The following is a 115,343-nucleotide window of genomic DNA, read 5'->3' as shown; positions in this document are numbered from 1 at the left end:
ATCCCGCGCAAAATGATGGAAGTCTCTTCTCCAAACGATTTTGCGGCCTCCTCCATAGAGTAATCTCCTCGCAGAATAGGATGGTAGAGCAGGATGGCACAAACTTCGGGTTGTCGCACATTCAACTCTTCGATAGCCGTGATAGCCGTGCGAATTTCGGCCCACAACTTTTCGAATGCATCGGTTTCGGATCTTTCCAATGCCGAGAGTACCGATTTTTCGACAATGTTTTTAAGCTTCGTCACCTCTGCTCTATTCATTTTCTTGCGAAGAAACGAATAAAGCTGTTTGTAGGACTGTTTGAATGTTGATGTACCTTTTTCGGCCATTTCTGTATTTTAGCAAATTTATGTCGCAAAAATGCGTTATCGAGAAACAAAAATAAGAATTTTTCCCGCATTATTACAACAAATGAACCTAAAATACCGTTTCCAAAAGTCGTTCATTTTATTCTTTTTTGGGCTGCAGTTTCTTAACTTATGGTTATATTTGCAGCCAATTATGGGAGAACAATTCATATGATGCAGATTTAGCTTTTTATTGAAGATCACCAATTTTTTCCGAAAATATTCATAAACCGACATATCATTCGTAAACATGAAGAAATCGATTATTTTCCTTTGGATCGCCTTTTTGCCCTGTCTGCTTTTTGGCCAAAGCAAAGTTGAAACGCTGAAGCTGAATGACGGCTGGCAATTTTCGCAAACCGGCAAAAATCAATGGTACGACGCCGAGGTTCCCGGCTCCGTGCAACGTGATCTGATCCGTCACAAAGTGCTTCCCGATCCCTATTTCGGAACAAACGAAAATGAGGTTCAATGGCCCGAAAAAGAAGATTGGGATTTCAAAAAATCGTTTACACTCTCCGAAGAGCTGCTCAATCACGATGATGCCCTTTTGTTTTTCGAAGGGTTGGACACGCATGCCGATGTTTTCCTCAACGGATCGCGCATTCTCCAATCACAAAACATGTTTGTCGGTCACAAAATTTCGGTAAAGCATCTTCTTCGCAAAGGGGAAAATAATCTTTACGTCCGATTTTTTTCGCCCATCACCCGCATGTTGCCGGCAGCAGCTACGGCCGGGTTCGACTATCCGGCGGATAACGATCACGGAACGCCCAAGCTTAGCGTTTACAGCCGGAAAGCGCCTTACCAGTTCGGTTGGGACTGGGGAATGCGGCTGGTGCAGATGGGAATTTGGAAGCCTGTTACACTCACTTTTTACGATAAAGCCCGCATCGACGATTTTTTCGTGAAACAAACTTCCGTAACGAAAGAGAAAGCGATCATCGATAATCAGCTCGAAATTTATTCTATAGAGCCGCAACCTGTCAATGCAAGCATTACCATTGAATATGGATTGAAAGATGAATCCAAAAAAACCATTTCAAAAGACGTAGTGCTCAATCCGGGTAAAAATGTGGTATCGATTCCGCTTCAAATCGATCATCCCAAAAGATGGATGCCCGTTAATTGGGTCAAGCCTTATTTGTATGACTTTAGGGCAAAACTGTTGTTTGGAAATCAGGCAATTGCCGAAAAATCCGAGAGAGTCGGACTGCGCAAAGTGCAACTGGTTCAGAAAGACGACGAGATCGGGAAATCGTTTTATTTCGAAGTAAACGATATTCCGTTTTTCGCTAAGGGCGCCAATTATATTCCGGGCGAAATTCTCCGCACGCAGCAGGACTCGGCCTACTATCAGCGATTGTTCGACAATATTACTTCGGCCAACATGAATTTCATCCGTGTGTGGGGAGGCGGAACCTATGAAGACGATTATTTTTATCACCTGGCCGACGAAAAAGGGATTCTCGTGTGGCAGGATTTCATTTTCGGATGTACGCCCTACCCGTCCGACGATGCATTTCTGAAAAATGTGAGCGAAGAAGTGATTTACAACGTGAAACGATTACGCAATCATGCCTCGCTCGCTTTCTGGTGCGGCAACAACGAAATAGAAGAAGGATTGCGCTATTGGGGCTGGGACAAAAGATATACGCCTGAAACAATGGAGCTGTGGAAAAAAGGATATGATAAAACCTTCAGAACTTTGATTCCCGATCTGTTGTCGCAATACGACGGCACACGAAGCTATATTCACGGTTCGCCCTATAATTCGAGTTGGGGAAAAATAGAATCGTTCAAATCGAGCGATGTACACGACTGGGGATTATGGCACGGGCGAATGCCATTCGAGGCAATGGCCGACCGACTTCCACGATTCGCAAGCGAATTCGGATTTCAATCGTTTCCCGAGATGAAAACCATTCGCACGTTTGCCACCGAAAAGGATTTCGACATCAATTCGGATGTGATGAAAATTCATCAGAAAAGTGGCGTGGGGAACGTCATCATCAAGCAATATATGGATATGTATTTCCATGAACCGAAAAACTTCGAAGATTTCGTATATCTGGGTCTGGTAATGCAGGGCAACGGCATGGAAGAAGCCGTTGAAGCCAATCGTCGTGGCAGACCTTACTGCATGGGTGCCCTGTATTGGCAAATCAACGACGACTGGCCTGTAGTTTCGTGGTCGAGCATCGATTACTACAACAATTGGAAGGCGCAACACTATCGCATGCGCGATGTGTTTGCTCCACTCGCACTCGGCGTAAAATTCGCTGACAACAAGCTGAATTATTATACCATGTCGGACTACCTGAGCGATATCGACAATCTAAAACTGACCATTCAAGTGATCGATTTTTCGAAAGGCGTGGTGAAGGAATTGAAAGAAAAAGTGAACGCAAAAGCCAATTCGAGCCAAATCGTCAAAAGCATTGATGTTTCGTCGCTGATTTCGGAATCCGACAAAGCAAACACGGTCATTCATGCCTGGTTAAGCGACGCGAAAGGGAAAATGGTTTCTTCAAAAGATTACTTCTTTTATTGGCCTAACAAACTAAATCTACCCGAAACGAAGGTGAATTCCAAAATCGTCTATGCCGACGGCAAATATACGGTTACACTGTCAAGTTCGAAGCTGGCAAAAGATGTGTTTATCGAAATACCCGTACTCGGCGCCCGATTCTCGGATAACTTCATCGATTTGATGCCCGGCGAAAAGCGTGTTATCGAAATCACTTCACCCGAGCTCAAAGCTGCCAAAAAAACGCCGATAACCATCCGCCATATCAGGGAGACTTATTGACAAAAAAAATTATGAGATAGCTGAATGAAATCGCTCAAACAACTCTATCGCATCGGAAACGGACCATCAAGCAGCCACACGATGGGGCCCAAAAGAGCTGCCCAACTTTTTCTCGAACGTAATCCTCATGCTTCGCGCTTCGTGGTAACGCTTTACGGCAGCCTCGCTGCTACCGGTAAAGGCCACCTCACGGATGTGGCAATCATGGGCGTTCTCAATCCTATAGCACCGACTACCATCGAATGGCAAGCACAAATATTTTTGCCGTTCCATCCCAACGCTATGAAGTTCGAAGCAATAGGCGCAGACGAAAAAGTTGTAGATTCGTGGACGGTTTACAGTATAGGTGGCGGTGCGCTTTCCGACGGAGAAAAAATCGTAGGGCTCGACCCTGAGCAGGAGCGCGAAATCTACAATATGAATACCATTACCGAAATTCTTGCCTGGTGCAAAAAAACGGGGAAAAGTTATTGGGAATATGTAGAAGAATGCGAAGGGAATAATATATGGAATTATCTGCAGCGCGTGTGGGAAGTCATGCGCGCCGCCGTAAAAAGAGGACTCGACAACGAAGGCGTGCTTCCCGGGCCACTCGGGCTGCATCGTAAGGCTGCGAGCTACTACATCAAAGCCAAAGGCTACAAAGCATCGCTTCAATCGCGTGGTCTCGTCTTTGCGTATGCACTTGCCGTTGCGGAAGAAAACGCCGCAGGCGGCGAAATCGTAACCGCTCCCACTTGTGGTTCGAGCGGGGTGATGCCGGCGGTACTATATCATCTGCAGGAAATTCGCGAATTTAGCGATATGCGGATTCTGCGCGCACTTGCTACGGCCGGTTTGTTCGGCAACACGGTTAAAACGAATGCATCCATCTCGGGTGCAGAAGTGGGCTGTCAGGGCGAAGTGGGTGTGGCTTGTGCTATGGCGGCAGCTGCAGCAAGTCAACTTTTCGGTGGAAGTCCGGCACAAATAGAATATGCCGCCGAAATGGGACTCGAACATCATTTGGGTATGACGTGCGATCCGGTATGCGGTCTGGTTCAAATTCCCTGTATCGAACGAAATGCTTATGCCGCCGCACGAGCACTCGATGCCAATCTTTACTCGTCGTTCACCGACGGAATCCATCGCGTTTCATTCGACCGTGTCGTAGCCGTAATGAAACAAACCGGCCACGACCTGCCGTCGCTCTACAAAGAAACGGGCGAAGGCGGATTGGCGAAAACACATGAGTTTGATCATAATATTTTTTAAACAACAAGAAAAAACGCTCGGTTTTATGAAACGCTTTAAAGATATAACCGGGTTAAAGAAAGATTATAAAAAATATACGTTATTGCCGTTTTTTCCGTTATTAGTACGGAATTACGCAATATTCCAACTTTTTTTTGAAAGAAACGATGATAGATTACTTGAAAGGCGAAATAGCCGAGCTGACACCTGCGTCCATTACGATTGACTGCAACGGAATAGGATTTTTCGCGAATATTTCGCTAAATACTTACAGCATTCTCAACGGTGAAAAATCGGCAAAAATCTTTGTCCACGAAGTCATTCGTGAAGATGCGCATGTTCTTTTCGGCTTTGCCGACAAACACGAACGCGATATTTTTCTTTTGCTGATAAGCGTTTCGGGAGTCGGGCCAAGTACTGCGAGAGTTATATTGTCGTCGCTGAGTGCAAAAGAACTGGAATCGGTGATTGCTACCGAAAACGTTGCGGTATTGCAATCCGTGAAGGGAATCGGAGCAAAAACGGCACAACGCATCATTGTCGATCTCAAGGACAAAATCAAAATGACCGATTCGCAAGGCAGCATTCAATTGCCGACCAAAGCCGACTTGTCGGGCACTGGCCATGAAGCAATTGCGGCATTGGTGATGCTCGGATTTCCGCAAGTTGCTTCACAAAAAGTCGTTTCGGCGATTCTCAAAGAATCTTCGTCTCTTCCGGTTGAAGCAATCATTAAGGAAGCGCTCAAAAGATTGTGATTGCGTAATTTCAGAGAAATGCGCCCTCTTATCGCAGGCGCCTTTTGTCAATCGATAAAACGGCTTCTCTGAAAAGATTCGAATACATAGGTATTTTTTTTCTGTTTCTATTGATATTCAACGGAAACAGAAATCTTTTTTGTCAGGATAATGTCTCAAAAGATAGCACTGACATTCGGTTTCCCGTGAAGAAAACCATTGTCGAGAAACCGGAAGATCTTACCAAATCTACGGCCGTAGATTTGCAAACACCTTCAAATATTCAGACCAACGTCGAATTCGACCCGAAAACGAATCGCTATGTTTTTCGCAATATCATCGGAAATACGGTTATCGACGAGCCTTTCAGCATGACTCCGGACGAATATACGCGTTATAGAGTTCGAATGGCTACCCAAAACTATTTCAAAGAAAAAAATGCCTTTAATCACCAAACGAAACAGAAAGAGAACGAACCGCTCTCATTTTCTTCTCTGAGAAAATCCAATAATATACTTGGTGAAATTTTCGGCCCGGGAGGAGTGCAATTCAATGCTCGCGGCTCGATTGATCTGACAACCGGCATCAAACGAACGGTAACCGACAATCCTGTGTTGCCGGAGCATTCGCGTAAAAGGACGATGCTCGATTTCGACCAAAACATTCAATTGAACGCAGATGTGAAAGTGGGAGACAAAATCAATTTCGGCATCAATTACGACACCGAAGCCATGTTCGACTTCGATGCCAAACGCATTAAACTGGCCTATGACGGCAAGGAAGACGAAATCCTCAAGCACATCGAAGCCGGAAATGTGAGTATGACCACCTCCAACTCCCTGATCAATGGCGGTGCTGCACTTTTCGGAATCAAAGCCGATTTACAGTTTGGCAAATTGCATGTGAATACGGTGTTTTCCCAACAAAATTCAGAAGCAAAAACCGTAAGTTCACAAGGAGGTGTACAAACTACACCCTTCGAATTTGGAGCCGATCAGTACGATGAAAACAGACATTTTTTTCTCGGTTATTTTTTCCGTAATCAATTTGACAAGGCGATGAGCAAAGCGCCTTACATTCAGTCTGCGGTTTCGATTACACGTATCGAAGTTTGGATCACCAACAAAAAAGGCAATTATGATCAGGCACGAAATATCGTTGCTTTTGCCGATTTGGCGGAACACAGTACGATTCACAATCCCTTGTGGATGGCACAAGGTTCGATCGATATTCCCTCGAATGATGCAAACACACTTTACGGTCAAATGATTTCGTCGTATATGGGTGCTCGCGACATCAGTATGGTTGCAAACGTTTTGCCTGCGCAAATGATGATCGGAAGAGACTACGAGAAAATCGAAAATGCCCGTTTGCTTACCGCCTCGGAATATACCTTACAACCACAACTCGGTTATATTTCGCTCCGTACGGCACTCCAATCGGATGAGGTGCTGGCCGTGGCTTACGAATATACCTACAACGGAAAAGTTTATCAGGTCGGCGAATTCTCAAACAACGTGGGCCGCGAAACAAACGGAGGAACCTCCGCAACAAACGGTGCCCTCTTCTTAAAATTGTTGAAGCCGATTTCGTTTTCGCCTCAATCCTATACATGGCCGTTGATGATGAAAAATATTTATACCATCGACTACGGCGCTAAAAACATACTGGCAGACAGATTTCGTATGAACATTCTCTATCAGAGCGATACAACAGGTGTTTATCTGAATTATATTCCGGACGGAAACATTAAGAACAAACTGTTGCTTCAGGTGATGAATCTCGATCGGTTAAATTCGAAAGGTAACCCTTATCCCGACGGACAGTTCGATTATCTCGAAGGTTATACTGTTTCGTCCGCAAACGGGCAAATCATTTTTCCGGTCGTCGAACCATTTGGTTCTCATTTCCGCCAAATGATTGGAGATGATGCTATTGCTAAAAAATATGTATATCAGGAACTCTACGATTCAACACTCACGGTGGCACGACAGATAGCAGAAAAAAATAAATTCCGCATGAGTGGCGAATATCGAGGCACATCGGGCAGCGGCATCAGCCTCAATGCCATGAATGTTCAGCCGGGCACAGTGAAAGTAATCGCTGCCGGAAATACGCTCACCGAAGGGGTAGATTATACGGTGGATTACGTTTCAGGGAGTGTCAACATTCTCAATCAGGCGATTTTGGATGCCGGAACGCCGCTGAGCGTTTCGGTAGAAAATCAGTCGATGTTTTCGATGCAGCGCAAAACATTGATAGGGACTAACCTGCTTTACGATTTTTCAAAAAATTTCTCTCTGGGAGCCACCATTATGCACCTGTCCGAAAAACCGCTCACCATGAAAACCAACTTCGGAGAGGAAGCGGTAAACAATACGTTGTGGGGACTCAATGCCTCATTGCGAAAAGAATCGTATGTCATTACCAATTTGCTCGACAAGCTGCCTTTCGTGGAAGCGGTTGCGCCCTCGCAAATAACGGCTAACGCCGAATTCGCCCAAATCCTTCCCGGTCATTATACCAATCCCTATACCGGAAGTTATTCGTATCTGGATGATTTCGAAACCTCGACTTCCAATATCGATTTGCATTCACCCTATGCATGGACTCTTGCGTCCACACCTTTCAACAACACTTCAACCGGTTTGTTCCCCGAAGCGAGTTTATCCAACAATATCGATTATGGCAAAAACAGAGCCCAATTGGCATGGTTTTATATCGACGGAATTTTCACCCGAAAAAATTCATCGTTGACGCCACCACACCTAAAAAAAGATTTAGATCAACTTTCGAACCATTTGGTGCGTGAAGTGTACGAACGTGAAATTTACCCGAACAGGGAAACTGCTTATGGCGATCCGCCTACTATCCCGGTTCTCAACGTGTCATTCTATCCGAACGAACGCGGACCCTACAATTTGGATACCAATATCGATGCCAATGGATATCTGCTCAATCCATATAAACGTTGGGGCGGAATCATGCGAAAATTGGATGTGCGCGATTTCGAATCGGCAAATATCGGATATATAGAGTTTTGGCTAATGGATCCCTTTGTAAACGACACTCTGAAAACATCGAAAGGGGGTGATTTGTATTTCAATTTGGGCGAAATTTCGGAAGATGTTCTGAAAGACGGCAAGAAATTCTACGAAAACGGTTTACCACTGACAAACGACGAGACTGCAGTTGAAGAAACAGTTTGGGGCAAAGTTCCAAAAAAACAATCGACCGTTTATGCATTCGATAACTCTCAGGGAAGTGATTTGCGAAAAATTCAGGACGTGGGTCTCAATGGTTTGAGCAGCGAAGAAGAAAAATTGTTTCCTACTTATTCCGATTATCTTCAGCAAATCCAATCGAAAGTTTCGTCATCTGCGCTCGAAGCAATGAAAGCCGATCCTATGTCGCCATTGAATACGCCTTCGGGCGACAAATTCATGCCTTATCGCTGCACGGAACAGGACGAAAAGAAATCAAGCATTCTGAATCGTTACAAATATTATAATGGAACCGAAGGAAATTCGCTCGCTCCCTATGAGGGGCAGAATTATGCCACTGCCTCGCGCACAACTCCCGATGTTGAAGATATCGACGGAGACAACACGATGAACGAAAACGAATCTTATTATCAGTATAAAGTTCGACTTCGCCCGCAGGATATGCAAGTTGGCAGCAACTATATCGTGGATAAACGCGAAACAACGGTGCGTCTTCGTAACGGACAGGATGGGAAGGTAACATGGTATCAATTCAAAATTCCCATATCCGATTATCAAACTAAAGTCGGAAGCATTCAGGGATTCAAAACAATTCGGTTTATGCGCATGTTTCTTACGGGATTCGATGAACCGACTTTCCTTCGCATTGCTACACTCGATCTGGTTCGCAGCGAATGGCGAAATTACACGCAAAACCTTCTTACCGGAGGATCGGAAACAGGAATGGGCCAATTGGAAATATCAACCGTGAATATCGAAGAAAATGGCGATCGTACGCCGGTAAACTATGTGTTGCCACCGGGAGTAACCCGCATTCTCGATCCAAGCCAACCGCAACTGCGACAGGAAAACGAACAATCTATTTCGCTCAAAATAAAATACCTCGAACCGAACGATAGTCGATCTGTTTATAAAAATACAATTCTCGACTTGCGTCGATACAAACGATTGCAAATGTTTGTTCATGGCGAAAAAATGGCCGATGCTTCTGAGGACTTGTTTGACGGCGACTTCACTGTTTTTCTCCGCATTGGATCCGATTATCGTCAAAATTATTACGAATACGAAATTCCACTGCATATCACTCCTCCCGGAAAATATAATTCTCGCAATCTTTCCGACCAAAAAGCAGTCTGGATTCCCGATAACATGTTCGATTTTCCTCTGGAAGCACTGACAAATCTTAAATTGAAACGAAACTTCGAAAAAGGAGAAAATAGCAATGTAACTTATTTGACTCCCTATTCGGAAAGCGATCCCGACAAAACGGAGAATACAATAACCATCATGGGAAATCCATCATTGGCAGAAGTGAAAGTGATGATGATTGGCGTTCGAAATAAATCGAATTCGACAAAGTCGGGTGAAATATGGATTGACGAACTTCGATTGAGCGAATTCGACGAAAAAGGAGGTTGGGCTGCTCAAGGTAATATGAATATAGCTCTTTCGGATATCGGAACAGTGAATGTTCAGGGCAGAAAAGAAACGTCGGGGTTTGGGGCACTCGACCAAAGTTTGCTCGAACGTCGCAACAACGATTATTCCGAATGGAACATTGCTTTGAATCTCGATTTGGGACGTTTTTTGCCCAAAGAAGTGAAATTGATTGCTCCATTCTATTACAGCTATAGCAATCAGACCTCTATACCACAATACGATCCATTCAATCAGGATATTACGATGAAAAAATCGATCAATAGTTTGCACACAAATCAACAAAAAGATTCACTCAAAACCATTTCCATCGACAAAACCACCAATAAAAGCATCAGTATCAGCAATGTAAGAATCGATATCAAAAGCAAAACACCGATGCCTTATGATCCGGCGAACTTCAGTTTCGGATATTCGCAAAACATAAGCACGCTTCGAAATCCGGAAACGGAATATTTTTCGGCACAAGACACAAAACTACAGGCCAATTATTTCTACAACTCGGTGGTAAAATCGTGGGAACCTTTCGATGACATAAAAAGTAATTTGGGATGGCTAAAATTAATCAAATCTCTAAATTTCAATTATATTCCTAACAGCATACAGGCTAGCTCTACCCTTTCTCGAAACTATCAGGAAACGCAATTACGCGACGTGAATGCCTATCTTGCAGGAAATACTCAAACACAAAAGGAATATTTGTCGTTCAGCCAAAATTTTTTCTGGAATCGCGATTTTTCCATTTTATGGAACTTGACAAAAAATCTTGGTTTTAACTTCCGATCGGGAACTATTGCCGAAATCGAAGAACCTTATTTGCAGGTGAATAAAAAAATTAATCGCCCCGATTATGAAATCTGGAAGGATTCGGTTATGCAAAGCATTCGAAGCTTGGGTAAGCCCTACAACTACCAACAAACCGCCAATGTAACCTACACTATCCCCTTTTCACAAATCCCCATACTCGATTGGATTAACACAAGTGCAGTATATGATTCGCATTATCAATGGGAACGTGGGACACAAGTGGAAGGCGAACAACTTGGTAATATTCTGCAAAACGACTTATCACTCACATTGAATAGCCGATTCAATATGGTTTCGCTCTATGGCAAAATTCCTTTTCTGAAAAAAACGAACCAACGATTTGAAGCGCGACCGGCGATAAGGCAAAACCAACCGGATCAGTCGCAAAAAAAGTCGGAACAAAAATATTATGAAAAAACAATCGTTTTGAATCAAGATTCGGGGGTGATTATTACTCACGACCTGATGACGAAAAAACTTAACATTTCGGCTCAAAAAGACGGAAAATCTTTTCCTCTGTCCTATAAATACATTGACAATAGTCGAATTCGGATCACCTCAAAGGACACAGCCGAAATTATGATAAAAATCGTATCCAAACCCGAAGTCGAACCATCCCGCACATTATATGATATAGCCCAATATGCAGCGCGAGGATTGATGATGATTCGAAACATCAATCTTAATTTGGCCTATAAAACAAGAACCGATATTTACGGCTTCAAACCGATGATAGGTGATGCATTCGGACAAAAGCCCGAAAATGATGAATTTGTTCCCGGATTACCCTTCGCTTTCGGTTTTGAAGGGGGAACGCAATTCATCGACAAAGCTAAACAAAAAAATTGGCTGGTGACGGATGAAAACAACATTCAACCTGCCCTTTACAACGAAACTAAAAATTTTCGGACAGAAGCCGATATCGAACCTTTCCGAGGATTGAAGATCACGCTTGAAGCTTTGTACGAAGACAATCGTCGAACAGAAATTCGATATATGTACAACGATATGCCCAACATACATGGAGGTACTTTTGCTATCAGCACCATTTCGCTTGCTTCGGCATTCGAAAAATTTTCCGCAAAAGACAATTATCATTCCAAATCGTTTGATCGATTCCTTGCCAATCGTGATGTAATAGCATCGCGAATTCGCGAAAAATACCAAAGTTCCACCTATCCCGGTACCGGATTTTTGTCGGGCAACGGATTAGCAGGACAGCCTTTTGATCCCGTCAACGGCGACGTTAATCAAAATTCGGCTGATGTACTGATCCCCGCATTTCTTGCAGCATATACCGGCAAAAAAACATCGGGCATTGCGTTGACGGCTTTTCCCGATCTGCGCTCCACATTACCCAATTGGAGCATCACCTACAACGCCATCAATGGCTTTCCCATGCTTCGAGAGAACTTCAAATCACTCACGCTTTATCACAAATATTCCTCACAATATCGAGTTGGCAACTATAGCTCTTTTATCAATTGGGTTGCAACACCGGAAGACGACGATTTGGGATATATTCGCGACGCAGTGAGTGGAGCACCATTGCCATCGTCACCTTACGATATTTCCCACGCAAGTCTCATAGAAAGTTTCAATCCACTACTCGAAATTCGCAGTGTGTTTTACAACAACATGTCATTAAGCATCAGATACAATCGCACTCGGACATTAAACCTCAACATTCCATCCTACCAAATCGTAGAAACGGGCGATAACGATGTAGTGTTAGGATTCGGATACAGAATTCCCGACTTCAATCGTCTTTTGGGAATTAAATTAAATACGCAGAAGAATGATGACCGTCGCCGACGTTCTTCTCTAAACGCCAAAGACGACCCATCGAAAATCGAGGCTGACAACCTACGAAGTTCGTTCAACAACGATCTCAACATCCGTTTCGATCTTTCAAACAAGATCACACGCGCACTGATCCGTACCATTGAAGACGGTTTGACACAGGCAACCGGCGGATTGAGAACTGTCACCCTACAATTTTCGGCAGATTATTCCTTAAGTCGCTCACTCACTTTGAAAGCTTTTTTCGACAAAACAATACTTTCGCCACTTGTTTCGGCGACTTCATATCCTACTTCGACAACCAGCACGGGAATCAGCCTAAAATTCAATCTAAATCAGTAAAAAATGAGGGGCTATTTGTTCGCGATTATTCCATTTCATATTGTCAACAGATGAGGTAACGTCCTAAAAATAATAGCAAAGCCAAACAATTAACATTATTTAATAGCAACGAAAAGAGTAACAAATTCGTAACCTAAGATTATTTGGTTACATTTGCACAGAAATAGAATTGAATGCGGATGTTTTTCTTCGTTTTAAAAGTTTATTAAGACTTGAAAAACAATGATTTACAATCTTTACCGCAAAAAAACAGGTGAAGTCAAACAGTTATATTCGACAATAGAGAGGAGCTCGATAAGGGATAAGCCCTGTTTATTTTTTTGAAAAATTGAAAAGCAGCATATGCAAAACTTTTTCGAAAAATGCATCACGTTTAACGTATTCATTTATTTCAGAAATAACGAAACAGAGATGGATGCCCAAATATTTCGTAAACGACATAACACAAATTAAAGCGAAATCTGCATATGAAACAAGATGGGAATAAAATGGCGAAAACGCTTAATCTGATCGCCAAAGACCGCAAACGAACCAATATACTTCGTAAATTCGAACAAAATACAATCGCCTATCTCGTACAAAGAATGCCATCTTGGCTCACCTCTGACGGGCTTACGACAATAGGTTTTTTCGGAAATTTGACGGTTGCCGGAAGTTTTGTTTTGGGTGCATTCGTCAATCGTTATTGGCTATTATTATCTCTTTTGGGATTTTTAATCAACTGGTTTGGCGATTCTCTCGACGGACGTTTAGCATATTATCGCAATAAACCGCGCAAATGGTATGGGTTTTCTCTGGATGTTACTGTGGATTGGATCGGAACAATTCTGATCGGATTAGGCTTCATGATTTATGCTCCCGGAATTTGGAAATATACCGGATTCATTTTCGTAGTACTCTATGGATGGGAAATGATTACCGCACAACTTCGTTATAAAGTTGGAGGACAATACTCCATCGATTCAGGCATCTTTGGTCCCACCGAGGTTCGCTTGCTGCTCGCATTCATCATCACGCTCGAAGTATTTATACCCGGTTCAGTTCAATTTCTTGCTTCGGCGGCATGCATATTTTTACTTATATCTAACTTGATGGAAACAAGAAAGCTGCTACGATTAGCAGATCAACGCGACATAGAGGAGCGCCAAACAAAAGAACAAGAATTACAAAATAGAAGAAAAGAAAATGCGTAAGCAAATTCTCACTTTTTCAAAGGCCCAATTTTCTGCACTTGCAGGAGGATTGCTCGATTATGGCACCATGATCTTCGTTACCGAAGTGTTTCACATTCACTATACCATAGGTATCGTAATTGGAGGCATTCTCGGAGCTCTTGTAAATTTTTTTCTCAACAAAAAATGGACGTTCAATTCCGAAAATGAATCATATCAATCTTCACTTCCCAAGCAACTCCTGAAATTTACTGTCACTGCTCTCAACAGCATTTTTCTGAAATCCTACGGCACTTTTATATTGACTACGTTTCTCGTGCTCGATTACAAAATCACCCGAATAATGGTAGATCTCATTGTTTCGATATTTTTCAACTATACACTCCAAAAACAATGGGTTTTTAAAAAGTGCTCAATCGAAACACGTACCAATACAAATAAATTCGATTTCATGCAAGATTAAATTATTTTATTTACTCGATTGCCATTTTATAGTCTTGCACCTCAATCATTCCATTAATCATGGGGGGAAACTGCCATACTCTTATTTTTAACAAATACAAAAATACAGAACGTTGAAAGCGATTTTTATTAAATAATGTTGTTTTAATGAAGAATGAGGCTGTTTTTTTAATTTTAAGATGAAATGTTAAACAAAAAAGTGCGTAATTTGTTAAATGAAAAGATAAAAATGACGATCTTTGATATTTGAATATTGATAACTTTGGTAAGTGATTTTGAAAAAGTAAAATGAAAAAATCAACGATTTGGTTACTGGCGGTGATTATGTTCGTGGCGTTTTTGGCATTACTCTTTTTGCAGGTTAGATATATGCGGACAACAATGAATGCCCGAGCCGAACAATTCGATGAAGCAGTGAGAAGGAGTTTGAACAACGTATCGGTACAACTCGAAAAAGACCAGACCCTGCGATTTTTACAGGAAGATATGGCCGAATCACAAGATAGACTTTCGCGCTACGGGAATCAGACATTGTCGTCTTCAGAAAGCATCAACCCGCAACAGAGTTCTACCACGATCGTTCACCCTGACGGAACGTCAAGTATTACGATTGATCACAGCACGAGCCAGCCCAAAAATCTGAGAGAGCAATCCGGTTCGGGTGTTTTCATGTCGCCAAATGAGGGGGCAAACACTATTCCCAATACCTCATACGAAATGCAGCAAATGCTCTCGAAACGATATTTGCACGAACAGGCCTTGCTGGACGAAGTGATTCTGAAGATTATGTATCGTTCGAGTAATGAACCAATCGAAAAGCGTATCGATTTCAAACTACTCGATTCGTACATCAGATCGGAGTTGCTTTCAAACGGAATGAACGTTCCGTACAGCTTTCAGGTAGTGGATAACAACAATCGTGTGGTATTTTCGACGCCGGGTTTTTCCGATAGGGATAAAAGGGCCGTTTACACGCAAACTCTTTTCCCTAACGATCCTCCCGCTAAGTTAAACACACTGAGGGTTTATTTTCCATCGAAACGGGACTACGTTTCGGCCGAAATGAGATTTTTTGTTCCATCGCTCATTTTCACTTTCATTTTGTTGATCACGTTCGTTTTCACGATTGTTACGCTGTTCAGACAAAAGCGTTTGTCTGAAATGAAAAACGATTTTATAAACAATATGACTCATGAGCTGAAAACCCCGGTATCTACAATATCTCTGGCGGCACAAATGCTCAAAGACCCGTCTATTGTAAAATCACCCGAAGTGTTCAAACATGTTACCGGCGTGATCAATGACGAGACCAAGCGGTTAAGCTTCCAAGTAGAGAAAGTATTGCAAATGTCGCTCTTTGATCAGCAGCGCACAACACTGAAACTGAAGGAAGTGGATGCAAACGATATCATCGTCAATGTGGCCAATACTCACATTCTGAAAGTCGAAAGATTCGGCGGAACGCTCGACATTGATTTGCAGGCCGACAATTCGATGGTTAAAGTAGATGAAATGCACTTCACCAACGTGCTGTTCAACATACTTGACAATGCGCTCAAATACAAACGGGACGATGTTCCACCTCAACTAATGATCAGAACACGCAACGAAGGCAACAAACTGATCATCTCGATTGAGGATAACGGAATCGGAATAAGAAAGGAGGATCTGAAAAAAATATTTGAACGATTCTATCGAGTATCTACCGGTAATAGACACGACGTCAAGGGTTTTGGACTCGGTCTCGCTTATGTTCATAAAATCGTTACCGATTTAAATGGAACTATCAGAGCCGAAAGCGAAGTAGGTAAAGGAACAAAATTTATAATTAGTTTACCCGTAATAACACAAAAATGATATGGAAGAGAAATTAAAAATTTTTTTATGCGAAGATGACGAAAATCTTGGCATGTTGCTCAGAGAATATCTCCAGGCAAAAGGTTATGACACAGATCTGTTCCCCGATGGGGAAGCAGGATTTAAAGGATTCGTTAAAACAAAATACGATCTGTGCATTGTGGATGTAATGATGCCCAAAAAAGACGGTATTACGCTCGTGAAAGAAATCCGCACCATCAATTCTGAAATCCCGGTAATTTTCCTCACTGCCAAAAACATGAAGGAAGATGTATTGGAAGGTTTCAAAGCGGGAGCGGATGACTATATCACCAAACCTTTCAGCATGGAAGAATTGGTGCTGCGCATCGAAGCGATTATCCGACGCGTAAGGGGCAAAAAGACCAAGGAGCAACAGATTTACACCTTTGGTGGGATGACATTCGACACACAAAAACAATTGCTCACCATAAATGGTGAACAAACCAAACTGACCACAAAGGAATCTGAATTGCTGACATTGCTTTGCTCGCATGCCAACGATATTTTGGAACGAAACCATGCACTCAAGCAAATTTGGGAGGAAGACACCTATTTCAATGCAAGAAGCATGGATGTCTATATCACCAAACTGCGCAAGTTATTGAAAGCTGAACCGAATATCGAAATCATCAACATTCACGGTAAGGGCTACAAGCTTATAGTTCCTACCGAAGAAACCGGAGCTTCGGCGCAAGCTTAAAGAAGTATATCGGTCTATTCCAAAAAAGCCGCTCCTGAAGGAACGGCTTTTTTGTTTTCGCCCCACGCTTTACGTTTCGAAAAATCATATCTTCCTGAAAAGGATTATCGGGTAACTCAATGTCAAAACATTAAAAAAGACAAAGTACTTTGACTAAAAAATCGTACCTTTGTAAAAATTTCCGAAGATGCTATATTCTATGACCGGATACGGCAAATCTACAGCCGAACTTCCCAACAAAAAAATCTCTATCGAAATCCGCTCGCTCAATAGCAAGCAATTCGATCTATTCACGCGCATTCCGCTCATCTATAAAGAAAAGGAGATGGCTTTGCGAAACGACCTTTCCCGACAATTGGAACGAGGCAAAATAGATTTTTCGATGAATGTCGAAATCATTTCAAAAGATGTTTCGTCGAAGATCGATCACGATGTGGTGAGTCAGTATCAAAAAGAAATTAAAAACTTGGCAGTCGAATTGGGTATACCCGAACCTCAAGACTGGTTTTCAATCCTCATGCGCCTGCCCGATGTGATGAAACAGGATACCGAAGAATTGAGCGAAACCGAATGGGAAATCATACAAAAAGCTATTGACGAAGCAGTGCAAGGAGTTGTAAATTTTCGTCAGCAGGAAGGCGCCATGCTCGACCGTGTATTGCGCGAGAAAATTCGAAACATTCGCAACTTGTTGGATGCTGTCGATCCCTTCGAAGCCGAGCGTGTAGAGAAGGTAAAAAGCCGACTCATCGATTCGTTAAACAGCCTCGAAGGTGTGGAATACGATAAAAATCGTTTCGAACAGGAATTGATTTATTATATCGAAAAATTAGACGTGAATGAAGAAAAGACACGCCTCGCCCATCATCTCGACTATTTTGAAGAAACGATGAATGATAGGCAATCTCAGGGCAAAAAGTTAGGATTCATCGCGCAAGAAATCGGTCGCGAAATCAACACACTTGGTTCGAAATCGAACCAATCGGAAATGCAGAGAATCGTAGTCCGGATGAAAGACGAATTGGAACAAATCAAAGAACAAGTACTCAACGTATTGTAAATTGTAAATTTTAAAATGATAAACTCTATTTTTCAGTCCGAACTTCAATCCCAAGATTCAAGACGATAAATACGTAACAGTATAAATCATTTTCAAAACGAAAAATATGAGCAAGTTAATTATTTTTTCGGCACCATCGGGTGCAGGAAAATCCACGCTGGTGAAATATTTGCTCCAACAAGGCCTTCCTTTGCAGTTTTCTATTTCGGCGACAAGTCGAGCTCCACGTGGTGAAGAAAAAAATGGGGTGGAATATTACTTTCTCACTCCGGAGGAGTTTCGTGCACGCATTGCCAACGGCGATTTTCTCGAATACGAAGAAGTATATCCCGATAAATTCTACGGTACACTCAAGAGCGAAGTTGACCATATTTTACAGGAAGGCAAAAATGTGGTCTTTGATGTGGACGTAAAGGGTGGACTCAATATCAAAAAAATTTACGGCGATCGGGCGTTGAGTATTTTTGTGATGCCGCCATCCGTGGAGGAACTGCGTCACCGGCTCGAAAAAAGAGGTACGGATACCCCCGAAGTCATTGAAAAACGACTCTCGAAAGCCGAGTATGAAATGAGTTTTGCTCCCAAATTCGATGTCATCGTAATGAACGACGATTTCGATAGGGCCAAAGCTCAAGTGCTTGATCTTGTCAAAAAATTTATCGACAAATAACAATGAATCGACTCAATACCCTATTCTTCATCATTATATTTCTCGCGCCGTTTCTGCTTTTCGGTCAAAATATCCGAAAAGAAACGACAACCTATGCCGTAAAAGACGGATATGAACTAAAAATGGACATCTATACCTCCAATGACATCGGCGAAGTCAAAAAACCCTGTTTGATATTTGTATTTGGCGGAGGATTTAAGGAAGGAAGTAGAGACGCAAAAATCTATCACGATTACTTACAATATTTTGCCGAACGAAAATTTGTTGTCATTTCCATCGATTACCGTTTGGGAATGAAAGGGCAAAAGCCCCCCGGCCCCCTCAATACAAAACCGTTACGCAACGCCATCGATTTAGCAGTTTCCGATTTGTATTCGGCCACCAATTATGTGTTGGATCATGCCGATACGTGGAATATCGATACCCAACACATCCTCATCAGCGGATCGAGTGCCGGTGCCATCACTGTGCTTCAGGCGGATTACAGTGAACGAGACAATAAGCCAATAGCAGATATGCTTCCCGAAATATTCCGTTATTCGGGAGTGATATCGTTTGCAGGCGGAATTTTCAGTACCGAAGGATTACCGTCATATACGCAAAAACCGGCTCCTACCCTGTTCTTCCACGGAAGTGCCGATAAATTGGTTCCCTACGATAATACGCGTTTGTTCAAAATAGGAATGTTTGGTTCTAAATCGCTTACAAAGCGTTTCCGACAAGAAGGTTATCCATATCTGTTCTACAGCATGGAAGACATAGGGCACGCAGTAGCTGAATATCCTATGCAGGATTTCCTCCCTGAAATAGAAAATTTTATAAATGATTTCGTATTCGATCGCAAGCAATGGATGATCGACATACGATTCAAAGACAAACTCCGACAAACCGACAACAGCATCGATCCATCTTCTTATTACAATTGACGATTCTCAAAGAGAATCATTATCGATAATTATGCAAAGGTATATCGAAAAATATTTGCTTCCTATTGCAATGGTGGTCGGAATTTCATTCCATAGCTCCATCTCGATTCTCGCCCCGGCTACGCCCTATTTACTTGCCGTAATGTTGTTTTTTACGTACGCACGCATTTCGTGGCGCGACATACGAATGACACAATTTCACTACATGCTTCTGGCCATTCAATATATAGGGAGCGCACTTGTGTATGCAATTGTCCGTCCGTTTAATGAAATTTTGGCTCAAGCGGCTATGATTTGTATTTTAGCACCCACAGCAACCTCAGCGCCGGTCGTTTCAGGGATTCTCGGCGGCAGTGTTTCGGCCACTGCGGCTTATTCTATCATGAGCAATCTTTCGGTAGCATTTATTGCTCCCGTTTATTTATCTATTATCGGGCATACGGGACAAAGTGTACCTTTTCTCACTGCATTCGGGTATATTTTTCTGAAAGTAATGCCCACACTAATTCTCCCATTTTTGCTGGCATTGGCGTTAGAAAGAATTTCACCTGCAGTACATAAAAAAATACGTTCGGCTCAAATCGTTTCGTTCTATGTTTGGGCTGTTGCCCTCACTATTGTCATTTCCAACGTAACAAACTTCGTAATTACAGAATTCGATGGTAATTTTCGGCTCGAAATCTTAATTGCTGTCGTTGCTGCGATCATTTGTCTGCTTCAATTTTTCTTAGGACGAAAAATCGGGAACCGGCATCACATGACGATTGCCGGCGGACAGGGAATGGGACAGAAGAACACTATTTTGGCAATATGGCTCACACAGACCTATCTCAATCCTATCGCAAGTCTCGGACCCGGAATGTATGTGATATGGCAAAACGTGGTCAATTCCTGGCAAATCTGGAAGAAAAAACGAGCCGAAGAAATCAATCAAATTGAATAACTAATACGAAAACTTCCTCTGAACCTTTGAAATAAAACGGTTCAAAAATGAATTGTCTTACCAAACACTTTTGGCACTTTGATAACAAAATACCTGTGCCGCTGATCGACTTAATTCAGACAAAAAAAATTCTGATCGACTAAAATGAAGTGAAATTTTTGAAGATCGAGATTTGTCAAAAAATAAGTATGCCAACAATAAACGCCTAAAAATAAATTTTAAGCGTTTTTGATAAGTGGTGCCACCGGGAATCGAACCAGGGACACAAGGATTTTCAGTCCTTTGCTCTACCGACTGAGCTATGGCACCAACTTTTTTCGTTTTGCGAATGCAAAGATAGAAGTTTTTTTGCAATTACAAAACAATCATGACAAAAAAACTTGTTGCAAGCTCAATTTATTGGGCTATGGGATTCCAACCTTGTGCTCGAAGCGGCATTTCCACTCCATCGCGCGTCATCAGGTTACATCCCTTTTCGGCAGATGTAATATGACCTATGAGGTGGATGCCCGGAATCATCAGTACTTTTTCGTGCATTTCGAGAGGAACGGTAAAAAGCAGTTCATAGTCTTCTCCCCCATTGAGTGCTGCGGTTATCACGTTCATGTTGAAGGCTTCAGCCATTATTGCCGTTTGATAATCGATGGGAATGCGATCTTCATATATGACGCAACCCACGTTACTTTGTTTGCAAATATGCATCAAATCGGAAGATAATCCGTCTGAAACATCGATCATCGACGTAGGCATGATTCCGTTTTCCGATAACAATTTCACGATATCTTTTCTGGCTTCGGGCTTAAGCTGTCGCTCGAGCAAATATTCTTTGCCTGCAAAATCGGGTTCAGCCGTTCCACTTTCGCGAAAGACTATTTTTTCGCGTTCGAGCAGTTGTAACCCCATATAGGCTGCACCCAAATCACCCGAAACGCAAATTAAATCTGTATCGCGAGCGCCGTTGCGGTAAACAATCTCGGTTTCGTCGGCATAACCAATGCAGGTGATGCTGATGGTGAGGCCGGTGAGTGACGCAGAGGTGTCGCCACCTACAATGTCCACGCCATATACTTCGCAGGCAAGGCTCAGTCCTTCGTAAAAAGCTTCCAGATCTTCTACCGAAAATCGTTTGGAAATCCCTAACGAAACTGTTATTTGTTGAGGTTTACCATTCATGGCATAAATGTCCGAAAAATTCACCACCGCCGCTTTATATCCCAAATGTTTCATCGGAACGTATGTTAAATCGAAGTGTATTCCTTCAAGCAATAAGTCGGTGGTTACGAGTATGAGCTTACCTCCTGAATCAAGCACGGCGGCATCGTCCCCGATACCTTTCTTTGTAGTCGGCTGTGTTGGGGTTATCTGTTTCGTTAAGTGTTCGATTAATCCAAATTCGCCCAGGGTAGCAATTTCAGTTCTATTCATAGCTATTTTGTTTAAAATAAAATAAACGAGCAAACAATTTGTCGCTTTGTTCGCCCGTTTAATCGAATTCGGTAATATAGTTATTTCAGATCTTTTGAACAATAGCGCGCATGATTTCGGCCATTTTGGGTTGAGCAATTTTTGCGGCTTCCTGCACTTCTTCGTGAGATACTTCCACTATTTTTCCGGGAACGCCCAAATCGGTAATGATCGAAAATGCCAATACTTTCATTTTAGCATGGTTTGCTACAATTACTTCCGGCACAGTGGACATGCCTACGGCGTCGCCTCCGATTACGCGGAAAAATTGATACTCGGCCGGAGTTTCAAAAGTTGGGCCCTGTACGCCGACGTAAACGCCATGTTGCAGTTTGATGTTTTTTTCGTTGGCAATTTGCATAGCCATCATTCTAAGTTTTTTGTCGTACGCCTCACTCATGTCGGGGAAACGAGTGCCGAGCTCGTCATAATTCTTTCCGCGTAAAGGATGTTCGGGAAACATGTTGATGTGATCTTCAATAAGCATAATGTCGCCAATATCGAAACTCGGATTCATTCCTCCGGCTGCATTCGAAACGAAAAGATATTTAACGCCCAGCGCTTGAAAAACGCGAACGGGGAAGGTTACTTCTTTCATCGAATAGCCTTCATAGAAGTGAAAACGTCCCTGCATTGCCAATATTCTTTTGCCGCCCAAGGTTCCGATAATAAGTTTGCCGCTGTGCCCTTCGACTGTGGAGATGGGAAAATTTGGAATTTCGGCATATGGGATTTCGGTTTTGTTATCGATTTCGTTTGCCAGCTCTCCAAGTCCGGTTCCGAGTATAATGGCTGTGTTGGGAATTTCTCCTATCTTATTTTTGAGATAGTCGCTTGTTTGTTGTATAGTTTCTAACATGATGAAAAATTTTTTTATTAAAGGATTCTTTTTCTGATTTTTCCATAAATTTTATGCTGACAGGAATGTAATACAACATTGCTTTCATTTCATCAGGTATTTTCTTTTCGATAGATCGAAAGCGCATTGCATCCTTTTCGGTGGTAACAATTATTTTATCGTCATCCTCAATTTCATTCAATTTTTGCTGAATGGCTGCAATGTCATTTTCGCCGAAATTGTGATGATCGGGGAAAAAAAGAGAATACAAATTGTAGGTCTTTTTTTCGAGTTTCTCCACTAAAGGTTGAGGCGAAGCTATCCCGGCAACCAATAATACATGCTTTTTTCGCAAGTCGTAAAGATCGATTTCATCTTCGTTACCTTTTTGAGTGAAAACGGGTTTCAAATTGCCATAATCGAACGATGTGAAATAGAGCGATTGATAGGGAAACAGTTTTAGCCCGTTGCTGTAGATGCGAAAGTCGATCGGTTCCATTTCCGGATCGCATTTGGTAACGATGACCATATCGGCACGGTTTTTCCCCGAAAAAGGTTCACGAAGATTTCCTACCGGAAGCAGATGATCTTCATAAACGGGACGATTGCTATCCACCAACAAAATCGAAAGCGATGGAACGATTGATCGGTGTTGAAATCCATCGTCCATAAGGATGACATCAGGCCTTTTCTCTTCGGGCAGAGCCATCATTCGTTCAATGGCACGATTACGATTTTTGTCAACAACGACCAATGTTTGCGGATATTTCAATTTTATCTGCAATGGTTCGTCTCCCACTTCCGAAGAAGTTGATTGCGTGGTTACTTCCCGATACCCTCGTGTTTTACGTTTGTAACCTCTACTGAGCACGCCAACATTATATCTTGTCGATAAAAGTTCGATCAGGTATTCGATATGAGGCGTTTTGCCTGTTCCCCCTACAGTGATGTTACCCACACAAATGACAGGAATGTCGTATTTGGTCTGTTTGAGAATATGAGCATCATACAACCGGTTCCGAAAATCTACTCCAATCCCGTACAACCATGCCAATGGTTGCAGTAAACGACGTGTATCGGGTGGAGGTTGCGACAACATAAAATAAATAAAAATGTTTCGGTTATCGAATATTCAAATCATAAGGAATGCGGGCCTGAATGAAATCTTCATCTTTCATATTCTTGATAGTCATGAAAAGATTATAGCTTTCGCCCAAGTATTCCTTAAGTGTTTTAGCTGCGAGATCTTCTTTGCCCCGATTGAGAAATTCTTCGATAAAAGTACGTTTTTTCGGATATTCGTACACGAGATAATCTTCCCCGAGCTCGGCCAATTCGGCAGCTGTTTCGATGGCTGTCAAGATGTTCCCGAGTTTGTCGACCAACCCTATTTTCAGCGCTTGATTACCTGTCCAGACACGACCTTCCGCATATTTTTCGAGCGTATCTTTCGGGATGTTGCGTCCTTCGGCGCAGCGTGTAAGGAAAGTATCGTAACCTCGATCGATATATGCTTGCAACATCGATTTTTCGCTATCGTCCATTGGCCGGGTTACGTTGCCAAAATCGCTAAAACGGTGTGTCTTGACAGCATCAAAATCCAAACCGAGTTTTTCCGATGTCCCCTTGAAATTGGGGAACATGCCGAAGATTCCTATCGAACCTGTGATGGTAGTTGGTTGTGCTATTATTTTGCTGGCGTTGCATGAGATATAATATCCGCCCGAAGCGGCCATATCGCCCATCGAAACAACCACGGGTTTCTCTTTTTTCAGATCGGTGATGGCTTTCCAAATCTGTTCGGAAGCGTAAGCACTTCCTCCTCCCGAATTGACACGAAAAACTACGGCTTTTATTTTATCGTCTTTGCGAAGTTTTTCGATTTCGCTGACCATGAATTTATCCTGAATATTCGTCGAACCGCTACCGGAAACAATATCGCCGAAGGCGTAAAGAAGAGCAATGTGATTGTCGGATTTTTTTTGAGCAACAGCAGGTTTTGCATCGTTCATTTCGTCAACCGTTGCTGCCGGAATTTTTGCATCCACGTCCAAATCGAGCAATGAGCGAACGTAGTTTTTCATCTCTGTTTCATAGAGCAAGGTGTCAACCAGTTTTGTTTGCAGAAGATAATCGGCATCTTTCAACGCAGGCATTTGATTGGCAATGGAATCCAAGTCGGAAATTTTCAATTTTCTCGATTCGGTCATATCTTTCGCCATGAAGCTCCACAAATCGTTGAGGTAGGAGGTAACCTGTTCGCGGTTTGCCGGACTCATTTCGGTGGAGGTAAAAGGTTCCACCGCCGATTTGTATGTCCCCACTTTGAAGACCTGTACTTCTATTCCCATTTTCTGCAGCGCTTCCTTGAAAAACATCGGAATGGATGCCAATCCGTGTATATCGAGCGAACCTTGAGGATTAATGGCAACTTTGTCGGCCACCGAAGCTAAATAATATCCGGCTTGCGTGTAGTTATCGGCATAGGCAACAATGAATTTCCCGCTTTCCTTAAAACGCAGCAGCTCCTGACGAATTTCGGAAAGAGTGGCCGGCGACGCCGAAAAAATGCGCGAATCGATATAAATGCCTTTTATTTTGTTGTCGTTTCGAGCTTTTCGAATGGCGCTCGTAATTTCATCCAATCCCATCACAGACTCGTCGCGAGGCATGATATCCGAAAAGGGGTCATCCACAGAAATACGCTCTTGGATGACACCACTCAAACGAAGATTGAGAATACTGTTATCTTGCACTACATATTGATCGCTATTAAAGGCTGCGGTCATCGACGATGCCACCGAGAAAAACATGATCATCGAAATGATCGACAGAAGGATCGTTGCAATTACAAATCCCAAAGCCGAAGCCAGCACAATTTTAAAAAAATCTTTCATACATTATCGTTTGAAATAGTTTGTTAATCGGAGCAAAAGTAAAAAAAAAAGGATAATCAACCAATTTAATCCGAATACTTTTCGAGTTCCGTTTTTATTTATAAATTCTTCATGAGCCTGCTGTCAGTTTTTTTACGATATTTGTAAACTGAAAACACCGAAGAATTTGCGTTAGACAAAAAATGCTAAATTTGTAAAAACGGAAGACGGCTCACGCAACGTTTTCAAATGTTTCACATCTGAATAGTTGAATGCGATAAACATGGACGATTCGCAACTAATAAAAGCATGTAAGAGACAAGACAGAAAAGCCCAGCAAATGCTGTATGAAAAATATGCCAAAAAAATGATGGCTATTTGCCTCAGATACAGCAAAGACGAAGAAACGGCTTACGATCTCTTGCACGACGGATTCATCCAGGTTTTTTCGCATATCGGATCTTTTGAGGGCAAAGGATCATTCGAAGGCTGGTTGAAGCGTATATTCGTAAACGTGGCATTAATGTACTTGCGAAAAGAACAAAAACGAGGGGAAATAAGATTCGATACCGAGCAAATGGAATCGGAACCAATAGAAGAAGACGACGATGATGAAGGTTTGCTTTCGAACAATATTTCACAACAGCAATTATTGGCCCTGATTAATGCGCTTCCACTCGGATACAAAACAGTGTTCAACCTGTTTGTCTTCGAAGATAAAACGCACAAGGAAATAGCAAATACGCTCGGCATTAGCGAAGCCTCGTCTCGATCGCAATACTCACGAGCCCGAGCATTGTTGAAAAAACAGATAAATGCTGTTATCAAAAAAAATGGTGAACGACCCAAATGAATGAAAAAGACCAAATAAAAGATTTTCTACGTTCGAAACTCGACGACTGCGAAGTTCCGGTGGCCGACAATGTGTGGCAACGGATCGACGACACATTGTCCCGTTCTGCTCGAATGCGCGTCATTCGGCGTCGATGGATTTTGTCGGGAGCCGCAGCCGTATTGGCCATAATAATCGGCAGCACATATTTGTTGAAACTGCCATCTAATGACCCTTCTACCCTAATGACCGACAAAAAAGCCATTACGGAGAATATGCCGACCGCATCAACAAATGCCGAACAGAATACTCAAAACAAAAGCATATCATTCGGCAAAACGGATGCTCAACCACTCATCGCTTCAAGCGAAGTGGGGAAAAAACCTGAAAAAACCCTGAATAAGAAATCGTTTCTTCGTTCGGAACATTTCGATAATGAAGAAAACATAAAGTTAGAAATCTACAGCATAAATTCTATCGAGAAAGAAACCGAAGAAAAACTCCTTCCAACAGACTCTGAGGATAAAACAGATAACGACGAAATGTTTTACGAAATAGAACAAATTGCGACACAAAATTATCTTGCACCGGCAGACAACAAGGACGAAAAACCGCTTACATTGGCGCTGAATACAAGAGGAAGCCTGACTTCGACCAATCGAACCACGACTTCGCCGGTAACTTTGCGCAGTGCAGAAATTGCAAATAATTTCTCCAAACCCAATTTTATGCTCACTTCTCAAGAATTGTCCGAAGATGCGTCCGATAATGTTTCACAAATGATACACTCGCAACCCGTTTCCGTCGGATTAACCATTTCAAAACCGTTGACCGACAAGCTTTCGCTCGAAAGCGGACTGGTGTACACCTACCTGCATTCGAAAGCTAAAAATACGTCCAACATTTATCGAAAAAAGGAAACTCAACAATTGCATTATTTGGGCATCCCTCTCAACCTTAACTACAATCTCGTTTCATTCGGAAATGCAGATCTGTATCTTTCGTTAGGCGGAATGATCGAAAAAGATGTTTACGGAAAATATAACTACGTAGACAATCGCATTCAAGATGAATTAAACAGCGAATCGGAAGTAAAAGTAAGCGAACGAATTCGACAGCCCCATCCTCAACTGTCAATCAACGCCGGAGTTGGAGTTTCGTATCCGGTTTGGAATAATCTTTATCTATATGGTAAAATTGGTGGCGGCTATTATTTCGATGCCGACAATAAATGGTCAACTATTTATTCGGACGAAAAAATCATTCTCGATTTAAATGTTGGCTTGAGATTTGGATTTTAAATACTTCACACTTAAATAAATTAATCGCAAAATGAAAAAGATTTTATTCACATTCAGTATGATTGGCATGATGATTTCGATGAACTCGTGCCTCGATTCGGGAGAACAAACCTATACGGGTAATTCTGAATTTGCTTACGTAACCAGAGACAATAACGGATTGATTTATGCTCGTACGGGAAGTTTCAATATGATCACGTCTCCCGATCTTCAATCGTTGATCCCCGAAAACTGTTATTTCATCTCCTATTCTTGGAGTTCTTCCAATGGATATACACCATCAAGTGACAATTTCAATCTGATGAATGTCTCCATTTTGGGTGATCCTTCCGAAACACAAATTCCTTCAACGAGCCTTATTATGGGAGAAGCTCCCGAAGAGCTTACAACACCCGTTACCATCTATTTCCCTCCTGCATTTCATTCTTCCAATTTCTTTGGCGACTTTTGGGCGTTTTCCTACCGATGGAAAAAGAAAGAAGGCGAATCGGCAACTTTGAAGTTTTACAAGGCCGATTCATCCGGAAATGAAAGTGGCAGCTCCGACGAAGTTTTAATTGATATCCGCCTCGTGAAAACAGGCACAGGGACGGGAACCGAAAAAACTCAGGACGATGTGATTGCCGTAAATTTGAGTCAACTTAGATATTCACTCGGCCCTCTTACCGGAACTACCACAAAAAATGTTCCGATTCGATTCCGTTATTATGAGGAAGGGAAAACGACACCTACAACAACCAACACTTCATATTTCATGACAGTTTATGTAAACTGAGCACAAGACTCATTTCGTATCTAAACCTCAAGGGCTGCTTATTTCGGATAAGCGGCCTTTTTTTATTGTCCAAAAAATTTTCCCTGATAAGTATCCCGCTGAGCAAATCTTTTGACAACACGATCGGTCAATTCATAATTCTTCAATCCCCAATCGGGTGCAATGAGCAATTCTTTGGGCGATTGCGAAGCAAAGCGTTCGATGTATAATTCGGGATTCAATCGTTCGGCAAAACTGACGCATAAATCAATATACTCATCGAGCGAAAAAAGAGAAATTGAAGAAGGATTCCGGCGGTAATCACGCGCCATAGCTGTTCCCTTGATAATTTGCAGTTGATGCAGTTTTACGGTTGTGAGCGAAAGTGCCGAAATTCGAGCGGCATGCTCGAGCATTTCGTCTTTCGATTCGCCCGGCAAGCCCAATATCAGATGCGCGCCGGTAGCAATTCCTCGTTCAACGGTTTTGCGAATGGCATTTTGCGAATCTTCCCAGGTATGACATCGATTCACACGCTCCAACGTACGGTCAAGCGTGCTTTCCACTCCATATTCCACGAGTACGAACGTTTGCCGATTTAGCTTTTCCAGATAATCGAGCAATTCGTCGGGCATGCAATCGGGACGCGTGCTGATGACCAACCCCACCACATCGGGATACGAAAGCGCTTCGCGATACAACTCAATGAGTTTGTCCACACTGTCGTAAGTGTTGGTGTACGACTGAAAATAGGCCAAATATTTCATCGAAGGATATTTGCGGGCAAAAAAATCGATCCCGTCTTTCAACTGTTGTGTAACGGTTTTTTGCGGCTTCCCATATCCCGGACTGAAACTTTGGTTATTGCAATACGTGCATCCGCCGCGACCTTTGCTCCCGTCGCGGTTGGGGCAGGTAAAACCGGCATCAATCGAAATTTTTTGCACTTTATATGGAAAACGAGACGACAAATAGTTTGAAAAATCGCGAAAAGGTTTCTCGGACTTCATTTGCGGCAAAAACAGTGTCTCGGTCGTCATATTTTCTTCATCACTTCACGCAATTCGTCCGGAGACATATCGCGAATTCGTTCCCAAAAAGCTTCTTCCTCTTTTCGTTTGGCCAATTTTTGCAGCGGATGATTTTCGGGTAAGGGCATTTCGTCCTTTTGTTGTTCCCATTCAAACAATTCGTCGGGAGTGCATCGAAGTTCGGTGCAAATAGCATTTATGTACGACAGCCGAATCAAATCGGAATTGCCTTTGAGTAGTTTGGTGGCCGTTACATGGTTTATCTTCAATTGCTTGATTAAGAACTTACGCGGATTTGGAATGTTCCGTCTTGTCATGATCAAGTCCAAATTAATTTTCAGCATAATCTCGTTTCAAATTATCGTTGTTATTTCTCAACCCGACAAAATTACACATTTAAATTTGATAACGGCAGTTTATATCAAGATAAAATACTTTTATCGATATTGAAATAATTTTTACCTTTTCATATAAATCATTTCATAATATATATAGATCATTTACTTTTCATTCTGTAATATTTACTATACGTTATGTAGGATTTATTTTTATTGAACGATTATTTAATAAACATCATGATATATTTATCAACTGATAATGATTATTTATCTTATGATCATAGTTATTTACATACTATTCAAAAATATTTACACAGGATATTGTCCTATATACATTTCGATAAAGATCCTTTATTACTTCTGAAAAACTCGGCGCCCCATCGGGCTTTAGGTATCCGAGATAGATGTTGGCTCTCTGTTTTCACGAAGAAGCAGAGGTTTGGTGATTTTCTTATTTTTCGTAGCAGCAAGACACAAAAAAAGCCGTACCGGCCGGGCCGGTACAGCTTTTTTCGAATTTATTTGAAGCGAAGCGTTTTAGTCCTTCACATCCGTTTCGGATTTCACTTCGGTGTCGGCAGCTTTCTCTTCTGCTACAGGAGTTTCAGCTTCTTTGGCTTTCTTTTGAGCTTTCGATTCCTTCTTGGCAGCAGCTTGCTCGTTATCGAGTCTTTCTTTTAGAGCGGCCAATTCTTCGATATCGCCGAGAGTTGTCTTCTCGATCATCGGGGTAGAGGCGGATTCGTTTTCCTCTTTTTTGCCTTGTCTTTTCAATTTCTTGCTCGATGATTTTTCGGCGTTCTGTTCGTCTTCGAATATACGGCTGTGACTGACGATGATGCGTTTAGCATCTTTGTTGAATTCAATCACCTTGAATTCGAGTTTTTCGTCCACCTGTGCCTGCGAACCGTCTTCTTTCACCAAATGTTTTGGGGTGGCAAATCCTTCAACTCCATAAGGCAGAGCTACCACAGCGCCTTTGTCCATCATCTCTACGATTGTGCCTTCGTGAATCGAACCGACTGTGAAGATGGTTTCGAATACATCCCACGGATTTTCTTCCAATTGTTTGTGACCAAGACTCAAACGACGATTTTCTTTGTCGATTTCGAGCACCTGAACTTCTATTGGTGCACCAATTTCGGTAACTTCGCTTGGATGTTTGATTTTTTTCGTCCATGACAAGTCGGAAATATGAACCAATCCTTCAACGCCTTCTTCAATTTCGACGAAAGCACCAAAGTTGGTGAAGTTACGAACGATAGCCGTGTGAGTGCTTCCAACGGGATATTTTTCTTCGATATTTTCCCATGGATCGGGTTTGAGTTGTTTCATGCCGAGCGACATTTTGCGTTCGTCGCGATCGAGTGTCAGGATCACGGCTTCTACTTCGTCGCCTACTTTCATGAAGTCCTGGGCACTATGCAGGTGTTGTGTCCAACTCATTTCCGAAACGTGGATAAGACCTTCGACGCCCGGAGCAATTTCGACAAATGCGCCATAATCGGCAAGCACCACGACTTTACCCTTCACTACGTCTCCCACTTTCAGGTTCGGATCCAGTGCATCCCACGGATGCGGAGTGAGTTGTTTCAATCCCAAAGCGATGCGTTTCTTTTCGTCGTCGAAATCGAGGATCACCACATTGATTTTTTCGTCGAGATGAACCACTTCTTCGGGATGTTGAATGCGTCCCCACGACAGGTCGGTGATGTGAATCAAACCATCAACACCTCCCAGATCGACGAACACGCCATAAGAGGTAATATTCTTGACAGTGCCTTCGAGCACTTGTCCTTTTTCGAGTTTCGAGATGATTTCTTTCTTTTGTTGTTCGAGTTCCTCTTCGATGAGAGCTTTGTGCGAAACAACTACATTTTTGAATTCGGGATTGATTTTTACAACCTTGAATTCCATCGTTTTGTCAACGAACATGTCGTAGTCGCGAATCGGTTTTACGTCGATTTGCGAGCCGGGCAAGAACGCTTCTATTCCGAATACGTCCACAATCATACCGCCTTTGGTGCGGCATTTGATATAGCCCTTGATGACTTCGTTGTTTTCCATTGCGGCATTCACGCGTTCCCAAGCGCGGGCAGCGCGGGCGCTCTTGTGCGAAAGGATGAGCTGTCCTTTTTTATCTTCCTGGTTTTCGATATATACTTCCACTTCGTCGCCTACTTTCAGGTCGGGGTTATATCGAAATTCGTTCATCGAAACTACACCGTCCGATTTGTAGCCGATGTTCACCACTACTTCGCGTTTGTTCATGGAGGTTACACGTCCCGTTACAACTTCCTTGTCGTTGATCTTGTTGAGGGTGTTGTTGTAACTTTCGATAAGTTTTTCTTTGTCTTGCTTGCTGTAGGTGTCGCCTTCAGCATAAGAATCCCAGTCGAAATCTTCGATTGGAGCTACATTTTTTAAGTTGTCAGTCATTTGTTGTTAATAAAATAATTTAAATAAGTGAGACATTATGTTGTCAAAAAAACGGTGCAAAGATAGTTGGTTTTTTATTATAAACCAATTCTTTGCACCCTGATTTTTTTTCGCACGATGTGCGAGTTTCGCAATACGAGAGCTCGTCTGTCTGATATTATCATGTGTTTACAAAAGTAGCAATCCCTGTGCTACTTTATCGCGAACGCCTTTGCCGGCTATATTTTCAACCAGTTGAAGTGCAAAATCGAATACGAGTCCGGGTCCTTTTCCTGTAGTAATAGTGCCATCCACGGTTACCTTTTCCCCGGTGATGTTGGCCCCCAACAATTGGGTCTCGAATCCCGGATAGCACGTGGCATTTTTCCCTTTTAGCAGTTCCAGGCCGCCCGGCACGAGCGGAGCAGCACAAATGGCGGCTATTTGTTTGCCTTCGGCAACTTGTTTCAAGAGCAGTTTTTTCAACCCATCGTGTGCATTGAGGTTGCTTGCTCCCGGCATTCCTCCCGGAAGTATCAGAACATCGATATTCGAAAAATCTGTTTCTTCGAATAATGCATCGGCGATCACAGGAATTTGATGTGCACCGATTACTTTCAAATCACCCGTAACGGATACAGTGGTTACCGAAATTTCGGCACGGCGCAGGATGTCCGTTGTTCCCAACGCTTCTATTTCTTCGAAGCCGTTAGCTAAAAAAAGAGCTGCTTTTTTCATATCGAAAATCCTTTTTAATTGAGGTTGAATTTATAGGTGATTGTCCCCTGCTGGTTATTGGTCGAATTGATGGCATTGAATTTCGTAATTTTGGCAGCGCGCAATGCCTCGTTGCGAAGTGTAGCGCTTGGAGTGTTGGTGCCGCGACCAATTTCGACATGAATCACATTGCCGGCAGGATCTACGGTAATATTAACAACCACAGTGCCATAATCGTTCACGGTGTAGCGAGGTTGAGCCAATCCTCCGGGTCCCAATGATCTTCCGCCCAAGTCGTAGGTTCCGATTCCACCCGAACCGGAGGGTGCTCCCTGTTGCGAATTTCCCGTGGATACGCCTTGAGTGCCGCTACCCTGTGTATTTCCACGACTTCCGGCAGTATTTTCGCCAAAGAGTCCCGACATTTGCTGATTGATTTCTCGCCGCCGCGCTTCCTGTTCGCGCTGCAGTCGGTCTGCCTCTTCTCGTCGCCGTCGTTCTTCGGCTAATTGCTGCTGACGTTTGATTTCTTCACTTCTATCCTTTACCGCTATGGACGGTTCATCGTTTTGTGTGATCAAAGGAGCGTCGGGCGCATTGTTATTGCTTGCAGGGATAGGCTCGGGTACAGGTTCGTTCCTGACAGGTTCGATGTCTCCTCCCGCATTTTCTTCCGTGCCAAACATCACGGGAATACCTTCTAATTCTTGAGAAGGTGTCGCCATGGTGAAGTAGGAAAACAACAAGATTAACAGGAGCAATATCCCAAAAATGATTGTTCCTGCAATGCCTCCTATTTTTTCGCGAGCGATCATTTTTTTTTGCAAAAGGTTCTAATCGATTCTCTCACTTGGGTCTCGTCATGAGCACCATTTTAAATTTGTTTTGGTTGGCTATATCCAACACGCGAACAATTTCACGATACGGAACTTCTTCATCGGCATAAAGTGCAACAAAAATATTGGGATCGGCCGAATAAGCCGATTTGAGAAACGGCGTAATGGCTTCGAAGGGAACTTGGCGTTCGGTCTCGTTGCCATTAGCTACATAAAAATTGAGATTTTTGTCGATAGTTACACGCGTTAGCGGTTTGGCTTGAGCCTGTTGCTGCGATTTGGGGAGAAGTACTTTTATGGAATTGGGCACAACGATAGTTGAAGTGATCATGAAAAATATCAGCAACAGAAAAATTACATCTGTCATGGATGCCATGCTGAAATTTGGTTCAATATTGAATCGCTGTTTTAATGCCATAACTATTTTTTTTAAACGGCCGGTTCGTTCAGAATATCCATGAACTCCATGATGCGCATCTCCATCTTGTTTACGATGCCTTTTATTTGAGTAGTAAGGTAGTTGTAGGCAAAAAGAGCAATAATGCCGACAATCAGTCCTCCCACGGTGGTGATGAGCGCTTCGTATATCCCGGTTGAAAGGTGAGTTACATCTACGTTAGCCCCTGCATTAGCCATACTCATAAAAGCCTTTACCATACCGGTAACCGTACCCAAAAAGCCGATCATGGGCGCTCCGGCAGCGGTTGTAGCAAGCAAAGGCAAACCCTTTTCAAGTTTCGAAATTTCTATATTTCCCGCATTTTCGATGGCTTGGGTAATATCGCTCATAGGCCGACCCAGACGCGAAATACCTTTTTCGACCATTCTCGCGGAAGGGGTATCGGTTTTTTTGCATAGAGCCTGTGCCGAATCTATCTTACCTTCATGGATATAATCTTTGATTCGATTCATGAAAGAATCATCTTCCTTTCCGGCATCGCGAAGAACCAACAGGCGCTCGATGAGTACATAAACTGACAAAAGCAGCAGGATAAGCAATATGATCATGAGCCAACCACCTTTCAGCGCAAGATCGAATGCATTTATAGTGGTTGAGGAAATATCGACGTCGGGTACACCCTGTTGCAGTTGTTGCAGCGAGTCCGAAACCGCAGGTGTTATTTGTAGCAATTTCATCTGAATTTATGTTCGTTTTCTTTATCCAAGTTCCACAAAAAAGGATACGTAAAGATAGCAACTTATAATGGTTATGCCTGATCTTCGGGGAGTTTTAAACAATTTTTATACGCTTTTATTGTTTTTTCGAGGCCGAGATAAAGTGCGTCACAAATCAATGCATGCCCGATGGATACCTCTTTGAGCCAGGGAATATTCACATAGAGATAGTTTAGATTTTGCAGATTCAAATCGTGTCCGGCATTTACACCCAGCCCCAGTTTTTTGGCGAGGGTAGCCGCTTCCACAAAAGGCGCAACGGCCGTTTCCCTATCGCGAGGGAACATTTCGGCGTAAGGCCCTGTGTAGAGTTCGATACGGTCTGTACCAATCGCCGATGCGCCCTGTATCATTTCAAGATCGGCATTCACAAAAATGGAAGTTCGGATGCCGATAGCCTGAAATTCGTTCACGACATCGGATAAAAATTCGCGATTATGAACCGTATCCCAACCGGTATTGGATGTGATGGCATCGTGTGCATCCGGCACCAACGTCACCTGAGTCGGCCTTATCCGCTTGATGAGATCGATAAATTCGGGAGTGGGGTTGCCTTCGATGTTAAATTCGGTACTAATCCTCGATTGCAAATCGAAAACATCTTTTTGACGAATATGCCTTTCGTCAGGACGCGGATGTACTGTAATTCCATCTGCGCCAAACAATTGACAATCTACTGCAACCTGGCAGACATCGGGAAGATTTCCTCCCCGAGAATTGCGCAATGTTGCAATCTTGTTAATATTTACACTAAGTTTAGTCATTTCAAAATGAATCAATATCTCTATAGTTATTTGATAACCGCAACTCTATATGGTTTGTTTAGAAATTGCAAATATAAACCCGACGAATAGATAAACAATAAAAAGAGACGTCAAAGGTTTTTCGTAATCAAAATTTTTACATCTTTGTAAAATCAAACGCAAAAGTAATACGAATTAACCGTTTTGGGTATATGTCGAGCAAAGAATTTATCAAAAAACAGGTCGAAAAGTTTTCATCTTCACTAACTCCCGAACAATTTACGGAACTTTCCGAGTCGGAAAATTCGTTGATTATTCTTGAGGTTTCGGCCAAAGATTATACGCTCACCGAAATTGCCAGACTTATCGAAAGTAATAATGCTCATGTACTAAGTCTTGCCGTAATGCCATTGACCGATGGGTCATCATTGCTGATTTCTATCAAGCTCGATGTTTCGGATCTTACACCTGTGCTGAGGAGTTTCGAACGCTTCGACTACAAAGTAATCTATTATTATATGAAAGAAGGAGAAATAAACGACAAGCAACGTGACAGACTCAACGAACTTCTCTATTATCTTGACATGTAACCTCAATGAGAAATACGACAATGGAGAATTTGAAATTCGCACTGTTTGGAAGTACTTTCCCCGACAGAACCTACAAAGCAGAAGAACAGATTGCGGCTGCTTGTGAGGCCATTTCACGACTTGGCGGCGCTCTTTATCTTCCCGACAATTTTTTTTATTCGCTTTCCACACCAATTCAGAATAAAATAAGGCCATTGGCATTGCTATTCGACGTGATGCCTCCGGTAGATATGGTGGTGAGTGTGGGTGGCGATGGCACTTTCCTGAGGACCGCTGCAACAGTTGGCGATCAGGGAATTCCGGTTTTGGGAATCAATACCGGACGACTGGGTTTTTTGGCAGCCATTAATTTTCAGGATATGGATGCTACGTTGCTCGAGATATTTCAAAATCGCTTCGACGTGGAGGACCGAACGCTGCTCGAAATTTCTACCGACGATGAAGATATCCCGCAAGGATTCAATATACATGCACTCAACGAGGTTTCCATTCTGCGTCAGGATACAGCCTCAATGCTGTCCATCAAGGCGAGCATCAATGGCGAATACCTGACATCCTATCAGGCCGACGGATTGGTGATTGCAACTCCCACAGGATCTACTGCATATTCGCTCAGTATTGGTGGTTCCATCTTGGCGCCCACAACCCCAAGTTTTATTCTGACGGCAATCGCACCTCACAACCTTACCTCAAGACCATTAGTGGTGGATGACAATAGCCGCATTTCGCTTCAGGTAACAAGCCGAAGCCGAACTTTCCTGCTTTCGCTCGACGGGCAAACTCGGGTTTTTGATCAACACACCAAGCTCGATGTTTATAAAGCACCTTATACCTTGAAAGTAGTCAGGCGGGCAGGGCATACCTTTTTCGAAACGCTTCGCGACAAATTGATGTGGGGTGCAGATGTAAGGCGACAATAAACACGAGAAACAAAAGGCGTTATCCATCGATCTATTTCTTTTTCTCTTCGACTTTATCCGACAGCTTTTTCTCGTAATAGTTGCACCAACGATTAATCCCGCATTCGTTGCATTTGGGACTCCGGGCCGTGCATACGTATCTGCCGTGCAAAATCAGCCAGTGATGGGCTTTCGAAAGAATTTGTTCAGGAATGTGTTTCACCAATTCCTTTTCGGTTTCCAAAGGACTTTTCGAATCATGGGTCAAACCTATACGGTTTGCTACGCGAAAAACATGCGTGTCAACCGGCATGGCCGGAGTGTCGAAAGCTACGGCCAACATCACATTGGCCGTTTTACGCCCTACTCCCGGAATGGTGAGCAACGATTCGATGTCCGAAGGGACTTGTCCACCGAAATCGCTCACCAGCTTTTGAGCCATTTTCACCAGATTTTTTGCTTTATTGTTCGGATACGAGCATGATTTGATGTACTCGAAAACGGCATCCGGCGATGAGGCCGCTAGCACCTCGGGAGTAGGAAATGCCTCAAAAAGTGCAGGGGTAATCATATTCACCCGTTTATCGGTACATTGAGCCGAAAGGATTACGGCAATCAGCAGTTGATACGGATTGCCGTAATGCAGCTCGGTTTCCGACGATTCGGCATTGGCTTCAAACCAATCGAGGATGTTTTGGTAACGCTCTTTTTTCGTCATTTCGCCCTGTTATCGTTTGATCACATCCGAAAGTGGAATGAACAGCGCTTTCAAATCCGGATCAGCCATCGTAGAGTCGAGCGGAAAAATGGGTCGCTGCAATCGTTTGTAGGGTAAACGGAACAAATCCTGATCGACCCCTCCCGGCGTCGATGCCATTACCCAGTCGCCACGCATCGCGTAAAGTTCAGGCTCGAGATAGCCTATTTTTACTACCAAAATATCCGTTTCGCGGGGATTCAATCCCAAACCGGTGAAATCTTTTTCTTTGTGATAGCCTTTCCGTCTCTCGGTTACGATCACCGAAATATTTCCGCATTTAACCACCACTTCGGTTTTGGCATCAATATCGCCTTCCCTGATTGCCGTAATCTCGCCCTGCAGGCGAACAGGCCCTGCATAACGATGATCGATAGCCGCACCGGCCGTGGCATCAATCTTTCCGCCGATACCGATCTCCTTTGCCTTCTTCACAAATTCCGGTCCCGGAATCGAGGCGTAAATCAATGTCTTTTTACCTCCGGATTTAAACTCGGGACGCTTAAATATTTCCGTCAGCGTCCAGGTAACGTCGCCGGCACCTCCGGCCGTCGGATTATCGCCCATATCACTGATAATAAAAGGCTTTTTATCACTCGACAGGGCCTTGTCGAGCGCATCTTCGAGCGTAGTTGTGGGAGCCACAAAATCGAATTGCTTGCGGACATTCCAAAAATGGCTTGCCAATTTTTCGGCCGCGGCCGCCACTGCGTCCTTATCATCACCATAAGCCATCACAACCCCGTGGTTACGGGGTTCATCAGCCCAAGGATAGGACATCCAAATCGAGGCATCGATTACCTTGTCTTGATCGATCACCGATGGGATTTGAGCATATAAACTTTTTCCCGGTTCTACACGGGTACTCGTTTTTTCGCCCGGAAGCAATATGGGTACGGCTATCCATGCCTTATAAGCCGGTTTTCCTTTTTTTGTCTCAAGTCGCTCGAGCAGATTGGTTACCGCTCTTTTTTTCGAAACGACGGCATCCTCATGAGGAGCCATTCTGTAACAGGTGATCAAATCGGTGTTTTGAGCCAATCGTTGCGAAACGCAGCCGTGCAAGTCCATAGAGGTAGAAATAAGCACATCCGTGCCTACCAGATCGCGAATGCGAACAATGAAATCTCCTTCGGGATCGTCGAATCCCTGCACACTCATGGCTCCGTGTATATCGAAAAATATGCCGTCGAGCGGGAAAGCATCTTTAAGCATGGCCAGTGTTTTGTTCACAAGCGATTCGTAAGCTTCCCGTGTCACGATACCTCCCGGCATGGCATGTCCCCGAAGCGTCGGAATCCAATGTGCCCGGTTGATAACTCCCGAATCGGGTGCGAAAAACGGATAGTATGTGAAAACGCTATCGCCAACTCTTGCTTTAAAAGCTTCTTCGCCGGTTGTAGCCGGTGAAAAAGTACTCGATTCGATGGCCAATCCACAAATGGCAATTCGTGGAAGTTCGTCGTTTTGTGCTTTATTGTTGTTACAAGCGATTACAAACAACACCGACAAGATGCAGAGTGTCATTAAAACCTTTTTCATTTTAGTATAGGATTAGTAGAGTTTTGTAAGTGACTTGAAGGATTAATTTGATCGATTACATGAATGGTGTGTACTGCAGCCAAACAGGCGGTTTCGGTGCGAAGTCTGTTCTCGCCCAAACTCACCGGAAGAAATCCGCCGTCCATGGCCAAGTGCACTTCTTCTTCACTGAAATCGCCTTCCGGCCCAATCAAAATAAGAACATCTTCGTTTGGCCGATATGCTTTTGCCAACAATGTTTTGGGCGTCTGATAACAGTGTGCGACGAATTTTTGCCCTTCAAAGCTACTTCGAACGAAATGGCCGAAATCTATCATCGGATTTAGTTTGGGGAGATAAGCCTGTTGCGACTGCTTCATGGCCGAAACGATAATTTTATTCAATCGATCCGTTTTCATTTCTTTTCGTTCCGAAAATCGGCATTGCAACAGGGTGATTTCGTCCACACCTATTTCGGTAGCCTTTTCCGCAAACCATTCGTTGCGATCCATATTTTTTACGGGAGCAAATGCAATATGAATATGTTCGTTCCGGGTTTTGTCTATTTGGGTAACTCTGTCAATGCCGACAGCGCATCGTTTGGGATGAGCTTGCAAAAGCGTACAATCGTAAAAAAATCCTTTTCCGTCTGTGACAACGATCTGCGCCCCCTCTTTCATCCGAAGCACCTTGACACAATGTTGCGATTCGTCTTCCGTCAAAAACGGATGTTGACGAATATCGGGAGCAAAAAAAATTGAGTCAGACATAAGAAATCCTCTTAAGAATGATGTTCCCTCTTTTTAATTTCGTCACGCAGACGGGTTGCCAATTCGTAGTTTTCATCCTTCACCGCCTCTTCCAGCTTAGATTTTAGTTCATCTGTCGAAAACATGGACAAATCGTCCGACCGATTATTTTCTTTTTCTCTTGGGACAGTGTTTTCGGGAGCATCGAACGGCGCGTTTTCGTCGAAAACGATAGCCATATTTTGCATGATTTCTTCGGTAGTATATATTGGCGAATGTGTACGCATGGCAATGGCCACAGCATCCGACGTGCGTGAATCGATACGGTATTCGCGGCCATTTTGCAGCAGGAGCAGCTCGGAAAAGAATGCGCCTTCTTCGAACTTGTAGATAAATACTTCTTTCAATTCGATATCCAACTTTTGAAAGATAGTATAAATCAAATCATGCGACAAGGGGCGTGGCGGTTTGATATTTTCCATCACAATGGCAATAGATTGGGCTTCGGGCGTGCCAATGACAATGGGCAAACGCCTGATTCCGTTTTCTTCGGCAAAAATGAGAGCATAAGCACCCGCCTGAACCTGGCTGAACGAAATTCCGAGTATCGATAGTTTAACTTTCTTGGTCACGTTTTTTATTTTACAAACTTTACACTTCAAAAATACATTTTTTTTGTCGAATTGCAGTCGAATTTATTTTATTTTGAAAAAAACGGACGATTTTGTATTGTTGCAAAAAAATATTTATCTTTGCACCCGCAAACACGGTGGATGTAGCTCAGCTGGTTAGAGCGACGGATTGTGGTTCCGTAGGTCGTGGGTTCGAGCCCCATCCTCCACCCCACTCCACAAATTCAAATATAATATAGATCTGTTTTAGGTAATCACGTATTTCTTTCATACGTGATTTTTTATTATCTCCTCCTGAATTCCGAACACACAATTGCTGTAGCTACTGCCACATTCAACGACTCAGAAGTCGGTCGATGAGGCGGGTAATTGGGAATGTATAGTTTTTCGCTAATGAGTGACTGAACATCGGGACGTATTCCGTTTCCTTCGTTACCCATCACAACAACACCATGACCGGCGAGAGGAGTTTGATATATGTTCTTCCCTTCGAGGAAGGTGCCATAGATCGGTATCCCCGTTTTTTCCGACAAGAAATCGAATAAATTCACATAGCAGATTTTTACGCGGGCTATGGCCCCCATAGTGGATTGCACCGCTTTTGGCTGATAAATGTCAGCACTATCGTCCGAACAAAAAATATGCTCAATGCCAAACCAGTCGGCCAAACGTACGATCGTTCCCAAATTGCCCGGATCTTGAATTCCGTCGAGAGCCAACACCAAATTCGTTTTCAAATCAAGATCAACGATATTTGCTGTCGGCTGGTAAAAAACGCCAATAATCGGAGGAGGCGTTTTAAAAAATGTGGCTTTCTTTAATTCGTCCTCAGTCGCCAACACAATTTCTTCGACATTTTCGGGTAGATTTATTTGTTTTATTGCTTCAGGCAAGCCGGCTATCAATTGACAATGGCATGAGCAGAGCAAATCGGAAACGGTCTTAAGGCCTTCCGCCACAAAAGTTCCATGCTCCATCCGATTCTTTTTATCTTTGAGCGACTGAATGTATTTGATTTTATTCTTACTGAGCGACATATTGATTTCCTCCTCCTATTTGAAACACAAAGGTAGTATTTCTTCGCCACTCGTCAGGTCTGCGGTGTGTAGTAGATACGAAGTATTTTACAGAGGTTTATTCTGATCATGAAGCTATAAATCAAATACCTGAAATATTTAATAGGTTGATAACGATATGTGTCCGGTTTATTTTTCCTTTTCCTCACATAACGATTTTTTTACCGATAGATTAAATGGAGCTGTAGCACCTACATAAAAATTAAAGTCTTTTCCTTTAAAGTTATATCCAATATCTGCCTGTGTACATGCAATATCCGATATTCCAACAATAATCGAAATTTCAAAACTAAAACCTTCATTTTTACTCCAACTAATATTCGGAATTATCCGGAAGAATTATCCATTACATCATAACACCTCCCCGCCTCCGGCGGTACCCCTCTTATCTTAAGAGGGGAGTAATTATGGTATCCTCACCTAAACCGTCCCCTTATCTTAAGGGGACAAGTGCTGCCGCCAGGCAGCACAAGGGTTATGATATTCTGAGGACGAAGCCGACTTCGCGTCTTTGCGCCTTCGTGGCGAATAAATGTCCTGCCTTCCGGGCAGGTTTCCGACGAATATCCATGCCGGCAAAAAGCGAACAAACAAAACGAAAATTTGTAATTTAAAATTCCCATTTCTAACTTCTTAAATTCTCAATTCTCCATTACATCATAACACCTCCCCGCCTTCGGCGGTACCCCCTCTTATATTAAGAGGGGGGTCGGATCACACTTGCCATATAACAGTCCCCTTAAGATAAGGGGACAAGCGCTGCCGTCAGGCAGTGCAGGGGTTATGATATTCCTCCACTTCTGACTTCTTCACTTCTGACTTCTTCACTTCTGACTTCTTCTCTTCTGACTTCTTCTCTTCTGACTTCTTCTCTTCCAACTTCTTCACTTCTTCTCTAATAGCTCAAGTTTTCGAACTTGTGCCGGAAACAACGACAGTTGATAAACTGCCTGTCGTTTTGCGTCCAAGTTACGCTGACGCTAAACTTGAACAAGCCGGATGGCAAGAAAAAATTAGCAGTTATCTGCGAAAATCGACCGGAAAATATTCGCTCGACATTGAACATTTTCTATAATTCGCTAATTTTCGTACCTTTGCAGCGCAAAACAAACAACGACTGTTTTGGCGTAGAAAAACTGCAGATACATTTTCATGGAAGAAAAAAAGCATCATTCCGGTTTTGTGAATATCGTTGGGAATCCCAATGTGGGCAAATCGACTTTAATGAACCGTTTGGTCGGGGAAAAACTGTCGATTATTACGGCGAAGGCACAAACTACGCGCCACCGCATCATCGGCATTGTCAACAAACCCGATTATCAGGTGGTTTATTCGGATACGCCGGGAGTGCTGCGTCCCAATTACAAGCTGCAGGAGCAGATGCTCAATTTTTCATTATCGGCTCTTGATGATGCCGATGTGTTGCTGTATGTTACCGACGTGGTGGAGAAAATTGACAAGAACGACGATTTTCTTGCACGGGTGCAACAACTCGATATGCCGGTGCTGTTGCTGATCAACAAAATAGACCTGACTTCGCAGACAGAGTTGGAGAAGATGGTGGAGCAGTGGCATTTATTGTTGCCAAAAGCCGAAATTTATCCGATTTCGGCAAGTAACAATTTTGAGGTGGATCGCGTTGAAGAACGCATTCTCGAGTTGTTGCCCGAATCGCCACCCTATTTTGAGAAAGATGCTTTGACTGACAAGCCTGCCCGGTTTTTCGTAACAGAAATTATTCGCGAAAAAGCGCTTTTGCTTTATCAAAAGGAAGTGCCCTATTCGATTGAAGTTGTGGTGGAAGAATTTAAGGACGAACAGGACCTCCTTCGCATTCGCGCTATTATTTTGGTTGAGCGTGATTCGCAAAAAGGCATCGTAATCGGGCACAAAGGCGAATCGCTAAAGAAACTGGGGACAATGGCTCGCAAAGATATCGAACATTTTTTCGAAAAAAAGGTTTTTCTCGAATTATACGTCAAGGTAGAAAAGGATTGGCGCAATCGCGACAACATGTTGAAGGCTTTCGGGTACAAACTCGATTCATAAACAAATCAGACAAAAATTTATGCAAAATATAGTAGCTATCGTGGGACGCCCCAATGTGGGCAAATCGACTTTGTTCAATCGACTGACACAAACTCGACGGGCAATTGTGAGCGAAGCAGCCGGCACCACTCGTGATCGCCAGTATGGCAAAGTTCAGTGGGGAGGACAGGAATTTTCGATCGTCGATACCGGCGGTTGGGTTGTAAACTCCGATGATGTGATGGAGGACGAAATCAATAAACAGGTACGCGTTGCTATTGAAGAGGCGGATGTAATTCTGTTTGTAGTGGATGTTACCAACGGGTTGACCGATCTGGACAACGGTGTTGCTTCGATACTGCGCAAGTCGGGTAAGCCGGTTATTGTGGTATCCAACAAAGCCGATAATTTTGAATTGGGACATCAATCTGCCGAATTTTATTCGCTCGGATTGGGCGATCCGTTCAGCGTTTCGGCAGTTAATGGCTTGGGAACGGGTGATTTGTTGGATCGGATTCTTTCGTTGTTTTCGAAGCAAAGCGAGGAAGAACCGTTGGCCGATATCCCGAAGTTTGCAGTTGTAGGAAGGCCGAATGCAGGCAAATCGTCGATAATAAATGCCTTGATGGGTGAAGATCGGAACATCGTAACCGATATTGCCGGAACCACGCGCGACTCTATTTATACCCGATACAACAAATTCGGGATGGATTTTTATCTGATCGATACCGCCGGAATTCGCAAAAAATCGAAGGTTACGGAAGAGTTGGAGTATTTTTCGGTGATTCGGTCCATTCGTGCCATCGAAAATGCCGATGTTTCCATTTTGCTCCTCGATGCAACGCGAGGTATTGAAAGTCAGGACTTGAGTATTTTTTCGATTATTCAGAAAAACCGTAACGGAGTGGTAGTTTTGGTCAACAAGTGGGATTTGGTGGAAGAAAAAGACAACATTGTGATAAAAACTTTTGAAAATGCCATTCGGAATCGTTTTGCTCCTTTCACCGATTTTCCAATTATTTTCGGATCGGCGCTCACCAAACAGCGCATACTGAAAGTGATGGATACGGCCAAAATGGTGTATCAAAATAAACAACGGAGAGTGCCCACACACAAACTCAATGAAGTGATGCTTCCTATCATCGAGCAAACTCCTCCGCCGTCCAACAAAGGAAAGTATATCAAAATAAAGTATGTAACTCAATTGCCCAATACCTCTGTGCCAAGTTTCGTATTCTTCTGCAATCTGCCTCAATGGGTCAAAGAACCTTATCGCCGATTTATCGAGAACAGGATGCGTGAAAACTGGGACTTCACCGGCACACCCATCAACATATTTTTCAGAGAAAAATAGGCGGATGGAAAAGGTGTCCTGCCGATACCACACCTACATGTTGCTGTAGGGAATTTTTTTTGCTTCACAAATCTCAATCAGTCGGGTTTTGATGTCTCGCAGGTCTTTGTACTTCAGATTTTCCAAATCGATTTTGTAATTTTTGCCCGCAGTAGTGTGCATTGTCAGATAACTGAGCCCGATGCCTACTTGCGTGACCGTTTCCCACAAAATGGATCCTTTTACTTTTTGTGCAGGCAAATCGATATGGAACGCATCGTTGTCAAGAACAATCATCAGCGCATGCTGCAGCGTCGTAACAAGCAGTATAAGCAGCACTCCAAGCAAAACGCCTACAAGGCCCGAATAAAAATAGAAATCGATTTTATGTTGAAGAATCCTGAAAATAATCACACCTGCCGAAATCGCAATCAGATAGCCTGCCGCAACAATCGAAGCGATTTGCAAACGTTTCGAAATCCTGTAATTGATGATTAACTCGTTCATAACTCTTCTTTTTCCACAAATTTACATCATAATTTTTTAATAGACACGCCACCCTTTCAAAATTTGTCTCTTTTTTTGGATCGAACACCAACCCGCAATCTCCAATCTCCAACCTCCAATAAAATGTGGCTCTATGTGAAATAGTGTGGGTAGATAAAAATTGAGGTTGCCTCATGAATTACGGATAACCCGTTCCCTCCCTCATTTCTTTTCTCATTAACCATTCTCCGGTACTTTCCCGCCCTCATCTCCTCATCGGGGCACCCGATCTGCGCAGAGAGCGTGCCGCCGGGCAGCACAGGGGTTATGATATTCTGAGGACGAAGCCAACTTCGCGTCTTTGAGCCTTCGTGGCAAATAAAAGTTCTGCCTTTCAGGCAGGTTTCTGACGAGGATTCATGCCGCAGAATAAATTCTGCGGTTATGAAAATTCGGCTTTTCAAGCCAAAAAAGTTTTCAATTCACAGGCTCACTTTTGCCTGAAAGGCAATAACATTCATAACCGCAGGCCGCCGACCTGCGGACAAAGATACAACAAACATATGCTGCCTGAAAGGCAGAACTATTGTCGCTGCATTGATAAATATCTTCGCCGGCAAAAATAAACCAACAAAACGAAAATTCGTAATTTAAAATTTCCACTTCTAACTTCTTTAATTCTCAATTATCCATTACATCATAACACCTCCCCGCCTTCGGCGGTACCCCTCTTATCTTAAGAGGGGAGTCGGATCACACTTGCCATATAACTGTCCCCTTAAGATAAGGGGACAAGCACTGCCGACAGGCAGTGCAGGGGTTATGATCTTCCTCTACTTCTGACTTCTTGTTAATTCTCAATTATCAATTGTCAATTATTGTCCCGACCTCATCTCTTCATCGGGGCACCCGATCTGCGCAGCGAGCGTGCCGTCAGGCAAAAGACAAGCTGTTTGATCCGTCAGCTGACGGAGAGTTATTTGTCTTTTAGCGAACAAGCAGCTGTCGGGTCAATGAGGAGATGCAGTCTTGATCTTTTTTGCATACTTTTTTGCATCAAGGCAAAAAGTATGTGGGGTTTGGGGCAAAGCCCCAAGAATCAATGGATAATGTATAATGCATAATTTACCGATTCGATAATTTGATGATTCTCTGTAATTCGTAACTCGTAATTTTCAATTCCCGCTTCCAACTTCTTCACTTCTTTCTTAAATTCTCAATTAATTCATAACACCTCCCCGCCTTCGGCGGTACCCCTCTTATCTTAAGAGGGGAGTCGGATCACACTTGCCATATAACTGTCCCCTTAAGATAAGGGGACAAGCACTGCCGACAGGCAGTGCAGGGGTTATGATCTTCCTCTACTTCTGACTTCTTGTTAATTCTCAATTATCAATTGTCAATTATTGTCCCGACCTCATCTCCTCATCGGGGCACCCGATCTGCGCAGAGAGCGTGCCGTCAGGCAAAAGACAAGCTGTTTGAGCCGCCGCAAGGCGGTGAGTTATTTGTCTTTTAGCGAACAAGCAGCTATCGGGTCGATGAGGAGATGCAGTCTTGATTTTTTTTGCATACTTTTTTGCATCAAGGCAAAAAAGTATGTAGGGTTTGGGGCAAAGCCACAAGAGTCAATGGATAATGCACAATGTACAATTGATTGATTTGATGATTTATCGATTTACTGATGAATTCCGATAATCTGAGGACTTCGCGTCTTTGCGCCTTCGTGGCGAATAAAAGTACTGCAGTTGCACAGATGAATATCTGCACCGGCAAAAAAACAAGCAAAACGAAAATTCGTAATTTAAAATTCTTATTTCTCTACTTCCCATTTCTCTATTTCTTGTTAATTGTCAATTATCCATTACATCATAACACCTCCCCGCCTTCGGCGGTACCCCTCTTATCTTAAGAGGGGAGTCGGATCACACTTGCCATATAACTGTCCCCTTAAGATAAGGGGACAAGCACTGCCGCTAGGCAGTGCAGGGGTTATGATATTCCTCTACTTCTGACTTCTTGTTAATTGTCAATTGTCAATTATCCCTTATTCCTCTACTTCCCATTTCTCTATTTCTTGTAGAACCTAAAATGTTGTCCATATCGAAATATTACCGTAGGAAAAATTTATTTCCTTTGTCTAACACATAAAATTACATTTTCGAATGTCTGAACAACAGCTCATCAAAGAAATATTGTCCGGAAATACTAACGCATTTAAAATCCTCGTTGACAGGCATCAAGGAATGGTGTTTCGCACGGCTATGGGATTTGTTCATTCGAAAGAGGATGCCGAAGATATTACTCAGGAAGTGTTTATTCAGGCTTTTCGTTCCTTGTCGGCTTTTCAGGAAAAATCGGAATTTTCAACATGGCTTTATCGAATTACGGTGAATACGTCTATCAATTTTGTCAACAGAAATAAATTACGCCGATTGTTGATAGATACGGGCGAAAATTTAAAAGCATTGTTGAATATTTCTTCGGATGAAAAAAATGCCCATCAACGATTGGAAAGCGACGAAAGAAATAAAATGGTTCGAAATGCGATCGACAATTTGCCGGAAAAACAACGTACAGCATTCGTTCTGAGTAAGTATGACGATTTGTCGCAACGGGAAATTGCAGATATTATGAAAATAAGTGAAGGCGCTGTAGAACAGCTCTTGCAGCGAGCGAAAGCAAATCTTCAAAAAAAATTATCCCGTCTGCAGTAGGAAAATTAAGATTGAATTGTCTAACAAATACAACGATCCTGAAAATGAAAACAGAAGATGTCATAGACAAAGTAATCGAAAAAGAAAAGCAGGTGGAATCGAACCCTTTTCTGTCAACGAGGATCATGTCGAAAATAGCGACCGAGAATGCCCCGTTAAACAAAAGAGTTTACTTTTTCAGACTGCTCGTGGTGGCTGCAAGTATTGCACTCGTGATGAGAATGGGTGTTTCGATAGGGAAAATTTACGACGAACATAGAATTGACAGAATGGCTTTGAATATCAATGACTCTCAGATAGAAAATCTAATCTACTATATGGATGCGGCTTATGAATAAAACGACCAAAATATTGGTATGGGTGATAGTTCTTTTGGCTTTGCTTAATCTGACGACAATCGGGACGATACTCTATCTTGATTATCGGAAAAAAGCAGAGAATGGGGAAATTATAGTTCCCTCAACGAACACTACCCCCATTAATGGGCGATTTTTCCGTAAAGAACTGGGTTTTGATGATATACAGATGGATAAATTCCGTGCATTGAACCACCCTTTTCAGGAAACGGCAAGGATGCTGATTTTCGATATCGACTCTATGAAACGCGAAATGTTTATCGAATTGAATAAATCGAATGTTGATACACTGAAGGTGAATGATCTGGCAATAAAAATCGGCGAACATCACGCCGAATTGAAACAACAGATCAATGCCTTTTATCTGGGATTGAAGAATATTTGCAATGAAGAACAAGCCATAAAACTACAAAACGCTTTCGAACCGCTATTTTATGAGGATGGCGCCAACAATTTAATGCGGAACGGAAACGGAAGTGGTTACCGACACGGACAAGGATTTGGACGTGGAAATAATCAAATTAATAATAACAACTCCAATTAAAATTAAAAACAATGAAAACAAAAGGATTTTTATTAACACTGGCTTTGGTCGCATTTATCGGTGTAGCCGACGCACAAAACCAAAGTAAGACACAAAAGCAAACGAATAAGGAAACTGCCACAAACACCCAACGAGGCAAGGCTTTTGTGGATAATAACAACAATGGGACTTGCGATAACTTCGAAAACGGAACGCCACGCAATTCTGCAGCAAACGGCACCCAACGACTTCTCGATGGTTCGGGCAGAAAAAATGGAAACGCTACCGGACAAAGAAACGGACAAGGATTTCGACGAAACAATGCCCAAAGGACCAATCGATAATCGATTTTGGCTCGCAGGTGGGGAATATTTTTTAATTCCCTCCTGCGAGAAAAAAACGGAGAACTTTCAACGGTCATCAAATAACAATCGAATAACATCATCAAAATGATGAAGACAACAATCTTGGTATCGTTTATTTTGGCAACATCGTCTCTGCTGATTGCCTGCGACAACAATACAGAACAATTTGAGCCAATTGCGGGGCAAGAATCGGCAGTTTTGTCCGAAACCCTGAAAGCTCAAATTTTATCCGATACGGCGACTCTCCTTCCTGAGGAAGTAGAGGGCTTAATGTTAATGCGGGAAGAAGAAAAAATGGCACATGATGTGTATTCTTCTTTCTACGATAAATTTGGATTACGCGTTTTTGCAAATATTGCGAATAGTGAATCAAAACACATGGAAGCAGTCCTTTGGTTGATAAACTCTTACAAGCTAACCGACCCTGCATCAAATGAATTGGGAGTTTTTGAAAATGCCGACATTCAAAATCTTTATAATAAGTTCATGTCGGAGGGTGTGAATGAAGTGGAAGCATTAAAAATTGGAGCTTTTATCGAAGAATATGATATTGCCGATTTGGAAAAATTAATTTCCGAAACAGGCAACATGTACATCGTCAGGGTTTACACCAATTTATTGAATGGTTCAAAAAACCATCTGAGAGCATTTGTAAAAAATCTTTCCTCCAGAAATGTGGTTTATCAACCCTCTATTTTATCTCAAACAGAATATGCCGAAATAATAGGTGCGAACTGATCGAACGTAGATTTGTTTCTATTTCACTTTGATATTCTGTCAGTTTGTCTTTACGTAAAATACAGGTATTCGGTATTTCTATAAAATTGCTTCATATTCGATCATCGAAAAAAAACAGATTGATATCGCACGCTTCACAAACGTGAGATGATGTGCGACCTGACAGATTTTGGGAATCTGTCAGGTCGGGACGTTTACAGAGCACCCGACAAATTGTGCGTCAACATGAGATCGGAAAATATTGCTACCCCTTAAGCTGCCTGGCGGAAGAGCTTATCTTCTTATCTTAGGGGAACATTAGGTATGAATTTCATCGGTAAATCGGTAAATTATTCATTGTGCATTCTCAATTATCAATTAATTCTTTCTCCAACTTCGACAGCCTCCGATTAAAGTTAAACATATTCTGCAATAAATATATTTTTATTACTTTTGCGCAACTATTGATAGAAATATGAAACCATTCTATCGAAAAAACAATCTATTTGAAATTTTATGCTTAAAGATCTGATTGCTCGCAAAAGTCTCTACCAAATAAACCAACAAGCGCAGGAAGACAGTTTAAAAAGACATCTCGATCTCACCAATATCGTATTACTTGGGATTGGGGCCATCATCGGGGCAGGGATTTTCGTGCTCACCGGGACGGCTGCCGCTCTTCATGCCGGACCGGCAATTTCGATTTCGTTTATCATCTCCGCATTTGGCTGTTTATTGGCCGGCTTATGTTATGCCGAATTTGCTTCGATGCTTCCCGTTTCGGGAAGCGCCTACACATACGGTTATGCTACTTTGGGCGAATTTGTGGCATGGATCATCGGGTGGGATCTGATTTTGGAGTACTTGTTCGGCTCTGCTACCGTAGCCGTAGGTTGGTCGGGATACGTGATCAGTTTTCTCAACGATTTTGGAATTCACTTACCGGCAACTATTTGTCAGAGTCCGTTTGCATACGGCCCCGATGGCTGGTACCAAACAGGAGCCATCATCAATTTTCCTGCGGTATTTATCATTGCTCTGATGACAACTCTGTTGGTAATCGGGATCAAAGAATCGGCACGCTTCAACAACATCATCGTGATTGTCAAAGTGGGGGTGATCCTGTTATTTGTCGGGTTCGGAATTTCGTATATCGACGTAGAGAACTGGAAACCGTTTTTACCCGAAAACACAGGCAAATTTTCAGAATTTGGGTGGACGGGCGTGCTCACCGGTGCAGCGGTTGTGTTTTTTGCATATATCGGATTCGATGCCGTTTCGACTACCGCACAGGAAGCCGTCAATCCCCAACGCGATCTGCCGAAAGGCATTTTGCTTTCGCTGGCTGTTTGCACGTTGCTTTATGTGACTGTAAGCCTTGTCATGACCGGAATCGTGAAATATACCGAATTGAATGTTCCTGCTCCGATAGCCGTAGCGATCGATGCAACCGGCAAAGGGTTAGCCTGGTTGAGTCCTTTCATCAAAATTGGAGCAATCGCAGGACTGAGTTCGGTAGTCATGGTGCTGCTGCTTGGCCAGTCCCGCGTGTTTTACTCGATGGCACATGACGGGTTGCTCTGGAAAAGTTTTGCAAAAACACATCCAAAATACAAAACGCCCTATCTCACCAGCATTGTAACCGGTCTGTTCGCTGCTCTTTTTGCGGGTTTTCTACCCATCGGGTTGTTGGGCGAACTTGTTTCCATTGGGACTTTGCTTGCATTTGTGATTGTATGTTTAGGACTGATCGTTCTTCGAAAAAAAGAGCCGGATGCACCTCGAGCTTTCCGTACTCCCTGGGTTCCGTTCGTGCCTGTGCTCGGCGCGCTCATTTGTCTGGCTCAGATGGCAGCTTTACCCAAAGATACCTGGATTCGTTTGATCGGATGGATGTTGATCGGGTTTGTGATTTATTTTTCGTACGGTCGCAAACATAGTAGAGTACGAATGGAAAACCATAATCATCGGACTGAATAAGTTTAGTTCTATGTGAAATAGTGTGGGTAGATAAAAATTGCGTTTTCCTCATGAATTACGGATAGCCGGCTTATGACTAAAATTCCGCTCATCCTTTTCCGGTCCCATTGTCCATTCTCAATTAATTTTCCCGACCTCATCTCCTCATCGGGGCACCCGATCTGCGCAGAGAGCGTGCCGTCAGGCAACACAAGGGTTATGATATTCCCCACTTCCAACTTCTTCACTTCTTTCTTAAATTCTTAATTAATTCATAACACCTCCCCGCCTTCGGTGGTACCCCTCTTATCTTAAGAGGGGAGTCGGATCACACTTGCCATATAACTGTCCCCTTAAGATAAGGGGACAAGCACTGCCGCTAGGCAGTGCAGGGGTTATGATATTCCTCTACTTCTGACTTCTTGTTAATTCTCAATTATCAATTGTCAATTATCCATTATTGTCCCGACCTCATCTCTTCATCGGGGCACCCGATCTGCGCAGAGAGCGTGCCGTCAGGCAAAAGACAAGCTGTTTGAGCCGTCAGCTGACGGAGAGTTATTTGTCTTTTAGCGAACAAGCAGCTGTCGGGTCGATGAGGAGATGCAGTCTTGATCTTTTTTGCATACTTTTTAGCATCAAGGCAAAAAAGTATGTAGGGTTTGGGGCAAAGCCCCAAGAGTCAATTGATAATGGATAATGCACAATGTACAATTGATTGATTTGATAATTTATCGATTTACTGATGAATTCCGATAATCTGAGGACTTCGCGTCTTTGCGCCTTCGTGGCAAATAAATGTTCTGCCTTTCAGGCAGGTTTCCGACGACGATTCATGCCGCAGAATAAATTCTGTGGTTATGAAAATTCGGCTTTTCAAGCTGGAACTATTCTCGATACATATCCATCGCAGTCGAAGCCTTCAATTCACCGGCTAACCTTTGCCTGAAAGGCAATAACCTTCATAACCGCAGGTCACCGACCTGCGGACAAAGACGTCCCTGCAATCTCTGCCTGAAAGGCAGAACTCTTGCCGTTGTACAAATGAATATCCACACCGGCAGAAAAAGAACAAACAAAACGAAAATTCGTAATTTAAAATTCTTATTTCCAACTTTTTCACTTCTTTCTTAAATTCTCAATTATCCATTATCCATAAGTTTGGGGATGAGATTTTACCTCACGAAGGGCATTTTCCTAATTACAATTTCCCCAAGATTCGATCCATCACCCAATTGGTGCGTGCAGCAGAGATGCCCGTGCTAACAGGTAAATTGCCATCGCCATTCAAATATCGCACAATGCTTTCGATCAGAAAATACTGAATATTTTCGGGATTTTCTTCCCGAAATTCCTGAATGCCTTCGGTTGTTTCCAACTTTATAGGTGTAAATTCGAATGTGGAGAAAGTTAGTTTTCCTTCTGTTCCCACAAAATCGATCAAGTCGGTGCGTGTATTTTGAGGTGCAACAAAACTCCAACTTCCACTTCCCGAAAGTCCCGACGCAAAACGAAAAGCAGCATTCACCGAATCTTCCGCTTCATACAGTCCGGCAATGTTATTTGCGAATCCTTCTGCACTCTCGATAGGACCAAAAAGAAAATCCAGTAAATCGAACTGATGAGAAGCCAAATCGTAGAAATATCCGGCGCCGGCAATTTCTTTTCTAACCCGCCAGGGTAAGTGATTTTTGTCGTAGTCGGCTTCGTAAGGCGGAATAGCAAATCGAATCTGAATGGACGATAATTTTCCCAAAGCTCCATCGTCGAGCAGTTGCCTTACACGCTTAAAATAGGGCAAGGTTCTTCGATAATAGGCTACGAAACAGGGTACTCCCGTTTCTTGCGATACTTTGTTGATTTCGACGCACTCGGCATACGATGCGGCCATCGGTTTTTCGACATACACCGGTTTGCCGGCTTTCATGGCTGCGATTGCATATTCGGCATGCGATCCGGGAGGTGTGGCTACATAAATGGCCTCAACATCCGGATCGTGAATCAGCTGATCGGCATTGTCGTACCATTTTCCGATTCCGTGTCTGAGTGCATAATCGCGAGCTTTTTCACCATCGCGTCGCATCACGGCAACTACCTCCGAACCTTCAATTTTGCTGAAAGCCGGTCCGCTTTTCTTTTCGGTAACGCTGCCACATCCTATAAATCCCCAGTGAATCATGTTTTTTAAAAGAAATGAGAAGTTAGAAATAAAGAAGTTCGGAATGCAAATCTTGATGTTTGAAGACTTCTTCATACAGAAATTTCCCGCGATGAGAAATCACCCCCAAAATGCCAATGAATGCAAACACAAGTGCAATATACAAAAATATATTTGACATAGCGTCGATTTGTCCGTATGAATGCATCCCGCTTAAAAAATAATTCACGCCGAAAAATGTCATCAATACCGACGAAAATGCCAATACGGAAAGTAAATTCATCAACCAGTCGCTGTCCCATTTTTTCACCAAATGGATGTGGGTTACCACCGTGTAAACGACGATGGTGATGAGTGCCCAAGTTTCTTTCGGGTCCCAGCCCCAATATCGTCCCCACGACTCGTTTGCCCAAACGGCTCCCAAAAATGTACCGATGGTTAATAGTGCAAGCCCCACCATGAGCGTAATTTGATTGATGAGGGTTAGTTCTTTGATACGATAAGCCAACAGACGATTGCGCTTTGTGAAAGTCATCAGCAGTAAATTGACTATCCCGATCAGGAAACCGACGCCCAGAAATCCGTAAGCCGCAACGATGACGGCAACATGAAACATAAGCCACGGCGATTTGAGTACGGGAACCAGATTCCCGATTTGCGGATCCATCCAGTTCAATCCGGAAACAAAAAGGATGATGCCGCCAAAAACCGTTGCCATAGCAAGTGTAATAGTGCTTTTTCGACCAAAAATCATTCCTGCCAATACGGTAACGGCAGCAACGTAAACCATTGTTTCATACGAATTGCTCCAAGGGGCGTAGCCGGAAACGTACCACCGCAGGGCAATCCCATAACCATGAAAAAGAAATACTGCAACGATGACGATTTTCACAACTTTCGAAAGCGAAGCCGGGCGTGGACGATTTTTCAACATTTGAATGAAGGAGAAGATCAGCAACAATCCGCCCATGATAAAATATCCAATTTTGCAGCGATCGAAAATTTTCCATTCGTTGTAACGAATTTCGGCATGGAGTTTTTGAGGGTGGATGAGTGATAACTTATCGTTTTGGATTTGATAATCGCTAATCGACTGAAGCGAAGCGTCGGGCTTGCTCCAGTTACCGTTTTGCGAAGCCTGTCGTACATCCGCCAGATAATTGGCAAACGATTGTCGGACAAATAAAGAATCGGCTTCCGAAAAAGTGGAAAGGCTGTCTCCGGGCGCGACCCATCTACCCGTTGAATCTTGAGGATCGGGATAGATGGCAAGCATGCCGTGATGAAGCAAGCGGTCAATAATATTTACCCGTTCGTCGAGTTTCATCATATCCTTATCGAAAGAATCTCGTTCCGATGGGGATTTCATATAAACTCGATGCAATGGTGTCAACAGACGGTAATTTCCCTGCCGGTCGAAGAATAGATTATAAGAAGCATAATCTTCGGGCAACTGAAGTTTGGCCGAAATCTCTTGACTTGGAATGGCGATAATGGGAGTTTGTGTCCAAATTTCGGGAAAGGCAAGAAAACTGAGCAAAAACTGGTCGGCATTGAAATCTCCAATTTGCTCCTGTTTATAGATTTTTCGCAGAATTTCGGAAGAGAAGGTATTGACGGGTTCAATACGTCCGTTCGACTGCACGGGCAGTGCGCCAAACTTTGCTGCATGATTGCGATCGATTGCCGCTTCTTGCACGGCATTAGCTATCGTCTTTTCCTGAGCTGACGAAAAAGTTGGGATCGCTATCAATAAAATAATAGGGATAATTTTTGCAATGGTCGAACGCACTTCATTCAATTGACCGGCGAGTTGACGAAATCGTGAATTTTTGGTGGTGAAAACCATCACAAAGCCAACCAATAGCAGGAAATATCCCGAGTAGGTAATGGTGCGTCCGGCAACATCCTTATTCACTGACAGCACCGTACCTTTTTCGTCCTCGTCGTAGGATGCCTGAAAAAAACGATACCCTTTCACGTCAAGCACATGATTCATGTAAACCTTTGCATCAAACGATTTGTCGCCCAGTTGCACGCGAAGATTACTCTCGTAGGACGATGGACTTTCGGAACCCGGATAACGAATCAATTCAAAATCGGTTAGCCGGAGCATAAATGGCAATTTTTCGAAACGCATTCCTCGATTGGAATGTACCAACATTTGATCTGTCGTTTCGCCTTCGCGAATGTGTACTGTCCCTTCTTTGCCAAATACATGTGTGATGAAAGCGCCAATCAGGATAACGATAAACGCTACGTGTACTACAACAAGTGCCCAACGTCGTTTTTGAATAAATTCGTGTTGATCGAGAATCAGTATAAAATTGACAACCAGCAGCGATTGCAGCAGGAAAAACAAAGGTGAATAATAAACCAGCATTTTGGCAGCCTGAGTGCCGAGATATTTTTCGATGAGCGTTGCCAATGCCAACCCCAAAGCATAGATCAACAGAAAAATGATAGTTGCACGATAGGTCGCTAAAAAACGAATGATTTTGGGCATCGTCAAAAAAGTTGATATTGAATACTATATTACAAAATTACTCGATAATTTTTTATCGAAAGCGAAATCGTTCAATATTTGTCATGAATTGAAAGCCAAAAGACACCTGCTGATGTGGGGTAAGGCCGGTGATGGGTGATTGGTAATAAGGGCAAAAACTATTCACCGTAAATTCTGTTATCCACAAATCATTAAATCGATAAACCTTGAAATCGCCTCCCAATTTTCCCATTTCTTCAGATGCTTGCCTCAAGGTTTTTTCGATCGATGACGGTGAGCGTCTTCTTTTGCAGCGTGATAAGTCCTTCTTCGATCATTTCGCCGATGGTACGCGCCAACGACGGACGTTGAACACCAAAATATTCTGCCAATTGCGTTTGCGTGCGTTTCATCACGAACGAAGGTTGCTGCGGGGTCGTATTTTCGAGGATGTAAAGGGAAAGTTTACCTTTCAGACTTTTGATGGACATCATTTGCACCTTATTCGACAGAAAAACAGTCATATTCGAATTGAATCTCAGAAAATTGGTAAGCAGCCGTTCGTTTTTCATCATTTCGGCAAGCCATACGTTCTTCTCTATCAGATAAAAAACGCTCGGTTGCATCGCAATCACATCTACAGGGAAACGACAGTTGGCAGCAAAAATAAATGCCGGAGCCAGTGGCCGAATCGGTTCAAGGAATTCGATTTCGAGAACATTGCCTTCCTTCGTAATCATTTCGGTACGCACCAAACCATCTACCAAAAGAATAAGATAACGAATGAGGTCGTTTTGACGTACGACACGCTCGCCCTTATCGATGTGCCATATTTCGCACACCGATTTGTCAACGAATTCGTCCAATTCATCATTTGTCATTCCGTCAAATAACGAACACGTCGATAAATCGTATTCCTGAAGTGAATCCATTTTATTGAATAAAGATAGTGCCATCTTTCAACATAACGGATTTTCCGAAAAGTAAAATTTGTTAATTCTTAGGTTTGTAACTTCGGTTACATCTTTAGCCTGCCAAACCATCTACTTTTGCAGCAGTAAAAAATAAATCGTCGAACTAAACAAAAAAATAATGGACAAAATGTTTTGCTTTCAGTGTCAGGAAACTTCAAAGAATGAAGGATGCGTTCTGAAAGGCGTTTGCGGAAAGACTTCCGATGTGGCAAATCTGCAAGATTTGTTGACGTATCTGTGTAAAGGCATCTCGCATTATATGGTGAGATTGCGAGCCTTGAATATTGAAATCCCCGAAATAGACAGGTTTATTGCCGATAGTCTGTTTATGACGATCACCAACGCCAATTTCGACAAGAACCGTTTCGTTACACGAATTTTGATGGCCTATCAGATGCGCGACACGGCGCGGGAAAGACTTGTTTCGGCAGGAGGAAAAACAAACGATATCACCTTCGACGGAGCCTATTGGACAGGCGAAACCGAAAAAGAAATGAACGAGAAAGCTCCGAAAGTGGGTGTATTGACCACCGAAGATAAAGATGTGAGATCGCTGCGCGAACTTACCATTTATGGGTTGAAAGGCATGGCTGCTTATGCCGAACATGCGTTCAATCTGGGATTCGAAGATCGCGAAATTTATGCTTTCATGCAGCGTGCATTGGTTGCTACTACCGACAATTCGCTTTCGATAGACGAATTAACGGCATTGGTACTCGAAACGGGCAGTTACGGAGTCAAAGTGATGGAATTGCTCGACAAAGCCAATACGTCGAATTACGGAAACCCCGAAATCACCAAAGTGAATCTGGGGGTGCGCAACAATCCCGGAATTCTGATCAGCGGACATGATCTGAAAGATATGGAAGAACTGCTGAAACAAACCGAAGGAACGGGAGTGGACGTTTATACTCACAGCGAAATGCTTCCTGCCAATTATTATCCGGCATTCAAAAAATACAGTCATTTTGTCGGCAACTATGGCAGTTCGTGGTGGCATCAAACCGAAGATTTCGAAAACTTCAACGGTGTCATTCTCTTCACGACAAACTGCATTGTTCCTCCCCGCAAATCGGCCACCTATATCGATCGAGTTTACACGACCGGAGCTTCGGGATTCGACGGATTCAAACATATTCCGGATCGAAAGGACGGCAAGCCGAAAGATTTTTCGGCACTCATCGAACATGCCAAAAAATGTGCGCCTCCTACCCAAATCGAGAGAGGCGAAATTGTCGGCGGTTTTGCTCATCACCAAGTTATCAGTCTTTCCGGTCAGATTGTGGAAGCCGTAAAATCGGGTGCAATTCGTAAATTTTTCGTAATGGGAGGATGCGACGGACGCATGTCGGGTAGAAATTACTATACCGAATTTGCCGAAAAACTGCCGAAAGACACCATCATTCTGACGGCCGGATGTGCCAAATATCGCTACAATAAGCTTCCGCTGGGAGACATCAACGGGATTCCCCGCGTGCTCGACGCCGGTCAGTGCAACGACAGTTACTCGCTGGTGCGCATTGCTCTTGCACTGAAAGATGCTTTCGGCCTCGACGATCTCAATGAGCTCCCCATAGCCTATAACATTGCATGGTACGAACAAAAGGCAGTGATCGTGTTGCTGGCACTGCTTTCACTGGGCGTGAAAAATATCCATTTGGGACCAACGCTTCCCGCATTCCTTTCACCTAACGTGGTGAATGTTTTGGCAAACAATTTCGGCATCGCAGGCATCACTACGGTTGACGAAGATATGAAAATACTGCTTGGCAACTAATTTCTAATCAATTATTATCATCATGACAACATTCGAAAAAGCGAAAGTAATCAATCTCGAGAACGCTGTGGAATATGCAGAGGGCGGAGTTGTGAGCAAACAAGTAACCAAAAACAAAGCGGGAAACATTACGATTTTCTCGTTTGACAAAGATCAAGGTTTGACAGAGCATTCGGCCAATTACGACGCATTGCTGCAGGTAATCGATGGCAAAGCCGAAATCTGCATCGACGCAAACTCCTATTTGCTGAACAAGGGCAACTGCATAATTTTGCCGGCCAATCATCCCCATTCGGTAAAAGCCGTTGAACGTTTCAAAATGCTGCTGACCATGATTAAAGGAGAAGAATAAGGGAGAAACAACCCGAATGTTCTGCAAGTATATAATTTTAAATCATTCAAAGAATTAACAAATTGCAATTGTAGGATTTAAGGTTTTGAGCTATTTTTGTATCATCAAATGGCTCAACAATGAATCCATCACAATATCATTTTCTACGTCTGATTTCTATAACTGTATTTCTTGCATTTACATTCGCTACGCCAATATCCGCACAAGAGAAATCCCGCAAAAAAGTTGGGATTGCGCTTTCGGGTGGAGGAGCCAAAGGTTTTGCTCACATCGGAGCTCTAAAAGTATTGGAAGAAGCCGGAATACCCATCGATTATATTGCAGGAACAAGTATGGGCGCCATCATCGGCGGGCTTTATGCTTTGGGATACAGCGCATCGGACTTGGATTCGATTGCCAAAACGCAAGATTGGAATTATTTGCTCACAGATAATGTTTATCGCGAAAATTTATCACCTTACCTGAAAGAAAATGCCAATCAATACATCGTTTCGCTGCCCTACGAACTTCAACTCAAACAGAAATCCGGGAAGGTAAGCTTGCCTTCCGGCGTGGTAAAGGGTCAAAACCTGGATAACTTATTTTTGAACTTAACTATCGGATTTCAAGACGCTATGAAATTCGATCAACTACCCATCCCGTTCGGATGTGTGGCAGCCGATACAAGATCAGGGCGCGAAGTCGATCTCACACAAGGTATTCTGGCACAAGCTATGAGAGCCAGCATGGCAATACCCGGAATGTTCGCCCCGGTGGAAATAGACAGCATGCTCCTCATCGATGGAGGAATCATAAATAATTATCCGGTCGATCTGGTACGGAAAATGGGCGCAGATATCGTGATTGGAGTAGTGATGCCCCCCGGCGATGAGGAAAAGGATAAAAACCGAGGTACATTATTCGAAGTGATTTCGGGATTAAGCAATTTCATCGGCAAAGAAAAATTCGACGAAAACATCAGAAATACCGATCTGTTGATTTCAGCCGATTTGCATCCTTACGGGATGATGGATTTCGAGAGAAATTCGATAGATACGATCATTTTTCGCGGGGAAAAGGCCACACGCGAAAAATGGGACGAACTGATGTCCCTGAAATCTCAATTAGGCATAACGGATGAAAAACTGCCTGATCGAAAAGAAAAAAATCCTTTCATCGAAATGGATTCTCTCGAAATAGGGAGCATTCATTTCAGTGGCATTACTCCCGATGAAGAACAAAGCATGCTCAAATCGATCCACATCAAAAATAACAAAATCACACGAAAAGAACTCGAAACGCTGACTTCGCAAATCTATGGCACAGGCTTTTTCAACAGTGTACGCTACGAATTGAAAGGTGAACCTCCTTTCGACCTGTTTTTCCGAGTCGAAAAAAAGGATTTCAAAACGCTGAATCTCGGCCTGCGATTTGACACGGACGATATTGCTGCCATTCTGGCCAACACGGTTATCAGACGAGGGGCATCGTTCAACTCGGTGATGGAAATAACGGCTCGCTTGAGCAAAAATCCTTATTTGACGATCGATTATTATCTCAATCGTGGAATTTTCTACCGTGGAGGCATTACTTACCGCCTCCGACGTAATGAAATAAATATTTTCGATCGGGGCCAAAGATCCTACAGCTTTGGAGTAACTCAAAACACGATGGATCTTAATTTTTCCGAATTTTATTTCCGAAACATAAAACTGCATCTCGGCGTAAATTTTGACAATTACTATTTCTTCTCTACTCTGTCCAACAATATCGATCTGCAAAAAACAGGCTTTGACAACAAACTATATATCAATTATTTTTTGGAAGGCACATTCGATAATCTCGATAGAAGTTATTTTCCAACCTCAGGCCATTACCTTTTGTTCCGATACGCAATGCTCACCGACAATTTTTACGAAATGAATCATAAGCTCCCGCTTAATGTACTCAATCTGAAATTGACGAAACCGTTTAAAATAGGGCAACATATATTTCTTACTCCCGAAATCACCGGCAGAACCATCATCAATGCAGAGGACAGCATTCCTGCTATCTATCGAAATTTTGCCGGAGGCAAATACGACGGGAATTATCTCACGCAACAAATTTCGCTTCCCGGATCGGGCGGAATGGAAGTAATGAATCATTCTATCCTCAAATTTCAGGCAAACCTTCGATATGAAATAACACAAAATCAGTGGTTATATGCAAATCTACATATACTGGCTCAAAACGATAAACCTCTTCACATATTCAATGGTCAATATTTTAAGGGCATCAACTTGGGATATTCCTACATGACCGTGCTGGGACCATTTTCCATTGAGGCCGGATATTCAGAATTAACAAAAAAAATACATGCTTTTTTGGGTATCGGGTATTATTTTTAACCACGACAAACTCGATTGATCGCCGATTCCTTCACGTTTGTCGATAAATAAACAGTGTTAATCTATTTTGTTTGCTTATCGTAAGAGGGTAAATTATTTTTGTAGCTGCAATCAAATAGCAGCTAAGTATGAAAAAAATACGAATCATCTCAGCCATTCTTTTTTTTGCCATGCCATCGGTATGGTCGCAAAACAGTGCTTCCGAAGGAAATATTTCGGGCACCCTTATCGATGCAGAAACAAACAAGCCGGTAGCTTTGGCCAACGTGCGCATACTTCAACAACCCGACAGTACTTTTGTCGGGGGTAAAGCCTCCGACGAAAAGGGAAATTTCAGTATTCCGGTGAAGAGCGGGTCGTACATCGTTCACATTTCATTTATCGGATACAAAGACATCTACCGCAATGTCCGGGTTACAAATTCAAATCCTTCGGTGAGATTGGGTTTATTGAAGTTGTTGCCCGACAACATCGTTCTTTCCGAAACGGTAATAACTGCCAAAGCGCCTGAAATTTCGGTGAAAGGCGATACGCTCGAATTCAGTGCCGATTCCTACAAAATTACCGAGAGTGCCGTAGTTGAAGATCTACTCAAAAAAATGCCCGGTGTGGAAATCGGCAGTGACGGCAAGATAACGGTGAATGGTCGTGAAATAAAAAAAATACTGGTAGATGGCGAAGAATTTTTCAGCGACGACCCCAAAGTGGCATCTAAAAATCTACCTGCGAAAATGGTCAATAAGGTGCAGGTGCTCGACCGCCGAACTGATATTTCGCTGATGACCGGATTCGACGACGGCGAAGAAGAAACGGTGATCAACCTGAGCGTGAAACCCGGAATGAAAGAAGGATTGTTTGGGAATGCCTTTGCAGGGTATGGCAATAAAGATCGTTATGAAGGCAACGCAATGGTCAATTACATGAAAAATAAAGATCAATTCACTTTTCTGGGAGGATTGAACAACACAAACAACGCCGGTTTTTCCGATTTGGCTTCGAGCATGTTTGGAGGCATGGGAGGACGAGGCGGAAGAGGTATGTTCGGTGGGAACAACAGCGGCATCTCGACATCAAACAATGCCGGTTTTAATTTTGTAAAAACATTTTCCGACAAACTTAAACTTGGAGGCAACATCCGATACGGATCTACCGATAATACGGTTACATCCAAAGTGCACACACAAAACCTTTTAAGCACCGGAAATACCATCGAAGACGAAAATAATCTTTCGAACAATTACAGTCAGAATTTCAACATGAATCTGCGTATGGAATGGAATCCCGACACGCTCACCCGAATTATATTTCAACCGGAAGGTTCGATCTACAACAATAGGAGAAGTGAAACGGGAGATTTCATTACTACCAGCACAATAAATGATACCGTCAACCATGGGGATTCGCGTTATCAATCTGAAGGAGACGGCAAAAGTATGTCGGCCCGACTCGATGTAAGTCGCACATTGGGGAAACCCGGTCGTGTGATCAGTTTTCAGTTGCGGGGAGGGATGAGCGATACGCAAAACTCGGGTAATAACCTCTCTAACACGTATTACCTTGGCGCTAAAGAGGATGACCTCATCGATCAGAAATTTACGAATGAAAGTAAAAGTAATAATTTTCGCGGCTATATTTCGTATGTGGAACCTCTTGGCGGACAGAACTTTCTTCAGTTGGCGTATAGCTACCGCCAGAACAATTCGGAATCGAACAGGGATACCCGATCGAAAGATGCCGATGGCGCATACACCGTACTGGACTCGCTCTATAGCAAGCGCCTCGAAAACGAATTCGTAAATCAGTCCATCGAATTGAATTTCAGAGCCGACAGAGGCATTTTCGACTATATGCTCGGTATAAGTGCACAGCCTTCGAGTTCGAGAAGTAAAACATTTATTGGCGAAAAAAACATTCACGATCTCACGCAAAATGTATGGAATTTTGCCCCGATGGCACAATTCAATTACCGTTGGAGTCGCCAGAAAAACTTGCGAATCCGCTACAATGGCAATACCGATCAACCTTCGGTAACTCAACTCTCTCCTGTGGTGGACGTATCTGACCCGTTGAATGTTACTTACGGAAATCCCGATCTTAAGCCTTCATTCGAACATAGGGTAAATATTCGCTTTATGAACTTTAATCCCGAAAAAAACCAGGCACTCAACTTTTTTGGTGATTTCCGGTATTTGACCAACGATATTGTTTCTTCGACTTTTACGGATAAATCAACCGGGAGGAAAGAAACCACTTACGAAAATGTAGCGGGAAATTGGAATACAAACGGCAGACTCATGCTCAACCTACCTCTCAAAAACATCAAATTCTCAATATTCTCGATGACATTTGCCGGCTATAGTCATACCAACGGGTTTTCGAACGGCGAAGCCAACTTGAGTAAAGTGACTAATCTGGGAGAGACACTCGGACTGAATTATCGTTCGGATGCCATCGATTTCGGGGTGCGGGGCAACATTAGCTACAATGGCGTTCGAAACAGTCTCGAAGGCCAGCAGAATCAGAATTACTACAACTACGGTGGATCGGCCAACACCACGATTTATCTCCCTTACGACTTTTCGATAGAAAGCGATATAAACTACTCGAGCAATACAGGCTATGCGGATGGCTACCAGCAAAACGAATGGTTGTGGAATGCATCTGTTCAAAAACAAATTTTCAAACAAAAAAACGGCACATTACGATTCAAGATTTACGACATTTTACAGCAACGCAGCAACATCAGCCGTTCGGTTACTGCAAACTATATTCGCGACACACAAACCAACACGCTTACCAGTTATTTTATGTTCCACTTCGTATATCGATTCAATATATTTAAAGGAGGAGCCACTCGCGAAGACATAATGCGCGGACCCGGCGGAGGAAGAGGTGGCGGATTTCATCCGGGTGCGGACTTTTAACTTCGATCCGCTCGATGTTTTCCGGATAAAACGGTTATATTTGTAACCATATTTTGTAAATGATACAAAAAAGAACAATCTCAACACGAAACGACAATTTATTTATACATGTATTTGTTTGGGTAATTGTTTTGGCGCTTCCTTTGTTGTTTACCGACAGGGGAAGCAACATTTCGTGGCCGCACTTTTGGCGATCGACCATGACTACGTTGTATTTCATGTTGATTTTTTACATCAATTATTGTTATCTCATTGATAAATTCCTTTTTACCCATAAGATTAAAGAATTTATCCTCATCAATCTACTCCTGATTATCGGATTGGCCGTTTTGATGCATTTCTCGTACGATTTAGTGTCCGATATTTTCTCGTCAGGCAGGCCACCTCGCCGAAAAAAAAGACCGCCGCGTGTTCTTCCTTTTATTTTGAGAGATATGATGTCGCTCATCACCGTTGTAGGATTGAGCGTGGCAATTCGAATGAGTGGTCGATGGATGCAGGACGAGAACAAACGAAAAGAACTGGAAAAAGCAAAAACTGAAGCCGAATTGCAAAATTTGAAAAATCAGATCAATCCTCACTTTTTGCTCAATACACTTAATAATATTTATGCCCTTATCGATTTCAATCCGACACAGGCTCAACAGGCTGTGCAAGATTTGAGCAAACTGCTTCGTCATATTTTATATGATAATAATCAAACCTTTGTACCTCTGGTGCAAGAAGTCGATTTTATGCGCAATTATGTGGATTTGATGCGTATCCGACTTTCGGACAATGTGGAATTGAGTACCGACTTCGAAATCCTGCCCAACACTTCGACACGAATTGCTCCTCTTATTTTTATCTCTCTGATCGAAAATGCTTTCAAACACGGAATCAGCGGAGACAAGCCTTCGTTCATTCGTATTAAACTGAAAGAGTTGGACGGCGGCAAAGTTGATTTCGTCTGCGAAAACAGTTATTTCCCCAAAACCGAATCCGACAAAAGTGGCAAGGGTATCGGCCTCGAGCAGGTACAAAAGCGCCTCGAAATGCTTTACCCAAATCGTTATGTATGGAACACGAAAGTGTCTGACGACACCTATATCACTCATTTAACCATTAATACCGTTGCAACGTCGTATGATACTCAACTGCTGGATAATTGACGATGAACCCTTAGCCCTCAACCTGCTCGAATCGTATGTCAATCGAACTCCTTTTTTGAGGCTTACCGGGAAATATTCGAGTGCTATTTCGGCAATGAAAGATTTGGGAAAAGAGCCCGTCGATGTGATGTTTCTCGACATTCAAATGCCGGAAGTCAACGGGATGGAATTTTCTCAAATCATCGGTACCGATACACGCATCATCTTCACGACAGCCTTTAGCGAATATGCCTTGGACGGATACAAAGTGAGTGCCATTGATTATCTCCTAAAACCCATTTCTTATTCCGATTTTCTGACGGCAGCCAACAAAGCCTTTCATTGGTTTGAAATTGCCCGCAAAGCGGCTTCTCAAAGCAAAGAAAAAAGGGGAATTTTCGTAAAATCGGAATACAAACTGATTCAAATTCTGTTCGACGATATTTTGTATGTCGAAAGTCTGAAAGACTATATCAAAATTTTTCTTGCCGGCGAACCGAAGCCGATCCTGACACTGATGAGCATGAAAAACATGGAAGAAATGCTCCCTTCCGAACGATTTATAAGAGTGCACCGTTCGTTTATTGTGCAGAAAAGCAAAATCGAAAGCGTCAATAAAAACCGACTGGTCATCAACCGCCGCCAAATCCCCATAGGCGAAACCTACAAACAAGCATTCATGGCGCTAATCGAAAATAAATCCGACTCGAAGGGTTGAAAAAGCATTTTTTATTTGGTTCTATGTGAAATAGTGTGGGTAATCAAAATTGAGATTGCTTCATGAATTTCGGATGGCGCACTCATTTCAGATTCTCCCTTCTTTCATTCCTTCCCCATTACACATGATCATTTCTCCATTTCTCCATTATTTTCTCGACCTCATCTCATCATCGGGGCACCCGATCTGCGAAGCGAGCGTGCCGTCAGGCAAAAGACAAGCTGTTTGAGCCGCCGCAAGGCGGTGAGTTATTTGTCTTTTAGCGAACAAGCAGTTATCGGGTCGATGAGGAGATGCAGTCTTGATCTTTTTTGCATACTTTTTTGCATCAAGGCAAAAAAGCATGTAGGGTTTGGGGCAACGCCCCAAGAATCAATGAACCATTGGTTTAGCAAAAAAGCTATTAGCTAAACCTGCGATGTCTTAAAGATAGTGCTTGTACGTTTGCCCATACAAATTCATATAGAACCTTTTATTTTCATTGCCTTCATCGAACGGGCAATCACACAAAATCGATAGTTTCAACCTTCTCTTTAACGAATATCGACAACGAATGACATGTTGGGGTTAAGTCCATACCAACTCCAAGTAAACAACCATCATGCTTCATGAATTAAAAACCCATAAGGTCGTATTCATAATATCCTCAGCCAATCATTCGCAGAAAAATTCTCTTTTCTGAAATTTATAGACGCTGTACCCCAACTAAGTGTGCTGAAATAAATATCTCCCGATTAGGATAGTTCTGTTTGAAATATTATAACTTTGTCTTTTAAAACGATTAGACATGAAAAAAACAGCATTGATTACCGGCATCACCGGACAAGATGGTTCTTTTTTGGCAGAATTTCTGATTGATAAAGGATACGAAGTTCACGGGACACTCCGACGCTCGTCCTCCTTCAACACCGGTCGCATCGAGCATCTGTATCTCGATGAATGGGTACGCGACATGAAACAGCAGCGACTCATCAATTTGCACTATGCCGATATGACCGATTCGAGTTCGCTAATCCGTATCATACAATCCATTCAACCCGACGAAATTTACAACCTCGCGGCACAAAGCCACGTGAAAGTGAGTTTCGACGTCCCCGAATATACTGCCGAAGCGGATGCTGTCGGCACGTTGCGTTTGTTGGAGGCTGTTCGCATTTTGGGATTGGAGAAGAAAACAAAAATCTATCAGGCATCTACTTCCGAATTATACGGATTAGTACAAGAAATTCCGCAATCCGAATCAACGCCTTTTTATCCGCGCAGCCCATACGGAGTGGCAAAACTTTACGGTTTCTGGATCACCAAGAATTATCGAGAATCGTATGGAATGTTTGCCGTAAACGGAATTTTATTCAATCACGAGAGTGAACGACGAGGCGAAACATTTGTAACACGCAAAATTACCATTGCCGCCGCTCGCATCGCACAAGGAATGCAGGATAAACTTTATCTGGGAAACCTCGACGCCAAACGTGACTGGGGGTACGCCAAAGATTATGTTGAATGTATGTGGCTGATGCTACAACACGAATCGCCCGAAGATTTCGTGATTGCTACGGGCGAATTTCACAGCGTCCGTGAGTTTTGTACACTTGCTTTTGCCGAAGTGGGGATCAATCTTGGTTGGGAAGGCGTCGGTGTGGACGAAAAAGGGATCGATATTGCAACCGGAAAAGTATTGGTGGAAGTAGATCCTAAATATTTTCGACCTGCCGAAGTGGAACAATTATTGGGAGATCCTACAAAAGCCAAAACTCTGTTGGGTTGGAATCCTCGGAAAACGTCTTTCGAGCAACTCGTCAAACTAATGGTTGCCAACGATATGCGTTTTGTGCGTAAATTAAAATTAAGATCAGAAATTGAGTAATTAACAGACAAAAGCGACGGATTGAAAACTAAAAACATAGCATAATGACCCCGAAAGACAAAATATATGTGGCCGGACATCACGGATTGGTCGGATCGGCAATTTGGAAAAACCTGCAAGAAAAAGGATATGCCAATCTGATCGGAAAATCGCATCGAGAGCTCGATTTGATGGACGGTGCCGCCGTTCGGCAATTTTTTGACGAAGAACAACCCGATTACGTATTTCTGGCTGCGGCCTATGTGGGTGGAATTGTCGCCAACAACACCTATCGTGCCGATTTCATTTATCGAAACCTTCAAATCCAAAACAATGTCATAGGCGAGAGTTTTCGACACGGGGTCAAGAAACTGCTTTTTTTGGGAAGCACCTGTATCTACCCGAAAGATGCACCTCAACCCATGAGCGAAGATGCATTACTCACCTCGCCACTCGAATATACCAACGAGCCGTATGCTATTGCAAAAATAGCCGGACTAAAAATGTGTGAAAGCTTCAATATCCAGTACGGAACAAACTTTATAGCCGTAATGCCGACAAATCTTTACGGGCCCAATGACAATTTCGATCTCGAAAATAGTCATGTTTTGCCTGCAATGATTCGAAAAATTCATCTCGCCAAATGTCTTCGACAAAATGAGTGGCAGCAAATCCGAAAAGATTTAAACCGCCGTCCGGTCGAAGGCATTACCGGCAAACATTCGCAGGAGGAGATCGAGAATTTGCTGCACAAATACGGTATCGGGAATCATTCACTCGAACTGTGGGGTACGGGAAAACCGATGCGCGAATTTTTGTGGAGCGAAGAGATGGCCGACGCCTGTGTATTTATCATGGAACGAGTGAATTTTGACGATCTGAAAAAAGGAAAATCGGAAATCCGCAATTGCCATATCAACATAGGAACGGGAAAGGAAATTAGCATTAGAGATCTGGCCTCACTGGTAGCAACAACCGTGGGATACGACGGCCAAATTGCATTCGATGCGTCAAAACCTGACGGAACTATGCGAAAACTCACCGACGTATCAAAACTTCACGCACTCGGATGGCATCACCACATCGAAATCGACGAGGGCGTAAAACGAATGTACGATTGGTACTGTCAATAAAAAAGTTGAGACGCGATAAAACAAAAATCCATCTTCAACGAAATGCATCAAGCTCTGAAGATGGATTTTAATCGGAAATCTATAATCAAAACGTAATCCTGTCGGGATGAGATCCGACCCGCTCATCTCTGTCAAGTGAACAAATTTGCGCAATCTCTTCGGCAGTCAATTCGAAATCGAAAATATTCAGATTTTCTTTTTGTCGCTCGCCGTTCGAAGATTTGGGTATAGCCACTACCCCTCGCTGAAAATTCCATCGGAGCACAATCTGCGCGGTGGTTTTTGCATATTTGCTTGCGATTTTTTTCAAAACCGGATCATCCAGCAGATTATTCTTGCGCGCACAAAAAGGACTCCATGCTTCGGGAACAATCTGTTTTGCATGCAAAAAATCTATCAATTCCTGCTGAACGAGGTAAGGATGTAACTCAATCTGATCCACGGCCGGCACTACCGACGCTTCTGCCAATAACTCTTCGAGATGATGCACCAGATAATTGCTCACTCCGATGGCTTTAGCCTTGCCTGAAGCATAAATCTTTTCCATATCTTTCCACACCGATACATACAAATCCCTGACCGGCCAATGCACCAGATAGAGATCAACATAGTCCAGACCCAGTCGGCTCAAACTTGACTCGAAAGCACGTTCCGCCCGGTTGGCTCTAATATCGTCATTCCAAAGCTTGGTCGTCAGAAAAATTTCCTCTCGCGGTATTCCGCTATCGCGAATGGCACGTCCCACCGCTTCTTCATTTTGATACATACTCGCTGTGTCAATATGGCGATATCCATTATCCAATGCCATACGTACGGTATCGTAAGCTGCTTTTTCGTCATTGAGCCGAAAAACGCCTAATCCCACGTAAGGAATTTTTGTTCCGTTGTTCAATGTTGCATATTCCATAGCTTTATTTTTTAGTTATTCAATCGTTCCAAAACGGTTAATTTATCTTGTTGTATCTGACGTGCCAAAAGTTCGGTATTTTCGAAAACCATATCTGGTCGAATGAAATCGACGAATTCAACGGTTAACGATCGGTTGTAAAGATCGCCATCAAACTCGAAAATATTTACTTCAACGCTGATTTCTTCGCTTTGATGGATGGTAGGACGTGTCCCGATATAAAGCATTCCCTTGTAAATTTCATTACCAATACGCACAAATACCGCATAAACGCCCAATGCCGGAATCACCTTAAATCGTTCCCAAGCCTGAATGTTTGCCGTTGGAAATCCAATCGTTCTCCCGACTTGATAACCTTCAACAATCTTACCCGACAACCGATAGTTGTAGGATAACAAACGATTGGCAATGGTTATTTTTCCCTCGGCCAGCAATCTGCGAATGAGCGAAGAACTCACTTCGTGATCGGCAAAACGAAATTCGGTTGCCTGCATTACTTTAATTCCCAATTCATTGCCATATTTCACGTAATCCTCGAACCCTTCTTCTCGATTGTGTCCGAAGCGATGATCGTATCCCACGATAAAAGTCTGTACATGAATACGTTCTTTTAGCACTTGTCGCATAAATTCCCGAGCCGAAAGATTCGAGAGCTCTTTTGTGAATGGGAGACTCACGCAATAATCCACTCCCGTTGTTTCGAGTTGTTCTATTTTCTCCTCATATCCACACAACAGTTTAGGCTGATAGTCCTGTTGAAGGACGATTCTCGGATGCACAGGAAAGGTAATCACAGCCGAAGGTAACCCTTGACGCTTTGCCTGAGCTTTCACTTGATCAATCAAATGACGATGTCCGATATGTACACCGTCAAAAAAACCCATCGTCGCCACAAATGCTTTATTGCACAACGACATTTCATTTTTCGATAAATCTATCAGTTCCAAAATAAAACTTTATTAAATTCTTCTGTGTTTACAACGCTCAACTTTAGGAATGGTTTAATCTCCTATACCGATCTCGACCTACATATCATTCTTTTGTAATTCATCTCAAATAATGCCATGAATCAAATAAACATTTGCATATATCGTCATATTTGAATAACTTAGCCGCATAAAATCTCGATTGTTTCTTTGAAACAGCGAAGTAACCGATAAATCCGCTTTTTTCAAAAAATAATTTTGACGATTTTGAAACAATGAGAAAAAGTTTTAAATTTTTAAATATAAAAAGATCATGAAAACAAAACTTTTTATCGCATGTGCTGCTTTTTCTGGAGCATTATTGGCTGCATGTACGCCTGCACCAAAAAACAATGTGCTGACTGAAGCCGAAAAGGCCGAAGGCTGGAAATTGTTATTCGACGGCAAAACCCTCGATGGATGGAGAGATTACAATGGCGACAGCCTTACCGCACCATGGATTGTGGAAGATGGCTGCATACGCGCCAAAGGTTCAGGAAGCGATGCCTCTGGATACATCGTAACCGATACAGTTTACGAAAATTTCGAACTTGTGTGGGACTGGAAAATTGCCGAGGGAGGCAATAGCGGCATGTTATACCACGTAGTGGAAAATCCGAAATTTAAAGTGCCTTACGTTACCGGTCCCGAGTATCAGCTGATTGATGATTTCGGATTTCCCGAGCCACTCGAAGACTGGCAAAAAACAGCTGCCGATTATGCCATGCACGTGCCCGATACTTCGAAAACAATCATCAAGCCGGCCGGCGAATGGAACACATCGAAAATCGTTTTCGATAATGGACATGTCGAACATTGGCTCAACGGCGAGAAAGTTGTGGAATTCGAAGCATGGACCGATGATTGGTTCGAGAAAAAAAACAGTGGCAAATGGAAAGATGCACCCGAATACGGACTGGCCCACAAAGGCGTAATTTGTCTTCAAGATCACGGTTCTGCCGCATGGTTTCGAAATATCAAAATCAAAGAATTACCCCGCAAGACCAAAGAAGTGGATCTTTTTAACGGTGTTGACCTGAAAGGATGGGAAATATATGGTACCGAAAAATGGTATGTCGATAATGGGTTACTGGTTTGTGAAAGCGGTCCCGACAAACAATACGGATATCTTGCCACACGCGAATATTACGACGATTTCGATCTCACGGTCGATTTCAAACAATTGGCTAACGGCAATTCGGGAGTATTCTTCCGCTCGTTTATCGAACCGGGAGCCATTATCAACGGCTGGCAAGTAGAAGTTGCGCCCAAAGGGATGGATACCGGTGGAATTTATGAGTCGTATGGTCGAGGATGGCTTGTTCAAATTCCCGATGAAAAAGAGAATATTCTCAAACCCGGCGATTGGAATACGCTTCGGATTTTGGTGAAAGGAGATAATGTGAAAACATGGCTGAACGGAGAACAAATGGTTGACTTGAGCGATCCCAAAATAGGTAAAGCTCAAGGAAGAATTGCGCTTCAAATCCACGATGGGGGCGGCATTAAAGTTCAATGGAAAAATCTGAAACTGAAAACATTATAATCGCACAAAAAATTGTTTTTGTATGCACAAACCCGTCAGGCATGAAAATGCAGACGGGTTTGCGTGTTAAACGATTTGGCATTATTTTTGCACTTATATTCGAAAATGTGCAAAGTTCGATTTTAAGGTAAGGATTTATCTCAAAAAAGTCTCTATCTTTGTACGATTAACTCACTAAAACTACGAATGAAAGAAAAAAACGAATTATTGGAAAGTATAATAGAAGGAATTCAAGAAAAGAAAGGTAAAAACATCACCACTATCGAATTGAAAGGAATTGCGGGAACAATTTGCGACCACTTCGTGATTTGTGAAGGCAATACTCCCACACAGGTTTCGGCCGTGGCCGAATCCATCGAAGAAATGGTGAAAAGAAACACGTCGGAAAGCCCAATGCGAATTCAAGGCAAACAACGATCGGAATGGATCGGAATGGATTACGGATCGGTTATCGTCCATATCTTCGTTCCGGAATTGCGCAGTTATTACAATATTGACCATTTGTGGGAAGATGCTTCATTGGAAAACATTCCGTCACTGTAATCTAAACTTATTCCTTACAAAATTGTTTCTTTTTCATCCCGACTAAACAAAACAATCATAAACGATTAATTTTATCCGGAGGTTATACACTCAAATGGACAACAATACAAACCAAACAAACAAACAACCATCATCCCGCCCCAAAGGTGCAGGAAATTCCCCAAAACAGCCGTTCAATCCATATTGGATTTATACCATCATTTTTTTGGCCTTGATGGGACTCTATTTTTTTGGAGGCAACACTACTAAAAAAGAAATATCGTGGTCAGATTTTCAACGCTACGTAAACGAAAATCGCATCGAAAACGTGGTGGTTTTCAGCAATAAAGAAACAGCCGAAGCAAAAGTTCGTCCCGAATCTGTCGGGGTAATTTTTGGCAATCAGACTCCTAGTGCAAATCAGAACCCTATCATAACGGTGCATATACCATCCACCGAAGCCGCAGCCGAATTTCTTGACAAGGTGAAAGCCGAAAAAGGATACGATATAGAAGTCCGTTTCGATAGATCATCCGAAATCTGGGGAATTATACTCAGTTCGCTCCCGTTTATTCTTCTCATTGTCTTCTGGATATGGTGGATGCGCAAAATGGCACAAGGCGGACCTGCCGGCGGTGGCGGTGGTATTTTTAGTGTCGGAAAATCTAAAGCACAACTTTTCGATAAAGATTCCAATGTTAAAGTAACTTTCCGAGATGTTGCCGGACTGTCTGAAGCCAAACAGGAAGTACAAGAAATCGTAGAATTTCTCAAGCATCCTTCCACTTACACCACTTTAGGAGGAAAAATTCCAAAAGGCGCTTTGCTGGTAGGCCCTCCGGGGACAGGTAAAACATTGCTGGCAAAAGCCGTTGCAGGCGAAGCCAATGTCCCATTCTTCTCTATTTCGGGCTCCGATTTCGTCGAAATGTTTGTGGGCGTTGGTGCTTCTCGTGTTCGCGATTTGTTTCGGCAAGCAAAAGAAAAAGCGCCTTGCATTGTCTTCATCGACGAGATCGATGCCGTAGGTCGTGCACGTGGAAAAAACGCCAACTTTGGATCGAACGATGAGCGAGAAAACACACTCAATCAACTTCTGACCGAAATGGACGGTTTTGGATCAAACAGTGGCGTTATCATTCTTGCAGCCACAAACCGTGCCGACGTTTTAGACAAAGCGCTTCTTCGCGCCGGACGTTTTGATCGTCAGATCTATGTAGAACTTCCCGACTTGAACGATCGCATCGAAATATTCAAAGTGCACCTGCGACCGATCAAAATAGACGAGACCGTCGATGTAGAGTTTCTCGCTCGGCAAACTCCCGGATTTTCAGGAGCCGACATCGCCAATGTGTGCAACGAAGCAGCACTCATCGCTGCCCGAAGAAACAAAAAGTTTGTTCAAAAAGGAGATTTTCTTGATGCCGTGGACCGCATCATCGGCGGACTGGAGAAAAAGAATAAAATTATCACTCAGGACGAAAAAAAATCGATTGCCATCCACGAGGCCGGACACGCCACGCTCAGCTGGTTTCTCGAGCATGCCAATCCTTTGGTGAAAGTTACCATCGTCCCACGAGGAAAAGCGCTCGGAGCAGCTTGGTATCTTCCGGAAGAACGACAAATAAGCACTAAAGACCAAATGCTCGACGAAATGTGTGCATTGCTGGGAGGCCGGGCAGCCGAAGAAGTATTTATCGGCAAAATATCGTCCGGAGCGATGAACGATTTGGAACGTGTGACCAAACAAGCCTATGCGATGATCATGTACATGGGAATGAGCGAAAAACTCCCCAATCTGAGTTATTACGACTCAACCGGACAAGAATATACTTTTTCGAAACCTTATAGCGACTCGACTGCCGAATTGATCGACAGTGAGGCCAAAGCCATGATATCCGAACAATACGAACGCGCGAAATCGATATTGTTGGAGCATCGCGAGGGACATCAGCAGCTTGCTTCAATATTACTCGAAAAAGAAATTCTTTTCGCCGAAGATCTGGAACGAATCTTCGGAAAACGACCATGGGTGTCGCGTTCGCAAGAAATATTGCAAGTGAACAGTGTCGCTAACAAAACGACAGATAACAATAGGGTCGGCAGCAAACCTCAACATTTGCCAAACGATGATAACGCGGCTGATCCTGATCGAAGTCAAACATCCGAAGATGATGACATGGGAACGGAATCAAATACTTCGGAGAAAGAAAACATCATTTCTGAAACAAAAGAGAAACAATGATTCTAAAATGGTGAAGGTTGCTCCGAAAATGAACTTTTTCGGAGCAAGGGATGAAAAAAAGAGGCATTTCTGCGGAAATAGTCTCTTTTATTATTTTTAATTCCCTGCTTGAAGCGTTAGAAGCAATTATGAATGGGCTTGAGAAATATTTCAATCAATCATTCTCTTCTTTAAAGATTGGTTGTTCGGATAGGGAGGGATGAACCGTTCGAACAGAAGATCTCAAATCGTCAATGAATGGTTTTATAAAAACCCATCCGATGCCGATAATGACCCCTAAGAAGGTGAAAACTATTAAAATCATTGCCCTGCGTGGAGCGCTCTTTTGATTAGGAACTACCACAGGGTCGATGACTGTGAGAACGGGGATAGATTGTTTGACGGCAAGTTTGGCTTGCTCCAACTGTTTAGCCAATTCGTTATACACCGTGAAAGCGATATCGTATTCACTGTTAAGACGACGCAAGATGGCACGGGCGCTTGCAGTAGATAAATCGCGATTTGCATCTTGAAAAGCAGCCAATTCGGATTGTTTTCGAAGAAAATCTGCTCGCGCATCTTCGTAACTCGATTGAACAAAAATCAGGTTATCTTCAGCCTTTTGAGCTTTGTAATTGCGCACGTACTTATCAAGCGTAGTATAAAGATTTTGGGTGATCTGAGCTACAGCTTCCGGTTCGCCAAATGAATACCCCAATACGATGTATCCATCTTTGGAATTTAGCTCCAATTGAATATTATTCCTGATGATTTCATATACTTTTCGTTCGTCTTCTGAAAGAGAAATTACCTTTCCCGTAATTGTGTCACTATAAATAGCTTGCCCCAAGTCTTCCGAATCATTGGAAGTGATTGCCGAAAGTATTGTACCGGGAAGCCCTATTGTATATTTTGCAATAATAGAAAACGGATTTTTATCTCGATATTCGTCTTTGGTATAATATTCGTAGAGCGTGATAGGAACAGACGATTTTTTAGTGGTGATTTTCGTTTGCATAATATCGCTACAATACGGAGCACTCTTCACAATATTGGGATAGACGGTTGGCGAAAGTGTTTCGCCGGACATGCCGGAGCCCAGATTCACACCCATCATCGAAGCAATGCCGGCCAGATTGCTTCCACTCTTCTCGGTTTGCTGCGGAACTACGGTACATGATGCCGAATATTCGACTGGGGAAAGAAAGGCTACCAATAATCCGATTACGATGGCTATAGCGGTAACAACAAGAATCAGTTTTCGTTGAGTCCAAATTTTGATGAACAGATCTTTCAGATCTATTTCATCCGATTCTGCCGGTTGCTGACGGGTCGGCGGTATAGTATTACCCAAGTTTTGTGAGGCTTGAGGAGTTGTGTCCATATTTTCCTTTCGTTATTTGAAACAAATATTTATTGGTGTACCTTTTAACTTTTCACTTTTGTCATTTCACAATGGAATTGATGATGAGTGCGAGTGATGCCAGTGATGTACCAATACCTAACAGACTTTGCAGATTGAAAGGTTGGCGTTCGGGATGTTCGGGAACAACGATTTCGCATCCGGGTTCAATCTTTGCCCATCGTCCGGTAGCAACCTTGCCGTTCATGTAGATGACGAAAGGTTTGCTTTTGATGGCATTGCGCGAATAGCCACCGGCTTGTCGGATATAACTTTCCAGATTCATCCGCTTGTTATAGGTAACGGTGTTGGGGAAAAGTACTCCACCCGAAATGCGAACGGTAGCATTGTATTGGGGCACCATAATGACGTCCCCGTCTAACAATACGATATCGTCTTCACCGCCGGGATGCTTGAGTGCTTTTTCGAGATCGATGCCAACATATTGATGTGATAAATCAATCGAATCGATAACAAGATTAAGCGAATCGGTTTTTTGGGTATCCATCTGCAGTTTGGTCTGCAGAGCCTGTTTAGCTCGTTGTATTTCTTCGTCGGAAAGACGGCGCTGCAAACGTGCTCCTTTCACATAGGCGTAGTTGGTAAGGCCTCCTGCCCGCTGAATAACGGATGAAAGACGTTCGTCTTTTGTCTTTTTGGCATAGGGCCCGTCGAACAAGACTTCTCCTTGAACGGTAACTATCTGTTGTGGTTCATAACCGGGAGAACGACGGACGACAACCTGATCGAAAGGTTGCAGTGTAAATGATTTGTCACCTTCGACAATAAGGCTATCCCTCAATGCAAAACTGAATACTTCGCTTGTAGTATTGGTTGCAGCGGTACTTTTTGGATTCTTGATTCGCCGGTAAACATCCACTCTTGCTACGGAAGCCGATTCTTTTAATCCTCCTGCCTGCACCACGGCATCTTCTATAGACATATTCGAAGCGTACGAATATTCTCCCGGATTCCGTACTTCTCCACCCACATAAACGGTGTAATTATCGTTCAATCCAAACATAGACGGAATGTAAAGCCGATCGTTTTTGCGAAGCTCGATATCCGGAATTTGTCCTCGAAGCAAAGCGGATAAATTGACAGATAATATTTCGCGGGTAAGATCTTCTTTTTCCCTGTTCAGGATCGCTCTGTTGAGGAAAGCGTCGCCTTTGGTGCCAAGCGCAATATCGATAAGATCTTTGACTGTCTTAATTTTATCGTTAATAGCATAACGACCCGGCCTGTTCACGGCCCCCTCAATCTCCACCATATTTGCATATCGATCCTGAATGGCCGATGCCGTAATAATATCGCCGTTCTGCAGATGAAATGAAGCATAATTGGCCTGATCTATCGTATAGGTTTCTTTTTCTGTTGTTCCCTTGCGATCTACCTGAATGTTTTGTCTGTAGGCTTCGCCCGAAAATCCGCCGGCAAAGCGTAGCAGGTCGTTAAGTGTTTCCGAAGGCAGCAGTTCATATTTCATCGGGCGTTTCACTTCGCCCAGTATTTGCGCAACGATGCCGTTGGGATCGATCATCACTATGTCGCCATCACGCAGGGTGATATCGACCATGTTGTTGCCTTTCATCAGATATTCGTACATATCGATTGTGGCGGCAACTTTTCCGTTTCTGAAAACTCGAATGTTGCGTAAACTTCCGATAGGGGTGATTCCGCCTGCCGCATAGAGGGCATGGAACGCCGATGAAAAGGAAGATAAGGTATAGGTACCCGGGGTAACAACTTCACCCATCACATTAACCTTGATGGTGCGGGTGTTTCCCACTGATACTCCCAGAAAAGTACGAGGTTCGGCAGAATCGAGATCGGAATAAATGGAGGAAAATTCAGTTCGAATGCGACCGATGGCCTGTTCCACATTGAGCCCGCTCAGTTGGATGCGCCCCAAGCCCGGCACGGTAATATAACCATCCGGAGTGATCGTGTATCGAAGATTGACTTCGGAATCGCCCCACACATCGATGATGATTTCGTCGCCGGGGCCTAGTACATAATTGGCAGGAGTCGGCATATTTTCACTTGGTGCGAACGTAAGATTCTCTTTTGAGAAGAAATCCTGCCCGTAGATACGATTGTGTGGAGGGATTACATCAATAGGACTCGGCCTCGATCGATCGGGAACAATTATAGGGAGTGTTCGGTCTATGTTATTCTGAGGATTATAATTTGAACCAAGTTGATCCGCTGCTCCGGTCTGTTGATTTATAATTTGTTCTTGAATCCTCTGTAACTGTGCGGCACTAACACCCTGCCTACTTAATTCGAGAAAAATTTGCTCCTGGGACATGCCTTGACCGGAATATTTGATTACCTCCTGCATCACTTGTTGGTCGCTCATTTGAGCAAAAAGTCCGGGCATTACAAACATAAACAGAATGAGAGCCGATGTAACTATTGAAATTTTTTTTAGCATAGTAACTATTCTTCGTTAATGGAAGGTTATAATTATTTTTAGAGTGAACATATCATCTTATAAAAAGTCGATGACAACGTATCAGCAATAGACGACAAAATTAATGTTTTTTGGCGAAAATTCCGCTTTTCCATTTATTTTTCTGCAAGAAATATCAAATAATATAGCACACATTTCACATTGAAAAAGATCGCAATATGGAATTCTTGGAGAGTATGTTTACCTCTTGTCCTGAAATAGATTTACAAAAGCAAAAAAATCATGATAGAAATAACGTCCCTGCATTCATTTTAAAATCGCAAGCGGCAGTCTCTTTTTCATGAAACTGCCGCTTACGAATGAGATCTGAAACAAATACAACTCCTATTATCCGAAATCGTCGAACATCAACATCTCGGGAGGAACTCCAAGATCGTCGAGCATACGCTTGACCGCATTTGCCATCGGACCGGGTCCGCACATGTAGTATTCGATATCTTCCGGAGCCTCATGATTTTTGAGGTATGTCTCGTAAATCACCTGATGAACAAATCCCGGTGTATATTTTATGCCGGCGGCATCAGCTGCCGGATCAGGACGGTCGAGCGCCAAATGAAACGTAAAGTTAGGGAACTCTCTTTCAAGCTCGTAAAAATCTTCGAGGTAAAACGCTTCGATGAGCGCGCGGGCGCCATAGAAAAAAGACATCTTACGATCGGTAGTTTTGAGAGTTTTAGTCATATACATGATTTGCGCACGCAAAGGAGCCATACCGGCACCACCACCAACCCACATCATTTCGCGTTTGCTGTCGAAGATGGGATGAAACTCGCCAAACGGTCCCGACATAATCACCTTATCACCCGGCTTAAGGTTGAAAATATAAGAAGAAGCAATACCCGGCTTCACATCCATCCAAGTATTTTTGGCGCGATCAAAAGGAGGGGTAGCTATACGCACGTTCAACTTGATAATATCGTTTCCTTCGGCAGGATAATTGGCCATGGAATATGCACGAATCGTTTCCTCATCGTTTTTGACTTGCAGATCCCACATTTTCATCCTGTCCCATTCGGGTTTGTATTCCTCGTCGATAATGAAATCGGAATATTTAATAGTATCATAAGCCGGAACTCTGATTTGGCTATATGAGCCGGGAATGAATTCCAACTTTTCGCCTTCAGGCAATCTTACGACGAATTCCTTGATAAAGGAAGCCACATTGTGATTAGAAATCACTTCGCATTCCCATTCCTTAATTCCGAATACTTCTTCAGGCACCCGGATAGACATATTTTCCTTCACCTTCACCTGACAACTCAGTCGCCAGTGATCCATCTGTTGTTTACGATTGAAATGGCCTTTTTCGGTTGGCAATATTTCTCCGCCTCCTTCAAATATCTGACAGCGACATTGTCCACATGTACCACTTCCACCGCATGCCGACGAAAGAAAAATATTTTGTGATTGCAACGTGTTGAGTAATGTCCCTCCCATTGGGACTTCAAGTTTCTTCTCTTCGTTTACGGTAATGACAACATTGCCCGAAGGCATCAGTTTTGCTTTTGCAGCCAATATAACGACTACCAAAATCAAAATAATAACCAAAAATACGACAACACTCGTAATAATTGTCAACCCGCCGGCATTTAGTAGCAAACTCATATTTGATTGATTAATTTATTCAGAAAAAATTTATCTTGTCTTATCTTAATAAACGATTAACTATATGTTGATTCCCGCAAAACTCATGAATCCTAAAGCCATCAATCCGGTAAGAATAAATGTGATGCCTAACCCTTTCAAAGGTTTGGGAACATTCGAATATTCCAGCTTTTCACGAACGGCTGCCATGCCCACTATCGCAAGTAACCATCCGATCCCCGAACCAAAACCATAAGCAGTAGCAATGCCCACGTCAGCAAATTCGCGCTGCTGCATAAACAACGATCCACCTAATATTGAACAGTTAACAGCAATCAAAGGAAGAAAAATTCCGAGAGAAGAATAGAGCGATGGGCTGAATCGTTCGATCACCATTTCCACCAACTGAGTGAAAGATGCAATTACGGCAATGAATATAAGAAGGCTGAACACACTTAGATCAACTTCGGCAAACTGTTCGCCCAACCACTCCAGAGCACCTGCTTTGAGCACATAATTCTCGAGCATATAGTTAATAGGCACGGTCAGCGACAAAACGAACGTTACTGCGATACCCAATCCGAGTGCTGTTTTAACGTTTTTCGATACTGCCAGGAAAGAGCACATACCCAAAAAGTAGGCAAAAATCATATTATCGACAAATATCGACCTAACAATCAAACTAATAGCTTCCATTATTTATTGAGTTATATTTAATGTTTCTGCTTAATGTAATAACCGGAAAAACCACAAGAATTATTTCAAAACCAACAGCATTGCTACGCTGTTTCCTGTAGCTCCTTGTTTTGGGATCTGTGTATCCAAATGATGACACCGATGAGCAAGAGTGCCATTGGCGCAAGCATCATCAATCCGTTGTTTTGATATCCGGCCTCGTAAAACGATTTAGGAATGATCGGATAACCCAAAAGGGTGCCTGACCCCAACAATTCACGTACGAACCCAATAACGACCAAAATCCATCCGTAGCCGAGTCCGTTACCGATACCGTCCAGAAAGGAAGGCCAGGGGCCATTGCCAAGGGCAAATGCTTCCAAACGACCCATCAGAATACAGTTGGTAACTATCAATCCTACAAAAACCGAAAGTTGTTTGTTGACATCGTAAGCAAAGGCTTTTAAAACTTCACTAACCAAAGTTACGAGTGTAGCCACAACCACAAGTTGAACAATGATTCTTATTCGGTTGGGAATAGTATTTCGCAACATCGAAATAATCACATTACTGAAAGCCGTTACAATGGTTACAGCAATCGCCATTACGAGAGCCGGTTCGAGTTTGGATGTTACAGCCAGAGCTGAACAAATACCCAAAACCTGGACAATAATAGGGTTATTTTTATTGAGCGGGCCTAATAACACCGCTTTGGTCTTGTTTGATAATGCCATAGTATATTATTTTTTTGGCCGCTATTTTTTAGCGGCATTCAAATTCATTAAAAAGTTTTTATACTGTCCGACACTTTCGAGCAACATCGCATTTACACCTTTGCTGGTAATGGTGCCACCCGAAATTCCATCAACGTAATCTCGGTCGCTTACTGATTGACCGGGTTTTACCACTGCTATAGAGGTAAAAGTGTTGTCTCTAAACAAATGCTTGCCATCAAATTGACCTCCAAATTGGGGCGTTGCTATTTCGGCTCCCAAACCCGGAGTTTCACCCTGATGGCTGAAATCTGCACCATAAACAGTACTTCCATCCGACTCTATAGCAATATATCCCCATATCGGTCCCCATAAACCTTTCCCGGACATCGGCAAAATATAAATCGTCCTGCCCTCGATTTCTGCTTCGAAAACGGGCAACCCTTTGCTGGCATCTACCGCTATATCTGTTGCAAACGCCGGATCTGAAGTTTTTGTACCCTCCGATCCTTCCACTTTTTCTCCTTGAGGGGTAACCAAATAAGAATTTTTAATCAACTCGTTATATTTAGATTCAGCTTCGTTGGTAGATGCATTGATGTGCAGCGAGCGAAGAATTTGCTGCATTTTATCGATGTTTACATTCTTAGTCTGCTGCTCGCTCAACGATTGATGGGTAAATGCCAATGCAACGGCTACAATAATGACCATGATCGAGGCATATAGAATGGTATAAACATTATTTTCTCTATTCATAACATTGTTCCTTTCCTAATTTATTTTTCTCTATTTTTCACTTCAACGCGTTTCAGCCTTTTTTTGATATTGGCATCCACCACGTAAAAGTCGATGAGCGGAGCAAAAGCGTTCATAAACAAGATAGAGAGCATCATTCCTTCCGGATAACCCGGATTGAAAATGCGAATGGTAACTGCGATCAATCCAATGAGAAATCCGTATATCCATTTACCGGTTTCTGTTCGTGCAGAGGTTACAGGATCGGTAGCCATAAAGACTGCGCCAAAAGCAAATCCTCCGAGTAAAAAGTGGTAGTTGGCAGGCATCTCCATTGCCGCATTAGCAGCAAATAAATTCACGAGAGTGACTGTGAACAATCCTCCCAAAAATACGGAGAACATGGTTTTCCAACTTCCGACATTGGTAGCAATCAGAAGAATGGCGCCCAACAATATGGCAAGAGTGGATACCTCACCTACAGAACCGGGTATAAAACCAAAAAACATATCACTGGTCGTTAATGGTTGTCCGGTAATTCCTCTGAAAGAGAAATCGGCAAAACTATGCGCATCTGTCGTAGCCAACTGGCCGAGAGGTGTAGCTCCCGAAAATCCATCAACTACAGTTCCCTTGCCCATCCCAAATGTACTGCCGGTGCGAACCCAAACCTGATCGCCCGACATCTTCGACGGATAGGAGAAGAACAAAAACGCGCGAGCAATGAGAGCTACATTGAATATGTTATACCCCGTGCCTCCAAACACTTCTTTAGCGAATACTACTGCAAACGCAGTGGCAACGGCAATCATCCATAATGGAGTATCAACGGGCAAGATCATAGGGATAAGTATTCCCGTGACCAAAAAACCTTCCGATACCTCTTCATGCTTCATTTGCGCCATTGCAAACTCAATTCCCAATCCCACAACGTAAGAAACTACGATTTGGGGTAATACGGATAGTAATCCGTAAAAGAATTTTGTCCAGAAACCGACATCTTGACCAATGGCAAGATAGTGCTGAAATCCAACATTATACATACCAAACAGCAATGCGGGCATAAGCGCGATGATAACAATAACCATCGTTCGCTTCGAGTCTCTTGCATCGTGAATATGCACTCCCGATTTCGAAGTAGTATCAGGCACATACAGGAAAGTTTCGAAAGCATCAAAGGTAGAATGCAACCAATAAAACTTTCCGCCTTCTTCGAAATTGGGCTTTATCTTATCGATATAATTTCTTAAAGACATGAATAAAGATATTTATTTGTTTTATTTTTCTTACTCTAATTAAGACCATGAAAACAATGCGAATCGAAAACCGCTAGCACAAAAAAATCGGCCAAAAGTTTCTATTCATACGAAAATCATTTCTATTCCATCTCTTTGCGAAGCAAATCCAAGCCGGTTCGAATAATTTTCTGTATTTCAAGCTTCGAAGTATCCACAAATTCACACAATGCGAAATCTTCGGGAGCTACCTCATAAATTCCGAGTTGCTCCATCTTATCGATGTTGAAAGCGATTGTGGCTTTGATCAACTGTTCCGGATAAATATCCATGGGAAAAACCTGATCGTATTCGTTGGATACAATGATAGCTCTTGATCCACCCAAAATCCGGGCATCCAATCGATATTCCTTTCGAAGTTTCGGATAGGTGCATCCTGCACTATAGCGATTGGGCGACAGCGAAGCCCATCCAAACATCTCGTGGACACCTACGCCCTCCGGTATTACTGTGATTTGCGAATCGTACGCATGAAGAAAACCATCTTCATCAATCTTGATGCCGGTGAGAGGATTTCCACTGATGTATCTCAAAGGTATTCCTTCGGTTACATTGTTTTTGAAGATAGATTTCAATCCGGTACCGATTGTCATTTTGTAATACCCTGTCTTCTTAACCTCAGAGCCCGTCAATGCGACGGTACGAGTTAGATCGACAATACCCTTATTAAATAAACGGCCGATGATGGCTACATCCAACGCCGAAAGCGTCCACACCGTTTCTCCTTTGTTGACAGGTTTAATGCGATTGATCTGCACGCCGACATTTCCTGCAGGATGAGGACCCTCAAATTCGGTAAGTATCACGTTTCTTGCTTCGCGCAATCCTTTGTTAGTGGTCTTCGTACTTATGGAAAGATAAACTTTGCCTTCGGTAAGTTTGGAAAGAGCATCAAAGCCTGTTTGAAGATCATCCTCCTGTCCCTGAAGGATAAAATCGTAGGAAGGAGCCAAAGGAGCCGTATCAAACCCTGTTACGAAAATATCGCGAGGCGACTTGTCGGGGTTGGCTACAATATCGTAGGGTCGTTGCTTGATCAGGAACCAAATACCGGCTTCCAGAACCGCACTTTTGATTTCACTTGTTGAAAGCGCCGAAATTTGTTTTTTCCCGAAATCTGCGTATTGAATATCCTTATCGGCTTGAATGTCAACGTGGAGGATTTTACGTTTTTCGCCTCTTACGATGTCGGTCACGACACCACTCACAGGTGAAGCGAAAAACATGTCGGGGTGCTGTTTGTCGTAAAACAGTGCATTTCCGGCCTTAATCCGATCATTCACCTTCACTGCTAATTTTGGAATGATCCCGTGAAAATCATCAGGACAGACTTTTACAAATTCGCTGGCTATTGAGCCACGAAAAACTTCTTCAGCTCTTCCGGCCAGAGGAATTTGTAAGCCTTTTTTAATAGTGATGCGATTAGCCATATCTATTTTTAATAAAGTAGCTTATATGTTTTTTTGATCAACCTGTTTCAATCAGCTTTTTCGAAATATATGTATATTGCTGTGAAATTAAAGCACGTTTTTTTGTGCCGCAAAGATACATTTTTTTGGAATGATCTTGTAATAAATCTTCAGAAAATTATGGAAAAAAATCCGTAATTAAGTTTTAATCCATTCTCGCCGGAAAATCACGCAAGTATTTTTGGGAAAAACTATACGATTAAAACCCTCATAATGTAGGATATAAATAAAAAAAATGCTCGATAAAGCGAGCAAACTTCCAAGCCGGTAAAAAAAATAGAACGATTACAAATAACACTCGCTTTCGAAAAACCTATACACAAAACGAATAAACTAACTGGCGCACATCGACTGTAAGCCGATATGCGCCGGTAATTAAAAATTTCGCTCCATCAAAGCAAACTCCACGATACGGTAAGTCCCGCCATCACAATGGATACCATGCTCATAAGTTTGATGAGTATATTGAGTGAAGGGCCGGATGTATCCTTAAACGGATCGCCCACAGTATCTCCCACAACGGCAGCTTTGTGAGCATCGGAACCCTTACCTCCCAGATTGCCTTCTTCTATATATTTCTTGGCATTATCCCAAGCTCCGCCGGAATTGGCCATGAAAACGGCCAACACGAATCCTGACCCTAATCCACCTGCAAGCAATCCCATAACACCCGAAACTCCCAGTAAAATCCCGGTGAGAATAGGTGTCAAAATGGCTAAAATGGAGGGAAGAAGCATTTCCTTCTGCGCTCCTTTTGTGGAGATAGCCACGCAACGTGCATAATCAGGAGTTCCTTCGCCGGTGAGAATACCTTTGATTTCGCGAAACTGACGACGAACCTCTTCCACCATTTTCTGAGCAGCACGTCCAACTGCATTCATCGTTAAGCCGCAAAAAAGAAAGGCCATCATCGATCCAACGAAAATTCCGCTTATAACCTTAGGATTCATCAGTGTAACCTGATAATAATTCATGAAATCGAGAAAACTCGCTTTCGCAACTTCTATTGTATCCCCATTGGCAAATTGCATGACATTGTTACCAAGACGTAACATTCCCATGCGAATTTCTTCCATATACGAGGCTAATAAAGCCAGCGCTGTGAGAGCTGCAGAACCAATGGCAAATCCTTTTCCTGTTGCAGCCGTTGTGTTTCCAAGCGCATCAAGCGCATCCGTACGGCGACGTACTTCGGGATCGAGGCCGCTCATTTCGGCATTTCCTCCGGCATTATCGGCAATGGGCCCATAGGCATCAGTAGCCAGAGTAATTCCAAGAGTGGACAACATGCCGACAGCCGCAATGGCAATGCCATACAAGCCCATACTGAGATTATTGCCCGTAAGCATATTCTCGACATCAAATCCGATCGGACTGAGATACGAAACCAAGATAGCAATAACGATAGTTATCACGGGGATTACCGTCGAAATCATTCCGGATCCCATACCGGCTATGATGACTGTGGCAGGACCCGTCTGCGCACTTTTTGCAATATTTTGAGTCGGGCGATAGGCATGCGAAGTAAAATATTCAGTACCCTGCCCGATAATAATACCTGCAAGCAGCCCTGCAATCACCGAAAACGAAAGACCAAGCCAGTTTTCGAATCCGAGCAAATACAGGATGAGCATTGCGCACGCCGCAATGAGAACAGCACTCGTATTGACTCCTCGATTAAGGGCAGACATGAGCGTTTTGATCGTTGCGTCTTCTTTTGTTCTGACCAGAAAAATTCCAAGGATAGAAAGAAAGACACCTATCGAAGCAATAATCATGGGCGCAAACACCGCATTCGATTGCATTTGAGGATTGGAAATAAAAGCCGATGCACCAAGTGCGGCAGTGGAGAGAATCGAACCACAGTAAGATTCATAAAGATCGGCGCCCATTCCGGCGACATCGCCTACATTATCTCCCACATTATCGGCAATGGTAGCCGGATTGCGCGGATCATCTTCAGGTATCCCTGCTTCAACTTTTCCCACCAAATCAGCCCCGACGTCGGCCGCTTTGGTGTATATTCCCCCGCCAACACGTGCAAATAGCGCCTGCGTGGAAGCTCCCATTCCAAAAGTAAGCATGGTGGTTGTTATCATGATGAGCTTATGTCCCGGCTCGGCATCCGCTACAAAATGGTCGAGTATGAGATACCAAATGGAGATATCGAGCAATGCCAACCCGACAACCACAAGCCCCATCACTGCTCCCGAACGAAAAGCAACCTGCAAACCTTTATTCAGGGACGTTCTTGCTGCGTTAGCCGTACGAGCCGATGCATACGTGGCCGTTTTCATACCAAAAAAACCGGCCAGTCCCGAGAAAAAACCTCCCGTGAGAAATGCAAATGGCACCCAGTTGTTTTGTAGTCCGAAATACGCCATAACCCCAAAAATAATAGAGAGTATGACAAAAACGATGGCTACAACCTTATACTGCTGTTTGAGGTAAGACATGGCTCCTTCGCGCACAAATTGAGCAATGGTCTTCATTCTTTCGGTGCCTTCCCCTTCGCGCATCATCTTTTTAAAAAAATACATAGCAAAGCCAAGCGCAAAAAGTGAAGCAAAAGGAACTAAATAGAAATAATTCATAGCATATTGACTAATAGATGTTTAAGTAAACTTACCGACATATCGCGATTATTGTTGGGTAATCGGTATATTTTTAAATGCAAAATTGCTTAAAATAATTAACAAAAGAAATTATTTAACAAAAAAAAACAGGACAATGCCCGTTATTAGAGGCCGCTCATTAAAACTGCGTTTAGTAATAAGGAACGGTTCTATGTGAAATATGATGGGAATCAAACTGAGTTTGCTTCATGAATTTCCGATGGCGCACTCATTTCCAAATTTCCCCACCTTCATTTCCTCCTCATTATTATACCTTAAACTGTACCTCCTCCCTATTTATCTTAAGAGCAGAATTGTTTTGAAATTACTCTCTTCATTTCTCAACTTCTTCATTTCTTTCGTTCTTCTAAATTCTCAATTGTTCGAATCACACTATCGCCGTATTTGCGCCGTACTTGCGCCGTACATCGCTCTTGTTTCACTTACGCAACTCTCATAAGCGTGTTTTCCCATATAGAATCCAACAAACGACTGGTTTCAGTTTCAGCACAACTCATCACCAAAGTCAGCGGGTTTCAAAAACCGTAAATCGACATTTGTCTTTTATATTGTCCGATATTGAGATATTGATACATATTTTGTCCGTGATCACATATTATTCGGTACACAACAAAGTTGTTTTCCAATCAACATTGACACGTTACGTTACTCAAATCAGCAGAAAGGGTGTCTCACTGGATGATATAGTCAATAACTTCCTGGTCTTCGAGAATAGTCCTCAACTCTTGTTGCAGCGAAAAAGTACTTCTATTCATACCCTCTCGTTTTACCCGCTGCCAAATCTCTTCTATCCACCGATTTTGCTGCTGATTGAATTCGTCAATGGCTTGAAACCACCTCAGATACATAAAATTATCATTCGATAATTTCAAATAAAGTGGATTGTCCATCCCGATTTGGCTTTTGTTAAAAGAATGATCAATCTTCTCGATATAGATAGAATCTCCTTCGACGACATACGTTCCATCTACGGTAATGGTTGATCCTCTGTCAGTAGTCATAAAATTCACAAATTTGCCGTTGGGCAAAATCAGTTTAAACATTCCGTGAGGCATGCGTTTGTAGCCTTTTTCATCACTGCGATGCTCGGCTTTCACTTCCCACAGGCCAACCAAACGAGCAACAGTAAGGTTGGCTTGCGTTGACTTCTGCGATGCGCAACTCTGAACAAGAAGCACAATACTACAGATGGCAAAACCGTAGATAATTTTCGTTTTCATGACTTTTTTCAGTTTAGTTATCGACCCCTGTCGATGATACAAAAATAAGGAATTTTCTGAAAATTAAAAACTTTCAGGGAAATTTTTTGCCTTTCGACTCTTTCAGATTTCCGGAATTTTATCGATATCCATTTCTTCAATCAGGTGCTTGGCGCCCGCATAATGCTCAATGACAAATAACACATAACGAATGTCCACGATGATGCTCCTCTGAAAATCGGGAAGGTATTGTATATCGCCTCCAACGCCCTCCCAGTTTCTATCGAAATTGATACCGACAAGCTCGCCGTTGCCATTCATTACGGGACTTCCCGAATTTCCGCCCGTAGTATGTGTATCGGCAATGAAGGCAACTGGCATTTTGCCGTTAGGCATTGCATAAATACCGAAATCTGAATTTTGGTATAAATATTTCAATTTTTCGGGCACCACAAATTCCCAATTGGTCGAATCTTCTTTTTCCATAATACCATCCATCGTAGTCTGATAACCATAAAATACCGCATCGCGTGGCCTGTACCCTTTCACTTTACCGTAAGTTAGTCGAAGTGTGAGATTGGCATCGGGAAAATGATTTAGCTCGCCATCCATTTCCAAAATTCCTTCTACGTATTTCTTGCGAGCCTCATCGTAGGGTCGTTTCAGCGCGTTAAGTTGCATTTGCAACCTATCATATTCCGAATTGACAGACTGAGCAAAACGGAACATGAGATCAGATTTTAACAGTTTGTCCTTTCGCTTGCTTGCCAAAAAGCGCTGCAAGTTTTGTTCGCTTCCGAAGATGGATGTAGAGAAAATTGCTTGAACCAATGCACCAACATCTCCATCGAAACGCGAATAGAGTTCATCGAAAATCGAAGGCTGTTCGTTGCGCGGTACAAGGCGTACATATTCCGAGAGAAGAGCTGTTGAAACTTTTTGATCAACCTGCGGATTATAGTCTTTGTTGGCAAAAAGTCGATAATCAGATTGCAAAGCATCGGTATATTTTTCGATGGCAGCTTTGTCTTTCGTCGAAAGCGCTTGAAGGAGAGAGTCGGCATGAGTGTAACGCACTTTTGAAAATTCTATTCCCATAAGAATGGCTTCCGAGAGCATTCGTTCGCGAAAACGAAGATTGGCTCTTTGATCAACTGCACTGCGAATCGCGTCGATGGCGCTCACATATTCGCCGCGGTTATTATTTCGTGCCCATTGCTGCAATTGAAGTTGTTTCCGCAGCTTGACATCGACAAAATTGTGCTTGTCGATAGCCCAATTGGCACCGATCGCACTTTTGTACCCGTTAGTGGATCCGGCATATTTTGAAGAATACTGTATTTTGACGGCCGGATCTTTCAACATTTCTTCGAGCATCGCTTTTTGTCGTATGTTTCGTATATTGATGCGCACGGCATTATCGATATCGCGACGCTCTTGTACCTCCCACGACGTAAAATACTGATAAGTTGTTCCGGGAAAGCCGATAATCATGGCAAAATCGTTTTCTTGAATACCCCGAGAGGAAATAGTGAGCCAACGTTTAGGCTTGAGAGGAACATTGGATGGAGAATAAGGGGCGGGATTCCCGTCTTTGTCGGCGTAGATGCGGAAAACCGAAAAATCGCCGGTGTGTCGAGGCCACATCCAATTGTCGGTATCGGCTCCAAACTTTCCTATAGAACTGGGCGGGGCTCCAACCAATCGAACATCGGGGTATATTTTCTTTGTGAACATATAATACCGATTCCCGTTGTAAAAAGGCTTTATTTCGAAATCGATGCCCTGTAGGTTTTTTAGTACAACTTCACCCACTCGTTCGCGAGCAACGCCTTTCAGATACGACGGGGAAAGATAGAAAACTCCCAATGAATCCTTTGCGGAATCACGCTCAAGGCATTGCTTCACAAAATCGGTAACATCGTCGATACGTTCGATGAAGGTTACTGTAAGTCCGGGATTGGGTAATTCCTGTTCTCTGGACATCGCCCAAAAGCCTTCTTCGAGATAATTGTTCTTCAACGAACTGTGATTTTGAATCGATCCATATCCGCAATGATGATTGGTGAGTACCAATCCCTGCGACGAAATCACTTCCCCGGTACAACCGTTTCCAAACTGCACTACGGCATCTTTTATGGACGAACCGTCAGGATTATAAATATCATAATCCGTCAATTTCAATCCAAGCGCCCTCATTTCGGGATATTTTTGCTGTTTGAGTAATTGAAGCATCCACATCCCCTCGTCGGCCGACAGATGAAATGCAATAGAAGCAACAAGAGCCGTCAGAAAAATTTTCTTTTTTATCATATAATTCATAGGATTTAAACAAAATCTTGTGGGGGATAAAGATACTTAAAAACCGGAAATATCGCGTCAAAAACATCCCAAAATAGAAGAATTGCGATTGCATTTGTTAGATATTTTTGTTTATCTGTCTATCGTTTAAGAATTATCATGTAAATTTGTAAAAATATCTAACATATACTCACCTCAACCGGATGAATACAAGTCGCCTTAAACCATTTTTTATATTGCTTATTTTTTTGTCTGTGTTTTCATGCACTCGAAAATCGGAAAAAACTCAAAGCACTCCTGCGGATTCGCGGCCAACCACGATAAGGAAATATGCCGCAAAAAAAGGACAGAAAAAGATTTTATACGTGGATTCCGTTATCTATCAAAAGAAACTCCGGCAAATTGCCAATGGCGATACAACCGGACGATGGCCGGTGGCAAATCAGCCGTTACCCCTCGACGGAGCCATTCTGCCATTCAAACGTATCGTCGCTTATTATGGAAACCTTTATTCGAAAAACATGGGAATATTGGGAGAGTTGCCGCCGAAAGATTTATGGACGAAACTGAAAGAAGAAATCGAAAAATGGGAAAAAGCCGACACCGCTACGCCCGTTCAGCCGGCAATTCACTATATCGCAGTGGTTGCACAAGGAGAACCAATGAAAGACAAAACCTACCGGATGCGTATGCCTGCGGCACAGATCGATTCGGCTTTGACTATAGCAAAAATGGGAAATGCTATCGTATTTCTCGATGTTCAAGTAGGTCTGAGCAGTGTGGAAAAAGAAGTTCCGCTATTGGAAAATTATCTGAAAAAACCGAATGTTCATCTTGCTGTCGATCCGGAATTTTCGATGAAAAACGGAGGTCTTCCCGGAGAAAAAATCGGGACGTTGGACGCGAAAGATATCAACTTCTGTTCCGACTACTTGGCCAATCTCGTTCGCGAAAACCATTTATCTCCCAAAATACTCGTCATTCACCGATTTACACAGGGAATGATCACCAACTATCGGCAAATCCGGCTTCATCCCGAAGTGCAAATCGTAATCAATATGGATGGATGGGGTGCACCGCAACTCAAATTCGATACATACAAACGTTATATCCAAAGCGAGCCTGTCCAGTTCACCGGATTCAAACTTTTCTACAAAAACGACCTGAAACGTCCTCAGCACAGGATGCTTACTCCCGAAGAACTCTTGCAGCTGCAGCCTCAGCCGATTTACATTCAATATCAATAAACCGAAAAGATCATGGATCTGAAAAAGATTTTCAGCGAAATATACGATTCGCTCAACGATGTGGAAGATGCCGGCAAAGTTGCCGATTATATCCCCGAATTGGCCAATGTAAGCCCCGACCATTTCGGAGTGCATCTGGTCACAGTGGATGGACAACATTATGATTTTGGCGATTCCGACATTCGTTTTTCCATTCAAAGTATTGCCAAAGTATTTTCGTTTGTCATGGCCTACTCGCAAATTAAAAGCACGATTTGGGAACGAATGGATGTAGAGCCTGCCGGCACGCCTTTCAATTCATTGGTTCAACTCGAATACGACAAAGGCATTCCGCGCAATCCGTTCATCAACGCCGGAGCCATTGTGGTTTGCGACATTCTTGCCGGTGAACTGGCTTCGCCAAAAGATAATATTCGCTCGTTCGTGCGCGATTTGTGCGGCAATCGCACCATCGATTACAATCCGCTCGTCGCTCATTCGGAGAAGAAAACCGGCTTTCGCAATTATGCCCTGGTCAATCTGATGAAATCGTTCGGGAACATACATAACGACATCGATGCAGTGATGGACTTATATTTTCATCTGTGTTCGCTCGAAATGAGTTGCCGCGAACTAAGCGATAGTTTTCTTTTTCTGGCCAACAATGGCATTGTGCCCTATTCGGGCAAACAAATTCTTTCGCCGAGTCGCACCAAACGCACCAATGCATTGATGCAGACTTGCGGCTTTTATGACGAAGCCGGCCAATTTGCCTTCAAAGTGGGATTGCCGGGCAAAAGCGGTGTGGGAGGCGGCATCGTTGCCGTTTTACCCGGCAAATATGCCATTTCCGTCTGGAGTCCACGCCTCAACCCCAAAGGCAATTCATTTAAGGGAATGCTTTTTTTGGAGGAATTTACCACGCGAACTCATCTATCGATTTTTTAATCCGAAAAGGAAAGGATGCCATTGTTTTGAAAGAAACGTTTCTTCGCATAAGCAGGGGATTGTATCATTCTGCAAAAACCGGACGATTAGTCTTAAATTAAACAAAAAGCTGTTTTAACAATTGGCTTTTTATTCAAAATGGATTACTTTTGCCGGCATCACAACGAATAACTGTTTTTCATGAAGATCGATTTCAAAGAACGGACCCCACAACTCATAGCTCTGGTTGGAGTATTGGTCGTGGTCTTGACAATTGTCATAGGGTTTGCCGTAAGCAAAAACCGTCAAGTGAACGATTTGAAAGAACAGTACGCAATCGAAAAACAGGAACTCGAAGACGAGTACGAAGCAATTTCACTTCAGTATGAAGGGTTTAAATTCAGTGTGCAAAACGACTCTCTTCTTTACAAACTCCAGAACGAGCAGGCCAAAGTACAACGGCTGCAAGAAGAGTTACGCATGACAAAGGCTTCCGATCAGAAGGAAATTAAACGGTTGAAAGACGAATTGACCACTCTTCGAAAAGTATTGCGTTCATACATTGTTCAAATCGATTCGCTCAACCGACTAAACGAACAGTTGCGTGCCGAAAATAAGCAAATCACCCAACAATATCAGGAGACAAGCCGCACCTTGAATCAGGTTGCGAAGGAACGAGAACAATTGTCGGAAAAAGTATCGCTTGCCGCACAGTTAAATGCGGTAAACATAAGTGTGAAAGCGGTAAATGATCGGGGTAAAGAGCAGAAACGGCTTAGTCGGAGCACTCGGTTTGTTATTTCATTTACGATAGCTCGCAACATCACAGCCGAACCCGGCGAACGAACTATTTACGCACGAATACTTGCTCCGGATGGGAATGTTTTGACAAAGAGCTCGGCCAATACTTTTCGGTATGAAAATCGCGATATTCAATATTCCGTGAAACGAGTCATCGAATATGGTGGCGAGGAAACTCCTGTTACGATGTATTGGGATATTCAGGAATATTTAATGCCCGGCACCTACAAAACCGACCTTTTTGCCGACGGAAATCTCATCGGCTCTTTCAGTTTCAAAATGGATGAATAGGGGCGTTGCTTCCACCTAAATTCCCAAAAATGGATCATTTTTGCACCGCATATTTTATTATTGTTGTGGCAGCTTTTGTAACATTTTCAGAAGAGACTGATGCACAGCAAACCAATGAGGAATTTAAGTACAGATTGAAAGAATCAATCAAAAATTCGGGACTCAATTCGGCACCGAAACTTCAATACCAAAACCCTCAACAATCGCAAAACCAAAGTTCCGAGGTTTTAAAAGTTTCTCCCACCACCAAATTACCCACACGCTACGACAATGTCATTTCAAACTGGCCTGTCACTCCCGAAGAAATCGTAAAGACAGAAAAGGATATCGCCGAAAAAGCAAGAATTCCGGGATCGTCCCAACCCGACAGAGCAGCCATCGACTATTCCGACGGAAAAATTCATCCGGTCCCCAACGCACGAAGCATTTCTCAATTCACGCAACACACCCGCAACGATTACGATTTGGGCATCTATGCCGATGAAGATTCGCCCGAATGGATGCGCACGCTGAGAAATTTCATTACGCCGCGCTATCGCGATATCGATCTCGATCCGGTGAGAAACATCCAGCGTTACAAAGCCAGAAAGCACAAAGAACAAGTGGATAAAATAAAACGAGCCTACGGGGATGTGAATAACTGAATATAAGTGAGTTTGGAAGCCAATATATATTCTTTTGATTCGTTTTTAATTATTTAAATTGTTTTGTAAGTTTGTAGGGAAATTATTTTTATAAAATCATTTTTTAGCGCTCATTCATTTCTAAATTGCATTTCGCGATACCTGAGTACATAAAAGATAATGTCTCACTCAATAAATTTGTTGCATAAATGGCTAATACTTACTCACAAATCAATATCCATTGCGTTTTTGCCGTTAAAGGCAGAGAAAATATAATAACTGACAGTTTTCGTGACAACTTGCATAAATATATGTCGGGAATTTTAAAGAATGATAATGTGTTTCTTTTATCTATTGGAGGCTGGAGAGACCATGTTCATGTGTTTTTTGAATTACCCCCGAGTTTGAGGGTTTCTGATTTGATGCGAGATTTAAAGGCTGTTTCTTCCAAATGGATTAATGATAATCGTTTCGTCAAAGGAAAGTTTCAGTGGCAAGAAGGATACGGAGCATTTTCTTATTCACGTTCTCAACGGAATGAAGTAATTCAATACATTCTGAATCAGGAAAAGCATCATCAGTTGAAAACATTCAAAGAAGAATATTTGGATATGTTGATGAAATTTGAAATTGAATTTAAGGACGAATATGTATTTGATTTTTATGATTAAAGAATGGCCGCCCCGATGGGGCTATGTAAAATGATTGTATGAATTATGTTCTACCATAAGCATGCTCCTACGGAGCTTAATGAAATATTATTCCACGGATGTAATTTTACGAAGCATGGGAATGTAATTATCCCGGAGGTATGCGCTCTTACGGAGCTTACGAAATTGTGTTTTGTCCCGTAGGGACAACCTTTTGGTAGAAAAAGATAACAAACCAAAATCCAAATCCCGTAGGGATGACCCATTAATAAAAAAGGAAATGGAGTTGTAAGAAAATAAATCGTGACACGATTTATTTTACGCTACTTCCATCACCTAATTCCAATCTATCTCTAACCTTCCTACGCTATAGCTCCGACATAGCTCCGAGGCAACTCCCATGTTCCTCCATGTTACCTCTGATGCAACTCCGTAATAAGTATAAGGATATGAACACTCTCCGTTTTTTTCGATTGACCTAAACAATCTTTTTTCACCTCACATTTACTACATTTCTACTTCTTTGTGGCATCTTCCACCCTTTCCTTGACATCGGAAGCAGCATTTTCGACGCCTTCCTTCAAATTCTCCCATCCTTTTTCCAAGCTGTTCTCCGTTTTGCGATAAGCTTCATTGACATCAGCTTTGGCTTGTTCCCATGTATTTTCGGAGCTGTTTTTGAGTTCATCGATCTTAGCTTGATAATCGTCGCGCGATTTTTCGAGATCGGCAATAGCTTCTTCGTATGCAGCTTTGGCTTCTGCTGAAAGTTCCTCGCTTTTATCGTTTAAGGATGCTTTCATTTCGTCGATCTGCTTGTTCATCCGATCCAGCTCTTCTTCTGCAGCACGCACTACATCGTCCTTCTGTTCATAGGAATAAACCTTGAAATCGGTAATATTTCCTTCGGAATTTCTTTCGATGACGATTTCTTTCGTTTCTTTCGTCTCATCCTTCTTTTGTCCGGTGCATGACACAAACGATACGGTTCCTGCCGCGAGCAAACAGCAAAGGAACGTTCTCACATTTAAAATTTTGATTTTCATTTGGTTTTTTATTAAATTAAACATAGCTTTCTATATAACAGTTTTCGATTAAGGTTAGTTCATTCGTAAAATATTCATCGAATCTTCCTAAGTATGGCCAATCATGGATAAAAATGTTTTTTCGTCGATGATTTTCACACCCAATTTTTTAGCTTTTTCGAGTTTTGCGGGGCCCATATTTTCTCCGGCGAGAATGAAATCGGTGTTTTTCGACACCGAACCGTTGTTTTTACCTCCATTTTGTAGGATCATTGCTTTATATTCGTCTCGCGAATGCAATTCGAAAGTTCCGCTGATAACGATATTTTTTCCTTTCAGCTTATCGGTTTTTGCCGCAAGAGCCTCCTCCGTCAATGAGAATTGCAAACCATGACGACGCAACCGATCGACTAAATCCACAAATTTGGGATTGGCAAAGGAATCAATTACACTGCGTGCAATCCGATCGCCTATTTCCTCTACGGAGGTCAGTTGCTCGAAAGTAGCCTGAGCCAACAAGTCGATTGAGGGAAAGGCCTGAGCCAATTTTTGCGCAACGGTTTCGCCCACGTAACGAATCCCGAGTGCATATAAAACACGTTCGTAAGGCACCGATTTTGATTTTTCGATGCTTGCCAACAAATTTCGCGCACTGGTTTCGGCCCATCTTTCAAGATGTATCAGATCTTCAAATTTCAGTTCGTACAAGTCTGCCGGATCTTTCACCAGTCCTTTATCGTATAAAAGCGAAATGGTTTCGGGTCCAATGGCAATATTCATCGCTTTGCGCGTCACAAAATGCTCGATACGCCCTTTGATTTGAGTCGGACATCCTTCGGAATTAGGACAATAATAGGCGGCTTCATCTTCGTTGCGAACGAGTTGTGCACCACAATCGGGACACTTCTCGGTAAAACGAATTTTCTCGCCAATGCCGGTTCGTGCATTTTTGTCCACGCCTGTAATCTTTGGAATGATTTCACCTCCTTTTTCAACGTACACCATGTCGCCGATATGTAAATCGAGCGCATTGATGGCATCTTCGTTGTATAATGATGCCCGTTTGACGGTGGTGCCCGAAAGCAGAACAGGTTCGAGGTTGGCAACCGGCGTTACGGCTCCCGTGCGTCCTACCTGAAACGAAACGGAAATCAATCGCGTAAGTGCTTTTTCGGCATTGAATTTATAAGCAATAGCCCATCTCGGGAATTTGGATGTATTGCCCAAATTGCGTTGCTGAACCAGTGAATCTACTTTCAGCACGACGCCATCGGTTGCTATCGGCAATTTTTTTCGTTCCGTGTCCCAATATTTCAGATACTCAAATATTTCGTCAAGAGTTTTGCATTTTTTCATGGCATCCGAGACTCGCAATCCCCACCGACGCGCTACTTGCAAATTTTCGTAGTGACTATCGGAAGGTAATTCTTCTCCCAGTAAATAATAAATATACGAGTCGAGCTTGCGCGATGCCACCACACGCGAATCCTGCAATTTGAGCGTTCCTGAGGCTGCATTTCGGGGATTTGCAAACAAAGGTTCTTCCTGCTCTTCTCGTTCCTTGTTGAGTTGCTCGAAAACTTTCCAAGGCATGAGCACTTCACCCCGTGCTTCGATATAATCGGGCACATCGTCGCCTCGAAGAATAAGCGGAACGCTCCGAATGGTTCGTACATTGTCGGTAACATCGTCACCCACTTTGCCGTCGCCCCGCGTCACGGCCCGCACCAATCGCTTATGCTCGTAGATGAGCGAAATGGAAGTGCCGTCGAACTTCAATTCGCAGACAATTTCGAAATCTCCGTTCAACGCTTTTTTCACCCGATTGTAAAAATCGGCTACCTCTCCTTCGGAATATGTGTTTTGCAACGAAAGCATGGGGTAGCGATGTTCTACTTGCGTGAAATTCTTGTTAACATCGCTTCCAACTCTCAGTGAAGGCGAAGTTGGATCGTAATATTCGGGATATTTGGCTTCCAAATCCATCAATTCGCGCATCATCCGATCAAATTCTGCGTCGGATATGGTGGGTTGCGAAAGCACATAATAATTGTAGTTGTGTTGATGAAGCTGCTCACGCAACCATTCGATTCGTTCTTTTGGTGTTTGCATCTGAAAAAAGATTAGTGATCAAAAATTTTCATCCAGGGAAAAGGATTGTTTATCTTGGCATGTTTCATATCCTGATCCAGGGTAACAATAACATTCATCATTTGCTGAAAAAATACTTTTCCTTCCGAAACATGCAGGATCAGGTCGATATCGGCATTTGCCCAATCAGATTGAATGGCATGCACATACCAGTCGCTTTTCAGATAGGATTTCCCTTGCAGAAATTGTGTTCCCCAATACAAATCGCCTCCAAACCGGTCGAACAACTGCATGCGTCGGTTGCCCGCATAAAATTCATTTCTGGTTCCCAATCCGCAATATTCGACATCAACATTCGCAACAAACCCCATCGGTTTGTACATCTCATCACGAAATCGATCACGTTCATAACCCATCAGAGCTCCTACCGATATCTTTCCGTCAAAATTATTCCCGGCCGGATATTTTAACCCAATGTCCATTTGGAGTTGCAAATTTTCACGTACTCCCGGATCATTCTTATCGGCAGGGCGCGAAACAGAATTGTGAAACATATACGATTGAAAGTCGGCGAAAGCCAAACCTTTCGAAATTTTCCCCGAAAATCCGATGAAAAACTTTTCGCGCGAAGCAGGCGTAGCATAGCTCACCCAATCCATCCACGCCTTAAAAAAAGATTTATCGCCACCCAAACGCCAATAAATACCGCGCATCATCGGCAAATAATTATTTACCGAATCTTTAAAAAAGAAATTGTTGTAATCCTGTAGCGATTCCCGACGCGGGAAAGATCCGACTCGAAATTGGACGTTGGGCAATTTGTATTCGTAATATATTGCCAGATCAACTTTGTCAACCGTTTCATTGGTTCCGGGAATTTTCAATAAATCGACCCCTGCATGCAACGAATGACGATCTTGCCAAGTAACAAGTCCTTCGGGCATCAACCATATTCCGGTCATCGTTTGAGGCTCTGCAAACGACGAACCCTCGTATTCCGTATTATCGAAAAAATAATGAAAATCGGCTTTCCAATCATATTGTTGCGCAGCTATCGTAAAAATCACGAATTGCGCAAAGGCGAAGGCTTTGATGAATTTCAGCATAAACAAATACGTTTTCGGCAATAAAGATAAATAAAACTATGAACAGTTTTCCTCAAATTTGCCTGTTTTTCCATTCTCCACTTCTTAAATAAACGGATGACATAATCAGCAGAAAAATCCAATATAAATGTTCGGTAGTCCAGGCAATCGCAACGGAAGATCGCAAATGCACGATGATGAGCCACATGTACGAAACATAAAAAATCATCGTTACCAATTCGAAAACCAACGCCGTACGCGTATTACCCGTACCCGAAACGGCGCTGAACAAGGCACCACCCACACTATAGAAAGGTAATGCCGAAAGCAATACATAAAGCGGTATCACCGTATCGTCGATGAGCGAGGGATCGTTGGTATAAATTGCTATGACGGCTTTGGGAAATATTGCTACACAGAGAGCTACAACAACAATTATCGCAAAGCTCATCCGGCTAATACGTTTTACAAGTGAAAACACTTCATCTCTACGTCCCGCCCCTATCGTGTTGCTCACCAATGTATTGGTGGTAGCCGAAAGCGCATTTGCCGGAATAGTAAGAATCATATAGAAACTCCGAACAATATTGGCGACTGCCAAAGGTCGTTCTCCCAAATAATTTTCGATGAAAAGGAAAAACAGCATCCACGTCCCGATAGAAACAACATTCTGAATCATCATAAAAACGGAAATATCGAGAATCCGTTTCATTACAGGCCAACGTAAACGGATGATATTGAACCCATATTTTTTGAAATCGATGTTTTTCATTAAATAGATAACGAAAAATAACATTGATGCAATTTCGGCAATTACCGATGCAAGTGCAGCTCCTCCAATCCCCATTTTCGGCATGCCGAAATTTCCGAAGATAAGAGCATAATCGAGGACTATGTTCACGAGCGCCATGACAATTGCATTCCATGTCAATACTTTGGTTTGTGCTATTCCCATGAAAAAAGCACGAAACATGACATTGGCAAAAGCAAAAAAGATTCCGAAAATTCGCCAGACAAGATATTCGGTAACAGCCTCAGCTATATGCTCCGACTCAAAAAGCAAAGGCAGCCAGTGTCGCGAAGCAAAACTCATCAACGGAATCAATACAGCAGCAAGCATGCTTAAGAACAGGATTCCCTGAATAACAATTTCGCCAATTTGTCGATAGTTCTGTTCACCATTGCGACGTCCGATAAGAATCTGACTTCCCATGCTGAACCCAAACCCGAGCGTAAAAATGGCAATATAGAGCACCCCCGCCAATGCCGAGGCACCCAACTCCACTTCTCCTACTCGGCCAAGAAATGCAGTATCGATTACTTGCAGAATGTTTTGTGCCAGCAAACTAAATAAAAGTGGGGCACTGATTCTGAGAATTCGTTTATTCGAATACACTTTTTAGGCTGTCAAAAAAACCGACGACTGCTCTCCACAGACGTCGGTTTCAGTGGTTGTATTCTATATATAATATTGACTATCTTACAGTTCGATTTGTTTTTCCATCCAAGTTCACTATTACCGGTTCGAAATTGTCTGCCTCCTCGGGTGTCATCAGTGCATAACTCATCACAATAATGACATCGCCCACTTGAACCTTTCGAGCCGCAGCTCCATTCAGGCAAACAATTCCCGAGCCCCTTTCGCCACGAATCACGTACGTTTCGAAACGTTCTCCGTTGTTATTGTTCACCACCGACACTTTTTCATGAACTCTCAACCCTGCAGCATCGATGAGATCTTCATCGAGCGTAATGCTGCCCTTGTAGTTAAGATTTGCATCGGTAACCACAGCTCGATGTATTTTAGATTTCAACATTTCAATCCACATAACTCTTTCATTTATAACGAATATTATCAATCAGCCGGACTTCGCCACAAAACACCGCAATGCATCCGACAATATACTGAGAATCAGTCCAATCAAAAATGGCTTGTAACGTTTCGCCATCTACAATTTCAAAATATTCAACACTTAATGCATCGTGATTGTTTATGCGATTAACTACAAACTTTTTAACGTCTTCAACAGATTGTTTTTCGATCAAGTCAGCACTCATTTCGAGTGTTTTAAAAATCTCCGAAGCGGTTTCTCGCTGTTGCGGTGTCAGTCTCATGTTTCTGCTGCTGAGGGCAAGTCCGCTTTGCTCGCGAACGATAGGAACCGCAATAATTTCGACCGGGATCTGCAGTTGCTTCACCATTTCGCGAATAATGGCCAATTGTTGAAAATCTTTTTCTCCGAAATAAGCTTTATCCGGTTTCACCGCGTAAAACAATTTGCTTACGATCTGTGCAACGCCATTGAAATGACCCGGGCGAAATCGTCCTTCCATCACTTTGTCCAACATTCCAAAATCGAAAACTCTCGTATCCGGTTCCGGATACATTTCATCTACATCGGGCGCAAAAACAACGTCCACACCAAGTTTTTCGAGCAGAGCACAATCGGCATCGAGCGTTCGCGGATAAAGCCGCAAATCTTCGGGATTATTAAATTGAGTCGGATTGACAAAAACACTTACGGCCGCTATATCATTTTCGACAACACATCGTTTTACCAGTGCAGCATGCCCTTCGTGTAAAGCTCCCATTGTAGGGACTAAACCAATGGTTTTACCTTTCTTACGGAATGCGTTTAACACATCATCGAGAAGAGTGATTGATTTTACAATTTCCATTTATTTCAGAAAAAACATGCAAAGCAACAAAAATTTTATCTTTTCTCGAAATCTATGAAGGTTAAACTTTGAAGAATATTCATCGAAAAAATCCAAAAATGCTGAAAATCAGATTATATGAACTTATTTGCAAATTTGTTTTGTATTTATGCGGATTTTTTTTATTATCTTTGTACTCAATTTTATTTCAACCAGTTTCATGGAACAGAAAAAAATTTTGTATATTTCGCAGGAAGTTTTTCCTTATCTACCGGAAACCCCCATTTCTACTATTTCGCGTAATTTACCACAAGCCATACAGGAACGCGGCCACGAAATCCGCACTTTCATGCCCAAATATGGAGTTATCAACGAACGTAGAAACCAATTACATGAAGTGATTCGCCTTTCGGGGATGAACCTCATCATCGACGATACCGACCACTCGCTCATCATTAAGGTCGCCTCTATTCAATCGGCTCGCATGCAGGTCTATTTTATTGATAACGAAGATTTCTTTCAGAATAGGGGAGCATTGGTCGATAAAAACGGAGAGGAGTATGACGATAACGACGAGCGCAGCATCTTTTTTATTCGCGGGGTAATGGAAACTATCAAAAAACTTCGATGGATACCCGATATCATCCATTGTCATGGATGGTTTACTGCGGTGGCGCCTTTTTATATCAAAAAAGGATATTCCGAAGACCCCTGTTTCAAAAACTCGAAAGTAGTTTATTCAATCTACGATGAAACCTTTTTAAAACCTTTCCGAAAGGGATTCCCTCAAAAATTGCGTTTCGACACTATCGGAGACCCCGAAATAGCAGAAATTTCCAAACGTGAGCCCATTGACTTCGTTGAACTCACGAAAATAGCCGTGGACTATTCTGACGGAGTGATACAGGGTAGCCGACAAATTGACAGGTCTATATCGGAATACATTGGCGAAAAAAATATCAATTTTCTTGACTATGAAGAAGATTTTGATAAAAATGTGGAGCGCATCGAGAATTTTTACGAAAAGATATTGTCTTGAGATCTATTCCTTATTTTCAAATGGAGATGAATCCTTTGTGAGGATATAAGAGGATATAAAAATTAAATTAAAAAACGCACGAAACCACAAGGTTGGTTTTTTTATCCGCTTTTTTTTTCGGATATTTGCCGCACAAATTACAAATTTTCGCAACGAATGAAGATTCAAATTCCGTGGATATTTTTATTGGCACTGATTACGACTATACTCGTTTCGTGTGATGACACGATCAGCGAACTCGGCTTTACCATTCAACCGGGGAAAGATGTCATTTCGGTAGGCTCGGACACGCTCTTTCTGACAGCCAAAACTTCACAAGTGGACAGCATCTTCGCCAAAACAAAAAATCCGGTATTGGGAGAATACATCGATCCATTATATGGAAAGATAAAATCAGACTATGTCGGCGAATTTTACTATCCCGAAGGTCTTGCTTTCAAAGACGGGGCGATTATCGATTCCGTCAGACTGTCTATCGCGTATTCTTCGTGGGTTGGCGATTCGCTCGCTCCAATGAAGATTTCGGCATATGAGCTCACCAAAACTCTTCCAACTTCAAAATTCTACACCAATTTCAATATCGACGGATATTATGATCCCGCTAGTCCCATCGGAGAAGCTACATACAGTGTAGCAAGTTCCAGAAAAGTTTCGGATTACTATACCGATTCCATAGAATATTACATGGATGTAAAATTACCGAATTCGTTGGGACAAAAAATTCTGAATTACCAAATCGATCATCCCGAAACGCCTATCAATACGAATATCTTTCACCAATTACTGAAAGGATTGTATATTACGACTACCTTTGGAAAAAGCACAGTATTGAATGTGGACTACACACATCTTTTCGTCCATTATCACTATATCGGAAAAAGCTCTACGGGAGTAGATTCTACTTATGTAAGTTCGCTCGGCATCAGCATTACACCGGAGGTTACCCAAATAAACCGGATTCAGAACACAAACAATCAACTACTGTTGGAGAATGATGAATATACCTACTTAAAATCCCCGGCAGGAGTGATCACCGAAATAACTTTCCCATTATCGCAGATTGCAGATCAGCTCGAATCGCATTCATTAAGTTTGGCAAATCTTACAATACAGGCCCTTCCCAACGAATCGGAAGAAAAATTCAAGCTATCACCGCCTCAAGCAGTGCTGCTTATCAACAAAGATTCGCTAAGTGGGTTTTTCGAAAATCGAAAAATGTACAATAATCTGACGACTTTTTATGCAACTCTCGACTCGAAATTTCAGTATAATTTTTCCAACGTCTCTCCCATGATTAATTACTACAAACAGCTACAGGCAAACAAAGGCGAAAAACTCCAAGATATTACTTATCTGCTGGTTCCTGTGGCCATTAATTATATCTCAAAGACGGATCCTTCTGGGTACTCTTATCAGGTAACCAGCTCGATGTCACACCTAATGACCCCTTCGGCAGTTGCTATAAGCAAAAAACCCGAAAATATGAGGATGGATCTTATCTTCAGTAAATTCTGAGACATAACGATTATCGATATTTATTAAACAGAAAAAAGCTGCAATTTCGCAGCTTTTTTCTGTTTTTCTAATAATTCAAAATAATGTTTCCTGACGATTAAAAGGCTTTCGATCAAAATGTCGATAGGCCAATTCGGTAACCTCACGCCCTCTCGGCGTACGCTTCAAAAAACCTTCCTTGATCAGAAAAGGCTCATATACTTCTTCAATGGTCCCTGCATCGTCACCGACAGCCGTTGCTATGGTACTGATTCCCACAGGTCCACCATTGAACTTATCCATAATGGTAAGCAAAATCTTATGATCGATCTCATCCAATCCGTAGCGATCAATATTCAGCGCTTCGAGCGCATAGGTCGAAATGGCTTTGTCTATTCTGCCATTGCCTTTTACTTGCGCAAAGTCGCGAACCCTGCGCAACAGGGCATTGGCTACACGAGGTGTCCCTCTGCTCCGCGAAGCTATTTCTTCGGCAGCATTTCGTTCACATGCAATTTGCAGAATATCGGCCGACCGCAGCACAATTTGCGTAAGCGTGTCGATATCGTAATATTCCAGGTGCATGTTGATGCCAAAGCGGGCACGCAATGGGCTCGTAAGCAAACCGCTTCGTGTGGTGGCGCCTACCAGCGTAAACGGATTGAGGTCGATTTGAATGGAACGGGCACTCGGCCCCTTATCGATGAGGATATCGATACGAAAATCTTCCATTGCGCTGTAGAGATATTCTTCCACAATAGGCGAAAGGCGATGAATTTCGTCGATAAATAGCACATCATTCCGTTCGAGCGAAGTGAGAATACCGGCTAAATCGCCGGGCTTATCGAGTACCGGTCCCGATGTAACCTTAAATCCCACTCCAAGCTCATTCGCAATGATACTTGATAAAGTAGTTTTACCCAAACCGGGAGGCCCGTGCAAAAGGACATGATCGAGCGACTCGCCACGCATGCGCGCTGCACTCACAAAAATTTTCAGGTTTTCTACAATCTTCTCTTGCCCCGAAAAACTGCCAAAAGTCAGTGGACGCAAAGCATTCTCAAAATCGCGATCCGTATCCTGAAAATTTTGATTATCCCGTATGTCGAAGTGTTCTTGCATCATTTGCAGTTACAAAAGTAATGAATTATCGCGAGTTTTCGAAATTGCTTCCACGTTGCGCTTCAAGCCCGAAAATTTAGCCCGCTCCACTGCTGACCGGCCAAAAATATGTCGATACGAATCTTCATCCATAGCCTGAAGTTTTGCCAAATCGAGCGAAAGGAATTCTTCCGAAGGCAAAAAATCGGGTGTTCGATTAGGCTTTGCAAAACGATTCCATGGACAAACTTTCTGACAAATATCACATCCGTAAACATTATTGCTCAACAACGGCTGAATATCGGCATCTATATCGCCTCTGTTTTCGATAGTTTGATAGGAAATACATTTTCTTGCATTCATAACGTAAGGCTGCTCGATGGCCTTAGTAGGACAGGCATCGAGACAATGGCGACAACTTCCGCAATTTTGAGAAATTGGCGGCGTATCGTACTCCAGTTCCAAATCGAGAATCAATTCACCAAGGAAAAAATAAGAACCTTTGCCGGGAATGATGAGAAGTGTGTTTTTCCCGATGAATCCGATTCCCGCTTGCGCCGCCCAATATCGTTCAAGGACAGGCGCCGAATCACAAAAAAATCGGCCATTTACTTCAGGGTAATGTTTTCTGATGAAATCGAACAATAAGGCCAATTTATTCTTCACTACTTCGTGATAATCAAGTCCGTAAGCATAGTAAGCAAATTGCGGAACATCATCGGGAAGAAACTTCGACGGAAAATAGTTGAACGCAACCGAAACAATGGATTTCGCGCCCGGAACGAGTAATCGCGGATCGATCCGCTTATCGACATTCCTTTCCAGATAATCCATCCCGGCTTGGTAACCGGCAGAAAGCCATTGTCGATAATATGTGCCCTGTTCCGAATCTTGAGCCCGACAAATGCCGCACGCATCAAATCCGAGTACCAGCGCTTGCTGTTTAATTTCGTCCGAAAAATTCATACGATGAATATAGGTCGTCAAATTTACAAAAAAAGGATTGATTTTCGTTCGTGGAATTTATAGACGGCCAAAGACTTTGTTGCAGACTTCCGAAAATTTGAAAAAGTTACGTATTTTTGCAGAAAACATCCGTTGATGGGAAATTCGGAGCTAAAAACAAAAACAGTTTCATCCCTTGTTTGGAGCTTTCTCGACAAATTCGGGCAACAAATCATTTATCTGGTAAGCAGTCTGGTACTGATGAACATTGTCGCTCCATCGGAATACGGTTTGATAGGAGCGTTATCTGTCTTCATTGCATTTTCGGGGATTTTGATCGACAGTGGCTTTGGTCGCGCACTCATCAACCGAAAAAACGTAACCGAAAAAGAATACAGTTCGGTATTCTTTTTCAATGTCGGGCTTGGAGTGCTTCTGTATCTAATCCTGTTTTTTTCGGCACCTTTTTTGGCAAAAATTTTTCATGATCAGCGAATAGAACCGGTATCGCGTGTGCTTTTCCTTTCCTTTGTCTTCAATTCGCTTGCACTTATCCAACAAACACTCCTTACGAAAAAAGCCGACTTCCAAACGATCACTAAACTCAATCTGCCGGCTCTATTCATTGCCGCTATCGTAGCTATATGGATGGCTATCAAAGGATATGGTGTATGGTCATTGGTTGCGCAAACGGTTGTATATGCTTTTTTACGTTCCCTGTTTTTTTGGATTCAGTCGAAATGGCGACCCGTTGTCTATTTCAGCTTTCGAACGATGCGCTCCTTTGCGGGATTGAGCAATCAATTGCTTGTCGCAAGCATCATTGGCGCGGTGTTCAACAATATTTATCCTTCGATCATCGCTTTCTTTTTCCCTAATTCGATGAAACAAGTCGGATTCTATTCGCAGGCCAACAAAATTCAAGATATTCCTTTCAGCACGCTCTCCAATACTTTTCGGTCTGTTTCGATGCTCATTTTATCGGAAATCAACGAACAAACCGAACGGCTGAAACGCGTCGTGAGCAAAATAATGAAGGCGATATCATTTCTCGCCTTTCCGATTGGATTATATATGATACTGGCAGCAAAACCTGCTTTTGGACTTATTTTCAGTCATAAATGGGATGGAGCTGTACCCTATTTCCAGCTGTTAACTCTTGCGGGAATGGCGTCTTCTTTTTCGTTTATCCTCAACGAACTATTTATTGCCCGCGAACGGGCCGATTTTTTTCTGGGTATCGAAATCGTCAGACGTGTCATCCTGATTTTGCTCATCCTTGTCCTTTTCCGCTTCGGCATTATGGGACTGGCGGCCAGCTGGGTAATCTATACCTATATTACTGTAATTATCTCGTTGATTTTATCGAAAAAACTCATCGGCTATTCTATTTTCCATTTTCTCAAAGACAGTTTGCCATATTTGCTGATAGCCCTTGCAAGCACAGCAATAGGTTATTTTGCAACCTTACGCATATCGAGCAATCTTATCTTTCTCCTCGTGAGTCTGATCCTCGTTTTCGGAAGTTATTGGCTGATATGCCAATTCTTACGCTTGGAAATGACAAAAGATATCGGAGAATGGGTTGCATCCAAAAAAATAAAATTATGATGAGCTCCTTATTTCATAAAATCGCCTACAAAATCCAATCGCGAATCAATGCTTCCGAGCATGCACGCAAACAACAATTGTTCAAAAGCAAAATTCTTGATTTCTACGCACAACATCCTTCTAATGACAAGGATATTCAACAAGCATTAAATTACCTTTCAAGCAATACGTTGACGACCTTTTTCGACACTTTTCAGGAAAAATATGTTGCCGACAACATCAAAGTATTTCATGATGCGTCAATCGGACTTCCCTATACGTTGTTAGGCGATAAAAAATTGTTTTTCAAACGATCAAACAACAAACGAACCGTTCAACTCATGTTCAACGGATTACTTATGGAGCAAGATCCCGCATCCCCGCATTGTTATATCGATTCCGAATTTTCCATTGAAGCCGGAGATGTGCTTGCCGATGTCGGTTGTGCCGAAAGTTTATTTTCATTGATGAATATCGAAAAGCTCTCGCAAGTGTATCTTTTCGAACAAGATCCGGAATGGAGAGAGGCACTCGAAGCTACTTTTGCTCCCTGGAAAGAAAAAACCGTCATCATCCCGAAATTTGTATCCAATAGAAATACGGATAACGAAGTGTGCCTCGACGACTTTTTTCGTAACCAAACATCACGCCCTAATTTTTATAAGATCAACGTCGAAGGTGCTGAAGATTTAGTACTTGACGGAATGAAAGAAATACTCACGGAACAACCCTTGAAAATAGCACTTTGCACTTATCACCATCAGGACGATTTTGAAAAATTCAGCCGTTTTTTTCTCCGAGAACGGATTTTCTCATCGTCCAAATCCGGGTGTGGTGGTTTATCAAAACGATATGACTGGATATTCCGGAGCATACTGACTCCCCATTCCGGGCATACTGACCCCCCGGGAAACCAGGGTAAACAGATACATTTTAACTGTCATTCCGGCGGTTATTGACCCCTCTGAAAGAAAACAATATAAAATTTGCGAGCGGCGGCATCCGTATTCCGGAGCATGTTGACCCCTCTTCACTGTTGATTTTCTGATGGTTTTTATTTACTTCGTAGGTTATTAACTACTAACAACGAAGGAATTATGTCAGGAAAAACAACAAGTATGAATAAAATAAAGCAAATGCTTTTATTGCTGCAAGCAAGTAAAGGAGTCAAGACTATTGCAGGTATTACCGGAATCTCCCGTAATACCATCAAGTCTTACAAAGTCAGACTGGAAAAGATGGATGTCGTTATTGAAGATTTGTTGCTCCTTGATGATCCCGTTCTGGAATCTGTTTTTTACGCCGGTAATCCCGCGTACAGTGACAAGCGTTTCGATACGCTGAAACTGCTCCTCGATGATTATATAAAGGAACTTGAAAACCCCAAGAATCATTTAACGCGGTTTACGTTGTGGCAGGAATACCGCTCGGAACACCCCGATGGTTACGGTTACAGCCAGTTCTGTTTCCACCTGGGTCAGCATCAAAGTGCGAGTCATCCCACCATGGTTCTCAGCTCCACCCCGGGAGACAAACTTTTGGTCGATTTTGCCGGGGACACTTTATCCTATGTTGATATACAGACAGGAGAGATGATAACCTACCAGATACTATGATAAAAAGCAAATTAAATTAGTTAATTATCTAAAAAAGCTTTATCTTTGTCCAAGCCAAATGAAAGCTTAATTCTCCTCATTCCCTGATGTCTGCACTGTACCGGCAACGACGTAATTTTCAATATATTCTTCATTCTTTTTCCAAAGCGTATAAATCAACACCAAGAGTTTGCGCATACCGGCAGTAACACCTTTTTTCCTTGCCGTCGGATTTTTCTCACAGATGCGTTTATGCAGTTGCGCAATCGGTTTGTTATGTTGAATGGCAGACAAGGCGGGCATATACAACACCTCCCTTATTCGTGCATTTCCTTTTTTGGAAATGGTTGTTCTGCCTTTGCGTTTTCCCGACTCGTTGAACTTCACGTCAAGTCCCGAATAGCTGACTACCTGTTTTATACTGTGAAACAGACGGAATCCGTTCGTTTCACAAATTACGGCAACTACCGTATTGAACTGCAAGCCCTTTATCGTACAAACCTTGTTTATCCTCTCGTAGAGTTCCGGATCCCTGCGGGCAATCTCTTTCAATTCCACATCCAATTTTTCGAGGGCATCCTCATAAAAGGCAATCTGCTCCTTTTGCAGAGAGAGAACCATGTCGTATTTATCGTGTGCCGATTCCATCGCCGAAAGCTGACTTTTAAGTGCGTTCAGATTTCGCTTGTAAGCAAGTTTCAAACGGCTGACATCACGCAACTCCCGGTAAACGACCGACATCGGATGCCAGAGCGCCAACTCTCTTTCCAATCCCATCGAGGCTAGGACAGAGGCGTCAACCTTGTCCGTTTTGGTTTTCACACTCAGGCTCCGGGCGTAATGCTTGACTTTGTTTGCCAGTTCGACGCTGACATTGAACCCATGTTCTTCAAGCCAATAAGCCAAATTTTCGTAATAGACACCCGTAGCTTCCATCACAAACAGCAAAGTGGAAACTTCCCGCGTACGTTTCTCAATCCAAACCCCCAACTCTTCAAAACCCCCTTCAGCATTACTGAACGAACGGCTGCCCTTTACCACCGAACGGCCGTCTGATTTTCGCTCTTTGATACAAACATCAAATTTATCTTTGGCGATATCGATGCCCACGCAAAATGATACTTTCATCTCTTCTTTGTTTTTAGTTTCACAACCACAGGAAAATTTCTCTTGTATTCTTTCCTCGTCAGCAAATGCGAAATACAAACATCACGGTCTGTTTTCTTTATACTATACAGAATACTATACAGATAGTTCTTGGCGATCAGCATTTAGAGAAGAAAAGAATGGTGCAATCTCTAGCAGACGATATACAGTAATGTTATCTAGGTCTTTATGCTAATCCATTCTTTTCCTGTGTTTTTTATACAAAACTATCTCTTTTGCTTGATGGATATCAAAGAACTTTTCCCTCTTTGTGTTAATTCTGCAAACATACGAGGTCTTCGTTGCCTGTCTGCAACATACAGATTATGCTTTTGCAATGGCAGTTCAATCGCAAGCTATCGATGACTTCGTTTATGCCTTTACCTGTTGTTTGCATGCTTTGGGTGGAGTGCCCGTACAGGTTGTTTCCGACAATCTTAAAACAGCCATCACCCGGGCCGACCGTTATGAGCCAACCATCAATCATGTCCTATTGGATATGGCCAACCATTACGGGTTTGCAGTTATGCCAGCCAGAGTCAGAAAACCGCGAGACAAAGCCCTTGTCGAGGATCAGGTAAAGCTCATCTATCATCGTGTATATGCCCGTATTCGTAAGCAAACCTTCCATAGCTTGTCTGAGCTCAACGCGGCCATAAAAAAACATGTGACAGCACACAACCAGACTCGTATGCAACGGTATCCTTACACACGGGAGGAACGATTTTTATCTGTCGAGAAGCCGTGCCTGAAGCCATTGCCTGATACGGCTTTCGAGATAAAATATTATATAAAAATGAAAGTGTCCACAAATAATCACATCTATCTTGGCCGTGACAAGCACTATTACAGCGTACCTTATCAATGGATTGGTTGGAATGTGAAAGTCGCTTACACACGTACGATGGTGTGGATTTATGCAGACGGACAACAGCCGGTCACGCATCTTCGTTCGTTTGGCCCCGATCCATATACCACCAATAAAAATCATTTATGTTCCGCACATCAGCATTACCTGAACAGGAGCCCCGAGTACTATATTAATCTGGCAAAAAGTAAAACTCCTGTACTGGGAGAACTCTTTGAATGTCTGTTTAAGGACAGCAGCAGGCCTCCCGAACAATTATACAAGAGTTGTGATGGAATGCTTCACTTGCACAGAAAAACTGAAGCAGGACTCTTTGAAAGAGCCTGTCATCTTGCTATTGCCGAACGGCAATTATCGTATGGTTTTCTGAAAAAAGTGATCGAAAATAAGGCGCTAACAGATTATAGTTCCGCGTTAAGGGCAAAGCCCTTACCTAAGCACGAGAATGTAAGAGGAGCCGAATATTATGCCAAACAACTGGAATTACATTTTTAAACCCCTTTATATGACAACACAAATGAACAACAAATGCAAAGCCTTCGTTTACACGGAATGGCTCAGGCCTGGAATGAACTCAGGCAAAACAGACAGTTATCGGACTTATCCATTAATGATGGTTTAACGTTGCTTCTACAAGCGGAAATACTGAATAAAACAAACAAACGTTTTGACCGGTTGATCAAGAATGCCCGTTTTCGCTACCAGGCATCCATGGAAGAGGTAATATGTTCAGCTGCACGTAACCTGGACAAAAGTTTGATCGAAGAACTCAGTACCGGTGATTACATCAGCAAAGGAGCCCCAATTCTTATAACCGGTGCTTCCGGCTCAGGAAAAAGTTTTCTTGCTTCTGCATTAGGTCATCAGGCCTGTTACCTGGGTAAAAGCGTTGCATACTATAATACACAGAAACTAAATGCAAAACTGCGATTAGCAAAGATAGACGGTACGTATACAAAGCTGATTGAAAGAACAGCAAAAACAGATCTTTTAATCCTGGATGACTTTGGCCTAAAACCACTTGAAGGGCAAGAGTTGCTCGATATGATGGAAATCATTGAGGACAGACATGGACTGAAATCCAC

The 115,343-nt window shown here is 42.8% G+C and carries 94 protein-coding genes and 2 tRNA genes (1 of these 96 running past the window's edge); 49 read left to right on the top strand and 47 right to left on the bottom strand.

The features are described from left to right. Positions 1 to 329, bottom strand: the beginning of a protein-coding gene (locus EJN84_RS08890; RefSeq protein WP_129595089.1) for a RelA/SpoT family protein. 1,864 nt of this gene lie to the left of the window's left edge; the window shows 329 of its 2,193 coding nt (coding positions 1-329); it begins with the start codon at positions 327 to 329; its stop codon lies off the left edge, out of view. Between the two features lie 268 nt (positions 330 to 597). Here EJN84_RS08890 and EJN84_RS08885 point away from each other — a divergent pair, with 268 nt between their 5' ends. The 12 genes from EJN84_RS08885 to EJN84_RS08830 all read left to right on the top strand — a co-directional run bounded on the left by EJN84_RS08885 (position 598) and on the right by EJN84_RS08830 (position 20,553). Next, positions 598 to 3,159 (top strand): beta-mannosidase, encoded by a 2,562-nt coding sequence (locus EJN84_RS08885; RefSeq protein WP_129595088.1) that lies wholly within the window; start codon positions 598 to 600, stop codon positions 3,157 to 3,159. 24 nt (positions 3,160 to 3,183) lie between these two features. Beyond that, the gene (locus EJN84_RS08880) at positions 3,184 to 4,413 is read left to right on the top strand and encodes an L-serine ammonia-lyase (protein WP_129595087.1); all 1,230 of its coding nucleotides are present in this window, start codon (positions 3,184 to 3,186) and stop codon (positions 4,411 to 4,413) included. A 146-nt stretch (positions 4,414 to 4,559) separates the two neighbouring features. Next, positions 4,560 to 5,150 (top strand): Holliday junction branch migration protein RuvA, encoded by a 591-nt coding sequence (gene ruvA, locus EJN84_RS08875; protein WP_129595086.1) that lies wholly within the window; start codon positions 4,560 to 4,562, stop codon positions 5,148 to 5,150. Positions 5,151 to 5,335: 185 nt separating this feature from the next. Beyond that, positions 5,336 to 12,742, top strand: a complete 7,407-nt coding sequence (sov, locus tag EJN84_RS08870; protein ID WP_238943986.1) for a T9SS outer membrane translocon Sov/SprA — start codon at positions 5,336 to 5,338, stop codon at positions 12,740 to 12,742. 488 nt (positions 12,743 to 13,230) lie between these two features. Next, the gene (locus EJN84_RS08865) at positions 13,231 to 13,935 is read left to right on the top strand and encodes a CDP-alcohol phosphatidyltransferase family protein (protein ID WP_129595085.1); all 705 of its coding nucleotides are present in this window, start codon (positions 13,231 to 13,233) and stop codon (positions 13,933 to 13,935) included. After that, positions 13,928 to 14,377, top strand: a complete 450-nt coding sequence (locus tag EJN84_RS08860) for a GtrA family protein (protein WP_129595084.1) — start codon at positions 13,928 to 13,930, stop codon at positions 14,375 to 14,377. Before EJN84_RS08865 ends, EJN84_RS08860 begins: the two co-directional genes overlap by 8 nt. Before the next feature lie 287 nt (positions 14,378 to 14,664). Continuing rightward, the gene (locus EJN84_RS08855; RefSeq protein ID WP_129595083.1) at positions 14,665 to 16,233 is read left to right on the top strand and encodes a sensor histidine kinase; all 1,569 of its coding nucleotides are present in this window, start codon (positions 14,665 to 14,667) and stop codon (positions 16,231 to 16,233) included. Between the two features lies 1 nt (position 16,234). After that, positions 16,235 to 16,954: a response regulator transcription factor RprY gene (rprY, locus tag EJN84_RS08850; RefSeq protein WP_129595082.1), complete on the top strand. Its 720-nt coding sequence runs from the start codon at positions 16,235 to 16,237 to the stop codon at positions 16,952 to 16,954. A gap of 187 nt (positions 16,955 to 17,141) precedes the next feature. Beyond that, a complete protein-coding gene (locus EJN84_RS08845; protein WP_129595081.1) occupies positions 17,142 to 18,014 on the top strand; it encodes a YicC/YloC family endoribonuclease in 873 nt (290 codons plus the stop codon). 106 nt (positions 18,015 to 18,120) lie between these two features. Further along, on the top strand, positions 18,121 to 18,684 hold the full coding sequence (gene gmk / locus EJN84_RS08840; RefSeq protein ID WP_129595080.1) for a guanylate kinase: 564 nt from the start codon (positions 18,121 to 18,123) through the stop codon (positions 18,682 to 18,684). Positions 18,685 to 18,686: 2 nt separating this feature from the next. Further along, a complete protein-coding gene (locus EJN84_RS08835) occupies positions 18,687 to 19,610 on the top strand; it encodes an alpha/beta hydrolase (protein ID WP_129595079.1) in 924 nt (307 codons plus the stop codon). 31 nt (positions 19,611 to 19,641) lie between these two features. Next, positions 19,642 to 20,553: a bile acid:sodium symporter family protein gene (locus EJN84_RS08830; RefSeq protein WP_129595078.1), complete on the top strand. Its 912-nt coding sequence runs from the start codon at positions 19,642 to 19,644 to the stop codon at positions 20,551 to 20,553. A 236-nt stretch (positions 20,554 to 20,789) separates the two neighbouring features. Here EJN84_RS08830 and EJN84_RS08825 read toward each other — a convergent pair. The 5 genes from EJN84_RS08825 to sppA all read right to left on the bottom strand — a co-directional run bounded on the left by EJN84_RS08825 (position 20,790) and on the right by sppA (position 25,752). Then, positions 20,790 to 20,862 (bottom strand) — tRNA-Phe (locus EJN84_RS08825). 87 nt (positions 20,863 to 20,949) lie between these two features. Then, positions 20,950 to 21,978 (bottom strand): thiamine-phosphate kinase, encoded by a 1,029-nt coding sequence (gene thiL / locus EJN84_RS08820; protein ID WP_129595077.1) that lies wholly within the window; start codon positions 21,976 to 21,978, stop codon positions 20,950 to 20,952. Between the two features lie 85 nt (positions 21,979 to 22,063). Next, entirely contained in the window at positions 22,064 to 22,876 is an 813-nt protein-coding gene (locus tag EJN84_RS08815) for a purine-nucleoside phosphorylase (protein ID WP_129595076.1), read from the bottom strand. Continuing rightward, positions 22,833 to 23,954, bottom strand: a complete 1,122-nt coding sequence (lpxK, locus tag EJN84_RS08810; protein ID WP_129595075.1) for a tetraacyldisaccharide 4'-kinase — start codon at positions 23,952 to 23,954, stop codon at positions 22,833 to 22,835. Before lpxK ends, EJN84_RS08815 begins: the two co-directional genes overlap by 44 nt. Before the next feature lie 22 nt (positions 23,955 to 23,976). After that, complete coding sequence (gene sppA, locus EJN84_RS08805) at positions 23,977 to 25,752, bottom strand: signal peptide peptidase SppA (protein WP_129595074.1); 1,776 nt, start codon at positions 25,750 to 25,752, stop codon at positions 23,977 to 23,979. Between the two features lie 262 nt (positions 25,753 to 26,014). On the opposite strand from sppA, the gene EJN84_RS08800 reads away from it, so the two are divergent. The 3 genes from EJN84_RS08800 to EJN84_RS08790 are packed head-to-tail and all read left to right on the top strand — an operon-like array spanning position 26,015 to position 28,639. After that, positions 26,015 to 26,584: an RNA polymerase sigma factor gene (locus EJN84_RS08800; RefSeq protein ID WP_129595073.1), complete on the top strand. Its 570-nt coding sequence runs from the start codon at positions 26,015 to 26,017 to the stop codon at positions 26,582 to 26,584. Then, a complete protein-coding gene (locus tag EJN84_RS08795; RefSeq protein WP_129595072.1) occupies positions 26,581 to 27,864 on the top strand; it encodes an outer membrane beta-barrel protein in 1,284 nt (427 codons plus the stop codon). Before EJN84_RS08800 ends, EJN84_RS08795 begins: the two co-directional genes overlap by 4 nt. Positions 27,865 to 27,895: 31 nt before the next feature. Next, complete coding sequence (locus tag EJN84_RS08790; protein WP_129595071.1) at positions 27,896 to 28,639, top strand: hypothetical protein; 744 nt, start codon at positions 27,896 to 27,898, stop codon at positions 28,637 to 28,639. Positions 28,640 to 28,701: 62 nt separating this feature from the next. Here the strand turns inward: EJN84_RS08790 and EJN84_RS08785 are convergent, their stop codons facing one another. The 8 genes from EJN84_RS08785 to EJN84_RS08750 form a co-directional block, all read right to left on the bottom strand. Next, a complete protein-coding gene (locus tag EJN84_RS08785; RefSeq protein WP_129595103.1) occupies positions 28,702 to 29,628 on the bottom strand; it encodes a TIGR01212 family radical SAM protein in 927 nt (308 codons plus the stop codon). A 26-nt stretch (positions 29,629 to 29,654) separates the two neighbouring features. Next, on the bottom strand, positions 29,655 to 29,993 hold the full coding sequence (locus EJN84_RS08780; RefSeq protein WP_101487178.1) for a helix-turn-helix domain-containing protein: 339 nt from the start codon (positions 29,991 to 29,993) through the stop codon (positions 29,655 to 29,657). Positions 29,994 to 30,524: 531 nt separating this feature from the next. After that, positions 30,525 to 32,426, bottom strand: coding sequence for a 30S ribosomal protein S1 (rpsA, locus tag EJN84_RS08775; protein ID WP_129595070.1), 1,902 nt, complete (start codon positions 32,424 to 32,426; stop codon positions 30,525 to 30,527). Between the two features lie 168 nt (positions 32,427 to 32,594). Next, positions 32,595 to 33,143 carry a DJ-1 family glyoxalase III gene (locus tag EJN84_RS08770; protein WP_129595069.1) on the bottom strand — a complete coding sequence of 183 codons (549 nt, stop codon included), beginning with the start codon at positions 33,141 to 33,143 and terminating at the stop codon, positions 32,595 to 32,597. 14 nt (positions 33,144 to 33,157) lie between these two features. Next, positions 33,158 to 33,937, bottom strand: coding sequence for an energy transducer TonB family protein (locus EJN84_RS08765; RefSeq protein ID WP_129595068.1), 780 nt, complete (start codon positions 33,935 to 33,937; stop codon positions 33,158 to 33,160). A 31-nt stretch (positions 33,938 to 33,968) separates the two neighbouring features. Next, positions 33,969 to 34,376 carry an ExbD/TolR family protein gene (locus EJN84_RS08760; protein WP_129595067.1) on the bottom strand — a complete coding sequence of 136 codons (408 nt, stop codon included), beginning with the start codon at positions 34,374 to 34,376 and terminating at the stop codon, positions 33,969 to 33,971. An 11-nt stretch (positions 34,377 to 34,387) separates the two neighbouring features. Next, on the bottom strand, positions 34,388 to 35,095 hold the full coding sequence (locus EJN84_RS08755; RefSeq protein ID WP_129595066.1) for a MotA/TolQ/ExbB proton channel family protein: 708 nt from the start codon (positions 35,093 to 35,095) through the stop codon (positions 34,388 to 34,390). 71 nt (positions 35,096 to 35,166) lie between these two features. Then, on the bottom strand, positions 35,167 to 35,898 hold the full coding sequence (locus EJN84_RS08750) for a pyridoxine 5'-phosphate synthase (protein WP_129595065.1): 732 nt from the start codon (positions 35,896 to 35,898) through the stop codon (positions 35,167 to 35,169). A gap of 191 nt (positions 35,899 to 36,089) precedes the next feature. On the opposite strand from EJN84_RS08750, the gene EJN84_RS08745 reads away from it, so the two are divergent. Together EJN84_RS08745 and EJN84_RS08740 are read left to right on the top strand one after the other, a co-directional pair. Next, a complete protein-coding gene (locus tag EJN84_RS08745; protein ID WP_129595064.1) occupies positions 36,090 to 36,467 on the top strand; it encodes a hypothetical protein in 378 nt (125 codons plus the stop codon). Between the two features lie 5 nt (positions 36,468 to 36,472). Continuing rightward, a complete protein-coding gene (locus EJN84_RS08740) occupies positions 36,473 to 37,387 on the top strand; it encodes an NAD kinase (RefSeq protein ID WP_238943985.1) in 915 nt (304 codons plus the stop codon). Positions 37,388 to 37,418: 31 nt separating this feature from the next. Here the strand turns inward: EJN84_RS08740 and nth are convergent, their stop codons facing one another. From nth to EJN84_RS08720, 4 genes are read right to left on the bottom strand one after another with little or no spacing between them, the layout of a single operon-like run. Further along, a complete protein-coding gene (gene nth, locus EJN84_RS08735) occupies positions 37,419 to 38,084 on the bottom strand; it encodes an endonuclease III (RefSeq protein ID WP_129595063.1) in 666 nt (221 codons plus the stop codon). A 9-nt stretch (positions 38,085 to 38,093) separates the two neighbouring features. Continuing rightward, complete coding sequence (locus EJN84_RS08730; RefSeq protein WP_129595062.1) at positions 38,094 to 39,665, bottom strand: M81 family metallopeptidase; 1,572 nt, start codon at positions 39,663 to 39,665, stop codon at positions 38,094 to 38,096. Then, a complete protein-coding gene (locus tag EJN84_RS08725; protein ID WP_129595061.1) occupies positions 39,662 to 40,414 on the bottom strand; it encodes a 16S rRNA (uracil(1498)-N(3))-methyltransferase in 753 nt (250 codons plus the stop codon). The genes EJN84_RS08730 and EJN84_RS08725 overlap by 4 nt, the downstream gene beginning before the upstream one ends. 11 nt (positions 40,415 to 40,425) lie before the next feature. Further along, positions 40,426 to 41,025 carry a bifunctional nuclease family protein gene (locus tag EJN84_RS08720; RefSeq protein ID WP_129595060.1) on the bottom strand — a complete coding sequence of 200 codons (600 nt, stop codon included), beginning with the start codon at positions 41,023 to 41,025 and terminating at the stop codon, positions 40,426 to 40,428. 137 nt (positions 41,026 to 41,162) lie between these two features. On the opposite strand from EJN84_RS08720, the gene EJN84_RS08715 reads away from it, so the two are divergent. Then, positions 41,163 to 41,239, top strand: a tRNA-His gene (locus EJN84_RS08715). 70 nt (positions 41,240 to 41,309) lie between these two features. Here EJN84_RS08715 and EJN84_RS08710 read toward each other — a convergent pair. Together EJN84_RS08710 and EJN84_RS12460 are read right to left on the bottom strand one after the other, a co-directional pair. Next, positions 41,310 to 42,062 (bottom strand): TrmH family RNA methyltransferase, encoded by a 753-nt coding sequence (locus EJN84_RS08710; RefSeq protein WP_129595059.1) that lies wholly within the window; start codon positions 42,060 to 42,062, stop codon positions 41,310 to 41,312. Positions 42,063 to 42,866: 804 nt separating this feature from the next. Continuing rightward, positions 42,867 to 42,989 (bottom strand): hypothetical protein, encoded by a 123-nt coding sequence (locus EJN84_RS12460; RefSeq protein WP_262707355.1) that lies wholly within the window; start codon positions 42,987 to 42,989, stop codon positions 42,867 to 42,869. Positions 42,990 to 43,253: 264 nt separating this feature from the next. Between EJN84_RS12460 and era the strand changes: the two genes are divergently transcribed. Both era and der read left to right on the top strand, forming a co-directional pair. After that, the gene (era, locus tag EJN84_RS08705) at positions 43,254 to 44,150 is read left to right on the top strand and encodes a GTPase Era (RefSeq protein ID WP_129595058.1); all 897 of its coding nucleotides are present in this window, start codon (positions 43,254 to 43,256) and stop codon (positions 44,148 to 44,150) included. Between the two features lie 19 nt (positions 44,151 to 44,169). Further along, complete coding sequence (der, locus tag EJN84_RS08700) at positions 44,170 to 45,483, top strand: ribosome biogenesis GTPase Der (protein ID WP_129595057.1); 1,314 nt, start codon at positions 44,170 to 44,172, stop codon at positions 45,481 to 45,483. Between the two features lie 33 nt (positions 45,484 to 45,516). Here der and EJN84_RS08695 read toward each other — a convergent pair whose 3' ends face one another. Then, a complete protein-coding gene (locus EJN84_RS08695) occupies positions 45,517 to 45,969 on the bottom strand; it encodes a hypothetical protein (RefSeq protein WP_129595056.1) in 453 nt (150 codons plus the stop codon). Positions 45,970 to 48,113: 2,144 nt separating this feature from the next. Here EJN84_RS08695 and EJN84_RS08690 point away from each other — a divergent pair. The 6 genes from EJN84_RS08690 to EJN84_RS08665 all read left to right on the top strand — a co-directional run bounded on the left by EJN84_RS08690 (position 48,114) and on the right by EJN84_RS08665 (position 52,606). Further along, a complete protein-coding gene (locus tag EJN84_RS08690; protein ID WP_101487709.1) occupies positions 48,114 to 48,665 on the top strand; it encodes an RNA polymerase sigma factor in 552 nt (183 codons plus the stop codon). 44 nt (positions 48,666 to 48,709) lie between these two features. After that, positions 48,710 to 49,003 (top strand): hypothetical protein, encoded by a 294-nt coding sequence (locus tag EJN84_RS08685; RefSeq protein WP_129595055.1) that lies wholly within the window; start codon positions 48,710 to 48,712, stop codon positions 49,001 to 49,003. Next, positions 48,996 to 49,565: a hypothetical protein gene (locus EJN84_RS08680; protein ID WP_129595054.1), complete on the top strand. Its 570-nt coding sequence runs from the start codon at positions 48,996 to 48,998 to the stop codon at positions 49,563 to 49,565. The genes EJN84_RS08685 and EJN84_RS08680 overlap by 8 nt, the downstream gene beginning before the upstream one ends. Positions 49,566 to 49,576: 11 nt before the next feature. Continuing rightward, positions 49,577 to 49,888, top strand: coding sequence for a hypothetical protein (locus EJN84_RS08675; protein ID WP_129595053.1), 312 nt, complete (start codon positions 49,577 to 49,579; stop codon positions 49,886 to 49,888). A gap of 105 nt (positions 49,889 to 49,993) precedes the next feature. After that, entirely contained in the window at positions 49,994 to 50,647 is a 654-nt protein-coding gene (locus EJN84_RS08670) for a DUF2202 domain-containing protein (protein ID WP_129595052.1), read from the top strand. Between the two features lie 495 nt (positions 50,648 to 51,142). Then, positions 51,143 to 52,606 carry an amino acid permease gene (locus EJN84_RS08665; protein WP_129595051.1) on the top strand — a complete coding sequence of 488 codons (1,464 nt, stop codon included), beginning with the start codon at positions 51,143 to 51,145 and terminating at the stop codon, positions 52,604 to 52,606. 1,180 nt (positions 52,607 to 53,786) lie between these two features. Here the strand turns inward: EJN84_RS08665 and EJN84_RS08660 are convergent. Genes EJN84_RS08660 through EJN84_RS08645 form a run of 4 tightly spaced genes read right to left on the bottom strand, consistent with a single transcriptional unit; the run spans position 53,787 to position 58,160 of the window. After that, positions 53,787 to 54,764, bottom strand: a complete 978-nt coding sequence (locus tag EJN84_RS08660) for a Gfo/Idh/MocA family protein (protein ID WP_129595050.1) — start codon at positions 54,762 to 54,764, stop codon at positions 53,787 to 53,789. A 22-nt stretch (positions 54,765 to 54,786) separates the two neighbouring features. Beyond that, complete coding sequence (gene ccsA, locus EJN84_RS08655) at positions 54,787 to 57,249, bottom strand: cytochrome c biogenesis protein CcsA (protein WP_129595049.1); 2,463 nt, start codon at positions 57,247 to 57,249, stop codon at positions 54,787 to 54,789. A gap of 52 nt (positions 57,250 to 57,301) precedes the next feature. After that, complete coding sequence (locus tag EJN84_RS08650) at positions 57,302 to 57,481, bottom strand: hypothetical protein (protein WP_129595048.1); 180 nt, start codon at positions 57,479 to 57,481, stop codon at positions 57,302 to 57,304. Positions 57,482 to 57,485: 4 nt separating this feature from the next. Beyond that, positions 57,486 to 58,160, bottom strand: a complete 675-nt coding sequence (locus EJN84_RS08645; RefSeq protein ID WP_129595047.1) for a Crp/Fnr family transcriptional regulator — start codon at positions 58,158 to 58,160, stop codon at positions 57,486 to 57,488. Positions 58,161 to 58,329: 169 nt separating this feature from the next. Between EJN84_RS08645 and hcp the strand changes: the two genes are divergently transcribed. The 8 genes from hcp (at position 58,330) to EJN84_RS08605 (ending at position 70,451) form a co-directional block, all read left to right on the top strand. After that, positions 58,330 to 59,979, top strand: a complete 1,650-nt coding sequence (hcp, locus tag EJN84_RS08640; protein ID WP_129595101.1) for a hydroxylamine reductase — start codon at positions 58,330 to 58,332, stop codon at positions 59,977 to 59,979. Positions 59,980 to 60,001: 22 nt separating this feature from the next. Beyond that, a complete protein-coding gene (locus EJN84_RS08635; RefSeq protein WP_129595046.1) occupies positions 60,002 to 60,331 on the top strand; it encodes a cupin domain-containing protein in 330 nt (109 codons plus the stop codon). 119 nt (positions 60,332 to 60,450) lie between these two features. Beyond that, positions 60,451 to 62,700, top strand: coding sequence for a patatin-like phospholipase family protein (locus EJN84_RS08630; protein ID WP_129595045.1), 2,250 nt, complete (start codon positions 60,451 to 60,453; stop codon positions 62,698 to 62,700). Between the two features lie 128 nt (positions 62,701 to 62,828). After that, entirely contained in the window at positions 62,829 to 65,624 is a 2,796-nt protein-coding gene (locus tag EJN84_RS08625; protein WP_238943984.1) for a TonB-dependent receptor, read from the top strand. 59 nt (positions 65,625 to 65,683) lie between these two features. Then, positions 65,684 to 66,775: a sensor histidine kinase gene (locus tag EJN84_RS08620; protein ID WP_129595044.1), complete on the top strand. Its 1,092-nt coding sequence runs from the start codon at positions 65,684 to 65,686 to the stop codon at positions 66,773 to 66,775. After that, entirely contained in the window at positions 66,750 to 67,472 is a 723-nt protein-coding gene (locus tag EJN84_RS08615; protein WP_129595043.1) for a LytR/AlgR family response regulator transcription factor, read from the top strand. The genes EJN84_RS08620 and EJN84_RS08615 overlap by 26 nt, the downstream gene beginning before the upstream one ends. Before the next feature lie 787 nt (positions 67,473 to 68,259). Beyond that, positions 68,260 to 69,339: a GDP-mannose 4,6-dehydratase gene (gmd, locus tag EJN84_RS08610; protein ID WP_129595042.1), complete on the top strand. Its 1,080-nt coding sequence runs from the start codon at positions 68,260 to 68,262 to the stop codon at positions 69,337 to 69,339. A gap of 44 nt (positions 69,340 to 69,383) precedes the next feature. Beyond that, on the top strand, positions 69,384 to 70,451 hold the full coding sequence (locus EJN84_RS08605) for a GDP-L-fucose synthase family protein (protein ID WP_129595041.1): 1,068 nt from the start codon (positions 69,384 to 69,386) through the stop codon (positions 70,449 to 70,451). An 85-nt stretch (positions 70,452 to 70,536) separates the two neighbouring features. Here EJN84_RS08605 and EJN84_RS08600 read toward each other — a convergent pair whose 3' ends face one another. After that, positions 70,537 to 71,358, bottom strand: coding sequence for an aldo/keto reductase (locus EJN84_RS08600; protein ID WP_129595040.1), 822 nt, complete (start codon positions 71,356 to 71,358; stop codon positions 70,537 to 70,539). An 11-nt stretch (positions 71,359 to 71,369) separates the two neighbouring features. Continuing rightward, positions 71,370 to 72,275, bottom strand: a complete 906-nt coding sequence (locus EJN84_RS08595) for a bifunctional riboflavin kinase/FAD synthetase (RefSeq protein ID WP_129595099.1) — start codon at positions 72,273 to 72,275, stop codon at positions 71,370 to 71,372. A 322-nt stretch (positions 72,276 to 72,597) separates the two neighbouring features. On the opposite strand from EJN84_RS08595, the gene EJN84_RS08590 reads away from it, so the two are divergent. The 3 genes from EJN84_RS08590 (at position 72,598) to ftsH (ending at position 76,636) form a co-directional block, all read left to right on the top strand. Then, the gene (locus tag EJN84_RS08590) at positions 72,598 to 73,869 is read left to right on the top strand and encodes a 3-keto-disaccharide hydrolase (protein ID WP_129595039.1); all 1,272 of its coding nucleotides are present in this window, start codon (positions 72,598 to 72,600) and stop codon (positions 73,867 to 73,869) included. Between the two features lie 186 nt (positions 73,870 to 74,055). Continuing rightward, positions 74,056 to 74,412 carry a ribosome silencing factor gene (rsfS, locus tag EJN84_RS08585; RefSeq protein WP_129595038.1) on the top strand — a complete coding sequence of 119 codons (357 nt, stop codon included), beginning with the start codon at positions 74,056 to 74,058 and terminating at the stop codon, positions 74,410 to 74,412. Positions 74,413 to 74,506: 94 nt separating this feature from the next. Next, positions 74,507 to 76,636, top strand: coding sequence for an ATP-dependent zinc metalloprotease FtsH (gene ftsH, locus EJN84_RS08580; protein ID WP_129595037.1), 2,130 nt, complete (start codon positions 74,507 to 74,509; stop codon positions 76,634 to 76,636). Between the two features lie 154 nt (positions 76,637 to 76,790). On the opposite strand, the gene EJN84_RS08575 is transcribed toward ftsH, so the two are convergent. The 11 genes from EJN84_RS08575 to EJN84_RS08525 form a co-directional block, all read right to left on the bottom strand. Further along, entirely contained in the window at positions 76,791 to 77,999 is a 1,209-nt protein-coding gene (locus EJN84_RS08575; RefSeq protein ID WP_129595036.1) for a Wzz/FepE/Etk N-terminal domain-containing protein, read from the bottom strand. A gap of 61 nt (positions 78,000 to 78,060) precedes the next feature. Further along, positions 78,061 to 80,457, bottom strand: a complete 2,397-nt coding sequence (locus EJN84_RS08570) for an SLBB domain-containing protein (RefSeq protein ID WP_238943983.1) — start codon at positions 80,455 to 80,457, stop codon at positions 78,061 to 78,063. Between the two features lie 366 nt (positions 80,458 to 80,823). Then, on the bottom strand, positions 80,824 to 82,101 hold the full coding sequence (gene nqrF / locus EJN84_RS08565) for an NADH:ubiquinone reductase (Na(+)-transporting) subunit F (protein WP_129595035.1): 1,278 nt from the start codon (positions 82,099 to 82,101) through the stop codon (positions 80,824 to 80,826). Positions 82,102 to 82,161: 60 nt separating this feature from the next. Next, on the bottom strand, positions 82,162 to 82,776 hold the full coding sequence (gene nqrE / locus EJN84_RS08560; protein WP_129595034.1) for an NADH:ubiquinone reductase (Na(+)-transporting) subunit E: 615 nt from the start codon (positions 82,774 to 82,776) through the stop codon (positions 82,162 to 82,164). An 83-nt stretch (positions 82,777 to 82,859) separates the two neighbouring features. Then, complete coding sequence (nqrD, locus tag EJN84_RS08555) at positions 82,860 to 83,489, bottom strand: NADH:ubiquinone reductase (Na(+)-transporting) subunit D (protein ID WP_129595033.1); 630 nt, start codon at positions 83,487 to 83,489, stop codon at positions 82,860 to 82,862. 21 nt (positions 83,490 to 83,510) lie between these two features. After that, on the bottom strand, positions 83,511 to 84,224 hold the full coding sequence (nqrC, locus tag EJN84_RS08550) for an NADH:ubiquinone reductase (Na(+)-transporting) subunit C (RefSeq protein WP_129595032.1): 714 nt from the start codon (positions 84,222 to 84,224) through the stop codon (positions 83,511 to 83,513). Positions 84,225 to 84,244: 20 nt separating this feature from the next. After that, positions 84,245 to 85,459, bottom strand: a complete 1,215-nt coding sequence (locus EJN84_RS08545; protein WP_129595031.1) for an NADH:ubiquinone reductase (Na(+)-transporting) subunit B — start codon at positions 85,457 to 85,459, stop codon at positions 84,245 to 84,247. Positions 85,460 to 85,581: 122 nt separating this feature from the next. Beyond that, positions 85,582 to 86,928, bottom strand: a complete 1,347-nt coding sequence (locus EJN84_RS08540) for a Na(+)-translocating NADH-quinone reductase subunit A (protein WP_129595030.1) — start codon at positions 86,926 to 86,928, stop codon at positions 85,582 to 85,584. A gap of 431 nt (positions 86,929 to 87,359) precedes the next feature. Further along, positions 87,360 to 89,561, bottom strand: a complete 2,202-nt coding sequence (locus EJN84_RS08535; RefSeq protein ID WP_129595029.1) for a sodium-translocating pyrophosphatase — start codon at positions 89,559 to 89,561, stop codon at positions 87,360 to 87,362. Between the two features lie 713 nt (positions 89,562 to 90,274). Beyond that, the gene (locus EJN84_RS08530; RefSeq protein WP_129595028.1) at positions 90,275 to 90,823 is read right to left on the bottom strand and encodes a DUF4488 domain-containing protein; all 549 of its coding nucleotides are present in this window, start codon (positions 90,821 to 90,823) and stop codon (positions 90,275 to 90,277) included. A gap of 102 nt (positions 90,824 to 90,925) precedes the next feature. Beyond that, positions 90,926 to 93,115 carry a S46 family peptidase gene (locus EJN84_RS08525; RefSeq protein ID WP_129595027.1) on the bottom strand — a complete coding sequence of 730 codons (2,190 nt, stop codon included), beginning with the start codon at positions 93,113 to 93,115 and terminating at the stop codon, positions 90,926 to 90,928. 353 nt (positions 93,116 to 93,468) lie between these two features. Between EJN84_RS08525 and EJN84_RS08520 the strand changes: the two genes are divergently transcribed. From EJN84_RS08520 to tnpA, 5 genes are all read left to right on the top strand, one after another. After that, complete coding sequence (locus EJN84_RS08520; protein WP_238943982.1) at positions 93,469 to 94,350, top strand: hypothetical protein; 882 nt, start codon at positions 93,469 to 93,471, stop codon at positions 94,348 to 94,350. Positions 94,351 to 94,362: 12 nt separating this feature from the next. Continuing rightward, positions 94,363 to 95,277, top strand: a complete 915-nt coding sequence (locus EJN84_RS08515; protein WP_129595025.1) for a glutaminase — start codon at positions 94,363 to 94,365, stop codon at positions 95,275 to 95,277. A gap of 180 nt (positions 95,278 to 95,457) precedes the next feature. Continuing rightward, positions 95,458 to 96,348, top strand: coding sequence for a hypothetical protein (locus EJN84_RS08510; protein ID WP_129595024.1), 891 nt, complete (start codon positions 95,458 to 95,460; stop codon positions 96,346 to 96,348). A 29-nt stretch (positions 96,349 to 96,377) separates the two neighbouring features. After that, positions 96,378 to 96,992, top strand: a complete 615-nt coding sequence (locus tag EJN84_RS08505) for a hypothetical protein (protein WP_129595023.1) — start codon at positions 96,378 to 96,380, stop codon at positions 96,990 to 96,992. A 188-nt stretch (positions 96,993 to 97,180) separates the two neighbouring features. Continuing rightward, a complete protein-coding gene (tnpA, locus tag EJN84_RS08500; protein ID WP_101487871.1) occupies positions 97,181 to 97,642 on the top strand; it encodes an IS200/IS605 family transposase in 462 nt (153 codons plus the stop codon). Positions 97,643 to 98,136: 494 nt separating this feature from the next. Here tnpA and EJN84_RS08495 read toward each other — a convergent pair whose 3' ends face one another. The 6 genes from EJN84_RS08495 to panC all read right to left on the bottom strand — a co-directional run bounded on the left by EJN84_RS08495 (position 98,137) and on the right by panC (position 104,501). Then, entirely contained in the window at positions 98,137 to 98,667 is a 531-nt protein-coding gene (locus tag EJN84_RS08495; RefSeq protein WP_129595022.1) for a sll1863 family stress response protein, read from the bottom strand. An 87-nt stretch (positions 98,668 to 98,754) separates the two neighbouring features. Beyond that, on the bottom strand, positions 98,755 to 100,758 hold the full coding sequence (ligA, locus tag EJN84_RS08490; RefSeq protein WP_129595021.1) for an NAD-dependent DNA ligase LigA: 2,004 nt from the start codon (positions 100,756 to 100,758) through the stop codon (positions 98,755 to 98,757). A gap of 11 nt (positions 100,759 to 100,769) precedes the next feature. Further along, positions 100,770 to 101,843: a hypothetical protein gene (locus EJN84_RS08485; protein ID WP_129595020.1), complete on the bottom strand. Its 1,074-nt coding sequence runs from the start codon at positions 101,841 to 101,843 to the stop codon at positions 100,770 to 100,772. 52 nt (positions 101,844 to 101,895) lie between these two features. Continuing rightward, a complete protein-coding gene (locus EJN84_RS08480) occupies positions 101,896 to 103,218 on the bottom strand; it encodes an MATE family efflux transporter (protein WP_165004210.1) in 1,323 nt (440 codons plus the stop codon). A 79-nt stretch (positions 103,219 to 103,297) separates the two neighbouring features. After that, on the bottom strand, positions 103,298 to 103,651 hold the full coding sequence (gene panD / locus EJN84_RS08475) for an aspartate 1-decarboxylase (RefSeq protein WP_129595019.1): 354 nt from the start codon (positions 103,649 to 103,651) through the stop codon (positions 103,298 to 103,300). A gap of 7 nt (positions 103,652 to 103,658) precedes the next feature. Beyond that, entirely contained in the window at positions 103,659 to 104,501 is an 843-nt protein-coding gene (gene panC, locus EJN84_RS08470) for a pantoate--beta-alanine ligase (RefSeq protein ID WP_129595018.1), read from the bottom strand. Positions 104,502 to 104,700: 199 nt separating this feature from the next. On the opposite strand from panC, the gene EJN84_RS08465 reads away from it, so the two are divergent. Beyond that, positions 104,701 to 105,519, top strand: coding sequence for a glycogen/starch synthase (locus EJN84_RS08465; RefSeq protein ID WP_129595017.1), 819 nt, complete (start codon positions 104,701 to 104,703; stop codon positions 105,517 to 105,519). A gap of 156 nt (positions 105,520 to 105,675) precedes the next feature. After that, complete coding sequence (locus EJN84_RS08460; RefSeq protein ID WP_129595016.1) at positions 105,676 to 107,034, top strand: DUF4270 domain-containing protein; 1,359 nt, start codon at positions 105,676 to 105,678, stop codon at positions 107,032 to 107,034. A gap of 75 nt (positions 107,035 to 107,109) precedes the next feature. Here the strand turns inward: EJN84_RS08460 and ruvB are convergent, their stop codons facing one another. Continuing rightward, the gene (gene ruvB, locus EJN84_RS08455) at positions 107,110 to 108,135 is read right to left on the bottom strand and encodes a Holliday junction branch migration DNA helicase RuvB (protein WP_129595096.1); all 1,026 of its coding nucleotides are present in this window, start codon (positions 108,133 to 108,135) and stop codon (positions 107,110 to 107,112) included. A gap of 9 nt (positions 108,136 to 108,144) precedes the next feature. Next, the gene (queG, locus tag EJN84_RS08450) at positions 108,145 to 109,080 is read right to left on the bottom strand and encodes a tRNA epoxyqueuosine(34) reductase QueG (protein ID WP_129595015.1); all 936 of its coding nucleotides are present in this window, start codon (positions 109,078 to 109,080) and stop codon (positions 108,145 to 108,147) included. Between the two features lie 135 nt (positions 109,081 to 109,215). Here queG and EJN84_RS08445 point away from each other — a divergent pair, with 135 nt between their 5' ends. The 3 genes from EJN84_RS08445 (at position 109,216) to EJN84_RS08435 (ending at position 112,265) form a co-directional block, all read left to right on the top strand. Beyond that, positions 109,216 to 110,670, top strand: a complete 1,455-nt coding sequence (locus EJN84_RS08445) for a lipopolysaccharide biosynthesis protein (protein WP_129595014.1) — start codon at positions 109,216 to 109,218, stop codon at positions 110,668 to 110,670. Continuing rightward, positions 110,667 to 111,608, top strand: coding sequence for a class I SAM-dependent methyltransferase (locus EJN84_RS08440; protein ID WP_165004207.1), 942 nt, complete (start codon positions 110,667 to 110,669; stop codon positions 111,606 to 111,608). The genes EJN84_RS08445 and EJN84_RS08440 overlap by 4 nt, the downstream gene beginning before the upstream one ends. A gap of 159 nt (positions 111,609 to 111,767) precedes the next feature. Then, complete coding sequence (locus EJN84_RS08435) at positions 111,768 to 112,265, top strand: hypothetical protein (RefSeq protein WP_129595012.1); 498 nt, start codon at positions 111,768 to 111,770, stop codon at positions 112,263 to 112,265. 66 nt (positions 112,266 to 112,331) lie between these two features. Here EJN84_RS08435 and EJN84_RS08430 read toward each other — a convergent pair whose 3' ends face one another. Next, positions 112,332 to 113,372 carry an IS110 family RNA-guided transposase gene (locus EJN84_RS08430; RefSeq protein ID WP_129595011.1) on the bottom strand — a complete coding sequence of 347 codons (1,041 nt, stop codon included), beginning with the start codon at positions 113,370 to 113,372 and terminating at the stop codon, positions 112,332 to 112,334. Positions 113,373 to 113,727: 355 nt separating this feature from the next. Between EJN84_RS08430 and EJN84_RS08425 the strand changes: the two genes are divergently transcribed. Then, positions 113,728 to 114,753, top strand: coding sequence for a Mu transposase domain-containing protein (locus tag EJN84_RS08425; protein WP_238943981.1), 1,026 nt, complete (start codon positions 113,728 to 113,730; stop codon positions 114,751 to 114,753). Positions 114,754 to 114,786: 33 nt separating this feature from the next. Beyond that, positions 114,787 to 115,343, top strand: a 557-nt coding sequence (locus EJN84_RS08420) for an ATP-binding protein (protein WP_129595009.1), incomplete at its 3' end; no start/stop codon positions are given.

The sequence above is a fragment of the Seramator thermalis genome (genome assembly GCF_004138125.1).
Classification (GTDB): Bacteria; Bacteroidota; Bacteroidia; order Bacteroidales; family Dysgonomonadaceae; genus Seramator; species Seramator thermalis.
The sequence above is the reverse complement of the archived record's forward strand: the minus strand, read 5'-3'. Positions and strand labels throughout refer to the sequence as shown.

Bases quoted from the DNA above. Each gene is read 5' to 3' on its own strand.
- EJN84_RS08725 (WP_129595061.1), bottom strand. From the start codon at position 40,414: ATGTCTGACTCAATTTTTTTTGCTCCCGATATTCGTCAACATCCGTTT.
- EJN84_RS08730 (WP_129595062.1), bottom strand. From the start codon at position 39,665: ATGAAAAAGGTTTTAATGACACTCTGCATCTTGTCGGTGTTGTTTGTA.
- EJN84_RS08635 (WP_129595046.1), top strand. From the start codon at position 60,002: ATGACAACATTCGAAAAAGCGAAAGTAATCAATCTCGAGAACGCTGTG.
- EJN84_RS08785 (WP_129595103.1), bottom strand. From the start codon at position 29,628: ATGAAGTCCGAGAAACCTTTTCGCGATTTTTCAAACTATTTGTCGTCT.
- EJN84_RS08795 (WP_129595072.1), top strand. From the start codon at position 26,581: ATGAATGAAAAAGACCAAATAAAAGATTTTCTACGTTCGAAACTCGAC.
- EJN84_RS08440 (WP_165004207.1), top strand. From the start codon at position 110,667: ATGATGAGCTCCTTATTTCATAAAATCGCCTACAAAATCCAATCGCGA.
- nqrF (WP_129595035.1), bottom strand. From the start codon at position 82,101: ATGAGTTTGCTACTAAATGCCGGCGGGTTGACAATTATTACGAGTGTT.
- EJN84_RS08575 (WP_129595036.1), bottom strand. From the start codon at position 77,999: ATGGACACAACTCCTCAAGCCTCACAAAACTTGGGTAATACTATACCG.
- EJN84_RS08495 (WP_129595022.1), bottom strand. From the start codon at position 98,667: ATGAAAATCAAAATTTTAAATGTGAGAACGTTCCTTTGCTGTTTGCTC.
- EJN84_RS08790 (WP_129595071.1), top strand. From the start codon at position 27,896: ATGAAAAAGATTTTATTCACATTCAGTATGATTGGCATGATGATTTCG.
- EJN84_RS08505 (WP_129595023.1), top strand. From the start codon at position 96,378: ATGGATCATTTTTGCACCGCATATTTTATTATTGTTGTGGCAGCTTTT.
- tnpA (WP_101487871.1), top strand. From the start codon at position 97,181: ATGGCTAATACTTACTCACAAATCAATATCCATTGCGTTTTTGCCGTT.
- ccsA (WP_129595049.1), bottom strand. From the start codon at position 57,249: ATGCCCAAAATCATTCGTTTTTTAGCGACCTATCGTGCAACTATCATT.
- EJN84_RS08425 (WP_238943981.1), top strand. From the start codon at position 113,728: ATGGCAGTTCAATCGCAAGCTATCGATGACTTCGTTTATGCCTTTACC.
- nqrC (WP_129595032.1), bottom strand. From the start codon at position 84,224: ATGAATAGAGAAAATAATGTTTATACCATTCTATATGCCTCGATCATG.
- EJN84_RS08710 (WP_129595059.1), bottom strand. From the start codon at position 42,062: ATGTCGCTCAGTAAGAATAAAATCAAATACATTCAGTCGCTCAAAGAT.
- EJN84_RS08830 (WP_129595078.1), top strand. From the start codon at position 19,642: ATGCAAAGGTATATCGAAAAATATTTGCTTCCTATTGCAATGGTGGTC.
- EJN84_RS08865 (WP_129595085.1), top strand. From the start codon at position 13,231: ATGGCGAAAACGCTTAATCTGATCGCCAAAGACCGCAAACGAACCAAT.
- EJN84_RS08530 (WP_129595028.1), bottom strand. From the start codon at position 90,823: ATGAAAACGAAAATTATCTACGGTTTTGCCATCTGTAGTATTGTGCTT.
- EJN84_RS08510 (WP_129595024.1), top strand. From the start codon at position 95,458: ATGAAGATCGATTTCAAAGAACGGACCCCACAACTCATAGCTCTGGTT.
- EJN84_RS08695 (WP_129595056.1), bottom strand. From the start codon at position 45,969: ATGAACGAGTTAATCATCAATTACAGGATTTCGAAACGTTTGCAAATC.
- ligA (WP_129595021.1), bottom strand. From the start codon at position 100,758: ATGCAAACACCAAAAGAACGAATCGAATGGTTGCGTGAGCAGCTTCAT.
- nqrE (WP_129595034.1), bottom strand. From the start codon at position 82,776: ATGGAAGCTATTAGTTTGATTGTTAGGTCGATATTTGTCGATAATATG.
- EJN84_RS08800 (WP_129595073.1), top strand. From the start codon at position 26,015: ATGGACGATTCGCAACTAATAAAAGCATGTAAGAGACAAGACAGAAAA.
- EJN84_RS08625 (WP_238943984.1), top strand. From the start codon at position 62,829: ATGAAAAAAATACGAATCATCTCAGCCATTCTTTTTTTTGCCATGCCA.
- EJN84_RS08745 (WP_129595064.1), top strand. From the start codon at position 36,090: ATGTCGAGCAAAGAATTTATCAAAAAACAGGTCGAAAAGTTTTCATCT.
- EJN84_RS08665 (WP_129595051.1), top strand. From the start codon at position 51,143: ATGCTTAAAGATCTGATTGCTCGCAAAAGTCTCTACCAAATAAACCAA.
- EJN84_RS08615 (WP_129595043.1), top strand. From the start codon at position 66,750: ATGATACTCAACTGCTGGATAATTGACGATGAACCCTTAGCCCTCAAC.
- EJN84_RS08675 (WP_129595053.1), top strand. From the start codon at position 49,577: ATGAAAACAAAAGGATTTTTATTAACACTGGCTTTGGTCGCATTTATC.
- ruvB (WP_129595096.1), bottom strand. From the start codon at position 108,135: ATGCAAGAACACTTCGACATACGGGATAATCAAAATTTTCAGGATACG.
- EJN84_RS08815 (WP_129595076.1), bottom strand. From the start codon at position 22,876: ATGTTAGAAACTATACAACAAACAAGCGACTATCTCAAAAATAAGATA.
- EJN84_RS08595 (WP_129595099.1), bottom strand. From the start codon at position 72,275: ATGTCGTTGTGCAATAAAGCATTTGTGGCGACGATGGGTTTTTTTGAC.
- EJN84_RS08885 (WP_129595088.1), top strand. From the start codon at position 598: ATGAAGAAATCGATTATTTTCCTTTGGATCGCCTTTTTGCCCTGTCTG.
- EJN84_RS08545 (WP_129595031.1), bottom strand. From the start codon at position 85,459: ATGTCTTTAAGAAATTATATCGATAAGATAAAGCCCAATTTCGAAGAA.
- hcp (WP_129595101.1), top strand. From the start codon at position 58,330: ATGTTTTGCTTTCAGTGTCAGGAAACTTCAAAGAATGAAGGATGCGTT.
- EJN84_RS08465 (WP_129595017.1), top strand. From the start codon at position 104,701: ATGGAACAGAAAAAAATTTTGTATATTTCGCAGGAAGTTTTTCCTTAT.
- panC (WP_129595018.1), bottom strand. From the start codon at position 104,501: ATGGAAATTGTAAAATCAATCACTCTTCTCGATGATGTGTTAAACGCA.
- EJN84_RS08590 (WP_129595039.1), top strand. From the start codon at position 72,598: ATGAAAACAAAACTTTTTATCGCATGTGCTGCTTTTTCTGGAGCATTA.
- EJN84_RS08690 (WP_101487709.1), top strand. From the start codon at position 48,114: ATGTCTGAACAACAGCTCATCAAAGAAATATTGTCCGGAAATACTAAC.
- sppA (WP_129595074.1), bottom strand. From the start codon at position 25,752: ATGAAAGATTTTTTTAAAATTGTGCTGGCTTCGGCTTTGGGATTTGTA.
- EJN84_RS08515 (WP_129595025.1), top strand. From the start codon at position 94,363: ATGGATCTGAAAAAGATTTTCAGCGAAATATACGATTCGCTCAACGAT.
- rpsA (WP_129595070.1), bottom strand. From the start codon at position 32,426: ATGACTGACAACTTAAAAAATGTAGCTCCAATCGAAGATTTCGACTGG.
- nqrD (WP_129595033.1), bottom strand. From the start codon at position 83,489: ATGGCATTATCAAACAAGACCAAAGCGGTGTTATTAGGCCCGCTCAAT.
- der (WP_129595057.1), top strand. From the start codon at position 44,170: ATGCAAAATATAGTAGCTATCGTGGGACGCCCCAATGTGGGCAAATCG.
- EJN84_RS08740 (WP_238943985.1), top strand. From the start codon at position 36,473: ATGAGAAATACGACAATGGAGAATTTGAAATTCGCACTGTTTGGAAGT.
- lpxK (WP_129595075.1), bottom strand. From the start codon at position 23,954: ATGTTGTCGCAACCTCCACCCGATACACGTCGTTTACTGCAACCATTG.
- ruvA (WP_129595086.1), top strand. From the start codon at position 4,560: ATGATAGATTACTTGAAAGGCGAAATAGCCGAGCTGACACCTGCGTCC.
- rsfS (WP_129595038.1), top strand. From the start codon at position 74,056: ATGAAAGAAAAAAACGAATTATTGGAAAGTATAATAGAAGGAATTCAA.
- EJN84_RS08540 (WP_129595030.1), bottom strand. From the start codon at position 86,928: ATGGCTAATCGCATCACTATTAAAAAAGGCTTACAAATTCCTCTGGCC.
- era (WP_129595058.1), top strand. From the start codon at position 43,254: ATGGAAGAAAAAAAGCATCATTCCGGTTTTGTGAATATCGTTGGGAAT.
- EJN84_RS08650 (WP_129595048.1), bottom strand. From the start codon at position 57,481: ATGGGAAAATTGGGAGGCGATTTCAAGGTTTATCGATTTAATGATTTG.
- EJN84_RS08770 (WP_129595069.1), bottom strand. From the start codon at position 33,143: ATGAAAAAAGCAGCTCTTTTTTTAGCTAACGGCTTCGAAGAAATAGAA.
- EJN84_RS08765 (WP_129595068.1), bottom strand. From the start codon at position 33,937: ATGATCGCTCGCGAAAAAATAGGAGGCATTGCAGGAACAATCATTTTT.
- EJN84_RS08445 (WP_129595014.1), top strand. From the start codon at position 109,216: ATGGGAAATTCGGAGCTAAAAACAAAAACAGTTTCATCCCTTGTTTGG.
- nth (WP_129595063.1), bottom strand. From the start codon at position 38,084: ATGACGAAAAAAGAGCGTTACCAAAACATCCTCGATTGGTTTGAAGCC.
- EJN84_RS08760 (WP_129595067.1), bottom strand. From the start codon at position 34,376: ATGGCATTAAAACAGCGATTCAATATTGAACCAAATTTCAGCATGGCA.
- EJN84_RS08880 (WP_129595087.1), top strand. From the start codon at position 3,184: ATGAAATCGCTCAAACAACTCTATCGCATCGGAAACGGACCATCAAGC.
- queG (WP_129595015.1), bottom strand. From the start codon at position 109,080: ATGAATTTTTCGGACGAAATTAAACAGCAAGCGCTGGTACTCGGATTT.
- EJN84_RS08435 (WP_129595012.1), top strand. From the start codon at position 111,768: ATGAATAAAATAAAGCAAATGCTTTTATTGCTGCAAGCAAGTAAAGGA.
- EJN84_RS08860 (WP_129595084.1), top strand. From the start codon at position 13,928: ATGCGTAAGCAAATTCTCACTTTTTCAAAGGCCCAATTTTCTGCACTT.
- EJN84_RS08660 (WP_129595050.1), bottom strand. From the start codon at position 54,764: ATGATTCACTGGGGATTTATAGGATGTGGCAGCGTTACCGAAAAGAAA.
- EJN84_RS08685 (WP_129595055.1), top strand. From the start codon at position 48,710: ATGAAAACAGAAGATGTCATAGACAAAGTAATCGAAAAAGAAAAGCAG.
- thiL (WP_129595077.1), bottom strand. From the start codon at position 21,978: ATGAATAGAACTGAAATTGCTACCCTGGGCGAATTTGGATTAATCGAA.
- EJN84_RS08855 (WP_129595083.1), top strand. From the start codon at position 14,665: ATGAAAAAATCAACGATTTGGTTACTGGCGGTGATTATGTTCGTGGCG.
- EJN84_RS08645 (WP_129595047.1), bottom strand. From the start codon at position 58,160: ATGGATTCACTTCAGGAATACGATTTATCGACGTGTTCGTTATTTGAC.
- EJN84_RS08845 (WP_129595081.1), top strand. From the start codon at position 17,142: ATGCTATATTCTATGACCGGATACGGCAAATCTACAGCCGAACTTCCC.
- EJN84_RS08430 (WP_129595011.1), bottom strand. From the start codon at position 113,372: ATGAAAGTATCATTTTGCGTGGGCATCGATATCGCCAAAGATAAATTT.
- EJN84_RS08460 (WP_129595016.1), top strand. From the start codon at position 105,676: ATGAAGATTCAAATTCCGTGGATATTTTTATTGGCACTGATTACGACT.
- EJN84_RS08525 (WP_129595027.1), bottom strand. From the start codon at position 93,115: ATGATAAAAAAGAAAATTTTTCTGACGGCTCTTGTTGCTTCTATTGCA.
- EJN84_RS08630 (WP_129595045.1), top strand. From the start codon at position 60,451: ATGAATCCATCACAATATCATTTTCTACGTCTGATTTCTATAACTGTA.
- rprY (WP_129595082.1), top strand. From the start codon at position 16,235: ATGGAAGAGAAATTAAAAATTTTTTTATGCGAAGATGACGAAAATCTT.
- EJN84_RS08620 (WP_129595044.1), top strand. From the start codon at position 65,684: ATGATACAAAAAAGAACAATCTCAACACGAAACGACAATTTATTTATA.
- EJN84_RS08600 (WP_129595040.1), bottom strand. From the start codon at position 71,358: ATGGAATATGCAACATTGAACAACGGAACAAAAATTCCTTACGTGGGA.
- EJN84_RS08485 (WP_129595020.1), bottom strand. From the start codon at position 101,843: ATGCTGAAATTCATCAAAGCCTTCGCCTTTGCGCAATTCGTGATTTTT.
- EJN84_RS08535 (WP_129595029.1), bottom strand. From the start codon at position 89,561: ATGAATTATTTCTATTTAGTTCCTTTTGCTTCACTTTTTGCGCTTGGC.
- panD (WP_129595019.1), bottom strand. From the start codon at position 103,651: ATGTGGATTGAAATGTTGAAATCTAAAATACATCGAGCTGTGGTTACC.
- ftsH (WP_129595037.1), top strand. From the start codon at position 74,507: ATGGACAACAATACAAACCAAACAAACAAACAACCATCATCCCGCCCC.
- gmk (WP_129595080.1), top strand. From the start codon at position 18,121: ATGAGCAAGTTAATTATTTTTTCGGCACCATCGGGTGCAGGAAAATCC.
- EJN84_RS08670 (WP_129595052.1), top strand. From the start codon at position 49,994: ATGATGAAGACAACAATCTTGGTATCGTTTATTTTGGCAACATCGTCT.
- EJN84_RS08755 (WP_129595066.1), bottom strand. From the start codon at position 35,095: ATGAAATTGCTACAAATAACACCTGCGGTTTCGGACTCGCTGCAACAA.
- EJN84_RS08680 (WP_129595054.1), top strand. From the start codon at position 48,996: ATGAATAAAACGACCAAAATATTGGTATGGGTGATAGTTCTTTTGGCT.
- EJN84_RS08835 (WP_129595079.1), top strand. From the start codon at position 18,687: ATGAATCGACTCAATACCCTATTCTTCATCATTATATTTCTCGCGCCG.
- gmd (WP_129595042.1), top strand. From the start codon at position 68,260: ATGAAAAAAACAGCATTGATTACCGGCATCACCGGACAAGATGGTTCT.
- EJN84_RS08780 (WP_101487178.1), bottom strand. From the start codon at position 29,993: ATGCTGAAAATTAATTTGGACTTGATCATGACAAGACGGAACATTCCA.
- EJN84_RS08750 (WP_129595065.1), bottom strand. From the start codon at position 35,898: ATGACTAAACTTAGTGTAAATATTAACAAGATTGCAACATTGCGCAAT.
- EJN84_RS08605 (WP_129595041.1), top strand. From the start codon at position 69,384: ATGACCCCGAAAGACAAAATATATGTGGCCGGACATCACGGATTGGTC.
- EJN84_RS08570 (WP_238943983.1), bottom strand. From the start codon at position 80,457: ATGCTAAAAAAAATTTCAATAGTTACATCGGCTCTCATTCTGTTTATG.